Source organism: Pedomonas mirosovicensis, assembly GCF_022569295.1.
GTDB lineage: Bacteria > Pseudomonadota > Alphaproteobacteria > Sphingomonadales > Sphingomonadaceae > Pedomonas > Pedomonas mirosovicensis.
Genome location: NZ_JAKFIA010000001.1, coordinates 2,222,607 through 2,334,111, shown reverse-complemented (window position 1 = coordinate 2,334,111; position 111,505 = coordinate 2,222,607). Strand labels below are relative to the sequence as shown.

Genomic DNA, 111,505 nt, shown 5'->3' with positions numbered 1-111,505 from the left:
GATCGTTGAGCCTTGCCCGGAGTCTCCGGGCAAGGCTTTGCATTGCCGTAATTATTCTGTTGCGGCAAGCCGGGGGAAGGGCCCACGGGGCGGTAAGGCTTCTCATTCGTTCTAATCTTTGCATAATTTGCTCTCCTGCCGGGCCGAACCCGGCAAGGGCACGCAGGCAAGGCAAGGCAAGGCAAGGCAAGGCGAGGAGGGGAAAGGTCGCGATGGCACGGACGAAGGCAATCCTGGCGGCGGTTACGGCGTCGATGCTGCTGGGAAGCTGCAGCACCACACCGGCGGGTAGTCTCGCCTTCACCCCCTTCATGTCGCGCTCGCAGGAGCAGTCGATCGGCGAATCCGAGCATCCCAAGCTGCTGGCGGAGTTCGGCGGCGCCTACCCGGACGACAAGGCCTCGGGTTATGTGGCGATGGTCGGCGGGCGCGTGCTCCAGAACTCCGAGACGCCGGGCGAGCCCTTCACCTTCACCCTGCTCGATTCCAGCGTCGTCAACGCCTTCGCCCTGCCGGGCGGCTATGTATACATCTCCCGCCAGCTCCTGGCGCTGATGAACGACGAGGCGGAGCTGGCCTCGGTGCTAGGCCACGAGATCGGCCACGTCACTGACCGTCACACCGCCAAGCGCTACAATACCCAGATGCTCGGCGGGCTGGGCAGCCTGCTGGTGGCCGTGCTCACCGGCTCGGGCCAGCTGGCGCAGATGGCGGGGCAGGCGGCGCAGGTCTACACGCTCTCCTATTCCCGCGATCAGGAACTGAAGGCCGACAGCCTCGGCATCCGCTACATCAGCCGGGCGGGCTACGATCCTTACGCCTCCCCCGACATGCTCTCGATCCTGGACGCGCAGGACAAGCTCGACGCCAAGATCACGGGGCGCAACGCCGAGGAAGCGACGCCGAACTGGGCGCGCACCCACCCGCTGACCAGTGATCGCGTCGCGCAGGCGCGCCAGATGGCTCAAAAGACCGGCATTGCCCCAGGCAGCCGCCCGCGCAACCGTGATGCGCTGCTGGCCGCCATCGACGGGCTTGTGGTGGACGACAGCGCGGAGCAGGGCTTCGTGCGCGGCCGCACCTTCGCCCACAAGCAGCTGAAGCTCACCTTCACCGTGCCGGAGGGCTTCACCCTTCAGAACAGCCCGCGCGCGGTGATGGCCACCGGGCCGGGTCAGGTGCAGGTGATGTTCGCCGGTGGGCCGCTTGCCAGCGGCCAGAGCCTGGGCGGCTATCTGCAGGAGGTGTGGACCGAGTTGACCGACAACCAGGCTGGCGCGGGCCCGCAGCCGCAGTACGGCCAGATGAACGGGATGCAGACGGCCACCATCGCCACCCGGCTCAGCACCAGCAGCGCCGTGCTGGATGTGAGCATCCACGCCTTCCAGTGGTCGCCGAGCCAGGCCTATCATTTCGTGATCGTCTCGCCGGCTTATGCCAGCAGCCAGTCGGCGGCCCAGTCCATCGCCCAGACGCAGGGCGCCCTGACGTCGATGCTCCAGTCCTTCCGCAAGCTGAGCGATGCGGAGGCCGCCAAATACAAGGAGCGGCGAATCAAGGTGGTCACGGTCGCGCGCGGGCAGACCGCCCAGCAGCTGGCCCAGCGCATGGCCTATGACGACTACAAGCTGGATCGCTTCCTAGTGCTCAACGGCTTCCAGAACGCTAGCGAGGTGAAGCCCGGCAATAAGGTGAAGCTGATCGTCTACGGTGATTGACGGGCGGCCAGGCCGCGCCTTCCGGCGCTTGCCAGCGTGCGAACCTGCCGGGCGCTGGGCTCGGCGACGTTCAGCCAGCGCACGATCCGCCCGGCAAATGCCCAGATGAGGAGCGCCAGCGGCAGGGAGACCAGGCCGTCGATGGCGTAGTGCCAGCCCAGGTGCACCGAGCCGATCCAGATGAGACCCGCAAACAGGCTGAGCAGCAGCCCCGCCTTGCGGTTGAGGGCAAAGCCGGCCCGCGCCATGAGCACGGAGGTCGCCACGTGCAGCGACGGCATGGCGGAGATGCCCGCGCCCGTTGAGGCGCTGCCGCTCTGGTAGCCGCGCCACAGCATGTCCTGCACCTGGAGGGATGTGATGCCAAGGCCGATGCCCTGCTCGCGGATCGCCGCATCAAGGGCGTGCAGCCGCTCCATCAGCGGGGCGAAGGGGTTGGGGCCGCTCACCACGTGGCCAAAGTAACAGGGCCCGGCCGAGGAGAGAAGCACCGCCGCCGCCGAGCCGATCAGCATCCACGTGAGGCAGAAGGCGAGGAGATACTGGGCACGCCACGCCCGATAGTCGGTCTTGAGGGCGGCGTAGATCACGCCCATCCACATCAGGAAGAACCAGTAGTTGTAGGCGAACTGGAGCACCCAGCTGGCGAGCGGGGAGCCGAAGACGGCATGGGTCAGCCGCCAGGGGGCCGTGCCGAAGATCTGCCGGTCGATGTGCGCGAACAGCGCATCGTAGGCGAAGGGCTTGAAGGCGGGAATCGCCGCCTTGAGGGCTGTGAAGCTGTTGAGGAGAAGCGTCAGCACGACCAGCGGCGTCAGGCGCATCAGCAACTGGTCGAGGGGGAGGAGGTGAGCGCGGATATCCGCCATCATCACCATGAGCGGCCGCGCTGGGCGGCGCGCCAGCAGCAGGTGCAGGGCGTAGGCGACGAAGATCAGCCCGCCCGCAACGCCCCAGGTGAGCAGCGTCAGCGACCCATAGCTGGGCGCAAACAGGTCGTTTGCCCGGCCGAGCGGGGAGAGCAGTCCCCAGGCCGTGGCGGCGTATGCGAGGACCAGCAGCACGAGCGCTGCCGAGACGCGTAACTCCTGCATCAGGTATCGCATGAGAACCGCCCGCTCCAACCGCCCGTCGTTCCTGCCCATAAAGCGAAACGGCGGCCGTAATGGCCGCCGTTTTCTTAAGGTCAGCCTATGGCTGATCCAAAGGACGAACCTTACGGCGTGGTGGTGGTCGCCGAGTTGTTCGCGCTGTCCAGCTCAGAGGACACGGTGTTCAGCGTGTTCTTCAGGCTGCTGCCGACGGCCGAGAGGCCGGCGATGCAAACAACGGCGATGAGGGCAGCGATCAGGCCGTACTCGATGGCGGTGGCGCCCTTTTCATCGCGAGCAAGCTTACGCAGCGTGGTGCGAATGAACGACATGGTTTGTCTCCTTGCGGTCGCCACAACCGTGGCGGGTCCAAAGTAAAGCCTTTCCCGAGGCCAACGATGGGCTTGTACCGCGACAGGAGTTTCAAACTTCTTAATGGAGACCATTACCCATGCCGTTAATCATCTAGAATCCGGTCCGGAAACGCGTTTTTGCCTGAGGGGAGGGGATGGAACGAATAAAAAAAGCGCCGGGCTGAATCCCGGCGCCAGGCGTTGCCGTAATTTTCCAAACTGGTCTGTTAAACAATGGACTTGCGATTCTACCGGGGGAGGTGATTCGCGGATTTTTCTTTTCGTATCAACCGATACGGCTGGCGATCACCCCGAAGGTGTCCGCCGGGTGGCCGCCCATGGTGGAGATGAGACCGGCAACGGCAATGGCGATGATGGCGATGAGGAGGCAGTATTCCACAGCCGTCGCGCCTGAGCGGTCGCGCGTCAGACGCGACAGAGCGTGATGAATGTTCCGCATGAGGCCTCCTGTCCCGTCATTTTGGCTGCACTCTGACAGAGGGCCGTTAAGAAACTCTGAGCGCTTATTCTAAATTTCCAGAAAGGCTTGGCGGGCATGGGCCTATCGCCGCAGCCTGGCCGAGGGCTATCGACACGTCCGGCAGGCTGTGGAACCTAGGGCCCCCAGATGAAACAACGGAAACAACACGGCGGGTCCTCCCATGCTCGGCACCGAGAACACCACCGACTCTTTTGATGAATGCCCGGCCCCTCCGGGCCTGACCGATCCGTCCAAGCCGATGGTGACCGTGGTTGCCGCCGCGCTCATCGATGCGGACGGGCGGGTGCTGGTCGCCCAGCGGCCGGAGGGCAAGTCGATGGCGGGCCTGTGGGAGTTTCCCGGCGGCAAGGTGGATGCGGGCGAGAAGCCCGAGGCAGCCCTCGTGCGCGAGCTGCGGGAAGAGCTGGGCATCGATACCACCGCCTCGTGCCTCGCGCCGCTTACCTTCGCCAGCCACCCCTACGAGAACTTCCACCTCCTGATGCTGCTTTACGCCTGCCGCAAGTGGCAGGGCATGGTGCGCCCGCAGGAGAACCAGGCCGTGCGCTGGGTGCGAATCAGCGAACTCTACAGCCTGCCCATGCCTCCGGCGGACATTCCTCTCGTCGGCGTGCTGGCCAGCCTGCTGTAGGATCGGGTTGATATTTCGCAGGGGGGCAAGGCCCGCTGCAAAGAGAAATTATGAACCCGCCCGATCGCCCGTGGGCTGCTCCGTCACGCCCAGCGCATCGGCGAGGCGGACCTTGGCGGAGCCAGGGCGCAGGGGCTTGGGCTGGCCGGGGCCGGGGGCCCAGCCTTGCAGCGAGATCAGCTCGACGGTTGCTGGAATACGCCCGCCGTCCAGCCCAAAGCGCTCGGCATAGAGCGCGGCGGCGTGCATCAGCACGTCGCGGCGGAGGAAGGAGCGCGGGCGGCTGGCCTGCGCGTTGGTCTCGCCCATGGCGCGGAGTTCGGCGAAGAGCTTCAGCGGGTCGCCGTAGGTGATGGTGAAATGGTCGCTGTCCGCCACGGGCATGGCGAAGCTCGCCCGCTGAAGCAGGCTGCCGGCGTCGCGCACCTCGATCATCGGCGCAACGCGCGGCGCGACGCGGCCGGTCAGTTCCTCCTCGGCGTCGATGAGCGCGCGGCGCAGCTCATAGAGGGTGTCGCCGCCGGGGAAGGCGGCCATGAACAGCCCGTCGGGCTTGAGCGCCCGGTTGATCTGGATGAGCGCGCCCGGCAGGTCGTTGGTCCAGTGGAGAAGCCCCGCCGAGACCACGAGGTCGAACGCTTCATCCTTGAAAGGCAGGAAATCGGCGTCGCAGGCAACCGCGTGCGGCCGGCCGCGCAGCCAGCCTTCCGCCGGGTCGGCGTAAATGATGCTGGCATCGGGATAGCGGGCGGCGAGCGCCTGCCCCAGTCGGCCGTCGTGACTGCCGAGGTCGAGGATGCGGGTGAACTGGCGGTTGATGAGCGCCAGCCGGTCCACGAGGTCCTCGACCATCATGTTCTTCAGGAAGTCGACGAACGTGCCGGAGTCTGCCGCGCGCTGGCGCTGGCGACGGACCTGCCGGCGGTCGAACATTTCGATGTCGGTGGGGGCGGAAGGGGCGTCCTTGGTCATGTTCGACCATATGGCGTGCTGACGCGGCCGGGCCAAGAGGGATAAGGTGCCAAAGTCATGCGCCGCCCGGTCGTCATCCTTGCCCGCTGGCTCATCAATCTCGTGCTGCCGCCGCGCTGCCTCGGCTGCGGCGCGGGCGTCGAGACGCAGGGCACCTTCTGCCCGGCCTGCTGGGCAAGCTTGCGCTTTCTGGAGGAGGCGGAGGGCTGCGCCCGTTGCGGGGAACCGGTGGGGCCGGGGGTGGTGGCCTTCCCCGGCTGGCAGTGCGCGCATTGCCTGGCGGAGCCGCCGCCGTTTGCCCGCGCTCGCTCGGCCTTTCTCTATGGCGGCGCGGTGCGGGAGGCGATTCTGGCGATGAAGCACGGGGACCGGACGGAACACGCCCGTACTCTGGCGGGCCAGATGGCGCGGGCGGTCTCCGGCCTGCTTGCCGAGCCGGACATCGTGCTCGTGCCGGTGCCGCTCCACCGCTGGCGGCTGTGGCGGCGGGGGTACAATCAGGCGGCGCTGCTGGCGCAGGCGCTGGCGCGGGAGACCGGCCGGCCGTGGCTGCCCGATGCGCTGACGCGCGTGCGCGCCACCCTGCCCCAGCAGGGGCTGAACCGGGAGGAGCGCCGGCGCAACCTGCGCGGGGCCTTCCGGGTGACGGAGGCGGGCAGGCGCAAGATCGCGGGCCGCATCGTGGTTCTGGTGGACGATGTGCTCACCACCGGCTCGACCGCCCGCCACTGCGCGCGGGCGCTGCTGGCGGCAGGGGCAACGGAGGTGCGGGTGGCGACGCTCGCGCGGGTCAGCGCGGCGGGCGAGGGGGAGGCGGCCTTCGTTCATGCCATTGCCCGTGCGGCGTAGCCCGGGCTTGCGGCGCAGGCGGCCCCTTTCCATATTGGCCGCGTTATCAGTAGAGATGGCGTAACCGGTTTAAAAGGAGTGCTCTGTGGCGACTGTCGAGATCTACACCGCTGACTATTGCCCCTACTGCCATAGGGCAAAGCGGCTTCTGGAAAAGAAGAACGTGGCGTTCAAGGAATATGACGTGACCGTCGACCCCGAGGGGCGCGCCGCCATGAGCCAGCGGGCGGGCGGGCGCAGCACCGTGCCGCAGATTTTCATTAACGGCCAGCACGTGGGCGGCTGCGACGACCTCCATTTCCTGGAGGACCAGGGCAAGCTTGACGCCCTGCTGGCAGGGTAAGGGCGGGGCATGACGACTTCGTCCTTTACGGTCGGTCTCCTCCAGATGACGTCCAGCACCGAGCCTGAGGAGAACCGGGCGGCGCTGGAGGCTGGGCTGCGGGATCTGGCGGCGCGCGGCGCCGAGTTCGTGATGACGCCGGAGATGACCGGCGCGCTCGATGGCAACAAGGCGCGTCTGCGCGCCAATGCCCGTCCCGAGCATGCGGATGAAACGCTGGCGCTCGCCCGGTCTCTGGCGGCGGAGCTGGGATTGTGGGTGCTGCTTGGCTCGCAGGCGGTTGTGGTGGATGACGGGCCGGACAGCCTGCTGGCCAACCGTTCCTTCCTCATCGGCGCGGATGGCGGGCTGAGGGCCCGCTACGACAAGATCCACCTGTTCGACGTGGACCTGCCCTCCGGCGAGCGCTACCGGGAATCGGCCAGCTACCGGCCGGGGTGCGAGGCCGTGGTGGCGGCAACGCCGTGGGGGCAGCTGGGTTTCAGCATCTGCTACGACGTGCGCTTTCCCCACCTGTTCCGCACGCTGGCGCAGGCCGGCGCGCAGATGATCGCCGTGCCGGCCGCCTTCACCAGGACGACCGGCGAGGCCCACTGGCACACCCTGCTGCGCGCGCGGGCCATCGAGACCGGCTGCTATATTCTGGCGCCCGCCCAGACCGGCCTGCACAAGGACGGTCGCACCACCTTCGGCCATTCGCTGGTCATTGCCCCGTGGGGCGAGGTGCTGGCCGACGCCGGCGAGGGGCCGGGCGGCGTGATCGCGCAGGTGGACCTGTCTCATGTGGCGGATGCGCGGGCGCGCATTCCGGCGTTGCGGCATGATCGCGCTTACGAGTTGGTTGAGGTTCGGGAGTCATGATCGTTTACGATCTCAAGTGTGGCGCGGGCCATGTGTTCGAGGCGTGGTTCGGCTCGTCGTTCGATTACGAGAAGCAGCGGAAGAAGGGCCTGCTGGAGTGTCCCCTGTGCGGCGACGCCTCGGTGGAAAAGGCGGTGATGGCGCCTGCCGTGGCGGCCAAGTCCAACCAGAAGCCGGATCAGCCGGGCTTGGGGGCGCAGCCCATGGGCGCGCCCGGTCCGCAATCTCCGGAAGAGGTCAAGCAGATGCTGGCCAAGCTGGCGGAGATGCAACGCCAGGTTGAAGAGACCTTCGATTACGTGGGCGAGGACTTCGCCGAGGAGGCCCGACGTATCCATTTTGGAGAAGTCGAGGAACGGTCCATCTACGGAGAAGTTAATCTAACGGAAGCCAAGGAGTTACGGGAAGAGGGCATCAATGTGATGCCCTTGCCGTTCCCCAGCAGGCGCAAGCGACTGAATACCTGAGTCGATCGTCATTCCGCGCAGCCTGGCCTGTTCGGGGACGATCAGCCCCATGCGATGGCGGACCGTCCCGTGGGCGGGCGCGTCGTGCCTTCGCCAACAGTCCGGAGAGGCGGAACATGACGAACGATTTGACGGACGTTACGCGGCGTAGGTTTCTGGAAGCAACGGCTGCGGCGGGGGCGATGACCCTGGTGCCTGCGGCTGTCCGGGCGCAGGCGGCCGGTGCTCCTAATATCGTCGTGACCCTGAGGAACACGGCCGGGCAAACGCTCACCGTAAAGGCGAGCGAGGGCAAGCCCTGGCCCGCGCCGTTCAACGGGCAAACCCGCTGGGAGCTGACCCGCGCCATCGGTCCGGAGAAAATCTGGATCAGCTTCGGCCGCGATACGGACGGACGGGTGGACGTGTGGTTCTATTTGAACTTCAGCACCCAGAGCAACAGTGTCGTCGTGCCGCTGACCACCAGCATCACGGTGGACGGCCAGCCGGTCAACCTGTGGGGGCAGGGGCCGAGCATCACCCTGCACGCGGTGCGCTCCACCCTGTGGCGCTGGCAGTCGCGGCCGCGCAAGTGGCAGTTCGATCGCATCCCCGATCTCGCCAGCCGCTTCGTTCTGCTGCATCACTCCTCTGGCCCCTTCGGCTCGGCCCGCAGCAAGACCCAGGCCTATCTCAACACCGTCCCCGCCGGCATTCCCTTCACCGATGTGAACGGGCGGTTGGGCGGCACCATGGTCTCTGATTTCCTGCGCGGCGCGGCGGCGGGCGGCGAGCGCGATACCATCGGCCTCATCCACGAGAAGCACGCCCGCGTGATCGAGGAAGTGCTGAACGGCAACATGGCCTATGCCCAGCAGAGCGAGCCGTCGCTCATCCTCATTCAGGAGCTGATCGGCCAGTATCCGGGCTATTTCTTCTTCCATGTGGATTCGGGCAAGATTCTCGACCCCACGGACAGCGGCCAGCTCGGCAAGTGCTGCTGGCACCGCAACCCGAAGGCCGCGCAAGGGGCCCGCTACATTCCCCAGGCGGGCACCAACAACTACAAGTATGGCGAAGGCTACGCCGGGTGGGACATCGCTCACCCGCACAATCACCACTTCCTGCCCTATCTGCTGACCGACGACCCCTATTACCTGCTGATGGCCCAGATGAACGCCACGGCGGCCATCGGCTACGGCACGGCCCGCTTCCGGATGCCGGGATACCAGGGCGTGCTGATCGAGGAGGAACGCGGCCTGTGGTGGGGTCTGCGCCAGCTGTGGTGGGCCGAGGTGCTGACGCCGGCCAGCGGCGTGCCCGCGCCTTTCCTGCCGCGCAGCTACTTCTCGAAGGGCATCGACCAGACCTACACCTACGTGCAGGGCTCCTACGACAGCAATACTTATATCGACCAGGTTCAGCGCTTCTGGGGCATGGCCTCGCCGGTGACGACCGAGAGCAAGTATGTGGGCTACTCGCCGTTCATGAACGACTACGGCCACGAGGTGCTGCTGTGGATGTACCTCTCGGGCCGGGCCATCCCGCCCGCGTTCATGATGTGGAAGCTGCAGAATCTCTACAACCGCATCATGCTGTGGGGCGAGTATGTGAATTCGTACATCGGCATCGTCCCCGGCATCAACGCCATCGTCGCGCCGCAGCAGGGCACGGCCCTGCCGTACAACAGCCTCGATACCTACCATCAGTGGGTGACCGCGCAGCGGCAGGCCGCCGGCCTGCGCCCGCTCGACAGGCAGCATCCGCGCATCAACTACAGCGGCGCGCTGCACCGGGACTGGCATATCGTCTACGGCCTCCTCAACCTGCTCAAGCCGGCGCGCGCCAAGGGCCTGGCCATGCGGTTCGACCCGGCGGAGCGCGAGGCGGCGCTCCTGCGCGACACCATCGACACCCGCACCGGCAAGCAGGCGCAGTTCCCCGTGGGCGCGACCTTCTTCGCCAAGCAGGGCTTCGATTACTGATCCCTGCTTTCGCCTCGCAACGGGGGAGGGCATCCGCCCTTCCCCCGCGCGATGTTCCTTGGGCTCAGGCCTTGCGCCTGGCCTTGCGCCCGGCGGCAAATCGTGCGAAATCCCAGCCTCTGCCGATGCGTTGGCGCAAGGGCCCCGTAGCTCAGCCGGATAGAGCGACGGTTTCCTAAACCGCAGGTCGCAGGTTCGAGTCCTGCCGGGGTCACCACCGCCGCCAAACGCCCGAGCGCCAAACGCCCAAAATCCAAGCCGAAAACCACTCACCAGCGCGCCCAGCCGATGCGCTGCCATCTTGCATCGGGCCTGGAACGACGCTACATACCGTTCGCATTCAAACGAACGGATTATTTTCTTGCGACCCGAGGCTCGTTTCACGTCCTCCTTCGGCTTCATTGCCCGAAGTTGGCGGCGTATCATCAATACTGCGCTCACCCGCTTTGGCCTGTCCGAGGCCACGGCGCTGCCGCTCGTGCATCTGGGCCGTGTCGGCGGCGGCATCACCCAGATCGAGCTGGCCAATCACCTGGGCATTGGCGGGCCGTCGCTGGTGCGGGCGCTGGATCGGCTGGTGGCCGCCGGCTACATCGACCGCTGCGACGACCCGGCGGACAAGCGGGTCAAGCGCATCCGGCTGACCCCGGACGGGGAGGAGATCACCGCCCGCATCGAGGCGGAGATCGACCGTCTGCGCGCCATCGTCATGAAGGACATCAGCGCGGAGGAGCTTGCGGTCAGCCTGTCGGCGCTGGAGCGCTTCCGCACGGCGATCGATCAGCTGGAAACCCAGCCCGCCGTCATCGCGGGCGAGGCGGAGGAGCCGCGGTCATGATCCGCCTCCGCCTGGTCCCTGGGCTGTTTTCGCTGAACACCTTCATCGCCGCCATGATGGCGTTGTTCATCGCGCTCAAGCTGGACATGCCCAATCCCTACTGGGCCATGCTCACCGTCTACATCGTTAGCAATCCGCTGGCCGGGGCGCTGCGTTCCAAGGCGGCGTTCCGTCTCGCCGGCACGATCATCGGCGGCGCGGCCTCCGTGGCGCTGGTGCCCAATCTGGTCAACGCGCCCGAGTTGCTGTGCCTTGCCATGGCCTTGTGGATCGGCGTGTGCCTGTTCGTCTCCCTGCTCGACCGCACGCCGCGCAGCTACATCTTCATGCTCTCCGGCTACACGGTGGCGCTGATCGGCTTTCCCGCCGTCACCAACCCCTCGGGCATTTTCGATACGGCCGTGGCGCGGGTGGAGGGCATCGGCCTTGGCATCGTCTGCGCGACCCTGATGCACAGCCTGTTCCTGCCGCAGGGGCTGGGCGGGGCGGTGACGCAGCGCATCCGCGGCTTCATGACTGATGCCCAGGGCTGGATTGTCGAGATGCTGGGCGGGCAGCCGCCAGAGCACTCGTCCAGCCGGGCGCACAAGCTGGCGGCGGACGTGTCGGAGCTGCACATGCTCTGCACCCACCTGCCGTTCGACATTTCCGATTATCATAACCGCAGCCGCGAGGTGCGGGCGCTGTCGGAGCGCATGGGCATGCTGATGCCGCTGGCGACCACGGTTGGCGACCGGCTGCATGTGCTGCAGGCCCAGGGGCGGGAGCTGCCCGAGGCCTCCTGCCAGCTGGTGCGCGACACGGTGGCATGGATTTCCGCCGGCCCCGAAGCGAAACTCGATGTGGCGGATGAGCTGATTGCCCGCGCCCGCGCGCTGGAGCCGGAACTGGGCCCGTCGCCCGAGTGGCTGGACGTGATCTCCGCCAGCTTCCACAGCCGCCTGAGAAAGCTGATCGAGGCCTATCGGGATTGCCGCGCGCTCAGCCGTTCCCTCGTCTACGGCCAGCCGCTGCCCGCCTCGGTGCGGCCCATCGTGGCCTCCAGCGCGGCCCAGCCCCTGCACCGGGACTACGGCATGGCCCTGTGGTCGGGTGTGGCGGCGGTCACGGCCATGCTGGCGGTATGCGCCTTCTGGATCATCACCGGCTGGAGCATGGGCGGCCAGGCGGCCATGATGACCGCCGTCAACATGTGCCTGTTCGCCGCGTCGGACGATCCGTCCAAGGGCATCAACACCTTCGCCATTTACACGGCGCTGTCGATTCCCCTCGCCGGGCTCTACCTGTTCGGCATTATGCCGGCGCTGCACAGCTTCCCGATGCTGGCGCTGGCGCTGGCTCCGGTGCTGCTGGTGTGCGGCTACCTCAGCCTTCAGCCGCACCTGTTCGTGCGCTGCCTTGCCATTTTGGGCAACATGTTCGGCCTCCTGGGCTTTCAGGAGAGCTTCCATCCCGACTTCGCCGCCTTTGCCAACGGCAGCCTGGCCATGCTCGCCGGCATGATCGCCGCCTCGATCGTCACCCAGCTGATCCGCTCGGTCGGCGCCGAGTACGGCACCCACCGCCTGCTGCGCGTCACCTGGCGCGATCTGGCCCGTCTGGCGGGCGGGCTGCGCCTGCCGTCGCGCTCCAGCTGGATCAGCCGCATGACTGACCGGGCGGGCCTGCTCGGCCCCCGGCTCCAGAGCACGCGCGGCGCGAAGGATCTGGTGGCCGATGCGCTCGGCGAGCTGCGCGTGGGGCTCAACGTCATCATCCTGCGCCGTCTCGATGAAGGGCTGACACCCAAGGCGCGTCAGGCCGTGGATGCGCTTATGAAGGCGCTGGAGGTTTATTTCCGCGCCCGCGCGGCGGGGGAGGCACAGCCGCCCGAGGCGCTGCTGGCCGCGCTTGACCGCGCCATCGTCGCCCTTGGCGCGGAGGCGACGGCATCCGCGCGGCAGGCGGGCCTCCTGGCGCTGGCCGGGCTGCGCCGCACCCTGTTTCCCGACACCCTGGCCTTTGCAGGAGGCAACCATGGCCGCTGAGATCAATGTGGGAGGCGTGTTCCTGCCCGCGGCCCTGCTTTGGGCCCTCGTCGCCTTCGCCCTGTCGCTGGGCGTGCGGCAGGTGCTGACCGGGCTTGGCCTCTATCGCTTCATCTGGCACCGCGCCCTGTTCGACATCGCGGTGTTCGTCGCACTCTGGGGCGCGCTGGCGACCCTGTCGTTTCATCATAGCGTTTCGGTAGCTTCATGAAATCCGTACTTCCGTATCTTTTGCGTGTTGGCGTAACCCTTGGCGTTGTCGCGGTGGCGGGCGTTGCCGTTCATGCCATGTGGGTTCACTACGAGGTGGAGCCCTGGACCCGCGACGGGCGGGTGCGCGCCGATGTGGTCAAGGTGGCCGCCGATGTCTCCGGCCTGGTCACCCAGGTTTTGGTGCGCGACAACCAGACCGTCCACCGGGGCGACCCGCTGTTCGTCATCGACCCCGCCCGCTATCATCTCGCGCTGGCCGAGGCGGAGGCGGCCGTCGCCACCGCCAGGGCCAACCTCAATCAGGCCCGCCGCGAGGCGGAGCGCAGCAAGGCGCTGGGCGATCTGGTCTCCCGCGAGGAGCGGGAGCAGAGCCTGGCCAAGGTCGAGGTGGCCGAGGCGGCGCTGAAGCAGGCGAGGGCGGCGGTGGATGCGGCGCGCCTTAATCTGGAGCGCACCACCATTCGCGCCACGGTCAACGGCACCGTCACCAATCTTCAGCTGCGCCCCGGCGATTTCCTGTCGTCGGGCGCGCAGGCGCTGGCGCTGGTCGATGCGGATTCCCTCCATGTGGACGGCTACTTCGAGGAGACCAAGCTGCCGCTCATCCACGTGGGCGACCGGGTGGAGGTGATGCTGATGGGCGAGGACGAGGTGATCGAGGGCCGGGTGGAGAGCATCGCCGCCGGTATCGAAGACCGCGACCGCACCAGCGGCACCAACCAGCTGCCCAACGTCAACCCCACCTTCAACTGGGTGCGGCTGGCCCAGCGCGTGCCGGTGCGGGTGGAGCTGACCCGCGTGCCACAGGATGTCCGCCTCATCGCCGGGCGCACGGCGACGGTGACCGTCGTCGAGCACAGCGGGCCGGAGGACGCGCCCTCCAGCGCCGCCGCGGGCAAGGATGAAAGGTCGGCGGCATGACGCGCCTTGCGTTGCTTCTTGGCGCGGCGAGCCTGCTTGCCGGCTGCGCCGGTTCCCTTGCCACCGACCATCCCCGCTCAAACCTGCCGCACGCGCCCGCCGCCACCGGCCGGTTCCAGAGCGCCGCCAACGGCCCGTTCAGCCCCGAGCCCGTGCCCGGCGCATGGTGGCGGCTGTATCGGGATGATCGGCTGGACGCGCTGGTGACCGAGGCGCTGGCGGCCAACACCGATCTGCGCGTTGCTGCCGCCAACATCGAGCGGGCCCGCGCCCTCCTGGCCGAGACCGCCGATGCGCGCCGGGCGCAAGTCTCGCTCAGCGGCGGGGCGTCCCTGTCCCGTCCCGAAGGCACGGGCGCGGACCTGCCGGGCCAGGTGGGCTACGATGCCGGCATCGGCATCTCCTATGAGCTGGATATCGTTGGCCGCCTGCGTCACCTCATCGAGGCAGCCGAGGCTGATACCGAAGCCGCCCAGGCGGCCTACGATCTCACCCGCATCACCGTGGCGGCCAATGTGGTCGGGGCCTATGTGGATGCCTGCGCGGCGGGCGAGGAAAAGGAGACCGCCGAGCGTAGCCTGGCGTTGCAGGAGGAAAGCCTGGCGCTCACCCGCGAGCTGTTCCAGCGCGGGCGCGGCACGGCGCTCGATATCACCCGCGCCGAGACGCTGGTGGAGCAGCTGCGCGCGCCCATTCCCGCCTTCGAGGCGGCGCGGCAGAACGCCCTTTACCGGCTGGCGGTGCTCTTGGGCCGCCCGCCTGCCGAGTTTCCAAAAGAACTGGCCGAATGCCGCACGCCGCCCCGGCTGAACAGCCTGCTGCCGGTGGGCGATGGCGCGGCGCTCATTCGTCGCCGGCCCGACATTCGCGCGGCGGAGCGCACGCTGGCGGCCGCCGGTGCGCGCGTCGGCGTGGCGGTCGCGGACCTCTACCCCCGCGTGCAACTGGGCGGCTCGGCCGGGCTCACCGGCCTTGCGGCGGATCTGGGCGAGGGGCAGGCCTTCCGCATGAGCCTTGGCCCGCTCATCAGCTGGACCTTCCCCAACCAGGCGGCGGCGCGGGCGCGCATCAAGGCGGCCGAGGCCACCGAGAAGGCGGCGCTGGCCAGGTTTGACGGCACGGTGCTCACCGCCCTGAGCGAGGTTGAGGTCGCGCTCAACACCTACGCGCGGGAGCTGGAGCGCCACGCGGCGCTTGAGGCCGCGCGGGATCGCGCCGCCACCGCCGCCACCCAGGCCGAACAGTTGCAGCGTCTGGGCCGGGGGACTAGCCTCAGCGTGCTGGATGCCCAGCGTACCCTGGCTTCGGCCGAGGCCGCGCTGGCGGCATCCACAGCCCAGCTGGCGAGCGAGCAGGTGGCCCTGTTCCTGGCGCTCGGCGGCGGCTGGGAGACGGGGGTACAGGCACAGGGGCAGGCACAGGCGCAAGGGGCCGGGCAACCGGGGGCCTGAGGCGGCGTTCGCTTCCGGCCGGGCGCATGGGTGCCCGCTTGCCAGCGAGCCATGCGCGTTTGGGGAAGGAAGGGAGCGAATGCCCATCGGTTCGGATCGCCGGCAGGCGGCGTTCCTCCTGTTCATGGTGCTGGCCGTGGTCTCGGCGGGCAACAATGCCCTTGCCTCCGTGCTGCCCGCCATCGGGCGGCAGGTCGGCATCGGCGATGTGCTCATCGCCATGGTCTTCTCGCTGTCGGCGCTGCTGTGGGCCTTCTCCGCGCCGTTCTGGGCGCGCCAGTCCGACCGCTACGGCCGCAAGCGGCTCATCCAGCTGGGCGTGGCCGGATTTCTGGTCTCAGGCGTTGCCTTCGGCTGCGTGGTCCTGGCGGGTTTGCGCGGCTGGCTCACGCCCCTGGCAACGATCGCCGGCTTCATCCTCACCCGCGCGTTGTTCGGCCTCATGGGCTCGGCTTCCACCCCGGCCGCACAGGCCTACATCGCTGCTGAAACCTCGCGGGAGGAGCGCACCGGGGCGCTTGCCACCCTGAGTTCCGCCTTCGGCCTTGGCACCATCATCGGCCCGGCCGCCGCGCCCTTTTTCATCCTGCCGTTCCTGGGCCTGTCCGGCCCCATCTTCGTTTTCGTCGCGCTGGCGGGCGTGATGCTGTTCATCATCTCCCGCTTTCTCCCTGCCGACCGGCCGGTGGCGGGGGAGCACCCGTCCGGTCCGGTTGCCCGTTCCTCGGGCAACGCCCTGCTCGATGCCCGCATCCGCCCCTATCTCGTCTACGGCTTTCTCGCCGGCAGCGTGCAGGCAGGCGTCACCCAGTCGCTGGGCTTCTTCATCATCGATCTAACCGGCCGCGCGCCGCAAAGCGCCCAGCAGCTCATCGGCGTTGCCATGATGGCGGGCGCGGCGGCAACCCTGCTCGCCCAGTGGGGGCTGATCCGCCTCCTGCGGTTGCGCCCGCCCGCGCTCATGCGCTGGGGCGCGGTGCTGGCGGCGGGCGGCTGCCTCATCCTTGCGGCGGCAGGCACGTTCGGCACGCTGGTCACCGGCTTCTCCCTCGCCTGCCTCGGCTTCGGCTTTGCCCGGCCCGGCTTCACCGCCGCCGCCTCGCTCGCCGTGCCGCTGGAGGAGCAGGGGCGCATCGCGGGTGCCGTCGCGGCCATCAACGGCGCGTGTTTCATCCTTGCGCCTGCCGTGGGCGTCGGCCTCTACCAGCTGGGGCAGGCCGCGCCCTATGCGCTCGGCGCGCTGATGATGGCGGCCATGGTCGCCTATGCGACCCCGCGCCGGATGCGTGGCCACGCCTACGATGTACAGCCGTGAGGGGCGGCTTCACGTAAGGGAAGGTCCCCTGCCAAAACAGAACGCCCGGCCAAAACAAAACGCCCGGCCAAAACAAAACGCCCGGCCAAAACAAAACGCCCGGAAGGGCGGGCCTTCCGGGCGTCTGTGATCTTCAGGTCAAGCTATGGGCTCAGAACGGCATCTTCATGCCCGGCGGCAGCGGCATGCCCTGGGTCAGCTTGCCCATTTCCTCCTGCGCCTTGGCGTCGGCCTTGGCGCGCAGATCGTTGATGGCGGCGGCCACCAGATCCTCCAGCACGTCCTTCTCGTTGGGGTCGACCAGCGACGGGTCGATGGAGACGCGCACGATCTTGCCCTTGGCGGTGGCGGTCACCTTCACCAGCCCCGCGCCGGACTGGCCTTCCACCTCGATGGTGTCCAGCTTGGCCTGCGCTTCGGCCATCTTGGCCTGCATGTTCTGCGCGGCCTTCATGATTTCCTGAATGTTCATCGCTGAGCACTCCTCAAGCTGTTGGGCGCATCGGTGGCGTCATCGCCAGCCGGGTCGCTTTCGACCGACCTGAAATCGACAAGCTCCGCGCCGGGAAAAGTTTCCAGGGCCGCGCGCACCAGCGGGTCCGCCAGCACCTCGGCGCGCTCCGCCTCATGGCGGGCGATTTCCTGCTCGCGCAGGGTCATCTGGCCCTCGGCCTGGCTCAGGCTCACCAGCCAGCGGGTGCCGGTCCAGCTCTCCAGGCACTGCATCATGCGCTGGGCGAGATCGCGCGGGGCGCGATTGGTCAGCCGCAGTTCCACCTTGCCGGGGGCATAGGCCACCAGATGCGCGTCGTCCCGCAGCGCCTTGCCCAGCAGCAGCTCACGGCGCGATTCGAACAGGCGCACCAGCGCCTCGAAATCCGCCGGGGCATTCTCATTCGGCGGCGGGGCGATCTTGGTGGCCGGGTGATGCAGAACCTCGGCCGTCGGCGCGGGGGCGCTCGGCGCGGGCGCGGCCTCTTCCCTCCGGGCAACCGGCGAGGGCTGGCTGGGCGCGGCGGCGCGCGCCCCGGAGCCCACGGCGACGGACTCGCCGTTCTCCAGTTTTTTCAACAGGTCCAGCGGGTCGGGCAGGCTGGCCGCGTGGATAAGGCGCAGCACGGCCATTTCCGCCGCCTGGATGGGCGAGGGGGCGTTCTGCGTCTCCTGCAAGCCCTTCAGCAGCAGCTGCCACAGCCGGTGCAGCGCGGCAAAGCCCAGCGTTTCAACCCACTGGAGGGCGCGGGTGCGCTCGGCCTCCGCCAGCCCGTCGGCGTCTTCCTCGGGGGCGAGCTTGAGACGGGTGAGCGCGTGGACCAACTCCAGCAAATCCTGAAGGATCGTCGCCGGGTCCGCGCCCGCCTCGTATTGGCGGCGCAGGTTGGCGAGCGCCGGTTTGGGCGCGCCTTCCAGAATGTGGGCCATCAGGTCGGCGATCAGCGCCCGGTCAGCAAGGCCGATCATGTCGCGCACGGCCGCCGCCGTCACCATGCCACCGCCGTGGGCGATGGCCTGGTCGAGAATCGAAAGCCCGTCGCGCACCGAACCCTCGGCGGCGCGGGCGATGATGGTCAGCGCCTCCGGCTCGGCCGTGGCCCCTTCCTTTTCCACGATGGACTGGAAGTGGGCGGCCAGAGTTTCGGTTGGGATGCGCTTCAAATCGAACCGCTGGCAGCGGGAGAGCACCGTCACCGGAACTTTCCGGATTTCGGTGGTGGCGAACAGGAACTTCACATGCGCGGGCGGCTCTTCCAGCGTCTTCAAAAGCGCGTTGAACGCCGCCTTCGAGAGCATGTGAACTTCGTCGATGATGTAAACTTTATAACGCGCCGAAACCGCTGCGTAGCGCACCGCGTCGATGATCTCGCGCACGTCGTCGATGCCGGTGCGGGAGGCGGCGTCCATCTCGACGACATCGATGTGACGGGATTCGCTGATCGCCCGGCAGGGCTCGCACACGCCGCACGGCGAAATGGTGGGGCCGCCCGTGCCGTCGGGGCCGACGCAGTTCAGCGCCTTGGCGATGAGGCGGGCGGTGGAGGTCTTGCCGACGCCGCGAACGCCGGTGAGCAGGAAGGCATGGGCCAGACGGCCGGTCTCGATGGCGTTGGCCAGCGTCCGCACCATGGCATCCTGGCCGATGAGAGCCTCGAATGTGGAGGGGCGGTATTTCCGCGCGAGTACGCGGTATGCCTCGGGCGCGGGTGTGTCAGTCATTCCTTGGCCAGTCTGGTTTCAGGTGGGAGCCGGGAACGACCCAGACCGGAATCGTTGCGGCTGCTTCCTTCCGGACCTGACCGGGTTGGCGAGCGGCCTGCCCGCCCCGACTCCCAGCCCCCGTTTTCCACGAATTGCCGCCGAGCGCAACAGGTGCTTGCACAAATCTCGCCGGAAGGGGCACTGTGCAGGCCGAATTCAGGGAATTTCCGTAATGATTGCAGACCCCTTCACCGCGCCGCTGCCCACAGGGCAACTGGGCTTCACCGGCGGCACGCTTGACCGCACCGACGAGCTGCGCCGCGATCCTGCCTGGATCGCCGCCATGCGCCAGCGCCCGGATGTGCGCTGGATGCTGCTGCAGGAATTAAAACCCTTCGTGCGGGTGGAAGATGGCGCGCCGGACCTCTTGTGGCACGGGCGGGACGCTGCCGAGCGGGCAATCCAGCCTGGCAACGACTGGGTGTTCCTCGGGCTGGATGCTGACGGCATTCCCCACTTCGCCGTCAACCTCGCGCCCGAGGCCATTGCGGACAGCGAGCCGTGGGAGGCCCGCGCCGTCGCCATCGCCATGGGCGGGGATCACCGCGTTGCCATTCTGGGCCAGGCGCGCTCGCTGCTGGCCTGGCACAGCCGCCACCATTTCTGCCCCAACTGCGGCAACCCCACGCGCATCGACAAGGGTGGCTACGCCCGCCTGTGCGGAAACCCTGCCTGCGGGGCGGAGCATTTCCCCCGCGTCGATCCGGTTGCCATCATGCTGGTGGTGGACGGCGACAGCTGCCTCGTCGGCCGCCAGCCCCACTTCGCGCCGGGCATGTATTCGGCGCTGGCCGGCTTCGTGGAGCCGGGCGAAAGCCTCGAAGAGGCCGTGCGCCGCGAGGTGTGGGAAGAGGCGGGCATCCGGGTGGGCCGCGTGCGCTATGTCGCCAGCCAGCCCTGGCCGTTCCCCAACAATCTCATGGTCGGCTGCTTCGCCGAGGCGCTGTCGCGCGATATCCGAATCGATGAAACTGAACTGGAGGACGCCCGCTGGTTCACCCGTTCGGAAGTACGCGCCGCCCTTAGGGGCGAGGGGCCGTTCAACAGCCCCACCCGCATCGCCATCGCCCGCCAGCTCCTGGAGGCATGGGCGGGGCTGGGAGGAGAAGCATGAGCCACTTTGTCGTCAGGCTTGGAGGCGCGCAGCCCGAACGTATGACGCCGCCGCTGGTGGCGGCGCATGTCGCCTGGCTGCGCTCCCTGCACGAGGCGGGCCAGCTGGTGCTGTGCGGCCCGTGCGCGGACGGTACGGCGCTGATCGTGCTGCGCTGCGCCTCGCAGGCGGAGGCCGAGCGGCTGGCCGCCAGCGATCCGTTCGCGGCGGCCGGGGCTTACGGCGAGCGCACGGTCGTCGCCTTCCGCATGGCGACGCCCGAGAACAATTTCCTGCTGGATGGCGCGGCCTGAAAAATCAGCCGCTCGCCTGCTCGTCCAGCGCGTCCGGGTGCAGGCGGGTGAGGGCCTGCGCGTAGGTGCCGAAGATCCGCAGGCGCTTGGAGTGGAATTCCAGTTCCTCCAGCGCGCGCTGGACGGCGGGGTCTTCCGGCGAGCCCTCGAAATCCGCGAAGAAATCGGTGGCGGTGAAGGTGCCCTCGCGCTGGTAGCTTTCCAGCTTGGTGATGTTGATGCCGTTGGTGGCGAAGCCTCCCAGCGCCTTGAACAGGGCGGCGGGGATGTTCCGCACCTCGAAGAAGATGGTGGTCATCAGCGGGCCCTTGGCGGGGTCCGGCGTGATGGGCTCGCGCGCCAGCACCACGAAGCGGGTGGTGTTGTGCGCCACGTCCTCGATGCCTTCGGCCAGGATGTCGAGGTCGTAAATCTGCCCGGCGAAGCTGGAGGCGACGGCGGACGTGCCCGGCTCCTGCTTTTCGGCCACCAGCGCGGCTGCGCCCGCCGTGTCGGCGTAGGGCACCTGGTCGATGCCGCGCGCCGCGCACCACTTGCGGGTCTGGCTCAGCGCCTGCGGGTGGCTGAAGGCTTGGCGCACGTTTTCCAGCTTGGCGCCCTTCGGGGCCAGCAGGCTGTGGCGCACGCGCAGGAAGTGCTCGCCCACGATGTGGAGCCTCGAGGCGGGCAGCAGGAAGTGGATTTCGGCAACTCGGCCCGCGTAGCTGTTCTCGATGGGAATGACGGCGCGGTCGGCCTTGCCGCTCTCCACCGCCTCGAAGGCCTCGTCGAAGGAAAAGCAGGGCAGGGGCAGCCCTTCCGGAAACACCTGGCAGGTGGCCAGGTGGGAGAAGGCGCCGGGCGCGCCCTGGAAAGCCACGGCTTGCGAGGGAAGCGCGGTGGCCTTGGCGGTCATGCGCGAGACCAGCTCGCGCGCGGGTTCCGGATAAATCTGCATGATGCGGCGGTTATGTAGGCCGCGCCAACCACCGTCAAGGGCTGGATTTGCGCGACTTTTCGCAGCGTAAGCCAGGCGAAACAGGTTGCGACGACTTGCGCCTTGCCTCAGACAAAAGCGGCAACTATGGTGCGCGCCGAATTTGGGGGTCCGCTGGAGGACAAGCGTGGACGGTTTTGAGTGGAATAAGTACGCGGCCGGGGGTCTTCTGGCTGCTATCGGCATCCTGGTTGCCATCATTGTAACTGGCGAAGTCTACAAGCCGCATGCGCCCGAGGAACGGGCGTACCCGATCGAGGGCGTTGAGGCCGAGGGCGGTGACGCCGCGGCCGCGACCGAGGACAAGGGTCCGTCGATCGCCGAGCTGCTGCAGACGGCGTCGGCCGAGAAGGGCGCAAGCGTCTTCAAGAAATGTCAGACCTGCCACACCGTCGAGAAGGGTGGTCCGAACAAGACCGGCCCGAATCTCTATGGTATCGTCGGCGGCGTTCATGCCCATGCGGCGGGCTTCGGTTACTCCGACGCCATGCTGGCTAAGAAGGGCGAGCCCTGGACCTGGGAAGCCCTGGATCACTGGATCGCCAATCCGCGGGCGGCCATTCCGGGCAACAAGATGTCGTTCGCCGGCATCTCCAAGGGTTCGGATCGCGCCAACCTGCTGGCCTTCCTGAACCAGAACAGCGACAAGCCGCTGCCGCTGCCCGAGCCGCCGGCGAAGGAACAGGTGGCGTCCGACGAGGCCGGCAGCGAAACCTCCGCAGAGGCGCAGCAGGCCGCCGGCGCCGAAAAGGCTCCGGGCGTCGACACGGCCGGTGCAGAGCCGAAGACTTCGGGCACCCCGGTGACCCAGTCCGCCAGCCCGGCCCAGCCGGACAGCAACGGCAGCCACTAAGGCTCCGGCGCTTCGGCGCGAAAGAACAGAAAAAGGGCAGTCCGGGCGACCGGGCTGCCCTTTTTCTATGGGGCTTTGGAAGGGGCTTCCTTGCGATCTCCCCTTCGCTTTGAGCGGGACGCGCCCGGTCGAACTGGCGCGTCAACGGCTAAACCGGCAGGCTCGGCGGCCCATGCAGGGGGGTGTCAGGAGGGGGTGGGCCCCGCCTGCAAAAAACCAAACGAACCAAGAAAAATAACCAAACAGGCAAATCGCCGCTAAGGCGGTTTAAACGCCCGTAGAAAGGTTTTTGCCTATCCGCGCTAGGGTGGTGGCGGCCAGGCTTGGAATCGCGCTGTAAGGTGCCTCTACGGGGTTTTACGGGCTATGCCAAGGGTGGGTTTCGCCTGTTTGTCCTTCAGGCCAGGCGGCGCACGCAGGTGATGGGTGCCTCAAGGTCCGGTTTCAGGCGCTCGACCACATCCGCCAGCGGCTCGATGACGGTGCTCATCCAGAAGGCGTTGGCGTGGAGGAGGCGGCTCTCGTCCGCCATCAGCCCCACATGGCCGGGAAAGAACACGATGTCGCCGCGCCGCAGGGCGCTCCAGTCGCGCTCGGGCACGGGCTGGCCCAGCGCCTGCTGCTGGTCGCTGTCGCGGGGGGCTTCGATGCCGCAGGCCATCAGCGCCTGCTGCACGAGGCCGGAGCAGTCGATACCCGCCCGCGTGCGCCCGCCCCACAGGTAGGGCGTGCCCAGGAGGCCCTCGGCAACGGTGACGGGGTCCGTGGCCCAGCTATCCAGCGGCCGCGCGTGGCGGCGGTGGATGAAGCCGCTCCCATCCATGAGGGCGAAGAACTTCTCGTCGTGTTCGGCCAATGCCAGCCGCGCGCCAAGGGGCACGCTTAGCCGCAGGGCCGTCTTGATGCTGGGGGCGGCGAACACCAGCCCCTGCGGCGCCGAGACCCAGTGAGTCGGCGCATGCGGCTGACCCGCGTGGTCAAGGCATGCGGCCTCCACATAGCCCACGTAACGGTCGTGGCCGCAGAAGCCCCAGGCCCAGGTCTCGCCGATCTCGAGCACATGAAACGTCTCGCCCAGCAGCAACTGGGAGATCTGCTCGGCCTCCCTGTCCGGCGCGCGCCGCACGGCGGCCACCGGCACGCGGCAGGTGGCGGGCGCGGGCTCCACATAGCTGTGCGCCGCCAGCTGGCCATAGAGCCGCACGTCGGCAAGGTCGGGCCGCCAGGCGACCACCCTCAGGTCGAGGGACTCGCTGCGGCGGGTCACATGCGCCCGACTATTCAAGGGTGGGGCGGATGCCCTGTCCGGCGTGGTTTTCCCTTGGCTGGTTGGCATAGGCCCGCGAGGCTGTGATCCGTTCGGCATATTCCCGAAGGAATGCATGACCTGCCTCGGTTCTTTCAACAAATATATTCCGCAGGTCGGATTCATCCTTCTGGCGCCGGACATAGCCGATCGCCCCCAGGGTATTGAGCGCGCGGGTGACGACGGGCTTTGACACCTTGAGTCGGGCAGCCAGGCCCCGCACCGTGTGCGGACCATCCATCAGGTAGACAATCAGCAGGATCGCCATTTGCCGGTTGGTCAGGTCGGGCTGGTCGGACTGCACGAAGCTAATCAAGGTATGCATCCATTCCCGAAGCGGCGCCATCATCGCGTCGTCGCTTTCAAAGCTAGGGGCCATGAGCATCTCCTCCAAGCTGCCCACGGGGGTGGGGCAGATTCCGTTAAAGTCCCTTAACAAAACGTCGGCGACACCAAGTGGCTCCCTGCGCCAACGAAAAAAACGCGCAAAAAAGCCGAAAAAGAAAACGGAGACGCCCAAACGTCAGGCGTATCGTGACGCTAACAACGCCCAGCACGCGCGCAGGATCATCGCTTCACCGCCTTTTGGTCGCGCCGGGCGGTTTGCGTTGGTCCAGGCGTAGAGGTCGAAGTGCGCCCAAGGTGTGCCTTGAGGGACAAAACGCTGGAGGAACAAGGCCGCGGTAATGGCCCCGGCGAAGCCGCCTTCGCCCGCGTTGTTGATATCCGCCACCGGGGAATTGAGCATTTCGCGGTAGGGCTCCCACAGCGGCAGGCGCCACAGTGGGTCGGAAACCGCCTCGCCGTGGCGGGCAAGGTCGGCGGCAAGCGCATCGTCGGGCGTGAACAGGGCGGGCAGCTCCGGCCCCAGCGCCACGCGGGCCGCGCCGGTCAGCGTCGCGAAATCGAGCAAAAGGTCCGGCTGCTCCTCGGTGGCGAGCGCCAGCGCGTCGCAGAGGATGAGGCGGCCCTCGGCATCCGTGTTGCCGACCTCAACCGAGATGCCTTTTCGGGTCTTGAGAATGTCGCCGGGGCGGAAGGAATTGCCGGAGACGGCGTTCTCCACTGCCGGGATGATGAGCCGCAGCCGCACCGGCAACCCGGCCTCCATCACCAGCCGGGCGAGCGCCAGGGCATGAGCCGCGCCGCCCATGTCCTTCTTCATCAGCAGCATGGCGGAGGACGGCTTGATATCGAGCCCGCCGGTATCGAAGGTGACGCCCTTGCCCACAAGGGTGAGCTTGGGATTGCTCTCGCTGCCCCAGGTCACGTCGAGAAGGCGCGGGGGCTGGGAAGACGCGCGGCCGACGGCGTGAACAGCCGGAAAGCCCGCCTCAAGCAGGTCATCGCCCACGATCTCGCGGACCTTCGCGCCAAACGGCTCCACGCTTGCCCGCACGGCCTGGGCCAGCGCTTCCGGCCCCATGTCGCTGGCGGGGGTGTTCACAAGGTCGCGCACCAGCGCGATCGCCTCGGCCAGCCGCAGGCTTTCCTTCACCGGCAGGCCTTCCGGCACCACGAGAATGCGCGGCTGGCTGCCGTTCTGCTCGGACTTGTAGCGGTCGAACCGGTAGTGGGCGAGCATCCAGCCGACGAGGCTGTGGCCAAGGCTTGCGCCCTCCGCCATCAGCCGGTAGCGCCCGGCGGGGAGCTTGGCGCTCGCAGGGGCCAGATCCCAGGGCCCGAGCCTGTCCGCCTTGCCGACGCCCAGCACCGCGCCTGCCGGTTGGCCGTCAGCGCCGGGCAGCAGCAGCAATTCACCGGCCTTGGGTTTGAAGTCGCTCGCCTCGATCCAGCGGCGCGCGTGCTCGCCCTGCGCCTCCGCCCAGGCGGCAAAGCCTGCGTCGTCTGTCACCCAGAGGGGGATGGCGTCCTGTTGGCTGTCGGTTTCGACCAGATCCTGAAACACGCCTCGCTCCTCCTCTGTTACGCCGGCTGGCTTCGATCGCTTAGCCGGCCGTTACGGGCACGCCATAGAGATCGTACTCGTCCGCATCTTCGACAAGCACCGAAACGATGTCACCTACCTTGAGCCCGTGGGCGTCGCGCAGATGCACCTGTCCGTCGATATCCGGCGCGTCGGCCTTGGAGCGGCCGGAGGCGCCGCCCTCGTCGTCGGCCTCGTCGATAATCATTTCGACGGTGGTGCCGATCTTGGCTTCCAGCTTGGCGGCGGAAATCGCCTGCTGGTGGGCCATGAACCGCTCCCAGCGCTCCTGCTTCACCTCTTCCGGCACCGCGCCCGGCAGGTCGTTGGCCGTCGCGCCCTCCACGGCCTCGTACTTGAAGCAGCCGATGCGGTCGAGCTGGGCTTCGGACAGCCAGTCGAGCAGGTAGTCCACGTCCTCCTCCGTCTCGCCGGGGAAGCCGACGATGAAGGTGGAACGCAGCGTGATATCCGGGCAGATGTCCCGCCAGCGCTTGATGCGGTCCAGCACCTTGCCGGTGTTGGCCGGGCGGCGCATGTTCTTCAGCACTTGCGGCGAGGCGTGCTGGAAGGGAATGTCCAGGTAAGGCAGAATTTTGCCCTCCGCCATCAGCGGGATCACCTCGTCCACATGCGGGTAGGGGTAGACATAGTGCAGCCGCACCCATGCGCCGAGTTCGCCCAGCTCGCGGGCAAGGTCGGTCATGTGCGCGCGCACCTCCCGGCCCTTCCACGGCGCGGTGGCGTGTTTGAGGTCGAGGCCATAGGCGGAGGTGTCCTGGCTGATGACCAGCAGCTCCTTCGAGCCCGCCGCCACCAGCTTTTCCGCCTCGCGCAGCACGGCGTTGACCGGGCGGGAGGCGAGGTCGCCGCGAATGGAGGGGATGATGCAGAAGGTGCAGCGGTGGTTGCACCCTTCGGAGATCTTCAGATAGCTGTAGTGGCGCGGGGTCAGCTTGATGCCCTGCGCCGGCACCAGGTCGACATACTGCCCCAGCGACGGCGACACCACATTGTGCACCGCGCCCACCACCTCTTCATATTGCTGCGGGCCGGTGATGGCGAGCACGTCCGGGAAGCGCTCGCGGATCATCTCCGCTTCCTTGCCGAGGCAGCCGGTGACGATCACCTTGCCGTTCTCGTTGATGGCCTCGCCGATCGCCTCCAGCGACTCTTCCTTCGCGCTGTCGAGGAAGCCGCAGGTGTTGACCAGCACCACGTCCGCGCCGTCATAGTCAGGGCTGATCTGGTAGCCGTCCGAGCGCAGTTTGGTCAGAATCCGTTCGGAGTCGACCAGAGCCTTCGGACAGCCTAGAGAGACGAGGCCGACTTTGGGCGGCGTCGGCAGGGTCTTGGGTGTGGCGGACATGCAAAAAGCCTTAAATCGGGCAGGGCGCGGCAAGGCGCGCCGAAACGGGCAACAATCTGGGCGGTCCTATAACCGCAATGGCCCACGCGCGCCAGAGGGTCGCGGCGGGGTGACGCTGGCCGAGGTCGAGCAAGCGGTGCTCTACATCGATGCCCACGTCATCGTGCTCAACAAACCGGCGGGGCTCGCCGTGCATCGCGGCCCCAAGACGCCCGAAAGCCTGGAGGACTGGCTGCCGCTGCTCGCCTTCGGCTTCCAGCGCCTGCCCCAGCCCGTCCACCGGCTGGACCGGGACACCAGCGGCTGCCTCGTGCTCGGGCGGCACCCCAAGGCCATCCGCCAGCTGGGGGCTTTGTTCGCCGAGCGGCGGGTGAGAAAAATCTACTGGGCCGTCGTCGAGGGGCATCTGCCCTTGGCCGAGGGCACCATCGAGGCCCCGCTACGCAAGATCTCAACGAAGGCGGCGGGCTGGCGCATGATCGCCGCGGCGGACGGGGACCCCGCCGTCACCCGCTACCGCGTGCTGGGCAAGAGCCAGCGCCGCTCATGGCTCGAACTGACGCCTGAGACCGGCCGCACCCACCAGCTGCGCGTGCACTGTGCCACCCTCGGCCACCCCATCGCGGGCGACGTGCAATATGGGGAAGGCGTTGCCACCGGCGCATCCCTCATGCTCCACGCCCGCGAGGTCTCGCTGCAACTGAGCGAAACCTCCCGGCCGATTGCCGTGGTTGCCCCGCCCCCGCCCGGCATGGCCGATGCGCTCAAAGCCTGCGGGTGGGCGGGGGATGAGGGTGTTGGGGGTTCAGAGGAGTAGGATTTCGTAGGGGTCTCGGACCCCTACAACCCCGTTCGTTTGAGCGGTCGCGGTTCCAGCGTGTGCTGGAAACACGGCCGTTTGATATTGATTTGATTGGGCCGCGCCCTGCATCGCGCGCACAGCCCGAAAAACGAAAAAGGGGGTCGCAGGGGGATCGAGATCCCCCTGCATAAATCCCTTAAAGCAGCTCCGTGATCTGCTCGAACACCGCCTCGAACATTTCGGTGGTGAGGCGTCCGGTATTGGTGTTGTAACGCGAGCAGTGGTAGCTATCGACCAGCAGCACGCCGGAGGGCAGTTTGTGAACCGCGCCGTGGGCGAACTTGTACTTGGGCAGCTTGCCGCCTGCCGCCTTGATGGTGGACTGGTGGGCGATGGTGCCCAGCGCCAGCATCACCTTGAGACGGGGAAGCCGATCGATCTGGCTTTCGAGGAAGGGTCGGCAGGTATGGATTTCAGCGGTGGTCGGCTTGTTCTCGGGCGGCACGCAGCGCACCGCGTTGGCGATGAAGCTGTTCTTGAGGGTCAGCCCGTCGTCCGGCCGCTCCAGATACTCGCCCTCGGCCAGGCCGTATTTCAGCAGCGTGGCGTAGAGCAGGTCGCCCGCGTAGTCGCCGGTGAAGGGGCGGCCCGTGGTGTTGGCGCCGTGCAGGCCGGGGGCCAGCCCGACGATCAGCAGCTGGGCGTTGGGATCGCCCCAGCCGGGCACGGGCCCGTTGAAGCCGTGGGGGATGCGCTGACGGTTGAGCGCCCGAAATTCCGCCAGACGCGGGCAAAGGGGGCAATCGTGCGACGGTTCGGTGATGTTGAGCTTGTCGGTCATGGCAGAGTGGAATAGGGGGCGGGGATCATGGAGACAACCGTTCTCATCGCAATCGGGTCGAACCGACGTCATCGCCGCCATGGCACCCCCGCCCAGGTGGTGCGCGCCGCCGTTCGCGCCATGGCCGGAGCCGGTATCAAGATCGAAGCCGTCTCGCGTCTGTACCACACCGCGCCGCTGGGCCCGCCCCAGCCCGCCTACGTCAACGCCGCCGTGCGCGCCCGCACCCGTCTGTCGCCGGAGGAACTGCTGGCACTCTTGAAGCGGCTGGAGCGCGCCTTCGGCCCCAAGGGCAAGATCCACTGGGGCCCGCGCGTGCTTGATCTGGACATCATCGGCTACGGCCAGTCCATTGTGCCCGGCCGCCTGGGGTGGACGCACGGCCACGGCCTTGCGGTGCCGCACCGCGCCGCCCACACGCGCGCCTTCGTGCTGCGCCCGCTCTCCGACATCGCGCCCGACTGGCGGCATCCGGCGCTGAACCTCACCGTGCGCCAGCTGGCGGCCCGGGTGGGGGATGCGAAATCCATCCGCGCCGTCGAGCCCAGCCGCACGCTGCCCGGCACGCTGACGGCGGAGGTGGTGCCGCTCGGCCGCAAACAGGAGCGCCCGCCCGCCCGCAGCCGGGAAGAGACGGGCCGGGGAGAGACGGAATTGCCGGGGCAGGCCGTGCCCTTCAACCGGGGCAGGCGGATGCCCGCGCCGGCGTGGCAGGAAGAACAGGGGGAAATCACCAATGCGTTATGTGCTTGATCTGGGCGAGCGGCCCTCTGCCGCCATCTCCGGCTCCGAGGCCCGCTTCCCGGTGCGGCGGATCTTCTGCGTTGCCCGCAACTACGCCGAACACGCCCGCGAGATGGGGCATGATCCCAACCGCGAGCCGCCCTTCTTCTTCGCCAAGCCGGCCGACGCGCTGGTGGAGAACGGGTGCGACGTGCCCTATCCGCCGCGCACCCAGAACCTGCACTACGAGGTGGAGCTGGTGGTGGCGCTGGCAAAGGGCGGGCGCAACCTCTCCGTGGAGGAAGCCGAGGGGCTGATCTACGGCTACGCCGTCGGCAACGACCTCACCCGCCGCGACCTGCAGGCCGAGGCCAAGAAGCAGGGCCGCCCGTGGGACACCGCCAAGGGGTTCGACCACTCCGCGCCGCTCTCGGCCATCCACCGCACCGACGAGGTGGGCCACATCCGCCGGGGTGCGATCTGGCTGAAGGTGAACGGGGAGACGCGCCAGCAGGGCGACGTGGCGGACATGATCTGGTCCGTGCCTGAGGTCATCGCCGAACTCTCCACCCTGTTCGCGCTGCAGGCGGGCGATCTCATCTTCACCGGCACGCCCGCGGGCGTTGGCCCTGTCGTGCCGGGCGACGTGATCGAGTGCGGCATTGATGGACTGGACGTGCTGCGCCACCGGATTGCTTGAAGCGGATCGTCTGGGAGGTGGGGTAATTCCATTGCGAGAAAAGCCGGAAATTTTCGCTTTTCTTACAGGGTGGGAATGCTAAGTCTGGCTCCATGCATACGGAATTTGCCCTCACGCTCTCCTGCCCCAACCGGCCCGGCATCGTGGCCGCCGTTGCCACCTTCCTGTTCGAGAACCGGTGCAACATCCTCGATGCCCAGCAGTTCGACGACCTGGAGAGCGGCCGCTTCTTCATGCGGGTGCTGTTCAACCCGGTCGATGACACTGTGACGCTGGACGGCCTCAAGGAGCGCTTCGTGAGCGCCGCCGAACCCTTCGGCATGACCTGGACCATGCGCGACCGCGCCGAGCGGCGGCGGGTGATGATCCTCGCCTCCAAGTTCGACCACTGCCTCGCCGATCTGCTCTATCGCTGGCGCTCGGGCGAGCTGCCGATGGACATTTCGGCGATCGTCGCCAACCACCCGGTTGAAACCTACGCCCACCTCGATTTCCGGGGCATTCCGTTCCACCACCTGCCGGTCACCCGCGAGACCAAGCTGGAGCAGGAAGCCCAGCTGTGGGACCTCATCAAGACCACCGGCACCGACCTCGTGGTGCTGGCCCGCTACATGCAGGTGCTCTCGGATGGGCTGGCGGCCAAGCTCACCGGGCGCTGCATTAACATCCACCATTCTTTCCTGCCCAGCTTCAAGGGGGCCAGGCCCTACCATCAGGCCTTCTCGCGCGGCGTGAAGCTGATCGGCGCGACGGCCCACTACGTCACCTCCGACCTCGACGAGGGCCCGATCATCGAGCAGGACGTGGAGCGCATCACCCACAGCGATGGCGCCGAAGATCTCGTCCGCAAGGGCCGCGACATCGAACGCCGCGTGCTGGCGCGGGCCGTGCGCTATCACCTCGAAGACCGCGTGATGCTCAACGGCCGCAAAACGGTGGTCTTCGCGGCCTGATTTTCTTGGGTTTCCTTGTTTTTTCGCAGGAGGATCGCGGACCCTCCTGGCAACCTCCCGTTCGTTTTGGGGCGCCCGCTATCCACGCATGCGTCCTGATAAAAAGAATGGGAGTGCAGAGGGGCTTGATCGTTGTGCGCCTGCGCGCACGGGGCCCCTCCGCAAAAGGTCCTGGTTCCCCTATAACAGATGGACCATTTGCGGGGGGAAGGCTCACATGTCGTTTTCGATCATGGCGGCGCTGCTGGCGCTGGCGGCACCGGGCGGTGCGCCGGTGGTCACCGAGATTTGTCCGGCATCGAATGCACCGGCCTTGGCGGAACTGGCCGATGCCGGTTCTGCCCGGCAGGTGCTGGCGGGGCTGCTGACGCCGGACGCCATCAGCCCGGCGGCGGGCGGCCGGTTCAACCGGGGCGCGGCGGAGGTGGCAGCAAGGCTGGCACCGGAAGGCGCGGCGTGGCGCTGGTCGGTCGTGCGCTCGGCGGTATCGGCGGATGGCGGCCATGGGTTCACCGCCGGGTATCTGGACGAGACCGGGGCGGACGGGAAGGCCGTGCCGTTCAAGTTTCTGGCCTATTGGGTGCGGACGGCAGAGGGCTGGCGGATCGCCGCGTTCCGCAAGGCGCCCATGCCGCAGGGCGTGCGGCAGGACGCGCGCACCGCGCCTGCACCGTGCCTGCGTTCAGGCGTGACGATGCGGGGCGAGACGGTGCCGGGGGATGCGGCGGCCCATCGCGCCAGCCTTGCCGCTGCCGAGCAACGGTTCTCGGACGACGCGCAGGCTATGGGCATCGGCCCCGCCTTTGCGAAGCACGGCAGTGCGCTCTCCCTCAACATGGGGCGGGGCGCGGGCCTGACGCTGGGGGCGGAGGCGATCGGCGCGGAGATCGCGGCAAGCAACCCACCGCCCCTGGCGTGGGGCTCGGACGGCGTGCTGGTCGCGCCGGGCGGCGACCTGGGGCTCAGCTGGGGCGTCATCCGCATCGTGGGGAGCCCGGATGACGAGCGGGGGCGGTTCGCCTTCTTCACCGTCTGGCACCGGGCGGGCCCCGCCGAGCCCTGGCGCTACATCGCCGAGTAGGGTTTTACGGCATCAGCTCCTCGAAGCGCAGGGCGAGGTCGTCGTCCGCCGCGTGGGTGAGGTCCTTGTCGATTTCCGCGACGATGCAGTTGCGCGCCGTATCGGAGAGCGCGCCGCGAATGTCGCCCAGCGTCTTGGGCGCGGCGATCAGCACCAGCCGGTTGAAGTGCTTGGCCTGCGCGCCGCGGTTGAGGAATTCGGCCAGCTCCACCGCGAATTCCTGCTTCAGCTGGCGGCGCGGGTCCGGGCCCGGCTGGATGGTGTGGAAGGTGGCGGTGTCGGCGGGAGCGCTGCCCCGGCCCAGCCCCTCGTTGTCGATATCCACGCTGAGTAGTTCGCTGTTCACCCACTGATAGGGGAACACGTCCTCCACCCGGGCGCGCGGCGTACGCAAGCGCCGGACGATGCGGGCGCGCTGACCGTCGGCAATGACAAACCACGTCTCGGGCTGCTTCATGACCTTCTCCCTTCGCTTACTCGGAATGCGCCTTGTGACCGCGCGAGCGGACGCGCTGTGCAAGGAAAGCAACGATCGAGGCTGGTCTTGGTGGCAGGGGAAGGGATGGGCCGGGCGGCGCACGGCCTATTCGGCCCGTCTATTCGGCCGGATGCGCGCCGTGGGCGAGGGCGGCGGCGGCCCTGGGTGCCGCGCCCGGCGTGGGCGCATCGGCGTCTTCGTCCGCGTTCTCGGCCGGGGCGACTTCCGGCAGGAAGGCGGTGCCGTCGCCATTGAGCACATCGGCCAGCGTCGTGGCATCAAGGATGCGGGCGGTCTCGTCCCGCACCACGGCCATCACCCGGTTGATGGCGCAGGCGGCTTCGTCCTTGCAGTCCTCGCAGCGGCGGTAGGCGGTGCGGGAGACGCAGGGCACCAGCGCCAGCGGGCCATCGGTGATGCGGATGATCTCGCCGAAGGTGATCTCCTCCGGCGGGCGGGCGAGCTTGTAGCCGCCCCGCTTGCCGCGCAGGCTCTGCACCAGGTTCTGCCGTTTCAGCTCGACGAGGATGATCTCGAGGAACTTGCGGGGAATGTCCTCGGACTCGGCCAGGCTTGCAATCTGCACCGGCTCGCCGTCGGCCGTCCGGGCGAGCCGGACCAGGGCCTTCAAAGCGTAGCGGGAGCGTTGCGACAGCACGAGTACAGCCTTGTGATGCGATTGACTGGCGGGGCGAATCGGATTGTCGACCCGGAGTAGCTTCGCTGGCTCCCCACGTCAATCAAACGAGCCGGCTGGTGGGGCGGGGCGTGCGGTAAACCCGCTTTGCCCTATCCCTTGCGTCTGGTTGGCTTTGCGCCCGGTCAGTCCGCCGTCAGGTCCACCGGGATGCCCGGCTGCCGCTTGGAGGTGCGGATGACCAGCGAGGTCTTCACGCTCGCCACGTTGGGGGCGGGCGTCAGCTTGGAGGTGAGGAAGCGCTGGAAGGCTTGCAGGTCGGTCGAGACGATCTTCAGCACGAAGTCGATCTCGCCGTTCAGCATGTAGCATTCCCGAATCTCGGGCAGGTCCTCGACGTGCTTCTCGAAAGCCTGAAGGTCGGCCTCCGCCTGGCTCTTCAGGCTGACGAGGGCAAAGACGATGATGCTGTAGCCCAGCGCATCCGGGTCCAGGTCGGCATGATAGCCCTTGATGACGCCCGAGGTCTCCAGCGTCCGGACACGCCGCAGACAGGGCGGTGCGGTGATTCCGGCGCGGTTGGCCAACTCCACGTTGGTCATCCGTCCGTCGTCCTGCAGATTGCTCAGGATCCGCCGATCAACAGCATCCAGCTTCACACGCGCCACAGTTTCACTCCGGCAATTTCCACGAACTGCAAGTGGGTACAGTGCAATAAAATGTCTTGCAAGGGCTATTTAATTACCTCCCATGACTGAATGACGGCCCCCCCTCGCAGAGGGATGGCACCAAGGCGCGGCTGGTTCGTTGCTAGTCCTCCGCTCATATCGGCAAGCCTTCGGGCCCATGATAGGATTTGGCGTCACGGCACAACCGGTTCCGCGAGGCGATGGCAAGGGCTGAATCCGGATTGCAGGGACTTCTCGCCCTGGCAGACTATGCCAGTGGCGCGGTGGCGACCGAGATTTTCCAGTATGTTGCGGACTACCTGATCGAGGGGCGCGCTTCTCCGGGGGAGGCGGAGTTCAACTCGGGGCTCGCGCTTCTGCGCCGGCTGCTGCCCGAGGCGAGCCCGGCCAGCAAGGCGAAGGTGGCGGCGCGGCTGCGCCATCCCTCGCGCGGACGGGTGGAGCTGCTTCTCCTGCTGCTGGAAGACGCGGCGGCTGAGGTTTGGGAGCCGCTCTTGCGCTCCGTTCGGCTGGAGGAGGCGGAATGGCTGACGCTGCTGCCCCGCGCGCCGCTGCCGGCGCGCCGACTCGTGGCAGGGCGGACGGACCTGCCGTTGCGTGTCCGCCGGTTCACCGGGGGCGGGGCGCAGGCGCGCGCCGCCTCGCCGCTCCGGCCTGAGGTGTTCTATCCCGCCCGGGTGGTGGAGGAGGCGCTTGCCGCCCTTGCGGATCACGCCCGCCGCCAGGGCCTGTCCCTCGCCGGGGCGGTCGAGCCGGGAATGCCGCCCGTCGTTGGCAATCCGGCGCTTCTGGCGCAGGCGCTCGCCCGGCTGGCGCGGCGGGCGTGCGATGCGGCGCGGCCCGGCGACCGGCTCGATATCGGGGTGCGCCGGGCGGGGGAGGCGGCCTTGCCTATACCCTCACGCGCCCGGCCGCCCTGTCGCCCGCCGCCGCGCGGTCCCTTGTCGCAAGTCTCGTCGAGGCGCTGGGCGGAGACATGGTGGCAGCCGAGCGGCAGTTCGTCCTCTTCTTCCGCCTGCCCCCGGCGCCGCCACTGCGCCCGGTCTGAAGGCAGCGCAGCCGCTCCGGCTGGTCCGCTGACCCGCCCTCGGCGGGCGGGACGAAACAATAACTTGCAGATGGGCGAGAAGAAGGGGTGTCGTAAAAACCGCCCCGGCTGCTTATATGGGACAACACTTCTTCCCCAGCCGGGGGCGTATCGACGAACCAATGCCGAGGATTTCATGAGCGAGACCATTTCCACCCGCGTGCTTATTCTGGGGTCTGGCCCGGCGGGCCTGACAGCGGCCATCTATGCGGCCCGCGCGGCGCTCGAACCGGTTCTGGTCTCCGGCATCCAGCCGGGCGGCCAGCTCACCATCACCACCGAGGTGGAGAACTTCCCCGGCTTTGCCGATCCCATCCAGGGTCCTTGGCTGATGGAGCAGATGCAGGCCCAGGCCAAGAACGTGGGCGCGCGCCTCCTGTCCGAGCACATTATTGATGTGGACCTCAGCCAGCGCCCGTATCGCCTCACCGGCGACAGCGGCACGGTGTTCCTGGCCGACACGCTCATCATCTGCACCGGCGCGCAGGCCCGCTGGCTTGGCCTGCCGTCCGAGCAGAAGTTCCAGGGCTTCGGCGTTTCGGCCTGCGCCACCTGCGATGGCTTCTTCTACCGCAACAAGCCGGTGGTGGTGGTCGGCGGCGGCAACACCGCCGTTGAGGAGGCCCTGTTCCTCACCAACTTTGCTTCCAAGGTGCGCCTCGTTCACCGCCGCGATTCGCTGCGGGCGGACAAGACCAACCAGCAGCGCCTGCTCAATCACCCCAAGGTCGAGGTGATCTGGGACAGCGTGATCGAGGAAGTGCTGGGCACCGAGGAGCCGCTGGGCGTCACCGGCGTGCGCCTCAGGAACGTGAAGACCGGCGAGACCAGCGAGGTCGAGACCGACGGCCTGTTCATCGCCATCGGCCATGATCCGGCAACCGCCCTGTTCAAGGGCAAGCTGGATATGGACGACGAGGGGTACATCCTCACCCGGCCCGACTCGACCGCCACGTCCATCCCAGGCGTGTTCGCCGCCGGCGACGTGAAGGACAAGGTGTACCGTCAGGCGGTGACCGCGGCCGGCATGGGCTGCATGGCGGCGCTGGAGGCCGAGCGCTTCCTCGCTCACCACGCGGAGCCGGCGCTGGCGGCCGAATAAGGCGGGGGCAGGGTCCGGCATACCAACAGGGGGCAGGGAAATGGACTGGGAAAAGCTCAGGCTCTTTCACGTGGTGGCGGAGGCCGGCAGCTTTACCGAGGCCGCCAAGCGGCTGCACCAGAGCCAGCCCGCCCTCTCGCGTCAGATCCAGGCGCTCGGATCCACCCTGGGCGCGGCGCTGTTTCACCGCCACGCCCGGGGCCTTGCCCTCACCCACGAGGGCGAGCAGCTGCTGGAGGCGGCCCGCCTGGTCAACGAGCGCATCGATTCGGTCGAGCGCTCGATCCTTGCCACCCGTACCCGGCCCTCGGGCGAGCTGCGGGTGACGACCACGGTCAGCTTCGGCTCCACCTGGCTCGTCAAGCACATGCACGATTTCCTGGATATGTATCCGGATATCCGCATCAACATGCTTCTGTCGGATGACGACATCGACCTGTCCACCCGCCAGGCGGACGTGGCGCTGCGCTTCCACGAGCCCAAGCAGTCCGACCTCATCCAGAAGCACCTGGCGGACACGCCCTATTACATCTGCGCCTCGCCCAAGTATCTGGAGCGCTTCGGCGCCCCCAGACGGTGCAGGACCTGGATAACCACCGGCTGGTGGTCTACGGCTCCTTCGCGCCGGGGCCCATCCGCGACGTGAACTGGCTGCTGAATGCCGGGCGTCTCACCGGCCAGCGCATGCCCATTCTTTCCGTCAACAACATCTATGCACTGACCCAGGCCATCGAGGATGGCATCGGCATCGGCACCTTGCCGGCCTATCTGCTGCGCTTCTCCGACAAGCTGGTGCGAATCCTGCCGGATGTGATCGGCCCGCGCTTTCCCATCTACTTCGTCTATCCGCGCGAGCTGAAGCGCTCCATCCGCGTCGCGGTGCTGCGCGATTTCCTCGTCAGCCGCGCCAACCAGGAAAGCCTGGGCTAACCTCCTGGCACGCAAAGGGCCTGCCCTCATGCGCCCTGGTGCGGGCGCATCGGCATCCGTTCATCCATAATTCAAGTGCATGGCCCACGGCCGGGGCGGAAAACGGCCAGTTCGGTGGGGAGGAAGGGGAGCTCCGGCTTGTGCTCTCTCAAGGCTTCCGCTGGCCGTGTGCTTAACCTGCCAGGGTTCGGCGCGCGACCCATGCAAAAACTGCATGGCTCTATTGCGGAATGATGCTCTACCGAGAGTGCCTTGTTCGGCGCATATAGATCGCGTGTTGCATTGCAGCGACGCGTTCGGAGCTCCTCTCCTCCCCCCTTTGAGGTTCCGAACCTGATCCGATCGGTCCTCCCCCGTATCGGATCCGACGGCTCCATCTCCCCCGGTGGAGCGTCCCTATGCAGACTAGGCCGGGCGTTTATCGCCCGGCCTTTTTTTGTGTGCGCGGCAGATTGGCGCAATCTTGGCAGCCGCGCAAGCATCAGAATAAAGAAAATTGCTGCATAAATTCGGGGTTCTGGCTGATTTCCCTTTACTAGCAACCAGAAGTGCAGCACGGCGAACGCGCCGACCAGATAGACAAGCCGGTGCAGTTTCTGCCATCGGCGCGCGCCCAGCCTGCGAATCGCCTTGGCGGTGGAGGTGAGGGCGAGCGGCAGCATGAGAATCAGCGCGGTCATGCCAAGGGTGATGTACCAGCGCTTCAAAACGTCCGCCCACAGTTCGGCAACCGAGAACTCCCGGTCCAGCCCGAAGTAGAGCAGCAGATGGATGACGGCGTAGGTGAAGGCGTAGAGGCCGCACATGCGCCGCAAAGTGACGAGCGTCGGCAAACGCAGCAGCTTCGCCAGCGGGCTCACCGCCAGCGTCAGCAAAAGGCACCGCAACGCCCACTGGCCGGTGTGGTGGATGGAGGCCTCGACCGGGTTGACGCCGAGGTTGCCGCCGCCGTCCGTCAACAGGTGGAACCATTGCAGCGCCAGCCACGCCAGCGGCAGCGCGAGCGCGATGAACGTGATGGGCTTCAGTGCCAGGCGAATCCGGCGCGCGGTGGCGGGGCGTGTCACGTGGGTATCTTCCTGGGTCCGGTCAGTAGAAGCGGCGCAGGTCCATGCCTTTGTAAAGCCCGGCCACCTGCGCGCCGTAGCCGTTGAACGGCAGGGTGTCCCGCCGCAGGAACTCGCCGATGCGCCGCTCCTTCGCCTGGCTCCAGCGCGGGTGGGAGACAGCTGGGTTCACGTTGGCGTAGAAGCCATACTCGCGCGGGGCCATGGTGCTCCACGTGGTGGCCGGCTGCTTGTCGGTAAGGCGGATGGAGACGATCGACTTGATGCTCTTGAAGCCATATTTCCACGGCACCACCAGGCGAATGGGCGCGCCGTTCTGGTTGGGCAGCGCCCGGCCATAAAGGCCCACCGCCAGCAGGGTGAGGGGGTGCATGGCTTCATCGAGCCGCAACCCCTCGCGATACGGCCATTGCAGCACGCCGCCCTTCTGGCCCGGCATCTGCCTTGGGTCATGCAGCGTCGTGAACGCCACGTAGCGCGCGCCCGCCTGCGGCTCTACCGCCTTCAACAGGCTCGCCAGCGGAAAGCCGACCCACGGAATGACCATCGACCAGCCCTCAACGCAGCGCAGGCGGTAAATCCGCTCCTCCAGCGGCATGGCCTTGATGAGCTTGTCCACGTCGAAGCGCTGGGGCTTGTCCACCAGGCCCTCCACCGCCAGCGTCCACGGCCGGGGGCGTAAGGAGTGGGCATTCTCGGCCGGGTCGCCCTTGTCCGTGCCGAACTCGTAGAAGTTGTTGTAGGTGGTGACCGCCTTGAGAGGCGTCTTCTCCTCGTCCGTCGAGAAGGGGCCAGGCTTGGCGTTGAGCTTGGCCAGCGGCGCTGCGGCGGCTTCCACCGCCGTGGCAAGGGCGGAGGCGGGCAAAAGCCCGGCGGCAATCATCCCCGCCAGCCATTCCCGGCGGTTGAGGTAAAGGGCCTCGGGCGTCGCCTCCCGCTCGGGCAGGGAATAGTCGGGGCGGATGTGAATGGGCATGGGGGCCTCCGCTGGTGGTTCCATCGAGTCTAGGGCGGATTGATTTGTATTTGCAGGGGGAACCTGTTCCCCCCGACCGCGAAGGCGGTCATCTCAACTGATTTGCAAGGGGACCCTATTCCCCCTGAAACCCCCTGTTCGTTTTTCGGGCCGCGTTCGTTACACGCGCCGCGCCGACTGGATTGAAAACGGCGATGAGCCGCACCGGGTCTTATCATTAGTGCAGGCAGGGGCTCGGCGCTTGGGGCAGGGCGCGGCCCGATGAGCGGATGAGAGGTTGCCAAGAGGGGTAAGCCCCTCCTGCGAAAAAACAAAAGGGCGCTCCGGTTGCCCGGTAGCGCCCTGATTGGTCAGCGGCTCTGGCGCGGCCTACTTCAGCGCGGCGCAGGCCTTCTGGATGCGGGTGCAGGCCTCCTGAAGTACCTCGGTCGAGGTGGCGTAGGAGATGCGGAAGTGCGGCGACAGGCCGAAGGCCGCGCCGTGCACCACGGCAACGCCCACCGATTCCAGCAGGTAGGTGGCCACGTCTTCGTCAGTGTTCAGCGTCTTGCCGTCCGGCGTGGTCTTGCCGATGAGGCCGGCGCAGGACGGGTAGACGTAGAACGCGCCTTCCGGGGTGGGGCAGTTCAGCCCCTCGGCCTCGTTCAGCATCTTCACCACCAAGTCGCGGCGCTGCTGGAACACCTTGGCGCGCTCCTTCAGGAAGTCCTGCGGGCCGTTCAGCGCCGCAACGGCGGCAGCCTGGCTGATGGAGCACGGGTTGGAGGTGGACTGGGACTGGATGGCCGAGATCGCCTTGATGAGGTGCTTCGGGCCGCCGGCGTAGCCGATGCGCCAGCCGGTCATGGAATAGGCCTTGGAGGCGCCGTTCATGGTCAGCGTGCGGTCATAGAGCTTGGGCTCGACGGCGGCGATGGTGGCGAACTTGAAGTCGTCGTAGACGATGTGCTCGTACATGTCGTCCGTCAGCACCCACACGTGCGGGTGCTTCAGCAGCACGTCGGCAAGGCCGCGCAGGTGCTCGGCCGAGTAGGCCGCGCCCGAGGGGTTGGACGGCGAGTTGAGGATGACCCACTTGGTCTTGGGCGTAATGGCCGCGTCCAGCTGTTCCGGCGTGATGCGGAAGCCGGTGTCGATGGTGGCTTCGATGAAGACCGGCGTGCCGCCGGCCAGCAGCACCATGTCCGGGTAGGACACCCAGTAGGGGGCCGGGATCACCACCTCGTCGCCGGGGTTCAGCGTCGCCATCAGCGCGTTGAAGATGGTGTGCTTGCCGCCCGAGTTCACCGTGATCTGGTCGGTGGCGTACTCAAGGCCGTTCTCGCGCTTGAACTTCGCGGCAATGGCCTTCTTCAGGGCCGGGGTGCCGTCAACGCCGGTGTACTTGGTCTCGCCCCGGCGGATCGCCTCGATGGCGGCTTCCTTGATATGGTCGGGCGTGTCGAAGTCGGGTTCGCCCGCGCCGAGGCCGATGACGTCCTTCCCCTGAGCTTTCAGCTCGGCGGCCTTGTTGGTGACCGCAATGGTGGGGGACGGCTTGATACGGCCAAGCGCAGCGCTCAGAAAGCTCATCGGGGGCATCCTCTTTATTCAGACTGATCGGGTGCAGGCCTTGGAAAAGGCGGCGCACCCTAGTGCAGCAAGCACGGCCGTTCAAGCAGCCCTCGGGCGGTTGTTTAAAACGCCGCATGGAAATGTGGCGGTCTTTGCGCCCGGTTCAGGAGAGGAAGCCCCGCGGGCGCGCCGTTTTCTGCGGGCGCGCCCTGGTTGGGCAATATTATTGCGTTTTTCCGTCCTTCATATCTTCGCCCGTTTCCTCGATGGCCTGTCCGGCGGAATCAAGTGCCTTGCCGGTCTCTTTCTTCACGGCCTCGGCGCCGGATTCGATTTTCTCGCCCGCCTGGTCGGCGGCCTGTTCGGCGTCGTTGCCGAGTTCATCGGCCTTCTGCCCGGCCTCGTTGCCGAATTCCTGCAGCTCGTTGCCTGCTTCGTGCGCGCCGTCGCGCACATCGGCCGATGCGTCGTCCACGGCCCGTCCGGCGTCCGCGCCCACCTGTTCCGCGCTTCGGTCGCAAGCCTGAAGGCCGCACAGGGCGATGATGGCGGCCGCCGGGACGAAGATCTTGGGGAACTTCTTCATGAGCATTCTCCCTGATAATGCATTGAAGAAACTAGAGGGGTCGGCATCCTGTTCAAGGATACGGAGAGTAAACGATTGGCAACGGCAAAGGGTGGCAGGTGAATTAAACCGTCAATCAGCCTTGCAATGGGCCGCGAGAGATCGATATCGTTCCCGCGAGGGAGCCGGAGTTCAGGCCCCTTGGGGGCAAGACGACAACCATAGCAAATCCAGCTGGGGCCGATTCACCGAGATGCTATCGCCAGAGTCGACCGACTATGTGACCTTCGGTCCGGGATTTGCGCCCCGCGTGCTGGTCCTTGTCGACACGGAAGAGGATTTCGACTGGAGCCAGCCGATGAGCCGCAGCAACGTCTCGGTCGGCTCCATCACCAAGCTGGAGCGGGCGCACCGCCTGTTCCTCGAATACGGTATCACGCCCTGCTATCTCATCGACTATCCCATCGCCACGACGCCGCAGAGCATCGAGGTGCTGAGGCCCTGGGTGGACGCGGGCAACTGCATCATCGGCAGCCAGCTGCACCCGTGGGTGAACCCGCCCTTCATCGAGGAGCTGACCCGCGCCAACTCCTTTGCCGGCAACCTGCCGCGCGAGACCGAGCGGGCCAAGCTGCTGGCGCTGACGGAGGCCATCGAGACCGGTTTTGGCGTGCGCCCGCGCGTCTACCGGGCGGGGCGCTACGGCGTCGGCCCCAACTCGGCGCGCATCCTCACCGAACTCGGCTATTCGGTGGATGTGTCCGTGCGGCCCTTCTTCGACTATGCGGACGAAGGCGGCCCCAACTTCCGCCGCATCCTGCCCCAGCCCTACTGGGCGGACGCTGGGCAGCAGCTGCTGGAGCTGCCGCTGACCACCACCTTCACCGGCCTCCTGCGCGGGGTGGGGGGAGGAGGTCTACGCCGCCGCCTCGCGCATGCGGCCGATGACGGCGCTGCTGTCCCACAGCCGCCTGCTCAACCGCGTCACCCTCTCGCCCGAGGGGATGCCGGTGGAGGAGGTGATTCCTGCCTTGAAAGTGCTGGCAGCGCAGGGGCAGAAGATTTTCTGCATCTCCTTCCACTCGCCGTCGCTGGAGCCGGGCAACACGCCCTACGTGCGGAACAGCGCCGATCTGGAAGGCCTCTACGGCTGGCTGCACGAGGTGCTGACCTTCCTCATCCAGACCGTGGGCTGCAAACCGGCGACGCCGTTCGATATCCTTGCCGCCGCCCGGCTGGACAGCTGCACGGCGGCCGTTCAGGCCTGACTGCCCCAAGAGCCTGATCCAAGTATCTGAAATAAATACTTTAACTTGTTGCGCTTCGGTGCCGCCGCCCGGAAAACCCTCTGGCCATGGTCCGCAAGATTTGATAACGAAAAAACCGGTTCTCTTGGGGCCTGTAGCTCAATGGTTAGAGCTGGCCGCTCATAACGGCTAGGTTGCGGGTTCGAGTCCTGCCGGGCCCACCAGAATCCTCTCTCAAAACCCGCAATTCCTCTGTCTTCCCCGCATCCGCTGCGGGGGCGGGGTTATGGCACGCATGCGTCACGACCATGGGAACTGCCGCCCAGGGGCGCGTGCAGGCTTGACCCGCCGAAAGCCAGCGGCCAGAACAGAGGCCTCTTTCAAGAGGGAAGCATGACGACGACAGCCGAAAAAATCGCGGCACTCAGTTTCGAGGCGGCTCTGGAGAAGCTGGAGCAGATCGTGCACCGGCTGGAGTCCGGCGAGGCCAGCCTTGAGGACTCCATCGATCTCTACACCGAGGGCACGCTGCTTCGGCAGCATTGCGAGGGCAAGCTGAAGGACGCGCAGGCGCGCATCGAGAAGCTGCAGATCGGCGCGGATGGCGCGCCCAAGGGCGCGACCCCCTTCGACGCCGAATAAACGAGTAGGACCGCCATGCATCCGCCTCCAGCCCTCAAGCCGGCTCTTGACGCGCTTGCACAGGCCATGGACTCCCGGTTCGACCGGCTACTGGCCGTGCCGGAAGATCCGCGCCGCCGTCTCTACGAGGCTATGCGCCACGCCACCATGGATGGCGGCAAGCGCATGCGCCCGCTGCTGACGGTGGCCGCCTGCGACCTGTTTCATGTGGAGAAGGAGCGCGCGCTGCGCGTGGCCCTCGCCATCGAGTGCGTGCATTGCTACAGCCTCGTCCACGACGACCTGCCCTGCATGGACGACGATGACGTGCGCCGGGGCAAGCCCACGGTCCACAAGGCGTTCGATGAAGCCACCGCCGTGCTGGCGGGCGACGCGCTGCTGACGCTCGCCTTCGAGGTGCTGGCGGACGAGGCCACCCATGACGACCCGCGCGTGCGCCTGGAGTTGATTCAGGAGCTGGCCCGCGCCTCCGGCCCGGCGGGCATGGTCGGCGGGCAGGCGATGGACCTGGCGGCCGAGACCTCCACTTTCGATCTGCCGACGACGACCCGGCTTCAGCAGCTGAAGACTGGCGCGCTGCTCGCCGCCTGCATCGAGGCGGGGGCGATCATGGGCAAGGCGGGGGCGGACGAGCGCCAGCGCCTGCGCGCCTACGCGCACGACCTGGGGCTCGCGTTCCAGATCGCCGACGATCTTCTTGATGCGGAGGGCTCTTCCGCCCGCACCGGCAAGGCCGTCGCCAAGGATGCGGCGGCGGGCAAGGCGACGTTCGTCTCGCTCTTGGGCATCGAGCGGGCGCGCCAGCAGGCGGATTTCCTCATCGATCAGGCGATCGGGCACCTCTCGGGCTTCGGCGCGAAGGCGGACCTCTTGCGCGCCATTGCCCGCTTCGCCATCGAGCGGGATCATTGAGGCAGCGACCGGACAGTCAGGGCTTCGGCCAGGGGGGCGAGAGAAGGCGTTATGGCAGATCAGGCGGTTACCCATCGTCCGCGGGTCGGTGTCTATCCGGGCACGTTCGATCCCATCACCAAGGGGCATCTGGACATCATCCGGCGCGGTTCCAAGCTGGTCGACCGGCTGGTGATCGGCGTTGCCACCAACCCGTCCAAGTCGCCCATGTTCACGCTTCAGGAGCGGGTGGCGCAGGTGCGCCGCGAGACGGCGCAGGTGGCCGACAACGTGGAGGTGGTGTCGTTCAACAGCCTCCTCATGAACTTCGCGGAGGAGCAGGGGGCGGATGTCATCATTCGCGGCCTCCGAGCGGTCTCCGACTTTGAATACGAGTTCCAGATGGCTGGCATGAACCAGAAGCTGAACCCGGACGTGGAGACGGTGTTTCTCATGGCCGATGTGGCGTTGCAGCCCATCGCCTCGCGTTTGGTTAAGGAAATTGCCATCTACGGCGGCGATATTACGGCTTTCGTGCCCGTAACCATTGCCGAAGAGGTGCGTGCGCGGGTAGAGCGCAAATGAATCAGAAGAATCGACCGAGCGGGTTCCATCAGATGACGCGGCGCATGTTGCTGAGCCTCCTGGCGCTCCTCGGACTGACAGGAGGTGTTATGGCTCAGACTGAAACCACCGTCGCGCCCGCCGCGACCGACCTTGAAAACGTGCTGGTGATCGAGCTGTCCACCGGCGGCACGGTGAAGATCGCCATGCGCCCGGACAAGGCGCCCAAGCACGTCGAGCGCATCAAGCAGCTGGCGCGCGAGGGCTTCTACGACGGCACCATCTTCCACCGGGTGATCGAGGGCTTCATGGCCCAGGGCGGCGACCCGACCGGCACCGGCATGGGCGGCTCCAAGTACCCGAACCTGCCGGCCGAGTTCAACGACCTGCCGCACGTGCGCGGCACGGCCTCCATGGCCCGCGCGGGTGATCCGAACAGCGCCAACAGCCAGTTCTTCATCTGCTTCCAGCCGGCGTTCTTCCTCGATGGCCAGTACACGGTCTGGGGCCGGGTGATCGAGGGCATGGAAGCCGTCGACGGCATTGCCCGCGGCGAGCCGCCCGCCAACCCGACCAAGATCGTCAAGGCCTACGTCGCCGCCGATGCCGCCAAGGCGGAAGGCGAAGGCGCAGCGCAGTAAGCCGGGCGAAGTCTTGCAAGACGTGAAGGGGAGGCAATCGCCTCCCCTTTTCGTTTGGCCCTTTGTCGTTAGGGGCGTTCTACGACCATGAGCCGGTGGCGAGCCGCCCGCGCCAATGTTAGAGTTCGTCAAATAAGGAAGAAAAGCCATGGTCGCGCGCAGCACAGGAAAAGAGACATTCTACCGGGTGGATACCGGCCCCGCCCGCCCCGGCCGAGGGGTCTTCACCAACTACCGGATGCCGGATGGAAGGCTTGTGGTCTCGCTTCGCCGTGATGTTTACGAGGCGGCGCTCAAGGCTGCGGCTGAGGCCATGCGAAAGATCAAACAAAAGGAAGAGCCGTATAAGCCGTGACGGAAAAGAACCCCGTCTTCGAAGCCCTTGGGGTTGATGACGAAAATCCCGAGGCATTGACTGCCTACGGATTATACAAATGCCACAAGCGGGCCTGGGCGCGCGATTTTGAGCGGAGCCGAGGTCGCCCGCCCACGGTGGAGGAGGATCTGGCGTTCGCACGGGCGGTCGCCACTGCGGATCAGTTGGCACGCTATCGCAAGAACGCCGATGATCTCCTGATTGGCTTCGCAAGCCGAATGGTGGAAGACGTCCGGCCCGTCATCGAGCAAGAGGCGATCACGGTTCGTATCGAACAGGCCGCCGCGCAGGTGGAGCAGCGAAGCTCCTTCGCCCGGCAGGTGGGGCAGGGGCTGATCGCCACCGCAATCAACACGTTCGTCCTGGTCATGCTGGCCCTCGGCATCCGGCTGCTGGGCGTCGATCTGCTTTCGGTTCTCAGCCAGCTCGGGCAGTAGAGCGGGGCCACGTTCTACACTGCAAAAACGCCAAAACTTCGCTACAAGGGCCGCCATTTCCACCCGCCCACAGCGAGTAGTCCATGCGCGTAGACCTGTTCGATTTCGATTTGCCCGAAGATCGCATCGCCCTGCGGCCAGCAAGCCCGCGGGACAGCGCGCGGATGCTGGTGGTGCGCCCCGGTGAGGCGTTGCAAGGCACCGCTCTTCAAGACAAGGGCGTGCTCGACCTGCCGGAGTTCTTGCGCCCCGGCGACGTGCTGGTCTCCAACGATACCCGCGTGCTGCCGGCCCAGCTGTTCGGCACGCGGGGCGAGGCGAAGGTGGGCGTGACGCTCCACAAGCGGGTGGAGGCGAAGCGCTGGCATGCGTTCGTCAAGAACGCCAAGCGGCTGAAAGTCGGCGATCGGGTGGTGTTCAGCGAGCGTCTTTCAGCCATCGTCGAGGACAAGCTGCCCGATGGCCCCATCGCCTTCCTGTTCGAGTGCGAGGGGCCGGTGGAAGCGGCGCTGATGGAGGCGGGCACCATGCCGCTGCCGCCGTACATCGCGAGCCGTCGCCCGGCGGACGAGAAGGACGCTGAGGATTACCAGACCGTCTTTGCCCGGCGCCAAGGCTCGGTTGCCGCGCCAACGGCGGGGCTGCATTTCACCGATCGGCTGCTGGCGGCGCTGGATGCGCGCGGCATCGAGCGGGTAACGGTGACGCTGCACGTGGGCGCGGGCACCTTCCTGCCGGTGAAGGCGGAGGATACCACCGCCCACAAGATGCACAGCGAATGGGGCGAGGTGAGCCCGGAAGTGGCCGAGAAGCTCAACGCCGTGAAGGCGCGGGGCGGGCGCATCGTCTGCGTCGGCACCACCTCGCTGCGGCTGATCGAAAGCGCGGCGGATGAAAATGGCGTCATCCACCCCTTCGCGGCGGAGACGGACATTTTCATCACCCCCGGCTACCGCTTCAAGGCGGTCGATGTGCTGATGACCAATTTCCACCTGCCCAAGTCGACGCTGTTCATGCTGGTCTCGGCCTTCTCCGGCCTTGAGACCATGAAGGCGGCCTATGCCCACGCCATTGCAAGCGGGTATCGGTTCTATTCCTACGGTGACGCAAGCCTCCTCTTCCGCTACGAGGCTGAGGCATGAGCGAGCGTTTCAAATTCGAGATCAAGGCGACGGACGGCAGGGCCCGCACCGGCGTCATTCACATGCTGCGCGGCGAGATCCGCACGCCCGCCTTCATGCCGGTGGGCACCGCCGCCACGGTGAAGGCCATGCGCCCCGAAGAGGTGCGCGCGACGGGCGCGGATATTATTCTCGGCAACACCTATCACCTGATGCTGCGCCCTACGGCGGAACGGGTGGCCAAGCTCGGCGGCCTCCACAAGTTCATGAACTGGAGCCGGCCGATCCTCACGGACTCCGGCGGCTATCAGGTCATGTCGCTGTCGTCTTTGCGGAAAATCACCGAGGATGGCGTCTCTTTTGCCTCCCATATCGATGGCTCGCGGCATAACCTGACGCCCGAACGCTCCATGGAAATCCAGCGGCTGCTGGGGTCCGACATCGTGATGGCGTTTGATGAATGCACGCCGCACCCGGCGAGCCACGAGGTCGCCGCCAGGTCCATGCGGATGTCGATGCGCTGGGCCAAGCGCTCGCGCGACGGCTTCGACAGCGGGGAGGACCACGCCGCCCGCGCCGCCCTGTTCGGCATCCAGCAGGGCAGCCTCTATAAGGACCTGCGGAAGGAATCCGCCGATCGCCTGCGCGAGATCGGCTTCGATGGCTACGCCATCGGCGGACTCGCCGTGGGTGAAGGGCAGGGGCCGATGTTCGAGGTGCTGGACTACGCGCCCGGTTTTCTGCCGGAGGATCGCCCGCGCTACCTGATGGGCGTCGGCAAGCCGGATGATATCGTGGGCGCGGTCGTGCGCGGCGTTGACATGTTCGATTGCGTGCTGCCCACCCGTTCGGGCCGCAACGGCCAGGCCTTCACGGCGCACGGTCCGGTCAACATCCGCAACGCCAAGCACAAGGAAGACACTGGGCCGCTCGATCCCGAATGTTCCTGCCCGGTGTGCGCCACCTACAGCCGCGCTTATCTGCATCATCTGGTCAAGGCCGGTGAAATTCTGGGTGCCATGCTGATGACCCAGCACAATATTCACTTCTACCAGAGCATGATGCAGGGCCTGCGCGATGCCATCGCCGAGCAGCGGCTGGACTCCCACGCCCGCGCGTTTCTGGATAAATACTATTCAGGGCGGGGCGGCTAAGCGCCCCGAAAGGGGCAGAGCCGATGATCGCCACACCTCCCGCTGCTGAACCGGTTATCGTCAGGCCGGCAATTCCGGACGACGTGGAGGCAGCGGCAGCCACGCTCAGCGCGGCCTTTGCCGACTATCCCTGGACCCGCCACACGGTGGCCGCCGATCATCACGTGGAGCGGTTGCGCCAGTTGCAGCTGCTGTTCCTCTCCCGCATCGCCCTGCCCTACGGCCGGGTGTGGGTGACGGACGACTGCGAGGCGGTCGCCGTGTGGTCCACGCCCGAAGGCGCGGCGGAGGTGGACCGCACCTTTGCCGAACTTGAAGCGGAATTCTCCAAACTGGCGGGCGATCGCGCCAAGGCATGGGAAGAAGCGGAGGCGGAGCTTGCGCCCTTTCGCCCGCAGGAGCCGGTATGGCTGCTCGCCACCATCGGCGTTGATCCGAGCCGCCAGGGGCAGGGGCTGGGCACCGCCGTCATTCGTCCGGGGCTGAAGGCGGCGGAGGCTGCGGGCATCCCCGCCTATCTGGAAACCGCCAGTCTTCGCAATGTCGCCTTCTATGAGCGCCTTGGATTTCGCGTTCTGGCCGAGGTGCAACTGCCCGCCAATGGCCCGCGCACCTGGTGCATGATGCGCCGCCCCTGACAGCGCCCCCGGCAACCGCTTGTCCGGTCAACATCCCTCATCCTTTCGGAACCTTGCCATGCCCGGCGGCTTATAGCCCTAGCCGTCCGCCAAGACCGACGATGCGCTGAACCGGAGTGTACAAGCATAGGGAGGCGCCAATGGTTGCCGTCATCACCGGCTGGGTATTGTTGCTATTGGGGGTCGTGCTGGCAATCGGCGCGGTTTGGCTCACGGCGGTGGGCGGCAGCCCGTTCTATCTTCTCATGGCGCTGGGGCTGCTCATCACCGGATGGCTGCTCATCCGGCGCAATCCGGTGGCGCGCTGGGTCTATGCCGCCATGCTCCTTGCCGTGCTCGTCTGGGCGGTGTGGGAGGTGGGGCTCGACTGGTGGGCGCTGGTGCCGCGCGGCGTGCTGCTCACCCTCATCGGCCTGTGGCTGCTGCTGCCGATCATCCGCCCGGCCCGCGTGCCGGCGGACACGGTGGCCGATGCCGCCACCACGCCGCCCCGGCCGCGCGACCGGTGGACCGGCGGGCGCATCGCGCTGGCCGTGGTCGTGGCGCTGGTGGGCATCACGGCGCTGATATCGGTCTTTGACGATGAGTTTCTCATTGAGGGCGAGCTGCCTGCCCAGCGGGTGGCGGTGGAAAGCCCGGAGCCCCTGCCGGGCAACGACTGGCCCTACTATGGCGGCGACCGCTTCGGCCGCCGGTTCTCGACCCTCGGCGACATCACGCCCGACAACGTGGACAAGCTGGAGGTCGCCTGGGTGTTTCACACCGGAGATCTGAAAGGCAAGAACGACCCCGGCGAGACCACCTACGAGGTGACGCCCATCAAGATCCGCAACACGCTCTATCTCTGCACGCCGCACAACCATGTGATCGCTTTGGATGCCACCACCGGCAAGGTGCGCTGGCGGTTCGACCCGAAAATCCAGATCGATGCCTCCAGCGAGCATCTCACCTGCCGCGGCGTCGTCTATCATGAGGATGCGCCGGGCGCGGCCCAGCAGGCGGCGGCAGCGCCTGCCGGCGCTCCGGCTGCGGCGGCTTCCGCCCCGCCCACAGCGCCCCAGTCCACAGCGCCCCAGCCTGCGACGACCCAGCCTGCGCTGCCCGCTCCGACATCCGCGACGGGCGGGCTGTGCGCCCGGCGGATCATCACGCCCACCATGGATGCGCGCCTGATCGCGCTGGATGCGGATACCGGCACGCCGTGCCCCGACTTCGGCACCAACGGGCAGGTCTCGCTGCTCACCAACATTCCCAACGCGAAGCCGGGCTGGCTGATGATTACATCGACGCCGGTGATCGTGAACGACATGATTGTCGTCGGCGGCGCCATCAACGACAACGTCTCGGTGCACAGCCCGTCCGGCGTCATCCGCGCCTTTGACGTGCACACCGGCCAGCTGGCGTGGAATTTCGATCCCGGCGCGGTCAACCCCAATGCCATTCCCGGTCCGGGGCAGACCTACAGCGAGGGCGCGCCCAACATGTGGTCCATCCCCAGCGCCGATGAAGCGCTCGGCATGGTCTACATTCCGCTCGGCAACAAGTCGCCGGACCAGTGGGGCGCGAACCGCTCGCCGCAGGTGGAGCGCTTCTCCAGCGCCATTGTCGCGCTGGATGCCAGAACCGGCCAGCTGCGCTGGGTACGCCAGACGGTCCATCACGACCTGTGGGACCGGGACGTGCCCTCCCAGCCCACGCTCATCGACCTGCACACCCGAAACGGCATCGTGCCGGCGCTCATTGGTCCCACCAAGCAGGGCGACCTGTTCGTTCTCAACCGCCGCACGGGCGAGCCGATTTTCCCGGTGAAGGAAACCCGCTTCGAGGGCAAGGCGGTCAAGGGCGACTTTGCCTCGCTCACCCAGCCGGTCTCCGCCCTCAATTTCACGCCGCCGCCCCTGCGCGAGGCCGACATGTGGGGCGCAACGCCCTTCGATCAGATTTTCTGCCGTATCACCTACCGCAAGCTCTATTACACCGGGCCATACACGCCGCCGGTGCCGGGCGGCTCCATCATCTATCCGGGCAATACCGGCGTCTTCAACTGGGGCGGCATCGCGGTTGATCCGGCGCGGCAAATATTGATCGGCTCGCCGGTGCGGCTGGCCTTCGTCGTGGGGCTGGTGCCCCGGCCCGATGCCCGCACCCAGATCGTAACGCAAGGCAAGGCCATGTTCGGCGAGAATTTTGGCGCGCCCTACGCGGCGGATATCGGCCCGTTCGTCTCGCCGCTCGGCGTGCCCTGCCAGTCGCCGCCGTGGGGCTCGCTCGTCGGCGTGGGGCTGGCCGACGGCAAGACCGCCTGGCGTCGCCGCAACGGCACGGTGCGGGATTCCGCGCCCCTGCCGCTCAAGTTCAACATGGGCGTGCCGAGCCTCGGCGGGCCCCTCATCACGGCGGGCGGCGTGTTCTTCTACAGCGGCACGCTCGATAATTACCTGCGCGCCTATGACATCACCACCGGCGAGCTGCTGTGGGAGGGCCGGCTGCCTGCCGGCGGACAGGCGACGCCCATGACATACCGCGCCGCCGATAATCGCCAGATGGTGGTGGTGGCGGCCGGCGGCCACGGCACGTTCGGCACCGAGCTGGGCGATGCCATCGTTGCCTTCGCGTTGAAGAACGAGTAGCGGCCATGGCCCCGCTCGCGCCCCGGCTGGCATTTGCGATCGCCGCCATCCTGGCGGGGCCGGTTCTTGCCCAGCCCGAGCCGCCGGACGAGCCCCAGCCGCAGCGCCGCCCGCCCAGCGTGCGCCCGCACGCCGACACGCGCGTCGCCAAGCCGCCGCCGTCGCCCACTCTCGGCGGAGACGGGGGGCGAAAGCGGCTGGAGGACAAGGGCGTCAAGCTCGCGCTCAGCTATGGTTCGCAAACCGCCTGGAACGCCCGCGGCGGTGAGCGCGAGCTGGTGCGCGAAACCGGCCAGCTCACCTTCGGCGCAACGCTCGATATGGAAAAGCTGGCGGGCCTGAAGGGCGGCACGTTTCAGGCCACCGGCACCTATCGGCGCGGTTATGATCTCACCGAGAAGGCGGGGCTGGGCGTGCTCCAGCAGGTGCAGGAGGTGTTCGGGCGCGGCCAGACCTGGCGCGTCACCCAGCTGTGGTATCAGCAGGATCTTGGCGACAGCGGCATTGATCTGAAGCTCGGCCGTCTGCTGACGGGCGAGGACTTCGCCGCCTTTTCCTGCGAGTTCATGAACCTCACCTTCTGCGGGGCCCCGCCCGGTAATATCGTGGGCAATTACTGGTTCAACTGGCCGGTCAGCCAGTGGGCGGCGCGCCTGCGCGTGAAACGAGGCGACAGCCTTTATTTCCAGGCGGGCGTCTACGAGGTCAATCCGCGCAACCTCGAGAAGGATTTCACCATCGGCTATTTCAACGGCGCAACCGGCGCGCTCATTCCCGTCGAGATCGGCTGGACGCCCAAACTCGGCACGGACCAGCTCCCCGGCACCTACAAGCTCGGCGGATGGTACAACACCGAAGACGCCGATGACCTCCGTCTCGATATCAACCGCCAGCCCCGGCCGCTCACCGGCGCATCTGCCCTGCGCCGCGAAGGCCAGTACGGCGGCTATTTCATGGCGCAGCAGCAGGTGTTCGGCCGGGCGGAAGGCGAGCAGACCATCTCCGGCCTCACCCTGTTTTTCAACTTCAGCCAGGCGGACCGCGAGACCGCCCGCATCGACAACCAGGTCAGCGTGGGGTTGTTCTACACCGGCCTGTTTCAGGAGCGGCCGGAGGATGTAATCGGCTTTGCCGTCGGTCGCACCAACGTCAATTCCCGCGCCGAGCGGGGATTTCACGCCCGGCCCCCGGCAACAGGCGGAGCGGCCCGGCGCGGAATACGCCAGCGAACTCTATTACGGCTTCCACCTCTCCAAGTGGATCATCCTGCATCCCAACGTGCAGTACATCATCAACCCCGGCGGGTTCGACCACAACAAGGACATCGTGGTCATCGGCCTCAAGGCCAACATCGTGCTGTGATTTTTTTGAGGGTGCGAATTTTTATTTCTTGCAGAGGGTCGCGGACCCTCTGCACTCCCATTCTTTTCGAGCCGCGCCCCCCTTTGTGAAAATAAAATCCCGCTTCCCCCAAGAAAACTCAGCGCATTTTCACGTAGCGGCCGGGGGCGTCTTCGAGGGCGGGGAACTCCGGGTGTGCGCCGGGTGCGCGCGCGGGCACCATGGGGCCTGCCTGCGGCGTGAGCCACGCGAGCCAGTCCGGCCACCAGGAGCCGGGGCGTTCCTCGGCGAGCGTTGAGAATTCCTCCAGCGTATCGGGCAGCTGCTCGCTCACCCAGTGCTGGTATTTGCGGGCGTGGGGCGGGTTGACGACGCCCGCGATGTGGCCCGAGCCCGCCAGCACGAAGCGCAGCGGGCCGGAGAAATGACGGGTGAGTTTGTAGACGGATTGGGGCGGGGCGATGTGGTCCTCCCGCCCGGCCTGAATGTAGGCGGGAATTTCCACGGATGCGAGATCGATGGGCACGCCCGCAAGGCAAAGGCCGCCGGGCTCGGCCAGCCGGTTGCCGAGATAAAGCTCGCGCAGATATTCCAGCAGCATGGCGCGGGGCAGGCGGGTCGCGTCCGAATTCCAGTAAAGCAGGTCGAACGGCGGCGGCTCGCGGCCCAGCAGGTAGTTGTTGACGACGTAATTCCAGATGAGGTCGTTGGCGCGCAGCATGTTGAAGGTGGCGGCCATGTAGCGGGCGTCGAGATATCCCGTCTCGGCGCTCAGCTGATCGAGCATTTTCAGTTGCTCGTCGCCCACGAACAGGCGCAGGTCGCCCGCATCCGCGAAATCCACCTGCGCGGTGAAGAAGGTGGCGGAGGAGACGAGGTCGCCGCGTCCCTTCGTCTCCAGCCAGGCCAGCGTCGGGGCGAGCAGGGTGCCCGCGATGCAGTAGCCGATGGCGTGAACGGAGGGCGCATCGCAGATTTTGCGCGCGGCCTCCATGGCAGCAATAATGCCGTCCAGCATGTAATCCGCCAGCCCCAGGTCCCGGTGCTCGCTGCCGGGGTTCACCCACGACATCACGAACACGGTGAAGCCTTGGCTGACGCACCAGCGCACGAAGGACTTTTGCGGCGTGAGGTCGAGGATATAGAATTTGTTGATCCACGGCGGCGCGATGAGAATGGGCACCTGATGCACCGTCTCTGTCGCCGGGGCGTACTGGATCAGCTGGAACAGTTTATTCTCGAACACCACTTTGCCGGGCGTTGCCGCCACGTTCTGCCCCACGGCAAACGGGCTTTCGTCGGTGAGCGTGATGCTGCCCTTCTCCAGGTCCCTCAGGAGGTTCTCGAAACCGCGCAGCAGGTTCTGGCCCTGCTCCTCCAATGTCGCCTTCAACACCTGCGGGTTGGTGAGGGGGAAGTTGGCGGGCGAGAGCGCGTCCACCCACTGCCGGGCGAAGAAGCGGGCCTTGGCGCGGGCGTCGTCGTCCAGCCCGGTGCTGCTCTCCACCATGCTGAGGAAATGCTCGCTGGCCAGCAGGTAGCTCTGGCGCATCAGATCGAACATGATGTGGGACTGCCACTCCGGCGCGTTGAAGCGCTTGTCGGGCTTCATCGCTGCGGGCGCGGCGTCAGTGGGGGCGGCGAGGCGCCGGCCCGCATCCTGCCACAGGGCGAGGGTTGCTTCCCACAGGCGTGTCTGCTGCTCCGCCAGCCGCTGGGGCTCGGCCATCAGGCTGGCGGCCACTTGCGCGCCCAGCGGCGCAAGGCCGAAGGGGTCGAGCGGGAAGGGCCGACTCGGCCCTGTCTGGCGCACCCAGAACTCCAGCATCAGCTGCTGGGCCCGCCCCATCAGCCGGGTCCACTGTTGGAATCTTTCATATGCTGCTGCCTGAGCCGGGTCATGTGAGGACTTTTGCTCGCTCATGGCAATATTCTTGCGCCTATTTGCGAAAACCGGGGTTCTTCGACGCCATTGGCACTCGCCTTCGAATCCGCCTCAGCCTATAAGACAGCCAGGCTTTCCGAGCCTAGCCCAGCGCGGGCGGAAATGGAAAGCCGCATACATTCTAACTGAAGGTTTTGACCAATGATCGATGAGGAATTCTACCGCGTGAAGCGCCTGCCGCCTTATGTGTTCGCTGAAGTGAACGCAATGAAGGCAGCCGCCCGAGCGCGCGGGGAAGACATCATCGATCTCGGCATGGGCAACCCCGATACGCCGCCGCCCGCCCACATCGTCGAGAAGCTGGCGGAAGTGGCCCGCAAGCCGGATGCCCATGGTTACTCGGCCTCCAAGGGCATCAAGGGGCTCCGCAAGGCGCAGGCGGCCTACTACTCCCGGCGCTTTGGCGTCGAGCTGGACCCGGAGACGGAAGTCGTCGTCACCCTCGGCTCGAAGGAAGGTCTCGCCAATCTGGCGCAGGCGATCACCGCGCCGGGCGATGTCATCCTCGCGCCCAATCCCAGCTATCCCATCCACGCCTTCGGCTTCATCATCGCGGGCGCGGCCATCCGCCATGTGCCCGCCGCGCCGGGGCCGGACTTCATGAAAAGTCTGGAAAACGCGGTGCGCTACAGTGTGCCCAAGCCCACGGCCATCGTGATGGGCTATCCGTCCAATCCCACCGCGCAGGTGGTGGACCTCGACTTCTACGCGCAGGTGGTGGATTTCTGCCGCAAGCACGAGATCTGGGTGCTGTCGGACCTCGCCTATGCGGAAATCTACTTCGACGGCAACCCGCCGCCCTCCATCCTCCAGGTGCCGGGCGCGAAGGACGTGGCGGTGGAGTTCACCTCCATGTCCAAGACCTACTCCATGGCGGGCTGGCGCGTGGGCTTTGCCGTTGGCAACAAGCAGCTCATCCAGGCGCTCACCCGGGTGAAGTCCTACCTCGATTACGGCGCGTTCACGCCCATCCAGGCGGCGGCCGTCGCCGCGCTCAACGGTCCGCAGGAGTGCATCGAGCAGGCCCGCCAGCTCTACAAGCAGCGCCGCGACGTGCTGGTGGAAAGCTTCGCCCGCGCCGGGTGGGAGGTGCCGCCGCCGCCCGCCTCCATGTTCGCGTGGGTGCCGGTGCCGCCCGCCTTCCGCGATCTGGGCGCGCTGGAGTTCTCCAAGAAGCTGCTGGCCGGCGCGCAGGTGGCGGTGGCCCCCGGCGTCGGCTTCGGCGAACTGGGCGAGGGCTATGTGCGAATCGCGCTGGTGGAGAACGAGCACCGCATCCGCCAGGCGGCCCGCAACATCCGCCGCTTCTTCCAGGCGGAGGGGCTGAACGTGCCCGGCCCCAAGGCCGCGGCGGAGTAGCCGAAGCGCGAAGCCAAAGGCAGCTTGGCTGGAACGCCAGGCCGTCTCAAGCGTAACAACAGGCATGGCCGGGCCTCGCCCCGGCCATGTTTCTTCCGGGGGAACCCTGGGCGAAACAAGGCGACGGCGGATCGATTCGGGTGTGCAAGCCCTAGCCAAATCCTCCTACACTCGCTAGGACCGTCGCCGATGGAAATGGGATGACAATGTCTGACAAGCCTTTACGTGTCGGCTTGGCAGGGCTGGGCACCGTGGGTGCCGGTCTGGTCAAGCTTCTCGCAGAGAACGCCGAACTGGTGAGCCGTCGTGCCAACCGGCCGATCGTGATTACCGCCGTCTCCGCGCGGGACCGCAGCCGGGACCGCGGCGTCGACCTGTCCGGCTTCGCGTGGGAGGACAACGCGCCGGATCTGGCCGCGCGCGAGGATGTGGACACGGTTGTCGAACTCATCGGCGGGGCGGACGGCCCGGCCCTGGCGATGGCCCGTGCGGCGCTCAGCGCGGGCAAGGGGTTCGTCACCGCCAACAAGGCCATGCTCGCCCACCACGGGCTGGAGCTGGCCCAGCTGGCCGAGAAGACCAATGCCCCCCTCAAGTTCGAGGCGGCGGTCGCCGGCGGCATTCCGGTCGTCAAGGGCATGCGCGAAGGGATGGCGGGCAACCGCATCCAGGCCGTCTACGGCATCCTCAACGGCACCTGCAATTTCATCCTCTCGGCCATGGAGCGCGAGGGCAAGCCGTTCGACGCGGTGCTGAAGGAGGCCCAAAGCCTGGGTTACGCCGAGGCCGACCCCACTTTCGATATCGACGGCATCGACGCCGCCCACAAGCTGGCCATTCTCTCCTCGCTTGCCTTCGGCACGCGGGTCAACTTCGCGGGCGTTTCCACCTGCGGCATCCGCAACGTGACCCCGGCGGACATCGACTACGCCCGCGCGCTCGGCTACCGCATCCGCCTCATCGGCCTGGCGCGGCAGGAAGACGGCGCGCTGTTCCAGCGGGTTCACCCCTGCCTGGTGCCGGAGACGCACCCGCTCGCCCATGTCACGGATTCGCTGAACGCGGTGGTGGCCGAGGGCAACTACGTGGGCCGCCTCCTGTTCCAGGGGCGCGGCGCGGGCGAGGGGCCGACCGCCTCCGCCGTCGCGGCCGATCTGGTGGACGTGGCCCGCGGCGAATTCGGCCCGGCCTTCGCCATGCCGGCCGCCAGCCTTGCGGACATTCCGGCGGCCGACCCCATGTCGCACGTGGGCCGCTACTACATTCGCCTGACGGTGACCGACCGGCCCGGCGTCCTCGCCGAGCTGACCGCCATCCTGCGGGACCTGTCGGTGTCGGTGGAAAGCGTCATCCAGCGCGGCAATGCCCCGAACGGGAGCGTTTATTTCGTGCTGACCACGCACGAGGGGCCGCAGCAGGCTGTCACCGATGCGCTGGAGCGGATCGCGGCGCTGGAAAGCGTCACCTCCGCGCCGGTCATGATGCATATTCTTGAATTTTAACGGGCAGGAAAGGCCTTTTCATGACTCAGACTCCTTCCCAGATCCTCGACCGCATTTGGGTGCTTGAAATGGTGCGCGTCACCGAGGCGGCTGCCATCGCGGCCGCCAAGCTGACCGGTCGCGGCAACGAGAAGGCGGCAGACGCGGCGGCGGTGGAGGCCATGCGCGATGCGCTCAATCGCCTGCCGTTCAACGGCACCGTCGTCATCGGGGAAGGCGAGCGCGACGAAGCGCCGATGCTCTACATCGGCGAGAAGGTGGGCTCCGAGCAGGACGGCCCGGCCATCGACATCGCGCTCGATCCGCTGGAAGGCACCACCATCACCGCCAAGGCGGGGGCCAACGCCATGGCCGTTCTGGCCATCGCCGAGGCAGGCAACCTTCTCAACGCGCCGGACGTCTACATGGACAAGCTGGCCATCGGCCCCGGCTATCCGGAAGGCCTCGTCGACCTCGACTTCGGCCCGGCCGAGAACGTGCGCCGCTTCGCCGAAGCCAAGGGCGTCGCGCCGGAAGACATCATGGTCTGCGTGCTCGACCGCCCGCGCCACGAGGCGCTGATCCGCGAGCTGCGCGAGATCGGCTGCGGCATCAAGCTCATCCCGGATGGCGACGTGGCCGGTGTCATGGCCGTGGCCGACCCGGAAGAAACCAACATCGACATGTACATGGGCTCGGGCGGCGCGCCGGAAGGCGTGCTGGCGGCGGCAGCCCTGCGCTGCATCGGCGGCCAGATCCAGGGCCGCCTCATCTTCCGCAACGAGGATGAGAAGGAGCGCGCCCGCCGCGTCGGCATCACCGACTTCAACCGCAAGTACAACCTCACCGAGCTGGCCTCCGGCGACGTGATCTTCGCCGCCACCGGCGTCACCGACGGCGCGCTGCTCGAAGGCGTGAAGCGCAAGCCGGGCGGCTGGTTCACCACGGAATCGCTGGTGATGCGCGCCTCCTCCGGCACCGTGCGCTACGTCTACGGCGAGCACCGCCGCAAGAAGCTGTAAGCTTCTTTTGAAGTGCTGAATGCGAGCGGGGCCGGGGGTTCATCCTCCGGCCCTTCTCTTTTCTCGCCCTTCGGGCTTGTGTTTGCAGGGGGTTTGTAACCCCCTGCACCCCCCATTCGTTTATCGGGCCGTGCGTGGGATGGCGGGCGCGTCTTCCGGAATTTGGGCGCGCCTTCTGGAATTTAAGTCATGGGCCACGCAGCCCGCACCCGCCGAACCCTTACTTGAGCGAACAATACTCCATTGAATGATAGTAAGGAGCGCTCATGCATAGCTTATGCGCGCCTCTGCCCGGTTCGCACGGACAGGGAGGTAGGCGCGTCCCAATCCATCCTCTAAAAGGGGCCCACCTTTCCCTGCACGCACGTACCAAAAAATGAAAGGGAGGTTGCCGAGAGGGTTCAAGACCCTCCTGCAAAAGAAAACTCTAAACCACGCCCACCCCACCACGCATCGCGCCCCCACGATGTTCTACCTTTGTGCGCTTGCGTCTGCGCCCGTGCTGCGTCAGAACGGGGGCATGGCTGCATTGTCTTATGTCTTTGGGGTTGAGCGTTCGGTTCTGGGCCAGCCGTGGCGCTGGCGGGCGGATCTGTCGGCGGGCGCTGCCATTGCCCAGGCGCATGGTCTGCCCGAAGCGGTGGGTCTGGTGCTGGCCGGGCGCGGCGCGGAGGTAGAGGCGGTTGGCCGCCTCATCAAGCCGACGCTGAGGGACTGGCTGCCCGACCCCTCGATCTTCAAGGACATGGACCGCGCCGCCGAGCGTCTGGCCGATGCGGTGCGGCGGCAGGAGCCGATCGTGGTCTTCGGGGACTACGACGTGGACGGCGCGACCTCCACGGCCTTGCTTGTGCGCCTGTTGCGCGCCGTGGGCGGGGTGGCGAGCTTCTACATCCCCGATCGCATGACCGAAGGCTACGGCCCGAACGTCGCCGCCATGACCGCCATTGCCCAGGCGGGCGCGAAGGTGGTGGTGACGGTGGACTGCGGCACCCAGTCGTTCGAGCCGCTGGCGGCGGCCAAGGCGGCGGGGCTCGATGTGCTGGTGGTCGATCACCACAAGGCGGGCTGGGCGCTGCCGGAGGCGTTCGCCGTTGTCAACCCCAACCGGCTCGATGACGATGCGGGCACCGAATACGGCCATCTGGCCGCCGTCGGCGTGTGTTTCCTGCTGGCGGTCGCCATCAACCGGGTGCTGCGCCTCAGCGGCTGGTACGCCAAGGGGCGGCCCGAGCCGGACCTGATGGGGATGCTCGACATCGTGGCGCTGGGCACGGTGGCGGACGTGGTGGCCTTGACCGGCCTCAACCGGGTGTTCGTGGCGCAGGGGCTGAAGGTCATGGCCCGGCGCGGCAACATCGGGCTGGCGACCCTGTGCGATGTCTCGCGCATGGATCGCGCGCCGACCAGCGGCGACCTCGGCTTCCAGCTTGGGCCGCGCATCAACGCGGGCGGGCGCGTCGGCCGGTCCGATCTCGGCACGCGGCTCCTCATCAGCGAGCAGCCCGGCGAGGCCCGCCAGATCGCCGAGGAGCTGGACCGGCTGAACGCCGAGCGCAAGGCGCTGGAGGCGTTGACGCTGGATCAGGCGCTGCTGGTTGCCCCGGAGGCCGACCCCGTTGTGGTGGCGAGCGGAGACGGCTGGCACGCGGGCGTCATCGGCATCGTCGCCAGCCGCCTCAAGGAGAAATACGGCCGCCCGGCCGTCGTCATCGGCGTCGATGGCACGGTGGGGAAGGGCTCGGGCCGGTCCGTGCCGGGCGTTGATCTGGGCGCGGCGGTGCTGGCGGCAAAGGACGAGGGCCTGCTGGCGGCGGGCGGCGGCCACGCCATGGCGGCGGGCCTCACCATCGAGGCGGGTAAGGTGGCGGACTTCCGCGCCTTCCTGTGCGAGCGACTGGGGGAGGACGTCGCCGCTTCCATGGACGGCCGCGCGCTCAAGCTGGATGCGGCGCTCGCGCCCGGCGGCGTCACGCCGGAACTCGGCGAGCAGCTGGATCAGGCCGGGCCTTACGGCACCGGCTGGCCCAACCCGAAGGTGGCGGTGGGGCCGGTCAACGTGGTCAAGTGCGATATCGTGGGGCAGGACCACGTTCGCGTTATCCTCAGCGGCAAGGATGGCGCGCGGATCAAGGCCATGGCCTTCCGCCACGGCAATACGGAGCTGGGGCTGGCGCTGGCCGGGGCGGGCCGCCGCCCGCTCTATGTGGCCGGGCGCATCTGCATCGACCACTGGACCGGCGCACCCAGGGCCGAACTGCATCTGGATGACGCCGCCTGGGCCGATGGGCTGGGCTGAGAACAGTGCCTGAAAACAAGCGAAAGGGCCTTTGCGGCCAAGGTCCGCGCCGTTGAAATTGCAGAGAATTTTCCGGGGTAGAATAAAAAATTCATTTCAATTGCTGGATGCGCTTGACCCCGGCGTCCGCCCCGTTTATCAAGCGCCCACTTCGCGGCCATGACCCCTTCGTCTAGAGGCCTAGGACACTACCCTTTCACGGTAGGAACACGGGTTCGAATCCCGTAGGGGTCGCCACACCGCAGAAAGCCGCCATTTTTCCCTTCGCGGTTTCAGCCAGTTACCCTGACATTACCCCCGCATTGCCGCGCCTCAAGCGTGAGGGTCGTCGCGCTTGCAAGCCGCTTGCGGCTGGCCTGGGTGCCTGGTGGTTTGCCTGTCGCTCCGGTTCATGGTTCCGGGCGCTTTCCCGGCCCCTGACGTCCTTGCCTCATTTCGCCTAAGGCCATAATCTTTCGCAGATTTTCGGTGGGGGCGGCAGCGTCATGGCGGGCGGTTTCTGGTCGTGGGCGTTCAGGGGGCTGTTCAGCGTTTTTCTGGTTCTTCTCTGCGTATTGAGCGTCGGGTTCGATATTCTGTTGATCTTCGGTGCCGTGGCCAAGCTGCGAGACGCGGATGACACCGCGGGGATATTCTCCGCATGCGCGGTAGCGCTTCTGTGCTCTGCGCTAACGGCGCTGTTCCTCCTGGCCACCGTCAGATGGTTTCAAACCCTCCGGAGGCGGGCCAAGTCCACGAAGCGGATCAGCTGGAAGGAGCGGCTGGAAATTACGGCCATTTTTCTTCTCAGTCTGGGGCCTGTGCCGAGCTTCACGGCCGCGCTTATTTTATTGGAAAAGCGGCCGGACTGGTCGTTGGCCCTCGTTCTGGCCTGTGTCGTTGTGCCCATCTGGTGCCTGCGCGGGCTGTTTCGAAGAGCCGGCAAGAGTGGAAAACCCGGCGGCGATCCCGTTGAAAGCTGCGCTCAGGATGGTTTCTCGCGCCCCTTGGTGTTCGGGCGGAGCGGTTTTTCGATTGGCTACGCTTCCGTCATGATGGCCTTCTGCCTGCCACTCTTCCTGTGCATTTTTTTGGGGGCAGGGGGCGGGTTTCTCCTGTTTGTTTTCGTCCTCTTCAACCAGGCGCCGTTGGGCGCTGCAACAGGCCTGCTTGTCCTGCTGATCCTGTTGTCAGGCTTCTTTGCGTGGGCCGGTTTCCTGGTTCTGAAACATGGCCCTATGTCGTTTTATCGGAATTATGTGGACCGCCATGAGCCGTTCCTTGAAATCGGTGAGGATGGCATCCGGCTCTATACGATAGGTCGCTTCATTTTCTGGGCCGAACTGCTGAACGTGAGGCTATCGCGAATTTACGTCCCACGGGGCGGCACGCACGAATTTATCAAGTTCATTGTGCCTCGCGAGAACGACTGGATGCGGCGGCTGTTCAGCGCCAAGACAAAGTCTGTCGGGGTTAATACCGCAATTTCTGAAACTGGAGGCGGGCAGATAATCGAGGCAATCATCGGCCATCCCAACTACCGGGGCGAGCGCCCTTGACCGGTTCTATGCCACCTGCAGGCTGGTCGCCTTGTTGCGGTCGGCGCAGTAGACGGCCACCCGGTTGCGGCCGCCGGCCTTGGCCTCGTAGAGCGCGGCGTCGGCGTGGGCCAGCAGGTCGCGCAAGGATATGGCCGCATCGCGGCTGATAACGATGCCGATGCTCACGGTGGCGGCAATATGCTGCTGGTTCGCCTTCATGCCGCCGTCTTCAAGGGCGGCGCGGATGCGCTCGGCGAGCGTCAGGGCCCGGTTCGGGTCCTCCCCGGACAGGAAGGCGGCGAATTCCTCTCCGCCCATGCGGCAGAACAGGGTATCCGGGTCCAGCAATCCCTCCACCAGTTCGCAGAAACCGATGAGCACCTGGTCGCCCGCATCGTGGCCGTGGCCGTCGTTGATGGCCTTGAAGTGGTCGAGGTCGAACAGCATGACGCTGCTGTGCCGTCCCAGGGCCTGGTTGCGGGCGAGGCGCTGTTCCGCCTGTTCCTTGAAGGCGCGGCGGTTGGCGATGCCGGTCAGCGGGTCCTGCAGGGCGGCGCGGCGGTGGCGGGCCTCGATCTGCTCCTTGGCCATGGAGACGATGAGAAAGCCGAAGCTGGTGGCGTAGACCAGCGTCTCGATCGACATGATGAGTGCCCAGGTGGTGTCCAACTGCTCCACCCATTGGATGGTGCGCTGGAGCGTCGGGCCGGTGATGATCCGCAGGATGAAATAGAAGCCGTGCAGGCCGCACAGCAGGGCGGCGGTGCGCTGGGAGATCAGCCGCTCGCGCGCGCCGAACCACAGCTCGTAGGCCATGGCGAAGGTGTAGCCACCGCACAGCAGGGAGGCGAGTTCCAGGCGGAGGGAGAAGGGGATGTTGATGACCCAGCAGGCGAACAGCCAGATGAAGCTGCCGCCCAGCGTGATGGCCACGGGCGTGGCGCGCTGGTTGAACTGCCGGGATGCCTTCAGCGACAGGCCATAGCCCAGCAGGATGGCGGCGTTGCCCACTTCCCGGACGAGGCTGTGCGCGCTGTCCGCGCCCATCAGCGCTCCCGTGAAGCCAAGCCCTGCCAGCAGGAAGGCGAGGCTCCACCAGGCCAGGGCCTGCACCTGCCGGTTTTGCAGCCACGCAAGCAGAAGCAGGCTGCTGACGAGGAGCAGCACCAGCAAGGAGGCCGTAAACAGGGAGAGCGGATCAAGCGGCATCAGCGGACGAGCTCATTTCTCAAAGCAACTATTACAGGCTGCGGTTAGTCTTAAAAGCGAATTCCTGAAATTCCATTGCGACAGAATAACCGCTCGCCCACGCGGAAGAGGGCGCAGCCCCACCTGTTCCAGGCCGTCTATGCGCCACGTCTTCGCCCATGCCGATGATGAACCGTCATGCGGCTATGCTATAAGGATTAGCTGGCGGCACCAGCGGGCGGAGGCACGGCATGGCCGGGGAGACGGAGACCGGGTCGCAAGGCTACTGCGATCTCGTGATGAAGGGCGGCATCACCAGCGGCTTGGTCTATCCCAACGCGGTGCTGGCGCTGGCCCGCAAGTACCGCTTCAAGAATATCGGCGGCACGTCGGCGGGCGCCATTGCGGCGGCCATCTGCGCGGCGGCAGCGCTGGGCGAGCGGCGCCGGGCGCTGGAGCCCGCCTGTCACAGCAAGCCGCACATCGGCATGGCGGGGCTGGAGCTGGTCGCCGGGCAGCTGACGCGCCGGGGCTTCATCTACGGCCTGTTCCAGCCTGCCTGGAATGGCCGCGCCGCCTACCGGCTGATCGTTGCGCTCGCCGCCAAGCCCGGCCGGGCGCGCGTGGCGCTGGAGGTGTTGCTGGCGCTTGTCCGCATGGCGCCCTTTTCCATGCTGCTCACGCTCTTCCTGCTGCTGGGGCTGGGCTACGGCATCGATGGCGTCGGCGGCCTTGTCGCCGCGCTGCTGCCGGCGCTCGTCTGCGCGCTGGCCGTGGGGGGCTGGCGGTCGATCCAGGCGCTGGGCGCTGCGGCCGCCTCTAACTTTCTCGGCCTGTGCCCCGGCACCCGGCAGCCGGGTTTCTCCACCCCCGCGCTCACTGAATGGATGCACGAGACCATCCGCCAGGTGGCGGGCCTTGAGGACCCGGATGGCCGGCCCGTGGTGTTCCGGGATCTGTGGGACGCGCCGCGCTATGCAGGCGAGCCCGAGGGGCCCCGCACGCTCGATTTGCAAATCATCACCACCAACGTCTCCCATTCCGAGCCGCGCACCATTCCGTTCGTCCAGGGCCGCCTGTGGTTTCGGGAGGATGAGTTTCTGCGCCTCTTCCCGGCGCCGGTCGTTGCCTGGATGAAGGCCCACGCCCCCTGCCATTACCCCCGCGCCAACCCGATCTTCTATGAACTGCCGAAGGACGGCGCGCTGCCCATCGTGGTCGCCGCGCGCATGAGCCTCAGCTTTCCGCTGCTCATCAGCGCCGTTCCCCTTTATGAGCTGGACTGGCAGCGCCTGCGCGCCGAAGGGCGGGCGCATCCCCGCGCCGGGCTGCACGACCGCCCGCGCTTCGTCGAGAGCGTTGACGCGCTGGCGCTCGGCGGCGCGGAGGATGGCGCGCTGATCGATATTGACGCCTGCCCCATCTCGGAGAATGACTTCCGCGTCTGTTGGTTCACCGATGGCGGCGCGGCCAGCAACTTCCCCGTTCACCTGTTTGACGCGCCGCTGCCGCGCTGGCCCACCTTCGCGATCGATCTGGTCTATCCGGATCAAAACCCGCCGCCGGAGCAGGTGGTCACGCTGCCGCGCAGCACGCGGGAGGGGCGGGCCCCGCGCTACCGGTCCATCACCGGCAAGGGCGGCCTCGCGGACCTCTCCAGCTTCCTGTTCGCCATCATCGCCACCATGCAGAACTGGCGCGACCTGTTGCAGGCGCGCGCGCCCGGCCACCGCGACCGCGTTGTTCGCATCGCGCTGGCGGCGGATGAAGGCGGGATGAAGCTCGACATGCCCGGCGAGGTTCTGCGGCGGGTGGCGGGCAAGGGGGCGAAGGCGGGCGAAACGCTTGTGGAGGATTTCGATTTCGACGCCCATTTCTGGATCCGCTACCGGAATGCCGCCTCGGCGATCGAGCGGTTCACCATCACCTTCGCCGAGGGCCTGGCGCCGCCGCTGACCGACGCCAACCGGCACGCCTATGCGCGCATGTGGAGCGGCGCGCCCAGCGGCGAGCCCTACGGCTTCACCGCCGTTCAGGCCGATGAGGCATTGCGCCGCCTGCAGAAGATCTGCGCCGAGGCGCAAACCTGGAGCACCGCCGCGCAGGACCTGACGGAGGGCGCGCCAACCCCGCTGCCGCAGGCCCGCATCGTGCCGATTTTCTAACAGATTTCAGGCAGGGAAGTTTTGATTGGCAGGGGGCGTGCGCGCAGGCGCACAAGCGCCAGGCTTCCCCTTGGGCTTCCTCCACGCATACCCGGCCGCGCTCTTCACGAACGGTCGCGCCCGCTGGAAGTGGCCTTATGGCCGGGCGGGGCCGGGGGCTTTCACGCGCATATAGGCCTCGATGTCCTTGGCCAGCCGCTGCAGGGTCTTGAGGCTCGCCTGCAGGGGCAGCTCACCGCCGCCTTCCATGGTGGCGATGAGGGCGGGGCTGCCGTCCGCCGTTTCCCCCAGCTGACAGGCATCGGCGATGATCGGCTGCACGGGCATGGCGCTGTCCGCCTGCTGGCGCTGCAGGAAGCCCAGCTCGGCGGAGAGGGCGGCCACCGCCAGCGGAACGCACCCTGGGGTGAAGTCCAGCCGGAACAGCTCTCCCTGCGTCGTCTCCAGCACCAGATAAAGAGTGCGTTTTACGCCGTCGATGCCGCTTTCCTTCACCAGTGCGAAGACCGGCGAGTCATCGTCGTCGCTGTCGTCGGTCATTGGCCTGTCGTTTTCCTGCGCTGGCCGGTCGGGCGCGGCCTGTGCGGACTTGCGGGGGGCGGGAAGGGTGAACTCCAGTTGCGGCTGGGCGCTATGCGAGGTGCGGCGTGCGCCTGAGGAAGCATGAAGCACGGTAGTCCTTGCGTGTTGTTCTTTTCTCTTTCGGGCAATCTGGCGCGCCGCGCGAAAAAGTCCAGTTTGCTGAGGTCTTACTTGCGCGCCTGTTCCCGGCCCTTGCTGCGATGGGGGCTTGACGGGCCTTGCGCGCCGCACTAGCCCTCACCCCCGCAACAGGCCCCCCGAAAGGGGGTTAAAAGGGGAATGTGGTGCAAGGGCTTGCCCCCAGGCCACGGCTGTCCCCGCAACTGTAACCGGCGAGCGCCGCCTTCGATTGAAGCCACTGGGAAACTGGGAAGGCGGAAGGCGTGCGCGCAGACCCGGAAGCCAGGAGACCTGCCTGTTGTCGTCGCCTTGCATGCTGCCGGGTCGAGCGGTGTGCGACGGGTTCTTCCGGAACGGCGACATCAACCGTCAGGGTTGCTGCGCCGGATGCCGGAGCGGGGGCTGCGCGATATCATCGCCTGTCCGCCTGTGGCCAGCCGGCCGGCTCTCCCTGACAGACTGGAACCTGCTTGCGTTTGGGAGGTCAGGCATGTCGCCCTGCCACGTAAATCGTCTCTTTCTTGTTACCGCGGCCATAGCGCTGAATTTCGCGGCCCAGCCCGCGTTCGCCCTGGAACCCGTCAACCCGCTGGACCAGATCATCGTCTCCGCCACCCGCACGGAACAGAGCCTGGGCGTTACCGGCACGTCGGTCTCCGTCCTCACCGCCGAGGACATCAAGGCCACCCGCAAAACCATGCTTACCGACGTGCTGCGCGAGGTGCCGGGCGTCACCGTCGTCCGCAGCGGCGGGCCCGGCGCGCAAACGTCCCTGTTTCTGCGCGGCGTCGGCGGCGAGGAAACGGTGGTTCTTGTCGATGGCGTCCGCATCAACGACCCCTCGACGCCGGCCGGCACCGCCCACCTCACCGATATCGTCACCACCGGCATCGAGCGCGTCGAGGTGCTGCGCGGGCCCCAGTCCACGCTCTATGGCAGCCACGCCATCGGCGGCGTCATCAACATCATCACCACCTCCGGCCAGCCCGGCCTGCACGCCGAAGGGCTGGTCGAGGGCGGCAGCTTCGACAGCTGGCGCGCGGCGGGCACCGTCTCCGGCGGCACCGAGGCCGTCACCGGCTCCCTGACCGCCAGCTTCTACGACACGGACGGCATTTCCGCCGCCGACAAGGACGACGGCAACACCGAGAAGGACGGCTACCGCAACTGGTCCGTGCTCGGCAGCGTGGGCGCGCGGCTGGCGGACAACGTGCGGCTGGACCTGAAGGGCCTCTACAATCGCGGCCGGGCGGACTACGACGGCTTCCCGCCGCCGCTCTACATGTTCGCCGACACGCAGAACAACAGCACCAACACCCTCTACTCCGGCTATGCGGGCGTCACCGTCGATGCCCTTGGCGGCGCGTTCTCCAACCGCCTCGCGGTGGGTTACAGCCGCACGGACCGCGCCGATTATGACGCCGACCTCAAGACCAACGACACGCGCGGCCAGACCCGCCGTTTCGAATACCAGGGCACGGTGCGCGCGGGCCCGGCGACGGAAATCACCTTCGGCGCGGAGACGGAGCGCACCAAGATCCGCAACATCGCGCTGGGCGATGCCGCGCCCCTGCGGGCGAACGTGGACATTCACAGCCTCTACGCCCAGGGCCAGACCACGCTGTTCGAGCGCCTCACCCTGACGGCGGGCGCGCGGTATGACGACCACGACACCTTTGGCGATCACGCCACCTTCCGCGTCGCCGGGGCCTACCGCATCGAGGAGACCGACACGCTGCTGCGCGCCAACTGGGGCGAGGGTTTCAAGGCCCCGAGCCTTTATCAGCTCTACAGCGTCTACGGGAACGAGGATCTGGACGCCGAAACCAGCAAGGGCTGGGAAGTGGGCTTCGATCAGGGCTTCGTCGAGGGGCGCATCCGCGTGAGCGGCACCTACTTCCAGCAGAAGCTGAAAAACCAGATCGATTATGTGAACTGCACCACGGGCGACCCCATGTGCGCCGACGGCCGCTGGGGCTATTACGACAACGTGGCCCGCGCCTCGTTCAAGGGCGTCGAGCTGGGCCTGCTGCTGCAGCCCATCGACCCGCTGGTCATCCGCGCCAACTACACCTGGCTTGAGCCGCTGAACGAGGTGACGGACACCGACCTTGCCCGCCGCGCCCGCGACAGCTTCCAGACCTCGGTGAACTGGGCGGCGACTGAGAAGCTGAATTTCTCGGCCAGCCTCACCCTCACCGGCGACAGCTATGATTCCGCGGGCGAGGTCAACCGGCTGGAAGGCTACACGCTGGTCGACCTGCGCGCGGGCTACGCCATCCTGCCGGGGTTGGAGGTCTACGGCCGCGTCGATAACGTGTTCGATGCCGACTACGAGGTCGTCAGCGGTTACGGCACCCTCGGGCGCGGTGCGTTCATCGGCCTCAGCGCTCGTTATTAAAAAAGCGTACTGTTTTTCAGGGCGCAGGGGCCTCGGGCTCCTGCGCCTTTTTCATTTGTTGATATCAAATGGCGCGGCGTAAGCGCCTGCGCCCCTTGAGAATTTCTCTGCCGAGTCCGCCTGTCTTGAAGCTGATTGTTTCAGGGGCGTCGGGCAGGCTTACACCATTACGCGGCAGTCATATTTGTGTGCAGGCGGAACGATTGAATTTCCAGCCTTTTCCAATCTGGCACGTTCGTTGCTCTCTTCTCCCGTCACCAAAAAAACAACAGGCACCCCGAACGGGTAACCTGGGAGAAAAAGATGAAATTAAAGAAAATGTTTTTGAGTGCGGCGGTTGCCGGCTTGTGCGCTGCCGTTCCTGGAATGGCTCATGCCGTACTTATCAATCAATGGGATTACTCGGTGCAGGCCGAGTGGACCAGCTGGTCCCCCGGCGGGGTTGACCGCGTGATTGGCGTCAGCACCGATGCCCTGCGCTGGGGCACGCCCGTCAACGGGGGCGGCCGCAGCAGCCTGTCCGTAACCCGTTTTGTCACCAGCGAGGGCGCGGGCGGGCCCGATCCCATCATCACCAATTCCGGCCTTCCCCAACCCGGCATCACCCTCACCCATGATAATTTTGCGATCAAGCCGCCAACCCTCACCAATGCACAGCTGCAAATCATGGCGACCTTCGAGTCGGCCGATCCGAACCTCGGGGTTGGCTTCAACATCGAGCGGGTCTTCGATATCGATTTTCTCGAAACGACGAATGTCGGCCCCTGCGCCGTTCCCCAGTCCGCGTCTGTCTGCGACGATGTTTTCATTCTGCAGAACCCAGAAGATCTGGCCGGCAGCTTTGAATTTGACGGCATCCTCTATACGGCGCGCCTCGTGTTCGATCCGGCGCTGTTTGAAGGCGGCCAGATTTTCTTCGCTGACTTTGATGGCGATGGCGACAACGAGCTGTTTTTCCTGACGGAGGAAAACACGACAGCCATTTTGCGAACCGGCATCCTCATCACCGCGCAGGCGGTGCCGGAGCCGGCTGCGCTCGGCCTGGCCGGCGCTGGCATTGCGGGCCTCGGCTTTGTCGTGCGCCGGCGCAGCCGCAAGGCCTGATCCTCGGGGGGCAGGAAAAATCCGGTGCGGGGAATTCCTCCGGCACCGGATTTTTAACCGGGCACCGGGGGAGGCGCTGTTGGACGCCTGGAACTGTTTGCTGATAGCAGGAACATGCCCTGTCGCCCGCCGTTCAGCAACGGGGGCCGAGTAGCGAAACCAGGGAGATGACCCATGGCCAATCAACGCCAGGACGACCAGCGTCAGCAAGACCAGAGCAACCAGGAGCAGCGCGGCGGGCGTCAGCAGCAACAGCAGCAGCGCCAGCAGCCTCAACGTCAGCAGCAGCAACAGCGCCAGAAGCAGAACCGCCAGCAACAGTAGGCGGAAGCAGGCGAATAAACAGTCGCGCGAGGGGGGAGATGCTCCCTCGCGCCTCTTTCCTTTCCTTGATGCGACCCGCGCCTTCCTCCCCGGTGGGCCGGTCGATACGGGGCGGTGTCTGTCGCTCCGTATTTTTTGCGTGGCCTTTCGGGTTGCCTGCGGTCAGGGGGCGGCGCGGGCGGAGCAATTGCGCCTCTTTTTCGTTATTCCCATGAAAGGAGAGGTGAGATTCATGCGCGCCAATGGCTTTGTGACAGGAGCGGCCCTGCTGACCGGCCTTGGTCTTGGCGGGGTTGCCCTGGCCGATGCTCTCACGTCGCCCGACAGTCAGGCGATTGATCCGTCCTTCGATATCCGCACGGCGGAGGTGACGGCGGATGCCGAGACGCTGCGCTTCCGCATGACCGTGCGCGGCGCCGCCGGGGCGCGCCTGCCCATGCCGACCGGCCAGCTGGCGGGCAGCGAGATGCTCGCCTACCTGTGGCCCACCAATTTTGATTCCGGCATCGTCGGCTTTCCGCCGCGGCGCGGGCTGCTGGTGCTGGGTCTGGTCAGCCATCCCGACCTGGTGGAAACCGTGGGCGGCAAGCAGCTGTCGTCCAACTGGCATCCTCACTGGTTCGTGGTGTCGCCCGGCAAGAGCTGTGGCCCGTTCGGCCTTGCGATGGAGGAGGGGCCGCCCGCCACGCCCGGTGGCCTGCCGGTGCTCACCCAGGTGGCCAACCTGCCGTTCACCATCGGGAATTCGCAGGTGGAAATCGATGTGCCGCGCAAGCTGCTCGGTGATCCGGGCAGGCTGCGCTACGACGGCATGACCGCGACGCTTCTGGTCAGCGCCACCCTGTCGTCGCCGGTCGTTTGCCTGCGGGTGACCGACGTGGCCTCGGGCCGGCTCACCCTCACCGGCACGGTAACGCAGCAGTAGGGCAGGTGGCCCCTCCAGCCGGAACAGAAGGCTCGGGTGGCGGGTTCTTTTTCTCAGGAGGAGGCGGGCGCTGCCACTGAAACTGTTGCTGCCAAGGCCCGCTTTCGTCCCTAGCCATGGAGTGGAACAATGCAGAACATGACCCCTTCGTCTGCCGACCCCAACAAGGAAGAGCCCACGCAGGAAAAGCAGGACGTGAAGTGCGGCGAGGCGCAGGAGAAGCGCGCCGACGAGGCTCTGGACGAGGCGATCGAGGAATCCTTCCCCGCCAGCGATCCGGTCTCGATGGTGGTCGATGGTCCGCGGGTGCAGCCGAAGGAATGTGATTTCCGTCCGTCGGACCAGCATCCGGAAACCGATCACGTCGCCCATCCCGAGAAGGACACGGTGGCCGCCGACCAGTCGGAGGAGCGCACGTCGGCCAATGCGGAAGGCGACCCGACCGGCACGGCCCGCCCGCAGAATACGGAACAGAACCGGCAAACCCGGTAAGGTTGCGGCGCGGCGGTTTTCTCCGCTTTCCGAAAACCATCGGCTCGGGCCGTGGCGGCGCAGGAACCGCCACGGCCCCGGTTGTTTTTTTGCCCGCAAATCCCCGGCTTGACGCTTTGGGTCGCCGGGTTTACCCGAAGAGGTGCGACAGGTTCCCCGTATCCGGGGTGAAAAGGGAACCCGGTGACGCGCCGGCTTCATGGAACGGCCGGGCCAATCCGGGGCTGCCCCCGCAACTGTAAGCGGCGAGTTCGCGCGCCATCAACGCCACTGGCTCAACCGGGAAGGCGGCGCGCACCGAACGAAGACCCGCAAGCCAGGAGACCTGCCTGCCGCCGTCGTCTGTCGCCCGGCCGGGGTGTGCCGAGCGCGCGGTCTTTCTCCCGTGAGACGACGCCGAGACGGCCGGAAGGCGGGCGCGGTCGCGCCGTGCCGCCCGGCCATGGTGGTGGCTGCGCCGGGCGCCCGTTGGGGCGCTCCGGCCTTGACGCGGGTGCTGGGTGCTGAACGGGCCTCGGAACTGGAAGCGGCGCGCGGCGGCGTCGCAAACGGGCGGCGGCAGGAGGCTGGCGGCGGCAGGCGTTGCCCTGCTTGGGCTGGCCGTCGGCCTGCCGTTTGCCGTCATGGGGCTGGACGTGGCGCGGAATGATGCGCCCTCTGAGCCCGCCTCCGCACCCGTTCCCCCGCAGGCTCCCCGGCGTATCGTCTCGCTCAATCCCTGCCTTGATGCCATCTTGCTGCATGTGGCCGAGCCCGGCCAGATCGCGGCGCTCAGCCACTATTCGCGCGACCCCGCCAGCTCCACCGTCGCCGATCTCGCCAGGCGCTTCCCCTTCACCTACGCCACGGCCGAGGAGGTGCTGATGCAAAAGCCCGATCTGGTGCTGGCCAGCGTCCACACCGCGCCCGCCACCCGCCGCGCGCTGGAGCGGATGAGCATTCCCGTCAGCGCCTTCGGCGTGCCGAACACGGTGGAGGAAAGCCTCCGGCAGATCCGCGACATCGCCGCTCTTGTCGGCCACCCTGAGCGGGGCGAGGAACTGGCGCGCCGCATCAACGCGGCGCTGGCGTCGATCCACGCGACGGGCAAGCCCATCCCCGCGCTCATCCTCCAGCCGGATGGCTTTTCGCCCGGCACCGGCACGTTGCAGGATGATCTGCTCTCCCGCGCCGGGCTTGCCAACCAAGCGCCCCGCTACGGCGTCGATTTCTGGGGCATCGTGCCGCTGGAGCGGCTGGTGGCGAACCCGCCCCGCCTGCTGCTGACCGGCGACCCCCACGCGGGCACGCCCGCCGCCCGCGACCGCCTGCTCGGCCACCCGGTTCTCCAGCGGCTGGAGGGGCGCATGGCGCTCGCCTATTACCCGCCCCAGCTGCTCTATTGCGGCGGGCCGTCGCTCATCGAGGCCGCCCGCTCCTTAAGCGCGGCCCGCAAGGCCGTGGAAAGCGCCTCATGAACCAAACCCGCGTTCTGTTTGTCCTCGCGGCCCTTGGCGGCCTCATTCTCGCCCTGTCGCTGGCCTCGCTGGCGGCGGGCAAGGTGTGGGTGTCCCCGCTCGGCATTTTCTCGGGCGATGATGCCGCGCCATACTTCATCATCGCGGAGCTGCGCCTGCCGCGCACCCTGCTCGCCATCGTGGTCGGCGGCGTGCTCGGCCTGTCGGGCGCGGTGTTGCAGGGCTATTTGCGAAACCCGCTGGCGGACCCCGCCGTGCTCGGCGTTTCCGCCTGCGCGGCATTCGGCGCGGTGCTCTCCATCTGGCTCGGCATATCGGCCAAGGCGGCGTGGGTGCTGCCCGCCTGCGCCATGGTGGCCGCCATCGCGGGCACGGCGCTGCTCTATATGCTGGCGGTCGAGACCAACCGGGTCGCCACCTTCATCCTCGCGGGCATCATCCTCAACAGCCTGGCGAGCGCGCTCACCTCGTTTGCCATCAGCCTGGCGCCCAGTCCCTTCGCCACCGCCGAGATCATCAACTGGATGATGGGCGCGCTCACCGACCGCAGCATGAACGACCTTGTCCTCATCCTGCCGTTCGCGGCGCTGGGCTGCGCGCTGCTGCTCACGACGGGGCGCGCGCTCGATGGTCTCAGCCTGGGGGAGCAGACCGCCCGCACCCTGGGGCTGAACCTCACCGCCATTCACCGCCGCGTACTGCTGGGCGTCGGCATTTCCGTCGGCGCGACGGTCGCCGTCACCGGCATCGTCGGCTTCGTCGGGCTGGTGGTGCCGCACCTGCTGCGCCCCTTCGTCGGCGCGCGCCCCGGCGCGCTGCTGGTGCCGAGCATGCTGGGCGGCAGCGCGCTGGTGCTGGCGGCCGATACGCTGGTGCGCGTGCTGCCCGGCGGCACGGAGGTGAAGCTCGGCATCGTCATGGCGCTGCTGGGCGCGCCCTTCTTCCTCTTCCTTCTCCTCAGGATGCGGAGCCAGCTGGCATGAGTGTGCTTGCCTGCGAAAATCTCGTCATCGATGCCGGCTCCAAACGCCTGCTGGGGCCGGTCGCCTGCGCCTTCCGGGCGGGGGAGGTGACCGCCGTGCTCGGGCCGAACGGGGCGGGCAAGTCCACCTGGCTCGGCGCGCTCGGCGGCGGGCGGCGGGTGAGCGGGGGCACCGTCCGGCTGGGCGAGGCGGATCTCGCCGTGCTCGATCCCCGCGCACGCGCGCAACGCCTCGGCTTCCTCGCGCAGGGGCGGGAGGTGGCGTGGGGCTTGTCGGTCGAGGCCGTCGTTGCCCTCGGCCGTCTGCCCTATGGCCGCTTCGCCGCCGCGCCCGGCCCCGAGGACCGCGCGGCCATCGAGGCCGCCATTGCCCGCTGCGGGCTGGAGGCGCTGCGCCACCGCGACATCCTCACCCTGTCGGGCGGGGAGCGGGCGCGGGCGCTGCTCGCCCGCGTGCTGGCGGGCAAGCCCCAGTGGGTGTTGGCGGATGAGCCCCTTGCCGGGCTCGACCCCGCCTATCAGCTCGACATCGTCCGCCTGCTGCGCGATCTGGCGGCCGAGGGGCGGGGCGTCATCGTCACGCTGCACGATCTTTCGCTCGTCGGTCGGCTGGCGGACCGGGTTGTCGTTCTGCGCGCCGGCCAGGTGGTGGCCGATGGCCCCGTGGCCTCCGTGCTCACGCCGGATGTGATGGCGGCGACCTACGGCGTTGCGGTTGATGTGCTTCAGTCGGGCGATGGCGAGCGGGTGGTGCTGCCCACCCGCCGGCTGGAAGAGGCGGAAGCGCCGGAGGCGCCCCTGGCGGTGACGCCCGCTTCGTCATTTTGACGGCGAAATAGCGCCGCCCCCTGTCGCTTTGCCTGTGGCTGCTGGCACGGTTTGATGGAATGGTCTACCTCCTTGGGCCAGGGGGCGATATCCTGTGGCCGCGTACCGGGAGGAGACTGAAACATGAACGACGTGAGCGTCCAGCAAGGCGTGCAGGGCCCGAAGAAGATCGTGTGGCCCAAGTTCCGCTGGGAAGACCCGCTGCTGCTGGAAGACAGCCTGACCGAGGAAGAGCGGATGATCCGCGACGCGACCCGCGCCTACTGTCAGGAAAAGCTCATGCCCCGCGTGCTGGAGGGCAACCGGCACGAAAAGTTCTTCCCCGAGATGATGACGGAAGCGGGCGACCTCGGCCTTCTGGGGCCCACCATCAAGGGCTATGGCTGTCCCGGCGTGTCTTATGTCGCCTATGGCCTCATCGCCCGCGAGGTGGAGCGGGTGGACAGTGCCTATCGCTCCACGCTTTCCGTCCAGTCCTCCCTCGTCATGTGGCCGATCTACGCCTACGGCACCGAGGCGCACCGGGAGAAATACCTGCCCAAGCTCGCCAGCGGCGAATGGGTGGGCTCCTTTGGCCTCACCGAGCCTGACTCCGGCTCCGATCCCGGCAGCCTGAAAACCCGCGCCCGCCGCGTCGATGGCGGTTTCGTGCTGAACGGCACCAAAATGTGGATCACCAATTCGCCCATCGCGCAGGTGTTCGTGATCTGGGCCAAGCTCGTCAATGACGAAGGGTGGGACGAGATCCGCGGCTTCATCGTCGAGCGCGGGGACAAGGGCGTCTCCACGCCCAAGATCGAGGGCAAGTTCTCGCTGCGCGCCGGCCTCACCGGCGAGGTGGTGCTGCAGGACGTGTTCATCCCCGAGGACCGCATGTTCCCTGAAATCAAGGGTCTCAGCGGCCCGTTCGGCTGCCTCAACAACGCGCGCTACGGCATCGCGTGGGGCGCGCTGGGCGCGGCGGAGTTCTGCTGGCATGCGGCGCGCCAGTATGGGCTGGAGCGCAAGCAGTTCGGCCGTCCGCTGGCGTCCACCCAGCTTTACCAGAAGAAGCTGGCGGACATGCAGACCGAAATCACCCTTGGCCTGTCCGCCTGCCTTCACGCCGGGCGGCTGATGGATGAAGGCCGCCTCGCGCCCGAGGCGATTTCGCTCTTGAAGCGCAACAACTGCGGCAAGGCGCTGGAGATTGCCCGTGTCGCCCGCGACATGCACGGCGGCAACGGCATTTCCGATGAATTCCACGTCATCCGCCACATGATGAACCTGGAGGCGGTCAACACCTACGAAGGCACGCACGATATCCACGCCCTCGTGCTCGGCCGCGCGCAAACCGGGTTGCAGGCTTTCGCCTGAACATTTTTTTCGATCTTACCGCAGCCAAAATTGCGGCGGGGGCAACCCCGCCGCTTTTTTGCGCGGGTGAAGCGCCGGAACCCTCCCTGCCGCTGGCGCGTCCTTCTCCTTGCATCAGAAGGAGAAGCGCGCGTCATGACCGATCCATCCCTTCGCACTGCTGAAAATCCGGCGGGCACGGGCCATGCGGCCGATCTGCCCACGGGCGAGGTCATCGTCTCCAGCCTGCCCGGCGCGCCCCTTGCCCAGCTGATGCGGGCGGGCAACCACCAGCTCACCGCCGACGAGCCGGTGGACGTGGGCGGCGGCGATGCCGGGCCCAACCCCTACGACCTGCTGCTCATGGCGCTGGGGGCCTGCACCTCCATGACCGTGCGCCTCTATGCCGACCGCAAGGGCTGGCCGCTGGAAGGCGTCGTCGTCAGCCTGCGCCACGAGCGGCTGCACGGCCGCGACTGCCTGGACTGCGACGCCGCCACCACCCGCATGGAGCGGATCACCGTCACCCTCGCCTTTTACGGCCCGCTCGATGAGGCGCAGCAAGCCCGCCTTCTCGAAATCGCCCACAAGTGCCCCGTCCACCGCACCATGGCCGGCGGTCTGGAAATCGTCACCGGCCTTGCGGGCGTTTAGCTGCCCTTGCGCTTGAGGATGAACTTGATGCTGGCCTCCGCGCCGGCCTCGGCGATGAACAGCAGCTCGCCCTTGGCGCTGAGCGTCAGGCCCGCCTCGATTTCCTTGATGATCCACCCCTCGGATTGCCCGCTGACGGTGGTCAGCTTCATCAGCGTATCGAGGGTTTCCTGCCATTGGGCCTCGACGCTTTTGGCAGGCACCTTCTCCACTCGGCCGAAGGCGGGGAGGTAATCCTTGAGCGCGTGCTTCTCCACCGCCTCGTCGGGCGGCGGCGCTTCGTCCGCCTCTCCGCCGCCGGGCACGAAAATCGACAAATACCACTCGTTCTCGGAAGCTTCCGTCATGGCGTTTTCCTCAAAGGTAGGGGGTGATGTCGAGGGCATAGGCCGCCTGTTCGAAATTCTGGGCGAGCCCCACGCTTGATCCGGTTTGCGGCGAGGTCATCGCGCCCTTGTAAATTCCCACCGCCTCGCCCGTTGGCATCTGCGTCAGCGCGCCGGAATCGCCCGGCTTTCCCGGCTGGTCGAGAAACAGGAGAACGGCGAATTCCCGCGTGTGCAGCACGCCCATCGAATCCATCACCCGCACGATGGTGCGGGGTTGCGGGCCGCTCTGGCTGGCCAGCCGCACCGCCTGGCCAGCGGCGGGAAAGCCGAGGGCGGGCAGGGCGGCGGGCATGGTTTGCGGGTTTTGCGTGGTGACGAACGCGGCATCGATCGGCTGATACCACGAGCGCAGCAGGCTGCCGGTGCCGCCGCCCGCCAGCCTTACCGGCCGCCCCGGCCGGTTGCCCGAAAGGGCGTGCCCGGCGGTCAGCACGCCCCACACGGCATTTTTATTGCAGCGGGCCCAGCAGGCGCTGGTGGCGTTGGCCGGATGGGGCGGCGCATGCAGCGTGGTTTCGCTCTGGCGCAGCGCGATGGGAAATGACAGGCCGAGGCGGGGAAAGCGAATTTCATCGAACACGTCGAAGGCCGGTCCGTCCCACGGCGGCACATCCAGCACCAGCCCGAAGCCGGGTTTTTCCGCCGGGTCGAACAGCCCGATGGAAACCGAGCGCGCCAGTATTCGCGCGCCCAGCGGCGCGAAGGCGGCGCGGGTGCGCTGGATCTGTCCCTCGCCGAGCGCGGCGAACATGGCATAGGTCCAGCGCGTGCTGCGGGCGACCAGTTCCCGGTCCGCCAGCTCCGCGTGCTCGCGCCACCTGTGAATTTCTTCCTCCACTTCGGCGGGCACGCTTCCCTCCGGTGGATTTTCCTTGGGCAGGAACTCACGCAAATAGGCGTCGGAATAGTCCATGGCGCGGCCCGCTTGTGCGTTGACCGCAGAGAAACGTATCAGCCGGGCGTTGGTTGTGGCGATGCTCGCACAGCGCAGCCGCGCGGAGCAGATATGCAGGGCAGATATGCAGAGAAGCCGCCCGGTGTAGCCGCGTGATGCAGACGCCCGGTGCAGCCGCGTGATGCAGCCGCCCGGTGCAGATATGCAAAGCAGCCGCCCGGTGCAGCCATGCAAATCAGCCATGCAGAGCCGCCGTGCAGCGCAATCCGGCGCCTCCAAACTGTTGAATGATTTTAAGGAACGATTGCTGACACCTTCGCGAGCCCCACCGCCATGGCCGGTGCAATCCGGCTTTCCCGGTTGACGTATAATGTGACAATGTAACATAACATGCGCCGGAGGTATCCCATGGCATCATCCAGCGCAGGCGCACTCACGGTTGTCCCATCCATATCCGCAGCGGCGAATGCGGCGCTCAAATCCCGCGTCATCAGCATCGATGCGCTGCGCGGCCTGGTCATGCTGCTCATGCTGGTCGATCATGTGCGCGAATATTTCTTCATCCACGCGCAGGTGAGCGATCCGGTCGATCTCTCCGTCACGCCGCCCGCGCTGTTTTTCACGCGCCTCACCGCGCACCTGTGCGCGCCGGTGTTCGTGGCGCTCACCGGCCTGTCCGCATGGCTTTATGGCCAGCAGCGCGGCGGCCCGGCAGCGGCATCCGCATTCCTGCTCAAGCGCGGCCTGTTCCTCATTTTGCTGGAAGTCACGCTGGTCAATTTCGCGTGGACGTTCTCACTCACGCCATCGATCCTTTATCTGCAGGTCATCTGGGCTATCGGCCTGTCGATGGTCGCGCTGGCGGGCCTCCTCTGGCTGCCGCGCGCCGCGCTCATCGCCGTGGGGCTGGGCATCGTTTTCCTGCACAATCTGCTCGGTCCCATCGCCTTCGCGCCGGGCGAGCCTGGCCATGTCATCTGGGCCATTTTGCATGATCGCGGCCTCATCGACCTGCCGTGGGGCGGGCAGGCGCGCACGTCCTATCCGCTGCTGCCGTGGATCGGCGTCATCGCGCTGGGTTACGCCATCGGGCCATGGTTCGCACGCGGCAGCGATGCGGGCGCGCGCCGCCAGAAATTATATCTGCTCGGCGCGCTGTCTCTGCTGCTGTTCGGTGTCTTGCGCGCCGTCAATATTTACGGCGAGCCGCTGCCGTGGTCGGCTGGGCCAACGGCGCTGCACACCGTCATGTCCTTCCTCAATCTCACCAAATATCCGCCGTCGCTGGATTTCCTGCTGCTGACGCTGGGCGTGGGCGCGCTGATTTTGGGCGCCGCCGAAAAAGCCCCGCCGCGCGTGCTCACGCTCATCGCCACCTTCGGCACCGCGCCGCTGTTCTTTTATCTCGCGCACTTGTACGCGCTGCACCTGCTCAACCTCGCCTGCCTCGCCTTGTTCGGGCCAAACCAGGGCGCATATTTCAGCCTGCCGAACGTCGCCACCCTTTGGCTGCTGGCGGCCATAATGGCGGTGCCGCTGTGGTTCGCCTGTCGCTGGTTCGCGAGGCTGAAGAAACACAGCGGCCGCCCGTGGATGAGCTACCTGTGATTGTTAGCTGAGGAACAAATCCGCGCAGGCGTCCAGAATCGCGTCCGCGTCCAGCCGGTAATAGCGGTAGAGGTCAGGCAGGTCGCCCACCTGCCCGAAGTGCTCGATGCCAAGCGCGCTCACCCGCTGCCCGCGCACGGAGCCGAGCCATGAAAGCGTGCTCGGCGCGCCGTCCAGCACCGTCACGAGGCCTGCGGTTGCGGGCAGGTCGGCCAGCAGGGTTTCGATGTGGCTGGGGCGGTTCGTGCCTTCCTGCCAGCGGGCGCGGCGGCTCGCCATCCAGTCCCGGTGGATCAGGTCGGGCGAGGGGATGCTGAGCAGCCCCAGCCCCGGCAGGTCGTCGGCCAGTTGCTCCCATGCGGCGAGCGCCTCGGGTGCGATTGCGCCGGTAAAGGCGATGGCGGCCTGCGCGCCCGCGCCCGGCTTTTTCAGCCAGTAGGCCCCCTTGAGAGCATCCTCCACCCAGTCGTTATTCTCGCGCGAAATCTGCTTCAAGGGCCGGGTGCTGAGGCGCAGGTAAACCGAGCCGCCGTCCTCCTCCTGCATGTGCGCGAACGCCCAGCGCATGATATGCGCCAGTTCATCGACGTAGGACGGCTCGAAATAGGTGAGCTTGGGCTGGGCCATGCCGATGAGCGGCGAGTTGATGGACTGGTGCGCGCCGCCTTCCGGCCCCAGCGTGACGCCGGAGGGCGTGGCGACCAGCAGGAACCGCGCGTCCTGATAGCAGGCGTAGTTGAGCGCATCGAGCCCACGGGCAATGAACGGGTCGTAGAGCGTGCCGACGGGCAGCAGCCGCGCGCCGAACAGGGAGTGGGAGAGGCCGAGCGCCCCCAGCATCAGGAACAGGTTGTTTTCCGCAATGCCGAGTTCGATGTGCTGGCCGCGCGCGTGCGCCGCCCATTTCTGCACGGAGGGAATTTTCGCCTGGCTGAACACGTCCGCCTGCTCGCTGCGGCTGTAGATGCCGCGCTGGTTCACGAACGCGCCGAGGTTGGTGCTCACCGTCACGTCCGGGGAGGTCGTCACGATGCGCGCGGCGAGTTCGCTGTCCTGCTTGGAGAGGTCGAGCAGCACGCGGCCGAACGCTGCCTGCGTTGATTGCTCGTCGCCCTGCGGCAGCGGAAAATCGGTGGCATCCGGCACGGAAACGGCGGGCGCGTTGTAGCGCCGGTTCGTATTGCTGGCGAACGGCGCATTTTTCACGAACTGCTCAAGCTGCTCGCGCGTCTCGCCGTCGAGCCCGCCGTAGGGCTCCCATTCCGCGCCTTGCGGAACGCCCAGTTTTGCGCGCAGGCCGTCGATCTGCGTCGGCGTCATCAGGCCGGCGTGGTTGTCCTTGTGGCCGGCCAGCGGCAGGCCGTAGCCCTTGATGGTGTAGGCGATGAACAGCTTCGGCGTGTCGTTGCCTTCCGCCTCGGCGAAGGCCTCCAGAATAGTTTCGAGGCAATGGCCGCCAAGGCCGGTCATGACATTGGCCAGCTCCTCGTCGCTGTAGCCCAGCAGCAGCGCCTTCACCCCCGGCTGATGGCCGATATCGGCGAGCAAGCGTGCCCGCCACGCCGCGCCGCCCTGGTAGGTCAGCGCCGCGTAGTCGGCGTTCGGGCAGTTGTCGATCCACGCGCGCAAAAATTCGCCGCCCGGTTTGGCGAAGGCCTCGCGCTGGCGGCGGCCGTATTTCAGCGTCACCACCTCCCAGCCGGTGGAGGCGAAAATATCATCGAACCGGCGGAACATCCGGTCCGTGGTGGTGGCGTCGAGGCTCTGCCGGTTATAATCGACAATCCACCACGTGTTGCGGATGTCGTGCTTGTAGGCCTCGATCAGCGCCTCGTAGATATTGCCCTCGTCCAGCTCCGCGTCGCCCAGGAGCGCGATCATGCGCCCGCGCTTTTCCGCATCGAACCAGCCGTGGTCGATGAGATAATCCTGCACCAGCGCGGAGAAGGCGGTGATGGCAACGCCGAGGCCGACGGAGCCGGTGGAGAAATCCACGTCGTCCTTGTCCTTGGTGCGCGAGGGGTAGCTCTGCGCGCCGCCGAAGGCGCGGAAGCGCTCCAGCTGCTCGCGGCTTTGCCTCCCGAACAGGTATTGAATCGCATGGAACACCGGGCTCGCGTGCGGCTTCACCGCCACCCGGTCTTCGGGCCTCAGCGTTGCGAAGTAGAGCGCCGTCATCAGCGTCGTCATGGAGGCGGAGGAGGCCTGGTGCCCGCCCACCTTCAGTCCGTCCCGGCTTTCGCGGATGTGGTTGGCGTTGTGGATGGTCCACGAGGCCAGCCACAGCACCCGCTGTTCCAGCTGGCCGAGCAAGCGCAGCATCTCTGCGTTCGGGCGGCCGCGGTTGGTGCGGCGGTTGTCGTTGCGAACCGTGTCGGCTGCCAGCATGTGGCCACTCCCCTCGGGAACCCTTTGTACAAGTAGGGGGCGATTATAAAGTTTTACAGGAGCCGTTTCCCGCCAAACCATGGCGCAAAAACGGGGCAGAAAAGCATAAAATGCTATTCAGCGTGGTATAGACGCGATAAAACCGCGCCATGCTCGACCGTATCGATCTTGCCATCCTGCGCGCCCTGCAAGCCAACGGGCGCATCTCCAACGTGGAACTGGCGGAGAAGGTGGGCCTCTCGCCCACGCCGTGCCTGCGCCGCCTCAAGCGGCTGGAGGAGCAGGGCGTCATCCGGCAATACACCTGCCTCCTAGACCAGGAGGCCATCGGCTACCCGGTCAACTGCTTCGTCTCCGTCTCGCTCCATTCCAAGGCGGATAAGCAGATCGAGGCCTTCCAGCGCGCCATCTCCCGCGCGCCGCAGGTGATGGAGTGCTACCTCATGACCGGCTCCAACGATTTTCTCCTGCGCGTGGTGGCAAAAGACCTGCGCGATTACGAAACCTTCCTCTCCGAAACCCTCACCCGCATCGAAGGCATCAAGGAGATCAACACCAGCTTTGCGCTGAGCCAGCTGGTGCGCCGCTTCGAGTTGCCGATTTGAGTTTCCGGTTTTTGGGGATGTTATGCAGGAGGGTCCAAGACCCTTCTGCATAAAGCCTGCATGAAAAAAGAAAAAACACAGGCAACCGCTCCACTTGGCTTGCTCTCTCTGCTAATCGCCCTAGCAGTTTAGGGGCCTGTGTGCACGGAAGGGGGCGTGGCGATGAAGTGGACGGTATCGATCGTGGCATTGGGGCTGCCGTCTATGCTTGCCGCGCCCGCGCTGGGGCAGGCCATCACCGTTCTGGCCGAGCCTCTGCCAACGCCGCCCGGCAGCCAGACCTACAGCACCGAGCTTCTCTCCCGCGAGGACCTGCTGCGCGAGGGGCCGAACCGGCTGGATGATATTCTGCGCCAGTCCGCCGGGTTCCAGCTGTTCCGCCGGTCGGACAGCCGGACGACCCACCCCACCTCGCAGGGGGCGACCCTGCGCGCGCTCGGCGGCAACGCGGCGGGGCGGGCGCTGGTGCTGCTGGACGGCGTGCCGCAGGAAGACCCGTTCGGCGGCTGGGTGCCGTGGGCGGCGCTGTCGCCCGAGCGGCTGGCCTATGCCCGCATCACCCGTGGCGGCGGGGCGGGGGCGTTCGGCGCGGGCGCGCTGGCGGGCACCATCGAGCTCGTCAGCCAGCCGCTGGAGCCGCGCCTTCAGGGGGATGCCCGCCTTGAATACGGCTCCCTCGACAGCTGGCTGGCGGCCGCCTCCGTGCAGGCGCCGGTCGGCACGGGCGTGTTCAGCCTGTCGGCCCAGGTGGAGGAGAGCGACGGCTTTTATCTCGTACCGGAGGACCAGCGCGGGCCGGTTGACGTGCGCGCGTCCACCCGCGCCTGGCATGTGGAGGCGCGCGGCGCGGTGCCGGTGGGCGAGGGGAAGGAGCTGTCCGTCCGCGTCCTCGGCTTTCAGGACAAGCATGTGAACGGCCTTGCGCTCACGCCCAACCATTCGGAAGGGGTAGATGCCAGCGTGCGCCTTCTGTCCCGAAATGACTGGACATGGGACGTGCTGGCCTATGCCAAGGTGCGCGGGTTCGACAGCGGCTTTGCCTCGGTGCAGGAGGGGCGGGCGACGGCCAACCCGGCGCTCGACCAGCACGACGTGCCCGCGACCGGCCTTGGCGCGAAGGCGGAGCTGCGCCCGCCCATGCCCGAGGGCCATGTGCTCCAGATCGGGCTGGATGCCCGCTGGAATACGGGCAAGACCAAGGAATACTTCCGCTTTATGGAGGGCGCCTTCACCCGCCACCGCGAGGCGGGGGGCGATGCGCTCGTCGCCGGGGCCTATGTGGAGGAAAGCTGGCAGGCGAGCCCATCCGTCACGCTGACCGGCGGCGCGCGGCTCGATCACTGGCGGCATTCGAACGGTTTCAGGCAGGAGAGGAACCTGGCTGACCAGTCCGTGCTGCTGCGGCAGGATTTCGCCGCCCGCAGCGACTGGCGGGCGAGCGGGCGCGTGGGCGCAAGCTGGAAGCCGTGGCAGGCCGTGGAGCTGCGCGCCGCCGCCTACACCGGCTTTCGCGTGCCGACGCTGAACGAGCTGTACCGCCCTTTCCGCGTCGGCAACGACATTACGGAGGCCAACCCAGATCTCTCGCCCGAACGGCTGGCGGGGGCGGAGGTTGGCCTGCGCTACCAGCCCATCGAGGCGCTGGGATTTGATCTCACCCTGTTCCGCAACACGGTGCGCGATGCGGTGGGCAACGTCACCGTAGGCGTGGGCCCCGGCACTTTCCCCACAGCCGGTTTCGTGCCGGCGGGCGGCGTGCTGCGCCAGCGGCAGAACATCGACAGGGTGCGGAGCCAGGGCGTCGAGGCGCGGGGGCACCTGTCCTTCGGCGGCTGGAGGCTGGAGGCGAGCTACGCCTATACGGACGCCGAGGTGCGCCGGTTCGATGCGAGCCCTGAGCTGGAGGGGCTGCGCCTTGCCCAGTCGCCGCGCCACATGGCAACGGCCGGGGTTTCCTACGCGAAGGCGGAGCGCTGGGGCATCGCCGCCTCGGGGCAATACATGGGCCGGGTTTACGAGGATGATCTGAACACCCGCCGGCTTTCAGACAGCTTCACGGTGGATGGCGCGGCATGGGTCATGCTGCGGCCGGACCTGCGGCTGGAGGTACGGGGGCAGAACCTGTTCGACGCCACGGTCGAGGCGGGGGAGTCGGCCAGCGGCATCCTCACCCTTGCCGCGCCGCGCACGGTATGGGTTGGCGTATCGTGGAGCTTCGGGCGGCCCTAAGGTCGGTCCGCCTGTCCGCCGGGGCGTCAGCGGCTTCCCTTGGGGTCGCAGTTGCGCTCCATGATTTCGATTTCCATGGAAAGCGCCATCAGTTCGAAGATTCGAACCATGCGTTCCTTTTCCACCTTCGGCAGGTTGCTCAGCGCATTCCACAGCCGAAGAATGTGATCCGTCTCATCCTTGTTGGCGGCCTTTGCGACCGGAAGGGGGATGACGTTGTCCATCAAGCGCCTCAGTTTCAAAGCTTCGAACACGAAACACCTCAAAACCATGCATACGCAGACAGGAATCAACCATTACGAGATGGGATCTGTACAAGACCCCGGATCGGCAGAATGCCGTCCCATGCCGCTCGTCAAAACCTAAGGTATAATTAAATTAGTGAAACGGGAGGATTCCTCATAACAGGTGGGCCCCCCATCCCATAATTTCTGAAACGCTATGGCTTTCATGACACAGTTGTTGCGTTCATCTGTCACGGCGACGTGCCAGTAATGATTGTATAAGCAAGGGCTGACTTGCAAGAGGCTTTTCATCCCCCTGTCCAAAAAGGTGACGTCGCGATGGACGGCTCAATTTTTGAGCGAGGGGACGATCCTCCTGCCTCCGCATTTCGTAACGGATGCGAAATATCGTAATAATGCAACCTTTGGTGGTTAAAGTCCTGAGATTACAGCATTTTCCGACTTTCAAATCAGTTTTGAAGTTGTACACCTGTCCTAAGAGGAGGGCCGCCTGCCTCATGAGGGAGGGCGCAACGCGGTTCGCAGTGCTCGAATAAGAAGAAAACAAGAAAGGATAAAAGCCGATGAAAACCAAAAGGGCACGGGAAACTGAGTTGAAGCTGGACCGGGAGGTCGCGGCGCGCGTTCGGGCGCAGCGGCTGGCCAGCGGACTGACCCAGACCGAGCTTGGCAAGCGAATCGGCGTCACCTTCCAGCAGATTCAGAAGTACGAGAACGGTTCGAATCGGCTGACGGCGGGCAAGCTTATCATCCTGTCCGAGATTCTCGGCGTTCCGGTGGAGCAGTTTCTGGTCGAATCGGCCCCGGCCCACCGGCCGCAGCCCTCGCCCGCGCTGTCCGCCCTTGCGCCCGAGCCGTCGGGCGGCTCCCGGTCCGTGCACCGCGAGGTGCTGGAGCTGGTGCGCGGCTTCGCCCGCATCGAGGATGCCCGCACCCGCAAGCATATCCTCACGCTCATCAAGCATCTGGGCGCGACGGCGGCCGAGCGCGCCGAGGAAAGCGAAACCGCCGCCGCCTGAGGCGGGGCGGGCGCAGCCTTTCATTTCTTCCATCTTTCACTGCAGGGGAGTCCGGTTTTTGTGCGCCTCCGCGCACAGGGATCCCCTTGCAAGAAAGCCGCTCAAGGAAGTGCTCTCACCCCAGCGGCAGGCCCTCGTAGGGCTTCATCTGGTCGAGCACGATGTTGGAGCGCATGGTTTGCAGCCCCGGCAGGGTCATCAGCTTCTGGTTGATGAAGGCGGAGAAGGCCTCCAGGTCCCGCACCACCACCTTCAGCTGGTAGTCGTTGTCGCCCGTCACCATCAGGCACTCCACCACCTCGGGCATGGCGAGGATGGCGCGGCGCGTCGGCTCCACCGTCGCCTCCGCCTGCCGTTCGAGCGTGATGTGGACGAGCGCCGTCAGGCCCAGCCCGATCTTCTTCTGATCGAGGATGGTGGTGTAGCCGCGCACCACCCCCAGCGCTTCCAGCCGTTGCAGCCGCCGCGCGCATTGGGAGGGGGAGAGGTTCACCTTCTCCGAAAGTTCCACATGGCTCAGCCGCGAGTCCTCCTGTAGGGCGCGCAGCAGCTTCCAGTCGTAGGAGTCGAGGTCTTCCACCATAAACCGGCATATCTTGGCTAGTGAATGCGCGATCCTTGCATGAGGCGGCTTTCCGGTAAAGCGGAATGCAAGGACACCGCGTGGCCTTCGGCCGCATAATCCTCCCCATAATCCGTAAAGGAGGGGAGGAGTAGCCATGGCGCAGGCGCAGAAGGTTCTGGCCCCGGAGGCCCACACGCCGCCGGTGCTCGCTGACTGGGAGAAGGTCGCCTACCTGCTTCACGTCTCCCGCCAGATGGACGAGGTGGAAGAAACCCGGCTGGTGCCTGAAAAACAGGTGCTCTACCAGTTCTCCGCCCGCGGGCATGACATGGCCCAGATCCTGCTCGGCAGCCGCTTGACCCACCGGCACGATGCCATCTGCGGCTACTATCGCTCCCGCCCCGTGCTGCTCGCCATCGGCGTGCCGCTGGAGGAGGCGCTGGCCGGCCCGCTCGCCCGCGAGGGCGGCTACAGCGGCGGGCGGGATATCGGCGTCGTCTTCAACTATCCCAACCTGAACGGCCCCAGCGCGCTGCCCATGTGCGGCGGCGTCGGCGCGCAGTACACCCCCGCCACCGGCTGGGCGCAGGCCATCGAATACCGCCGCACCGTGCTCGGCGAGGCGGAGTATGAGGGCGCCATCGCCGTGGTGCTGGGCGGCGAGGCCTCGGTTGCCACCAACGGTTTCTGGTCCGCGCTCACCATCGCCACCACGCAGAAGCTGCCCGTGCTGTTCTACATCGAGGACAACGGCTTCGGCATTTCCGTCCGCTCGCACCTGCAAACGCCCGGCGGCAACATCGCGGCGAACCTTGCCTCCTTCGGCGGGTTGACGATTCTGGATGGCGACGGCACCGACCCCGAGGAGGCCGCCCGCCTGACGCAAGAGGCCGTCACCTTCGTGCGGGAGCAGCGCGCGCCCATGCTGCTGCGCCTGCGCGTGCCGCGCCTGTGCGGCCACTCGGCGCAGGACACGCAGGGCTACAAGTCGGAAAGCGAAATCGCCGAGGAGAAATCCCGCGATCCGCTGCCCCGCCTGCGGGACTATCTCGTGCCCGGTCACATGGCAGAGGAGGGGTGGGACGAGATCGAGCAGCGCGCCTCCCTTGATGTGGCCGCCGCGCTTGAGCGCGCGCTTGCCCGCCCGCAGCCGGACCCCAAAACCCTGACCCGCCATGTGTTCAGCGAGGCGGGGGAGCACGGCATCCAGTCCGTGCAAACCAAAGGCGGCCTTGCGGCGGAGGGCATTACCCTGCCCAAGGGCAGCGCCACGGTTCAACCCTCGGGCCCGCGCATCAACATGGCCGCCGCCATCCGCCGCACGCTGGATCACGAGCTTTCGGTCAACCCCCGCATGGTGCTGTTCGGGGAGGATGTGGGCCCCAAGGGCGGCGTCCACTCGGTCAGTCAGGGCTTGCAGGCCAAATATGGCGAGGCCCGTGTGTTCGACACCAGCCTGTCGGAGGAAGGCATCATCGGCCGGGCCGTCGGCATGGCGCTCGCCGGGCTGATGCCGGTGCCGGAAATCCAGTTCCGCAAATATGCCGATCCCGCCGTCGAGCAGCTGAACGATTGCGGCACGCTGCGCTGGCGCACCCGCAACCGCTTCGCCGCGCCCATCGTCGTTCGCATGCCGGGCGGCTTCTTCAAGTGCGGCGATCCGTGGCACAGCCAGACCAACGAGGTGCAGTTCGTCCATGCCATCGGCTGGCGCGTCGCCGTGCCGTCGAACGCCGAGGATGCCGTCGGCCTGCTGCGGGCATCCCTTCGCGGCAACGATCCGGTCATCTTCTTCGAGCACCGCGCCATGCTGGACCACGGCTGGGCCCGCCGCCCCTGGCCGGGGGACGACTACGTGCTCCCCTTCGGCAAGGCGAAGACCGTGCGCGAGGGCCGTGACATCACCGTCGTCACCTGGGGCGCGATGGTCGAGCGCTGCGAGCAGGCGGCCGACATGGTGGCGAAGGAATCTGGCCGCAGCGTCGAGGTCATCGACCTTCGCACCCTCAGCCCGTGGGACAGCGAGGCGGTCGTCGCCTCCGTCCGCCGCACCCACCGCTGCCTCGTGGTGCATGAAGACAATGGCACCGCCGGTTTCGGCGCGGAAATCCTCGCTGTCGTGGGCCGCGAATGCTTCCTCGATCTGGATGCGCCGTTGGAGCGGCTGACGATGCCCGACATCCCCAGCCCTCACAATCCGATCCTCCTGGAGGCCGCCGTGCCGAGCGCGGAGCAGATTGCCGCCAAGATCGACGACATGGTGCGTTTCTGAGCGACAGGATGGGGGAGGAAGAAGCCATGTCCGGCACCAGCATTGAAATCCTCGCGCCGTCCGACCAGCCGGAAGGCACGCGCATGGCGCTTATCCGTTGGCTGAAAAGCGTGGGCGACCCGGTGGCGGAGGACGAGCCCATCGCCGAGCTGGAGACCGACAAGGTGACGCTGGAGGTCAACGCGCCCGCCAGCGGCGTGCTGGCCGAGGTGTCGATGCACGCGGGGGAGACCGTGGCTTCCGGCCAGCGCCTTGGCCTCATCCGCATCGCGCGGGTGGAAGCGCACAGCGGCGAGGACTCGGGCGCGACCGACCTGCCCACCGCCGCCGCCGATGATGCCAGCCGCACCGGGTCCGCGGCCGCTCAGCCAGTCCAGCCGAACGGCCACGAGCATCGCCTCAGCCCCTCGGTGCGCCGCCTGTTGTTGCAGCATGAGTTGAACCCGGCGCTCATTTCCGGCACCGGCCGGGGCGGGCGCATCACGCGGGAGGACGTGCTGGCCTACCTCGACCGCCAGGCCGAGCCGCAACCGGCCCCCACGCAAGCCCGGCCGCAAGCGGCCCCGGCTCCCGCGCCGTCCCAGCCCGGCGCAAGCACCCTCATCCCGCACGACGGCATGCGCCGCTCGATCGCGGAGCACATGGTCCGCTCCGTCTCGACCGCGCCGCATGTGACGGCCCTGTTCGAGATGGACCTGACCCGCGTGCTCGCCGACCGCAAGGCACGCCGCGCCGAGTTTCAGGCGCAGGGCGCGGACCTCACGCTGACCGCCTATTTCATCGCGGCCTCAGTCGCTGCCATGCGCGCCGTCCCGCAGGTGAACAGCCGCTTTCACGAGCACGGGCTGGAGGTCTTCTCCGATATCAACATCGGCATCGGTACCGCGCTGGAGGACAAGGGTTTGATCGTCCCCGTCGTCCACAAGGCGCAGGAGCTGAGCCTCTTCGGCATCGCCCGCCGCCTTGAGGACATCAAAAACCGCGCCCGCGTGGGTGCCCTCAAGCCCGCCGACGTGCAGGGCGGCACCTTCACCATCTCCAACCACGGCACCAGCGGCAGCTTGCTCGCCGCCCCCATCATCATCAACCAGCCCCAGTCGGCCATCCTTGGCATCGGCAAGCTGGAAAAGCGGGTGGTGGTGCGCGAGATCGACGGCTCCGACGCCATGGTCATCCGCCCCATGGCCTACGTCAGTCTCACCATCGACCACCGCGTGCTCGACGGCTTCCAGACCAACGCATGGCTCTCCGCGTTCGTGAGCCATCTGGAAAACTGGGCGGGGTAAGCGCTTCGCTTTTTAGGGATTCTTTGCAGGGGCTCAGACCCCCACGCCCCCATTCGTTTTTCGGGCCGCATTCGTCACGGGCCGGTGCGCCCGTCTATTCCGCTTCGAGGTAAGACTCTCTGGCAGTCCGGATGAAGTCTGCGCTTTACATCGGGGCGCTCGGCACTCTCTGAGGGTTCATGGCCCCCCCTCAAGGGTATGACTCCACGCTTGGTCTTGGCCGGGATAAAGCGGAGAGCGCAGTTTTTGCGGCATCCTTCCGGTTTCTGTGAAGGCTGTGGTTCGAAGTCTTTATCCTGTCGTGCGGTAATTAATTTCCTAGGTGAATTTCATATTTGCGCGAATATTCATCTTTGTTGTGGTTGGTGATGCTTCAGATAAAATTTTATTAATTATAGAAATTCTGGAAATCCGTCGTCGGATAATTTTACTGTATTTCGCTTATAAAACATTTTCATGAAAAATAATCTGACTGTTATTAATGATTTACTTTTTTGGTATGTTTTTTGCTGCCTTGCCCATGGGGCTTTATTGCAACGGAAGGGGGGCGTGGGGAGGCGAAAAATGCTCTCAAAGAAGATAATGAAAATGGCTTTGCTTTTGGGTGTTTTTTCTGCTGCGCCTGTCGTTGCAGAGGCTGCTTTGGTCTCCGAGTGGGATTACACGCTCCAATCCAGATGGGAAAATTGGAATCCAGATGAAGTCGTTTACTTCATCGAAGGAAACGAGGACGTTCTGGAGTGGGGGACCGGAGATGCTGGTGCGCTCAGCCAGTTGCGGCTAACGCGCGTTGTTTCCGGCACAGTCCGCCCAAATGTGAATCTTGGTGCGCCCGGAATAACTGTTACTCACAACAACTTCCCTATCTTCTCGCCATTTCTCGAAAGCACGGATTTGGTGATTGATGTTGCCCTTATGCCTGAAGGAGAGGACGTCAGTCTGGAAGTTGTTAGGCATTTTTTTATTGACTTCGACGAGACGCCGAACGGCGAGCCCTGTCCGCCGCGCTCCGTATCAGTCTGTGACGATGTTCTTATTATAAGAAATCCGGAAGATTTGTCATTTGATTTCCAGGTGGAGAACTTCATCTACACCTTCTCCATAGGGTTTGACTTCGATAGCTTCACGGGTGCCCAAGGTTTTTTTGAGAACGTGGATAATGATCCCTTGGATGAGGCTGTCTTCCTGACTGAGGAAAATAGACCGTCGCTCTTGCCGACCACCGTCTTAATCGCCGCCCGGCAGGTGCCAGAACCGGCGTCTTTGGGCCTCTTGGTTTCAGGGATTGTTGGCCTGGGATTTGCTTTTGCCGTCGGCGTTAGAAATGACGAACTAAAAAATCTTGCATTGGGTCGCTGTCGTTAATCGAATTGTCCGATAGGGAGGCTCATATGCTTAATAAATGGATATCGCGGTGTGTTTTCGTTTCCGCGTCAATGTTGCCATGGGATGCTTATGCATCCATTCATAATCCGACTCTCATATATTATTCTGGCTTTGATACGATTGATATCGGAGTGCATAGCGTTTTTCCAAACGAAGCTCCTGGCAGCCAGCCATTCGGTCTTACTTTGAATGGTTCTGCTATTGTTCATAATCGTATGACGGGAGGGTCGCCGCTATCTCCTCCTCATTATATCCAGATTGACAATCAGAACGATGCGCCAAACCAGATTTTGCTTGAGCTTGGGGGGTCCGGAGTAGAGGTGACTTTCGAGCTTACTTATGCATACTCGCCTCAGCCGGGCGTTGAAGAGAGTAGCAACAAAGTGGAGATTTATGTAAGGCGTGCAAATATTGAAGTTTTAGTAGACCAAGTATCCGAAAGTGGCTTTTTTGTACCTGAGCCCGAGCCTGGACAGCCAAGTCCAGAGCCAGTTCCTTTATTTGATACAGTGTGGACCGAAAGAACGGTATCTTTTCAAGGGGCCGGGGTCGGAGACGAATTCTCTATTGCCTTTCGATCTGGGGGAATACTGGATAGCGCCGGAGGCTATATAGACAACATTCGGCTCGTTGCTCACAGAACCGTCGCAGAGCCCGCGACATTTATGCTGCTTGCTGCTGGGATGGGCGGTGCAGCGAGTATCTGTCTCGGTAGAAAGAAAGGCCCACAGAATCGCCGCAAAGCATAGACTGTGAGATCGTGGGCGTTTTCAAACCGGGCGTTGATCTCCTGCGGCGTTGAAGGAATCGGGCACGGTCTTGCTGAGGGAGGCGCCCCGCTCACCCCTCCGTCAAAATCGGCAGGCTGTAGCTTTGTTTCACCTCCGTCAGCACCATGGAGGATCGGATTTCCTGGATGCCGGGCAGCTTGGAGAGGTGGTTGTAGAAGAAGCGCTCGTAGGCCTTGATGTCGCGGGTGACGATGCGGAGGATGAAGTCCACGTCGCCCAGCAACACGTGGCAGTCCTGCACTTCCGCGAAGCGCTGCACGGCGTCGGCGAATTCGGCCACCTGGGCGCGGCCCTGGGCGGAGAGCTTCACCAGCACGAACACCATGGCGTCGAAGCCCACTTCCTCGCGGTCGAGCACGGCGATGCGCTTCTTGATCGCGCCGGATTTCTCCAGCCGCTGGATGCGCCGCCAGCAGGGGGCGTGGGAGAGGCCGACGTGCTCGGCCACCTGCGCGACCGAGAGGCTGCCGTCCTCCTGCAGGATGTGGAGAATGCGCCTGTCGATGGCGTCCAGTTTCTCGGGCATAGAATCTTCTTTTTCTTGCGCGGGTGAGAAGAAACTATGCTTTTTATGTCCACCGGACAACAGACATCGAAATGGAATTCAACCGGGCCTGAGCCTATTATGGCTGCGCTGGAAGAGCCGGGCGGCGCCATGGCGTCGGGGAGGACGCTTCACCGTCCGGCGCCAGCGTGCCAAACCCATATTGGAGTGCATCAATGACGGTCTTCTCCGCCGCGGATTTCAGCAATCATGAACAGGTCGTGTTCGTTCAGGATGCCGAGACCGGTCTCAAGGCGATCATCGCCCTTCACTCAACCGCGCTTGGCCCGGCGGCCGGCGGTTGCCGCATGTGGCGTTATGCCAGCGATGAAGAGGCGATCCGCGATGCGCTTCGACTTTCCAAGGGCATGTCCCACAAGAACGCCATGGCCGATCTGCCGCTGGGCGGCGGCAAGTCGGTGATTATCGCGCCGGAAGGCAGCTATGACCGCCAGGCGCTGCTGCGCGCCTTCGGCCGGGCGATCCACAGCCTGGGCGGCCGCTACATCACGGCGGAGGACGTGGGCACCAGCGTTGCCGACATGCTGGTCATCCGTCAGGAAACCCCGCACGTCAGCGGCCTCAGCACCGAGCCGGGCAAGGGCGGCGACCCGAGCCCCTACACCGCGCTTGGCGTCTACTCCGGCATCAAGGCCTCGGTGCGCCACAAGCTGGGCAAGGACTCGCTTGAGGGCCTCACCGTTGCGGTGCAGGGCCTGGGCAATGTCGGCCGCCACCTGTGCGCCATGCTGCACAAGGACGGCGCCAAGCTCATCGTCACCGACATCGCGCAGGACCGGGTTCAGGCCGCGGTCGAGGCGTGGGGCGCGAAGGCGGTTGGCCTTGGCGAGATCCTGTCGGTCGAGGCGGACGTGCTGGCCCCCTGTGCGCTGGGCGCGGTGCTGACCGCCGAGACCATCGCCAAGCTCAACGTCTCCATCGTTGCCGGCGCGGCCAACAACCAGCTGGCGACCGCCGAGGACGGCGAGCGCATCCGCCAGCGCGGCATTCTCTACGCGCCGGATTATGTCATCAACGCGGGCGGCATCATCGCCGTGTCGCATGAGATCCTGAACCAGTTCGAGGAGCCCGTGGTCATCGCCAAGGTGGAGGCCATCGGCGCGCGGCTGGCGGGTATCTTCGCCCAGGCCGACAAGGAGGGCCTCTCCACCGCCACGGTGGCGGACCGCCTGGCCGAGGAGAAGATCGCGGCGGCCCGCAAGAAGAACGCGGCGACCACCAAGGCCGCCTGAGCCAACTGACCTCACGCCGCAGGCGGCGGCCTCCTGCTTCTGTCCAGGCGGGGCCGCGCCGGTGGTCTGAAGCGCCCATGCATCCTCTCCCCGTTGCCGCATGGGCGCGATTTTAACCGATCAGGGGGACGCGAGATCCATCGTGTCCCCCTGTTCGTTTTTCGCCTTCCCCTTCTTCCTTTTTTAAGCCTGCCCTTCTGCTGGCGTGCATCGGTCAAGCTGCTTGCGCGTTGATTGAGGGCAGGGCCGCCGTCTGCCGGGTGGCGGCGCAGGTAAGGGAGCACAGGGTTATGGCGGATCGTCCTGCAACGATGGTTTCCCCCGAGACGGTTTGTTTCATCATCGTCAAGGCGCGGGAATACATGGGCAAGGATGTGGTTACCATTCCCGATCCCGGCTCCAATGCCAGCGATGATGCCATGTCGTCGGTGCTGGAGGACCACACCGACGATCCCTCGCAGGTGGAGCTGGCCGACATCATCGACTCGCTCAACGATGACGAGAAGATCGATCTGGTGGCGCTGGCCTGGCTGGGGCGCGGCGATGACACGGCCGACAACTGGGAGCGGCTGCGGACCGAGGCGCTGACCGCCCGGCATACCACGTCGACGGCGGAATACCTGATGGGCATGCCCATGCTGCCCGATTATCTGGAGGAGGGGCTGGCCCAGTTCGGGCTGTCCTGCACCGACTATGAAGCCCGGCACCTTTAAGTCTGGCGCATCGAATCCCGATCGGGGGCTGGCCGGGGAGGGCGGTCGCGCATCCGTTCAACCGCTCGCTCTTCAACCGCCTGGGGAACCTCTGGGCCGGAAAACCGTTCCGGTACAGGAACCGACTGCCGTGCCTGAGTGGCGCAAGATTGGGCGTTGCAATACGGGGGGAAGGATCATGACGGTGGATGGCCACAACTTTTCGCAGGCTTCGCAGCGCGCATCCGGCCAGGACAGCGAGCTGCTGGATCTCGCGCACGCATTGCTTACCGTGGCGACGGAAAGGCCTGACAGTGCCCTGCCGGAGGGGCTGAAGATGGCGCTGGAGCGGGTGTGCCGCATGCGCCAGCCGAACATTTCGGCCGAACTGCTGGATCGCATCCGGCCGATCCTGCGCCAGATGAGCTGAGGGGCGGGCTGCAAGGAAAGAGGCGGGGGCTTGTCCCCCTCATGCGCGAAGGCGCACACGCAAAGGAGCCAAGGGGGTCTCGGGCCCCCTTGGGAGTTCCCATGCGTATTTCGGGCCGCGCCTATGCGCTGATGCTGGCCGGGGCGATCTCCTGAATGTCGAAGCGCGCCACCTTGCCGTTCCGAAAACGGAAAACGTGCCCGACCGTCTTGTCCTTAAGCCCGTGCGTCTGCCCCTGAAGCGGTTGGCCTTCGAGATCGAAAACGGACTGCCGAACCTCCGCAACGATCGCGCCATCGGCGGTTCGCTGAAAGTTCAGGGGCTCGACGCGCGGACGGACCATGGCCCACTGGCGCGTCCAGTAGGCGCGCACGGCCTCGCGGCCATGAACGTAGCCGCCCTCCATGCCGTTGGCCCAGGCGACATCCTCGGTCAGCGCGGCCATCACGCCGTCTATGTCCCGCGCGTTGAAGCGATCGTAGATGTGCTCAAGGATCTTGATATCGTCATCCACCGGGGCTCTCCTCGTATGATGGTGTTGCGTTCAGTTGGGCTTGAATATATATGCTGATATGTATTTACATATCCGCGTATGCATTAACGCGGCGGCGGACGCAAGGGATGAAATGCGATGGATCTGGATGTACTCTCCACGCCTGGGCACCTGATCGGCCTTGCGGCGCGCGGCTTCGCCCGTCTCAGCGAGGCGCGGCTCAAGCCGCTTGGCTTTGGCGTTGGGCATCTGCCTGTGCTGGTCGCGCTTCAGGATGGCCGGGCCAGCACGCAGCGTGACCTCGCCCGCTTCGCCAGGGTCGAGCAACCGCCGATGGCGCAGATGCTCGCCCGCATGGAGCGGGACGGGCTGATACAGCGCGCGCCTGATCCGGCCGATGGGCGCAGCCGCCGCATCACATTGACGCCGGTGGCGCAGGCGCGCCTGCCGGACGCGATTGCCACCTTGCTCCATGGGAATCAGGAGGCGCTGCGCGGCTTCACGGACGAGGAGGCCAGGCTGTTCATCGCCCTGCTCGCGCGCCTGATCGCCAATCTTGATCGGCTTACGGGCGCCGAAGCGCCGCCCGGCACGCCCGCGTCCGGGGAGGGGGGTTGATCGGCTCGTCCACGGGGCGCGGGTCACGCCCGAAGCCCTCCAGGCCCTGCCGCTGGAGATGAGAAACCGGCGCGGCGGCGCCTACTTGTTCTGGCGTTCCGTCTTGGGCGTCACACCGCCAAGGCCGGTGGCCTCGTTTTCCGTGTCGCCTTCATAGGTGTTCACGCCTTCGATGCTCTCCGGGTCCTCGCCGGTGGCGAAGGTGCCCTTGGATTGGCCGATGCCGGGGTTGCGTTCCAGATCGTCCGGCGTCGGCCGGTTTTCGGGCGTGGACTTGGGGTGTTTGTTGCCGCTCATGAGGGGTGCCTGCTTCGCGTGTTCAGGAGAAATGGGGCCGGGAAGAGCGTGTCGCCGTGAGGGGGCGCCTCGGGCCGGGCGCGGGTGGGGCGCTGCCGGGGATCTTCCCTTGTCCCTCCCGGTTCAACGAAGGGGTGGGAGGCCGGTTCCTGCCGCCCGGCCTGGTGGGCCGGGGGCCAACCGGGGGCGGGAACGGCTGCTAAGTCAATGCGTTTCGCTCATTACACGGTCTGGACCGGAACGCCGGCGTTGTGCCGGCAAGGCAAGGGAGACCTGTATTATGACGTGGCTGCTGATCATCATTATCGGTGGAATTCTGGGCTGGCTCGCCAGCAAGGTTATGGGAACGGACGCCCAGCAGGGCGTCATCCTCAACGTGATCGTCGGTATCGTCGGCGCGCTTCTGGCGGGCTTGCTGCTGTCGCCCTTGCTGGGGGTCTCGCCGATCACATCGGGCAACTTCTCCGTCGGCGCTTTGCTGATCTCCTTCGTCGGCGCGATCATCCTGCTGGCGATCGTGAACTTCTTCCGTCGCGGCCGGCTTCGCTAGGCCGGGCCCTCGACGCCGCATCAGGCGCCGCTGCCCGCAGGAAATGCGGGCGGCGGCTCGTTTGTGCCCAAGGGGCGGGCGCAGCGCTGGCCGGTTTTTTCCACAATGGAAAAGCCCCGCATGGCAGAAAACATGCGGGGCTGGGAAAGAAAGAAACAAATAAATTCGCAGGTCTGAAGTGATCGCGATTATAGACATTCGTGATCCAGGCGCAATCCGCGCGGCTCGAATATTTTGGGCAGACACGTAATATACGATATACTCTATGCCATCGAGCGATGGTTTTGGCGCTGTTAAGTAATCACAATATTTTAATTTTACATCTGTTCAGTGACGGGCCTGCGACTGGCATCCAGGCCCCTTCGCCCCCTGCCGGCCGCAAATAGGAAAACGGCATTTCAAATAGGAATATGCTTGACATTGAATAGGTATAAACCTATCTTTCCCTTGTCGCGATGAGTCGGGTGGCGTTTGGTTGCATGGCAGGCCCCGTGTCGGGATCACGGGGATCTTACACTGACGCTTTGGGCAGGTGGCATCGTGGGGCGTGCGCCTTCGGGGGCACAGATGTCATCGCAAACGGGGGCGTATTTTCCCCGCCCAGGGGCGCCTTGTTCTCAAGGGGCACCCGGCATTGCGGCCGGGTGGTGATCGCGTCACACGCTCGGCATGGAGGGCTCGCCAACACGTTCGGACAAGGACCGCCACAGGCGGCCACAGGCGCGCCGGATCGCGTATGAAGGTCGGATCATGTGTTCAGGGTTGGGTGGCCATCGGGCCATCCTTATCGGCCGGTTTCAATGGTTGAGGGTCGGTACGCGTATCTTCTCAAGTCTCCGGACAATGGGCAGTTGGCCCACAGCCACCACAAGCGCTTGCGACGGCAAGCCTCATCCCGAAAAAATCCCCATCAGCCCCAGCCCCGACAACCCTGACCCGCCGACACGAAGCAACGACCCTCAACCACCGGCACCCAAATCAGGCAGGAGATCAGGCAGGAGATCAGGCAGGAGATCAGGCGGAGACGGCCCGGCCAGTGTGCGGGCGAAACTTCCCGGCCGCGCCACCGCCAGGTCCCGGTCCGGCGAAAAGTTTTACAGTTTGGCCGTGGTGCGCTGGCGAAGGACATGATTCCCCGGTTATGCTCGCTTGTCTCGAATCGGCGCGGAATGCGGCCGGAGGCATGATTTGGCGTCGTGGTGTTCGGGAACAGGCATGGAACCCATTTCCATTTCCTTGGTGTTGTTGCTGGCGGTGGTTATCAGCGGCATCCTTGCGCGGGTTTCTCCCATTCCGTTGCCGCTGCCGCTGGTGCAGATCGCCCTCGGCGCGGCCGTTGCGGCCTTCACCGGCGAGGCCATCCACCTCAACCCGGAAATCTTCTTCCTCCTTCTCCTGCCGCCGCTCCTGTTCCTCGATGGCTGGCGCATCCCGAAAGAGGGGCTGTTTCATGACAAGGGCACCATTCTCGAACTGGCGCTCGGCCTCGTCATCTTCACCGTCATCGGCATGGGCTATTTCATCCACTGGATGATCCCCTCGATGCCGCTGCCGGTGGCCTTCGCGCTGGCGGCCATCCTCTCGCCCACCGATCCCATCGCCGTCTCCGCCATTGCGGCGCGCGTGCCCATTCCGTCGCGGGTCATGCATATTCTGGAGGGCGAGTCCCTGCTCAACGACGCCTCGGGCCTGGTGTGCATGCGCTTTGCCGTGGCGGCGGCGCTCACCGGCAGCTTCTCGCTCACCCAGGCGGCGGGCACCTTCCTGTGGCTGGCCTTCGGCGGCATCGCCATCGGCGTCGGCGTCACCTGGGCCATCACCTTCGCCAAGTTCTGGGTTTCCCGCCGCATCGGCGAGGAAAGCGGCTCGCAAATCCTCATCAGCCTGCTCATCCCCTTCGGGGCCTATCTGGCGGCGGAGCACGTCCACGCCTCGGGCATCCTGGCGGCGGTGGCGGCGGGCATCACCATGAGCTACGTCGAGATCAGCGGCCAGGCGCTGGCGGTCACCCGCGTCCGTCGCACCGCCGTGTGGGATACGGTGCAGTTCACCGTCAACGGCATCATCTTCGTGCTCTTGGGCGAGCAGCTTCCCGGCATCGCCAGCAGCGCGGCCGAGGCGGTGCGCGATGTGGGGCGCGGCCATGTGTGGTGGCTGGCGGTCTACGTGGTCGCCATCAACGTGGTGCTGGCGGCGCTGCGCTTCGGCTGGGTGTGGGCGTCGCTGCGCTTCACCATCTTCCGCCGCCGTCATGGGGCCGGGGCGCACGGGCAGGCGGTGCCCAAGGCCCCCGGCTGGCGGCTGGTGGCCGTCATGTCGCTGGCCGGCGTGCGCGGTGCGATCACCCTTGCCGGCGTCATGACCCTGCCGCTGTTCCTGCTCGATGGCACGCCCTTCCCGGCGCGGGATGTGGCCGTGTTCCTCGCCGCCGGCGTCATCATCGTGTCGCTGCTGGCGGCCAGCATCGGCCTGCCCATCCTGCTGAAGGGGCTGGAATTGCCGCCCGAGCCCTCCCGTCACGAGGAGGTGGCGCGGGCGCGGGCCGTGGCGGCGGAGGCCGCCATCCGGGCCATCGAGAAGCGCCAGCACGCCCTCAGCGCGGGCGGCCCCCATGCGGACCTCTATGCCGATGTCGCCGCCCAGCTGATGGATATCTACCGCAACCGCGTCGATGGCCGCCAGCAGTCGGGCGAGGCGGCGGAGCGCACCCGCACCGTGGAGCAGGTGGAACGCGAGCTGCGCCTGGCCGCCCTGCGCGCCGAGCGGGAGGAGCTGTTCCGCCTCATCCGCGCCCGCCAGGTCTCCGAGGAGGTGGGGCGCAAGCTCATCCGCGATATCGACCTGGCCGAAACCCGCTTCGTCGCGGGGTAGGTTCGTTTCTTAGGGAAGGGGGCCTTTGCAGGGAGGGCCTTCGTTTGTGCGCCTCCGCGCACGGGGCTCCTCTGCAAGCACCTTAAAACCCCGAAGCAATCAAACCCCGGCTTCCGTCGCCATGGCAAGGCCGTGCTGCCGCAGGGTGTCGGCCAGCGCGCGGGCCAGTTCGTCCGCCGTATAGGGCTTGAGCAGGGTGATGCAGGGGGTCAGCCCCACGCTGGCGGGCACGGCGTCGCCGCCGCTGGAGAACAGGATGGGCAGGTCCGGGCGCTGCTGGCGCGCCGTCAGCGCCAGTTCGATACCGGAGGCGGTGGGCAAGCCGACGTCGGTCAGCATCAGGTCGATGTCGGCCGTCTCCAGCGCCTGGAGCGCATCCTCCGCGGTGCCCGCCTCGATGACCCTGTGGCCGAGTTCGGCAAGCATCTCCGCCGTCCAGGTGCGGATGAGCCCTTCGTCTTCCACCAGCAGCACCGTCATGACGGGACGCGCCTCGGCGTTCTGGCAGGGGGCGGCGCGGGCCTGGCGCGCTGCCGGGCGCAGCGGGGCATGGGCGTTCAGCACCTGGCGGATTTTCTGCGCCAGCGCCTCGCGGGTATAGGGCTTGGAGAGCAGCTCGACCCCTGGGTCCAGCCGGCCGTCATGAACGATGGTGTCCTGCGTGTAGCCGGAGGTGAACAGCACGGCCAGGTGCGGCAGCCGCTCCCGCGCCTTGCGGGCCAGCTCCGGGCTGCGGAGGGGGCCGGGCATCACCACGTCGGTGAACAGGAGGTCGATATGCACGCCGCTCTCGATGACGGTGAGGGCGCTCTGGGCGTCCTTGGTCTTCAGCACCCGGTAGCCGAGGTCCGCCAGCAGGGAGACGGTGGTCTCCCGCACCTCCTCGTCGTCCTCCACCATCAGGATGGTCTCGGTGCCGCCGCGCACGGGCGCGGCATTGGCGTCCGCCAGCATGTCCTCGCTCTGGAGGGTTCGGGGCAGGTAGATCCGCACCGTGGTGCCTTCGCCGGGCGTGCTGTCGATCTTCACGTGCCCGCCCGACTGGCGCACGAAGCCATGCACCATGGCAAGGCCGAGGCCCGTGCCCTGTCCCTCCGGCTTGGTGCTGAAGAACGGCTCGAACACATGGTCAAGCACGTCGGGCGCGATGCCGCAGCCGGTGTCGGCAACGGCGATCATCACATACTGGCCAGCCTTCACGTCTTCGTAGTGGCAGGTGTAGGTCTCGTCGAGGACGGCGTTGTGCGCCTCGATGGTCAGGCGGCCCGGTCCGTTCATGGCGTCGCGGGCGTTGATGGCGAGATTGAGGATGGCGTTCTCGATCTGGCTTGGGTCCACCAGCGTGTTCCACAGGCCGCCGGTTATCACCGTCTCGATATCGATTTCCTCGCCCAGCGCCCGGCGCAGTATGTCCTCCATGTTCAGGATGAGCCGGCCGATGTTGATGACCTTGGGCGCCAGCGCCTGGCGGCGGCCGTAGGCCAGCAGTTGCGAGGCGAGCTTCGCGCCCCGCGCCACGCCTGCCAGCGCGCTGGCCACGCGCCGCTGCGCCCGCTCGTTGCCGGCGATGTCCTTGGCGAGCAGCTGGAGGTTGCCCGAGATCACCTGCAGCAGGTTGTTGAAGTCGTGGGCGATGCCGCCGGTCAGCTTGCCCAGCGCCTCGATCTTCTGGGCATGGCGCAGGGCGGCCTCGGCGGCGGCCCGCTCCTCCGATTCCCGTTGCAGCCGCTCCAGTGCCACGCTCAGTTCGTCGGTGCGCTGGGCCACCCGCTGTTCCAGCGTCTCGTTCAGCCGCTGCAGCGCCTCCTCGGCGAGCTTCTGCTCGGTGACATCGTAGCCTTCCACGAAGATGCGCGAAATCGAGCCGTCCGGCTCCCTGACCGGCTGATAGATTACGTTGATGAACCGTTCTTCCAGCGGCCCGCCCGGCGTGCGCTGTAGCCTGAAGGGCATGCTCCGGCCCACGAATGGCTCGCCGGTCTGGTAGACGTGGTCGAGAATGTCGAAATAGCCCTGGGTCGTCGCTTCGGGCAGCGCCTGCCGGAGCGGCAGGCCGATGACATTGCGGCCCACCAGCTTCAGGTAGGTCTGGTTGGCCAGTTCGAACACCAGGTCCTTGCCGCTCAGCAGGCACATGAAGCTGGGGGCCTGGTCGAACAGCTGGCGCAGCCGGTCCCGCTCCTGGGTGCGCTGCTTGACTTCCGAGGTCAGCTGTTCGTTGGCCCGGCGCAGGGCCTCGGCCGCCTTCTGGCGCAGGCGCACCGCCTCGGCCAGGGTCATGGCGCGCTGGCGCTCGGCCTCGTAGGCCTCGGCGCTGGCGAGGCTTGAGGTGATCTGGCCGGCCAGCAGCTTCAGGAAGTCGAGATAGCCGTCGTCCAGCGGGCGCACGGGGTTGAGACCTACGATGATCGCGCCGACGGGGTGGTCCGTGCCCTGTCCGGCAAGCGGCACGATGGCGGCCTTGCTCGGGGGTATGCTCCATGGCCCGGCGGGCCGGTCCGGCAGGCTGGAGATGTCCACGATGTCCACGGCGCCGGCCTGCCGGGGGCGCCCGAGAGCCCACGGGCCGGTGGCGTCCGGGGCCAGGGTTTCCGGCGCGAGCGGATGCTCCCGCTCGAACCCCGTGGCGCAGGCGCGGGTGGCCGATCCGTCCTCGTTGAACAGGTAAACCAGGCTGAAGATCAGATCCTGGGCGTTGGCGGGCAGCCTGTCCTCGATCGCCCGCAGGACGCCTGCGCGGCTGTCGGTCAGGGAAAGGCTGGCGGACAACTCGCGCAGGGTTGCCAGGCGGCGCTCGTTGATGACGCGCTCCGTCTCGTCCACCGCGACGATCAGAAAGCCTTCCACCGCGTTGCTGTCGCCCAGAAGCGGGCTGTAGGAATAGGTGTAGTAGGTTTCCTCCTGAAACCCGTGGCGCTCCATCATCAGCTGGGCGGCCCGCTGGAAGATGGCGGTGCCCTGCTCGTAAACCGCCCGCACCTGGGGGCCGATGTGCGGCCAGATTTCGCTCCACACCTCGCGCATCGGCTTGCCCAGCGCCTCGGGATGCTTGGCTCCCAGCGCGGAGCAGTAGGCGTCGTTGTAGAGAAAGGTTACGTCCGGCCCCCAGCCCATGCCGATAAGGAACCGGGACTCCAGGATGAGCTGTACGGCCGCCTTCAGGGCTTCGGGCCACTGCGCCGGAGGGCCGAGCGGCGTTGACGCCCAGTCGTAGGCGCGCATCAGGCGCGCCATCTCGCTGCTGCCGACGAAAATCTCGTCTCCGGCGTCGGTCGAAGGGGAAGCGCTCAAGCAATCGCTCCGCTAATCACAACTTGGCTGTCGATAAATGCTCATAGCCTTGAACTTTCAACGCTTCCATCGGGAATTGCCGTCGCCGGATTTTTTGCAAGGTCCATGGAACCAATTTAGTTTTTGCGAGTTTTAATTGGTTTATTCTTTGGTTTTTCGGCCGGGTTTGCCGGTGGCAGCCCGTCCGTTCGCTCCTGCCGGCACGGCGCAACGGCGCCGGCAAAAAAATGACCCGGCGCAGCGCCGGGTCACCGAGGTTGATAAGCAATTTTCGGGCGGCTCAGAAGCCAAGGCCGGAGAAGCGGAAGCCGACACCGAGCAGAATCTGGTGGCGGTCAACGCCTGCCTCGTAGTTGCTGTAGGCGTATTCCAGCTTGGCGTAGAGGTTGGGGCCGAGGGCCTGCTCTGCGCCGCCGCCCACCACGAAGCCGTCGCCGTTCTGCGTGTCGCCCGTCGTCGTGCCGCCTTGCGTGAACTCGCCGCGAACGCGGCCGTTGGCGTAGCCGCCCTTGGCGTAGACCAGCGTGTTCTCCAGCACCTTGTAGCCGGCGCGCACGGCCACGCTGATGTCGCGCTTAGTGTCGAAGCAGGCGAGAACGCCGCCGGCGCGGGTGGCGCAGCCGTCAACATCGATCCAGTCGAAATTGGCCTCGGCGCCCACCACGATGGATTGGCCGAAGGTGTAGTCGTAGCCAATGCCCACGCCGTAGGTCAGGCCGTCGTCGTCCACCTCGTCGGTTGAAACATCGGTCCAGCCGAGGCGGCCTTCGGCGCGCGGCCCGGTAAAATCCGCCGCCGCCGCAGGGGTGGCGGCGCTGGCGAGTGCGAAAACAGCCGCAGCAAATTGGACGCGGTTCATACAAAACCTCCAGATTTTGAAAAATTGCGAAATGGAAAAAATGCGCCTTACGGAAAAAGAACAAGGCTCGGGCCTTCTAGCGGTCTGCGCCCGCAGGGCAATTGGACCCTGGGCGCAATCCGTCCCATTTGCGGGCTGTGTTGCGAGGCTGCATCAGTGTGACCGCATGGGCGCGAATTTGGCACGCCTTGCCGCCGCCGTGCGGGCGGCGAGGCGCGGAAAACCGCGGGTTTTGGCGGCGCGATGCTTCGGCTTTGGCGGCCAGGGCGCTCAAGGAGCCCTGGTTTCTCACGAGACTCGGCGCGGGGTGGGAGAGGGGGGGTGCCGGCGCGGCCGTTAGTGCCTTGACGGAGATTCCCTGAAAATGTGGCCTTGCCGGTATTTCAAAGGATTGGTCCCATACCATTTATGGAAGGCGCGGGTGAGCGTGGAGTGGGTGCCATAGCCGAGATGGTCGGCGATTTCTTTGATCGGCATGTCGCCTTTGATGATGAGCTCGGCCGCGTATTTCATTTTTTCATCGAGCAGGTACTTGGCCGACGTCGTGCCATAGATCAGGCGGAAGCTCTTGTCGAAGTAGCTGCGGCTCATGCCCAGCTGCCGTGCGATCTCCGCGATGTTGAATTGGCTGGATTTCGCGGCAATCCTCAGCATCTCCGCGCCTTCGACGATCTTTTTATAGTCGGCGCTGGGCGGCCCGTGCGGGTTTTCGTTATCCCAATCGCTGCCAAGGGCAACATAAAGCAGAGACAGGATTTGGCTTCTCAGGAATTTCACGCGCAGCTTGCCGGTCAATGGCGCGTCAAAAAGCGAGAGAAGAATTTTCATCCCGGCCGAGGAGATCGGCGATCTGCGGAGCAAGAGCAGGGAATTTTCCCGGTAGATGTAGTGGTCCAGATCGCAGGGAATGGTTGAGTCCATTTCGCCGAGGGCGCGCTGTAGCGCCCGGCGGCTCAAGGCAATGGACACCCACATCATTGGCCCGTTGGCTTGAAGGCGCTCAACCTTAACGTAGCTGTCCGGCTGTAATTCGAAGTCCACATAGCCCGGCCGTATCGTCAGCGTGGAGGGCGTTACCCAGGATGGCACGCGCACCGTTCCATTGGGTATCAGGTCCTGGGCCACGCCGCCCCGGATCATCCAACAGGCCCTGAACCAGTCCTCGCCCACAAACGCCCAAGGCTTGTCGTTCTTTAGGGAGACGGTGTTGATGGTGGCATAGAACTCCTCATCAACTTGAACGATTTCGTTCTTCCCGAAGATGACGTCCTTGTCGCTGCCGTCCTCGACCCTTGTCAAAATGCCGTATTCATCGAGACTGAGGGAGGGGTTGGCCGCGAGGCGCGCCCGGAACTGCTCTTCCAGAAATGTTGTCAGGTTCGAAAAACTCTCGCTGACGCTTAAAATCGGCAAATTGCCGTAATGTGGTGCGGTATGGGTTCTCATGGCTGTTCCGTTGAACGGCTGCTCAAGGCAAGAACGGGTGGAACACCACGCAATAACGACAGCTTGATGAGCAGGGACGATCCTATAGAATATTTGATGCAGCAGGAAGAATATACGCCCTGTGTTTTCGTCCATTGCTGCCCGTCTGCGATCGTTTTCATCTCTTTTTGACAGGGTGCCGCGGGTCCAGGGTGTTGTTCCCGCGCCCGGTTGACTCCTGCTAACATGCTAGCATACTAGTGTTCATGGCCAATGAAGACGTCAAACAGTTCAATGTGTACCTGCCGGCCAGCCTGATCAGGCGGGTCAAGCATCACGCGATCGAAGCCGAGCTGTCTCTCTCGGCGCTGGTTGCGGATGCCTTGCGCGAATACCTCGATGCGCGCCAGCCTGAGCGGCGGTCGTCAGGGAAGGGGAAGTGACATGAAAACCGAAGGCATAGAGGCCGTGTTCCTGACGACCCACAACTGGGGCAAGGCGGCCAAGTTCTTCCAGTCGCTGGGTTTTGTGCTCGAGTTCGAGACCGATCACAACTCGGGTCAGCTCCGCAACGGCGATGGGCCCTACCTCTTCATCGCGGAGGTTCCGGCAAGCCAGAAGCCCGAGGCGCATCTGGTGCTCAAGGTGGCCGATGCGGAAGCGTTCCAGCCCGAGGCCATCGTCGATGTGGTGACGCCTTTTGAGGATACCCACTGGGGAACGCGGGAGATGACCGTCCGTGATCCTGACGGGCGTCTCTGGCGGCTGCAGGCGCCGGCAAAGGCGAGCAAGTGAGCGGGGCCATGGACGACGGGCAGGATGCGGCGCCGGACAGCACGGCAGCGCGGGTTGCCTTGTGGCGCGCCCTGCATGTTCAGGCGGACGCGCCTCCCCATGTGCTGGAGGATGAAATCGGCCTTCGGCTGCTGGCGCCGGGCGAGGACTGGCGCCAGCGCGGGGACATGGACCCGCAGTTCACCCGGCCCTTCCGCGCCTCCATCGTGGCGCGTGCGCGCTTCATCGAGGATCTGGTGGTGGAGCAGGCCGGTCGCGGCCTGAGCCAATATGTCATTCTTGGCGCTGGCCTCGACAGCTTCGCGCAGCGGAGGGGCGAGATTGCCTCCTGTCTCACGGTGTTCGAGGTGGATCAGCCCGGCCCCCAGGCCTGGAAGCGCCGCCGTCTGAATGAGCTTGGCTTCGGCGCGCCGGATTGGCTGCGCTTCGTGCCGGTCGATTTCGAGGCGGGCGGATCCTGGCGGGAAGAGCTTGTGGCGGCCGGCTTCGATGCCAGTAAGCCGGCAATCGTGGTCTCCACGGGCGTCAGCATGTACCTCAGCCGGGAGGCGAACGCGGCCACCTTGCGTCAGGTCGCCTCGCTCGCCCCAGGGTCCATGCTCGCCGTGACATTCCTGGTCCCGCTGGAGTTGGCCGATCCCGACGTGCGCCCCGGCCTGGAAATGGCGGAGAAGGGCGCGCGCGCAAGCGGGACGCCTTTTCTCAGCTTCTTCACGCCGCTCGAGATCCTGGCCCTCGCCCAGGAAGCCGGCTTCGGGCAGGCGCGGCACATCTCGGCGGATGATCTTGCCCGGCGTTATTTCGCGGACAGGCCGGATGGTCTTCGCCCGCCGCGCAATGCGGAGGAGCTTCTGGTGGCGACACTCTAGCGGCTGGCGGGAAACCCCGTCGGCCGTGGCCGGAAGCCCTGGGATGCCTTGAAGTTCTGGAACCGTGGGATGGAATGGCGGAGAGGGCGGGATTCGAACCCGCGATACGGTTTTGCCGTATACTCACTTTCCAGGCGAGCGCCTTCGACCACTCGGCCACCTCTCCGCAAGCTGTTGCCAGCAAGTGCCTGGAAGCGGCGCGCACTATACTCAACTCAGCGCCCCAGGCAAGGGAAACCGAAGCCGTCTGTTTGCATCAGGCGAATTTTTCCTGGCGGTCCCCGGCCGCGCCGGCAGGAAAAATCGGCCGCGAAAATGCTTCGCCCGCAATAACATGTGGCATCACCAAAGACATATCTGCCCGCCAAGGGTTGATTTTCAGGTAGAGGAAATGTTAATCCTCCGGCCGTGGGGCGGTGAGACCTGTATTGTCTGGGCCCAACGCAAGCGCGTCGGCTCATGATCTCTCATCGGAAAATAAATTAATATTAACCGCAGAATCCTTCCGGCACATTGAGGATTGTGCGTATCGGCTCGTATTGCGCGGGTTGATTATTGGTATTTTTATTGCTCGGGCCGGGATGACTTTGCGGGTGGTTTCCTGCCCCTGTCCGGCGGGCCGTATCCCTTGGCGGATCGGCCGGCGCTTTGCCCGGTTTCCGGCCCGGTTTTCAAGGAAAGAGGAGAAGGGGCGCGGTGCGTATCGCTCTGGCAACGGATCTGGACGGAACTTTTCTTGGCGGTAGCGACGCGGATCGCGCCGCCCTTTACGGCTGGCTGGCCGAGCGACGGCGCGACGTGGCGCTGGTGTTCGTCACCGGGCGCGGCCTCTCCTTCATCCGCCAGCTGTGCGAGGAGCGGCTGGGCTTCTGGCCGGATCACGTCATCGCCAACGTGGGCACCACGGCGGTCAGCGGCACCGGGTTCGCGCCCATCGCGCCGGTGGAGAACTGGATCGACGGGCGCTGGAGCCATGACGCGCCGGGCCGCATCGCGCGGCTGCTGGCGGATCATGATGGTCTTGAACCCCAGCCGGATGTGGAGGGCCGCCGCGTCTCCTACTTTTACAGGGAAGGCGACAAGGCCGAAGCCGCCCGCCGCACGGTGGAGCGCCACGGCTTCGACGGGCTGATTTCCGACAACCGCTTTTTCGACGTGCTGCCGCAAGGCGTGCAGAAGGGGCCGACGCTCCTGCGCACCATCGAGGCGCTCGGCTGGTCCCCAAGCCGCGTGCTGGTGGCGGGGGATACGCTGAATGACCTCTCCATGTTCGAGACCGGCCTTCGCGGTGTCGCCGTTTCCAACAGCGAGCCCCGGCTCGCCGCGGCCGTGCGCGACATGGCCCATGTTCACAAGGCCGCAAGGCCTGGGGCCGCCGGTGTCCTTGAGGCGCTGGCCCAATTCTGGACTGAAAGGAGTGAATGAATGAGTTCACTGGTGATCGTCTACCATCGCCAACCCTATGAGGAAGAGGTGGTCGAGGGCCGCGTCGTCTACCGCGAGAACAAGAGCCCCAACGGCATCGTCCCCACGCTCAAGGGTTTCTTCGGGCAGGTCCGCAAGGGCACGTGGGTTGCGTGGAAAAGCGCGCCGCAGCCGGGCGAGGCGGACTTCGAGCGCCGCATCACCATCGAGGACAGCTACGGCACCTATGATGTGGCGCGTCTGCCGCTCAGCCGCGAGCAGATCAGCCAGTTCTACCACATCACCTCCAAGGAGGCGCTGTGGCCGATCCTTCACTCCTTCCCCACCATGTTCAACACGGAGCGGTGCGACTGGCAGGTGTTCCGCGAGGTCAACCGGCTGTTCGCCGAGGCCGCGTGCGAGGAGGCGGACGACGACGCCATCATCTGGGTGCACGATTACAACCTGTGGCTGGTGCCGCATTTCGTGCGGCAGATGCGCCCCAACGCGCGGGTTGCCTTTTTCCACCACACGCCGTTCCCCTCGCCGGACATCTTCGCCATCCTGCCGTGGCGGGATGAAATTCTCGACAGCCTGCTGGCCTGCGATCTCGTCGGCTTCCACGTGCCGCGCTATGCTCGCAACTTCGCGGCGACCGTCGAGGCGCTGCGCCCCGGCGCCGAGGTGGCGAACGCGCCCGCGCCGTCCGTGCCGGGCGATAAGGGCACCGCGCTCACCGAGCCGACGACGCCAACCCACGTGCGGGTGGGGGAGCGGCGGGTGATGATCGATGCCTTCCCCATCGGCACCAATCCGCAGCTTATCCACAGCCACCTCGCCACCGCCAAGGCGAAGGACACGGTGGCGAAGATCCGCGAGGAATTCTCGGGCCAGAAGCTCATCCTCTCCGTCGGCCGGGTGGATTACACCAAGGGCACGTTCGAGATGCTTGCCACCTTCGAGCGGCTGCTGGAGCGCCGGCCGGAGCTGATCGGCAAGGTCAAGCTCATGGTCACCTCCGTTGCGGCGGCGCGCGGCATGCAGGTTTACCAGGAAGCGCAGGACAAGATCGAGCAGGCCGTCGGGCGCATCAACGGGCGCTTCGGCAGGCTGGGGTGGACGCCCATCGTGCTCTCCACCCGCGGCATGCCGTTCGAGGAGGTGGTGTGCTACTACCGCGCCGCCGACATCTGCTGGGTGACGCCGCTGCGCGACGGCCTCAACCTTGTCGCCAAGGAATATGTGGCGGCACATGAAGGCAAGGACGGCGTGCTTGTCCTCTCGGAGTTCACCGGCGTCGCCGCCGAGCTGCACGAGGCAGTGCTCACCAACCCCTACAGCCTCAACATCATGGATCGGGCCATCGACGACGCGCTGGCCATGCCGCCCGAGGAACAGCGCCAGCGGATGCGGGCGCTCTACGAGCGGGTTATCTCCTGCGATATCGGCCACTGGACCCGCCACGTGATGGGCAGCTTCCGCGCGCTGGACGAGGCGCAGGACCAGGCCGAGCCGGTCCGCGGCGCGGCCTAGGCTGGCGCCACAGGGCGTATGGCAGGGGAAAGGGGCGGTTTCATCCGCCCCTTTTCGTTATTTCGCCTGCCCGGCCTGCCGCTTCGCCATGGCCGCTTCATAGGCGGCCCGCAGCGTCTCCCGAACGGAGGGGGTTTTCTCACCCCCTTGCTTCATCGGCATGCCCAGATGCTCGGCGCGCAGCTCGTCCATGAACCGGTCCCACAAGGGCGGGCCGCCTTCCTCCAGCACCCGCACGCGGATGCCCCGCTCCGGGCTCGTCGGCAGGTTGCGCGTGCCCCACGCGGCCAGATGCACGAGCACCGGCAGCAGCGTGATCGCCTTCTCCGTCAGGCTGTAGATGGCCTTCTGCTTGTGGCCGGGGTCGTCCGCCTTGGTAATGAGGCCCTGTTCCGCCAGCATCTTCAGCCGGTCGGCCAGGATGTTGGAGGAAATTCCTTCCTCTGATTTCGTCAGCAGTTCCCGAAAATGCCGCCGCCCGGCGAACATGATGTCGCGCAGAATAATCAGGCTCCACCGGTCGCCCAGAATCTCCAGCGTCAGGTTGATCGGGCAGTGGGAGCGCGGCTCTGGGGTCACGGATGCATCTCACGAAAAACTGGTTGCAACATCGCACCGGTCTGCCTACGGTTCAACCGGTTGCATTTTACAACTGGTTTGAGCGGGCAGGGTCGTGCGCCTGCGCCGCGCGTCGGCAGGCCGGGTTATCAATCGCTAGGTGATCCCATGTCTCTGATTTTCCATTCCCACCCCTTCGCCCTGTTCGGGCAGAAGGTGCTTATCGCCCTCTACGAGAACGCAACGCCGTTCGAGGCCCGGCTGGTCGATCTGGCGGACGAGCAGTCCCGCGCGGGGTTCCTCGCCATCCGGCCGAACGGCAAGATGCCGGTGCTGGAAGATCGCGCCCGCGGCCATTTCGTGCCGGAGAGCAGCATCATCATCGAATATCTCCAGCGCCATTATCCGGGGCCGGTCCCGCTCATTCCGGAGGATGCGGAGGCCGCGCTGGAGGTCCGGCTGTGGGACCGCACGTTCGACAACTACATTGCCCTGGTGCTCCAGAAGATCGCGTTCGACCGTCGTCTGCCGCCCGAGCAGTCTGACCCCCACGGTGTCGAGCTGGCCCGGCAGAAGCTGCGCGAGGCCTATGCGATCCTCGATCGTCACATGGAAGGGCGCACCTGGGCGGCGGGGGAGGCCTTCAGCCTGGCGGACTGCGCCGCCGCGCCCAGCCTGCGCTATG

The 111,505-nt window shown here is 66.2% G+C and carries 104 protein-coding genes, 4 tRNA genes, 1 other RNA gene, 2 pseudogenes and 2 riboswitches (1 of these 113 running past the window's edge); of the genes and pseudogenes, 74 read left to right on the top strand and 37 right to left on the bottom strand.

What is annotated here, in order from left to right; genetic code table 11:
• Positions 1-212 precede the first annotated feature (212 nt).
• Positions 213-1,718 (top strand): M48 family metalloprotease, encoded by a 1,506-nt coding sequence (locus L0C21_RS11110; RefSeq protein WP_259278411.1) that lies wholly within the window; start codon positions 213-215, stop codon positions 1,716-1,718.
• Here the strand turns inward: L0C21_RS11110 and L0C21_RS11105 are convergent.
• From L0C21_RS11105 to L0C21_RS11095, 3 genes are all read right to left on the bottom strand, one after another.
• Positions 1,706-2,824 (bottom strand): phosphatase PAP2 family protein, encoded by a 1,119-nt coding sequence (locus tag L0C21_RS11105; RefSeq protein ID WP_259278410.1) that lies wholly within the window; start codon positions 2,822-2,824, stop codon positions 1,706-1,708. The two genes, L0C21_RS11110 and L0C21_RS11105, sit on opposite strands and share 13 nt — an antisense overlap.
• A gap of 110 nt (positions 2,825-2,934) precedes the next feature.
• Positions 2,935-3,141: a Flp family type IVb pilin gene (locus L0C21_RS11100; RefSeq protein WP_259278409.1), complete on the bottom strand. Its 207-nt coding sequence runs from the start codon at positions 3,139-3,141 to the stop codon at positions 2,935-2,937.
• Positions 3,142-3,448: 307 nt separating this feature from the next.
• Positions 3,449-3,622, bottom strand: a complete 174-nt coding sequence (locus L0C21_RS11095; protein ID WP_259278408.1) for a Flp family type IVb pilin — start codon at positions 3,620-3,622, stop codon at positions 3,449-3,451.
• Between the two features lie 280 nt (positions 3,623-3,902).
• On the opposite strand from L0C21_RS11095, the gene L0C21_RS11090 reads away from it, so the two are divergent.
• Entirely contained in the window at positions 3,903-4,295 is a 393-nt protein-coding gene (locus L0C21_RS11090) for a (deoxy)nucleoside triphosphate pyrophosphohydrolase (RefSeq protein ID WP_259278870.1), read from the top strand.
• 48 nt (positions 4,296-4,343) lie between these two features.
• Here L0C21_RS11090 and L0C21_RS11085 read toward each other — a convergent pair whose 3' ends face one another.
• Positions 4,344-5,267 (bottom strand): methyltransferase domain-containing protein, encoded by a 924-nt coding sequence (locus tag L0C21_RS11085; RefSeq protein WP_259278407.1) that lies wholly within the window; start codon positions 5,265-5,267, stop codon positions 4,344-4,346.
• A gap of 57 nt (positions 5,268-5,324) precedes the next feature.
• Here L0C21_RS11085 and L0C21_RS11080 point away from each other — a divergent pair, with 57 nt between their 5' ends.
• The 12 genes from L0C21_RS11080 to L0C21_RS11025 all read left to right on the top strand — a co-directional run bounded on the left by L0C21_RS11080 (position 5,325) and on the right by L0C21_RS11025 (position 16,516).
• Positions 5,325-6,116 (top strand): ComF family protein, encoded by a 792-nt coding sequence (locus L0C21_RS11080; RefSeq protein ID WP_259278406.1) that lies wholly within the window; start codon positions 5,325-5,327, stop codon positions 6,114-6,116.
• 85 nt (positions 6,117-6,201) lie between these two features.
• On the top strand, positions 6,202-6,459 hold the full coding sequence (gene grxC, locus L0C21_RS11075; RefSeq protein ID WP_259278404.1) for a glutaredoxin 3: 258 nt from the start codon (positions 6,202-6,204) through the stop codon (positions 6,457-6,459).
• Between the two features lie 9 nt (positions 6,460-6,468).
• Entirely contained in the window at positions 6,469-7,320 is an 852-nt protein-coding gene (locus tag L0C21_RS11070) for a carbon-nitrogen hydrolase family protein (protein WP_259278403.1), read from the top strand.
• Positions 7,317-7,787, top strand: a complete 471-nt coding sequence (locus tag L0C21_RS11065) for a DUF1178 family protein (protein WP_259278402.1) — start codon at positions 7,317-7,319, stop codon at positions 7,785-7,787. Before L0C21_RS11070 ends, L0C21_RS11065 begins: the two co-directional genes overlap by 4 nt.
• Positions 7,788-7,903: 116 nt before the next feature.
• Positions 7,904-9,751: a hypothetical protein gene (locus L0C21_RS11060; RefSeq protein ID WP_259278401.1), complete on the top strand. Its 1,848-nt coding sequence runs from the start codon at positions 7,904-7,906 to the stop codon at positions 9,749-9,751.
• A 140-nt stretch (positions 9,752-9,891) separates the two neighbouring features.
• Positions 9,892-9,968, top strand: a tRNA-Arg gene (locus tag L0C21_RS11055).
• 144 nt (positions 9,969-10,112) lie between these two features.
• Positions 10,113-10,589, top strand: a complete 477-nt coding sequence (locus L0C21_RS11050; RefSeq protein WP_259278400.1) for a MarR family winged helix-turn-helix transcriptional regulator — start codon at positions 10,113-10,115, stop codon at positions 10,587-10,589.
• Complete coding sequence (locus L0C21_RS11045; RefSeq protein WP_259278399.1) at positions 10,586-12,616, top strand: FUSC family protein; 2,031 nt, start codon at positions 10,586-10,588, stop codon at positions 12,614-12,616. The genes L0C21_RS11050 and L0C21_RS11045 overlap by 4 nt, the downstream gene beginning before the upstream one ends.
• Positions 12,606-12,827, top strand: a complete 222-nt coding sequence (locus L0C21_RS11040) for a DUF1656 domain-containing protein (protein WP_259278398.1) — start codon at positions 12,606-12,608, stop codon at positions 12,825-12,827. The genes L0C21_RS11045 and L0C21_RS11040 overlap by 11 nt, the downstream gene beginning before the upstream one ends.
• A complete protein-coding gene (locus L0C21_RS11035) occupies positions 12,824-13,750 on the top strand; it encodes an efflux RND transporter periplasmic adaptor subunit (protein WP_259278397.1) in 927 nt (308 codons plus the stop codon). The genes L0C21_RS11040 and L0C21_RS11035 overlap by 4 nt, the downstream gene beginning before the upstream one ends.
• Positions 13,747-15,201, top strand: a complete 1,455-nt coding sequence (locus tag L0C21_RS11030; protein ID WP_259278396.1) for an efflux transporter outer membrane subunit — start codon at positions 13,747-13,749, stop codon at positions 15,199-15,201. The genes L0C21_RS11035 and L0C21_RS11030 overlap by 4 nt, the downstream gene beginning before the upstream one ends.
• A gap of 79 nt (positions 15,202-15,280) precedes the next feature.
• The gene (locus tag L0C21_RS11025; protein ID WP_259278395.1) at positions 15,281-16,516 is read left to right on the top strand and encodes an MFS transporter; all 1,236 of its coding nucleotides are present in this window, start codon (positions 15,281-15,283) and stop codon (positions 16,514-16,516) included.
• A gap of 151 nt (positions 16,517-16,667) precedes the next feature.
• Here the strand turns inward: L0C21_RS11025 and L0C21_RS11020 are convergent, their stop codons facing one another.
• The 3 genes from L0C21_RS11020 to ffs form a co-directional block, all read right to left on the bottom strand.
• Entirely contained in the window at positions 16,668-16,988 is a 321-nt protein-coding gene (locus L0C21_RS11020) for a YbaB/EbfC family nucleoid-associated protein (protein WP_259278394.1), read from the bottom strand.
• Positions 16,985-18,730 carry a DNA polymerase III subunit gamma/tau gene (locus L0C21_RS11015; RefSeq protein WP_259278393.1) on the bottom strand — a complete coding sequence of 582 codons (1,746 nt, stop codon included), beginning with the start codon at positions 18,728-18,730 and terminating at the stop codon, positions 16,985-16,987. The genes L0C21_RS11020 and L0C21_RS11015 overlap by 4 nt, the downstream gene beginning before the upstream one ends.
• A 20-nt stretch (positions 18,731-18,750) precedes the next feature.
• Positions 18,751-18,846: signal recognition particle sRNA small type (ffs, locus tag L0C21_RS11010), an RNA gene on the bottom strand.
• A 98-nt stretch (positions 18,847-18,944) separates the two neighbouring features.
• Here ffs and nudC point away from each other — a divergent pair.
• Both nudC and L0C21_RS11000 read left to right on the top strand, forming a co-directional pair.
• The gene (gene nudC / locus L0C21_RS11005) at positions 18,945-19,886 is read left to right on the top strand and encodes an NAD(+) diphosphatase (protein WP_259278392.1); all 942 of its coding nucleotides are present in this window, start codon (positions 18,945-18,947) and stop codon (positions 19,884-19,886) included.
• On the top strand, positions 19,883-20,179 hold the full coding sequence (locus L0C21_RS11000; RefSeq protein ID WP_259278391.1) for a YciI family protein: 297 nt from the start codon (positions 19,883-19,885) through the stop codon (positions 20,177-20,179). The genes nudC and L0C21_RS11000 overlap by 4 nt, the downstream gene beginning before the upstream one ends.
• Positions 20,180-20,183: 4 nt before the next feature.
• On the opposite strand, the gene L0C21_RS10995 is transcribed toward L0C21_RS11000, so the two are convergent.
• Positions 20,184-21,116, bottom strand: coding sequence for a prephenate dehydratase (locus L0C21_RS10995; RefSeq protein WP_259278390.1), 933 nt, complete (start codon positions 21,114-21,116; stop codon positions 20,184-20,186).
• 166 nt (positions 21,117-21,282) lie between these two features.
• Between L0C21_RS10995 and L0C21_RS10990 the strand changes: the two genes are divergently transcribed.
• Positions 21,283-22,008: a c-type cytochrome gene (locus tag L0C21_RS10990; protein ID WP_259278389.1), complete on the top strand. Its 726-nt coding sequence runs from the start codon at positions 21,283-21,285 to the stop codon at positions 22,006-22,008.
• A gap of 397 nt (positions 22,009-22,405) precedes the next feature.
• Here the strand turns inward: L0C21_RS10990 and L0C21_RS10985 are convergent, their stop codons facing one another.
• From L0C21_RS10985 to rimO, 4 genes are all read right to left on the bottom strand, one after another.
• Positions 22,406-23,275, bottom strand: a complete 870-nt coding sequence (locus tag L0C21_RS10985; RefSeq protein WP_259278387.1) for a C40 family peptidase — start codon at positions 23,273-23,275, stop codon at positions 22,406-22,408.
• Between the two features lie 10 nt (positions 23,276-23,285).
• Positions 23,286-23,693 carry a MarR family winged helix-turn-helix transcriptional regulator gene (locus L0C21_RS10980; RefSeq protein ID WP_259278386.1) on the bottom strand — a complete coding sequence of 136 codons (408 nt, stop codon included), beginning with the start codon at positions 23,691-23,693 and terminating at the stop codon, positions 23,286-23,288.
• A 144-nt stretch (positions 23,694-23,837) separates the two neighbouring features.
• Positions 23,838-25,223, bottom strand: a complete 1,386-nt coding sequence (locus tag L0C21_RS10975; RefSeq protein ID WP_259278385.1) for a leucyl aminopeptidase family protein — start codon at positions 25,221-25,223, stop codon at positions 23,838-23,840.
• A 40-nt stretch (positions 25,224-25,263) separates the two neighbouring features.
• Positions 25,264-26,610 (bottom strand): 30S ribosomal protein S12 methylthiotransferase RimO, encoded by a 1,347-nt coding sequence (rimO, locus tag L0C21_RS10970; RefSeq protein WP_259278384.1) that lies wholly within the window; start codon positions 26,608-26,610, stop codon positions 25,264-25,266.
• Positions 26,611-26,719: 109 nt separating this feature from the next.
• Between rimO and L0C21_RS10965 the strand changes: the two genes are divergently transcribed.
• Complete coding sequence (locus L0C21_RS10965; protein WP_259278383.1) at positions 26,720-27,427, top strand: RluA family pseudouridine synthase; 708 nt, start codon at positions 26,720-26,722, stop codon at positions 27,425-27,427.
• Between the two features lie 181 nt (positions 27,428-27,608).
• Here L0C21_RS10965 and L0C21_RS10960 read toward each other — a convergent pair whose 3' ends face one another.
• On the bottom strand, positions 27,609-28,253 hold the full coding sequence (locus L0C21_RS10960; RefSeq protein ID WP_259278382.1) for a uracil-DNA glycosylase: 645 nt from the start codon (positions 28,251-28,253) through the stop codon (positions 27,609-27,611).
• Positions 28,254-28,280: 27 nt separating this feature from the next.
• Here L0C21_RS10960 and folK point away from each other — a divergent pair, with 27 nt between their 5' ends.
• From folK to L0C21_RS10940, 4 genes are all read left to right on the top strand, one after another.
• Positions 28,281-29,006 carry a 2-amino-4-hydroxy-6-hydroxymethyldihydropteridine diphosphokinase gene (gene folK / locus L0C21_RS10955; RefSeq protein WP_259278381.1) on the top strand — a complete coding sequence of 242 codons (726 nt, stop codon included), beginning with the start codon at positions 28,281-28,283 and terminating at the stop codon, positions 29,004-29,006.
• On the top strand, positions 28,990-29,676 hold the full coding sequence (locus L0C21_RS10950) for a fumarylacetoacetate hydrolase family protein (protein ID WP_259278380.1): 687 nt from the start codon (positions 28,990-28,992) through the stop codon (positions 29,674-29,676). The genes folK and L0C21_RS10950 overlap by 17 nt, the downstream gene beginning before the upstream one ends.
• 92 nt (positions 29,677-29,768) lie before the next feature.
• Positions 29,769-30,629 carry a formyltetrahydrofolate deformylase gene (gene purU, locus L0C21_RS10945; protein WP_259278379.1) on the top strand — a complete coding sequence of 287 codons (861 nt, stop codon included), beginning with the start codon at positions 29,769-29,771 and terminating at the stop codon, positions 30,627-30,629.
• A gap of 217 nt (positions 30,630-30,846) precedes the next feature.
• The gene (locus tag L0C21_RS10940; protein WP_259278378.1) at positions 30,847-31,710 is read left to right on the top strand and encodes a nuclear transport factor 2 family protein; all 864 of its coding nucleotides are present in this window, start codon (positions 30,847-30,849) and stop codon (positions 31,708-31,710) included.
• A 4-nt stretch (positions 31,711-31,714) separates the two neighbouring features.
• Here the strand turns inward: L0C21_RS10940 and L0C21_RS10935 are convergent, their stop codons facing one another.
• The 3 genes and pseudogenes from L0C21_RS10935 to L0C21_RS10925 form a co-directional block, all read right to left on the bottom strand.
• The gene (locus L0C21_RS10935) at positions 31,715-32,167 is read right to left on the bottom strand and encodes a host attachment protein (RefSeq protein WP_259278377.1); all 453 of its coding nucleotides are present in this window, start codon (positions 32,165-32,167) and stop codon (positions 31,715-31,717) included.
• Positions 32,168-32,447: 280 nt separating this feature from the next.
• A pseudogene (locus tag L0C21_RS10930) lies at positions 32,448-32,846 on the bottom strand (RrF2 family transcriptional regulator); the annotation flags it as partial.
• Positions 32,847-33,010: 164 nt separating this feature from the next.
• The gene (locus tag L0C21_RS10925; RefSeq protein ID WP_259278376.1) at positions 33,011-33,493 is read right to left on the bottom strand and encodes an Lrp/AsnC family transcriptional regulator; all 483 of its coding nucleotides are present in this window, start codon (positions 33,491-33,493) and stop codon (positions 33,011-33,013) included.
• 1,244 nt (positions 33,494-34,737) lie between these two features.
• Between L0C21_RS10925 and trxB the strand changes: the two genes are divergently transcribed.
• Both trxB and L0C21_RS10915 read left to right on the top strand, forming a co-directional pair.
• Complete coding sequence (gene trxB, locus L0C21_RS10920) at positions 34,738-35,703, top strand: thioredoxin-disulfide reductase (protein ID WP_259278869.1); 966 nt, start codon at positions 34,738-34,740, stop codon at positions 35,701-35,703.
• Positions 35,704-35,743: 40 nt separating this feature from the next.
• Positions 35,744-36,633: pseudogene (locus tag L0C21_RS10915) on the top strand (LysR family transcriptional regulator).
• Positions 36,634-36,704: 71 nt separating this feature from the next.
• On the opposite strand, the gene msrQ reads toward L0C21_RS10915, so the two are convergent.
• The 4 genes from msrQ to L0C21_RS10890 all read right to left on the bottom strand — a co-directional run bounded on the left by msrQ (position 36,705) and on the right by L0C21_RS10890 (position 40,816).
• Positions 36,705-37,700: a protein-methionine-sulfoxide reductase heme-binding subunit MsrQ gene (gene msrQ / locus L0C21_RS10905; protein ID WP_259278373.1), complete on the bottom strand. Its 996-nt coding sequence runs from the start codon at positions 37,698-37,700 to the stop codon at positions 36,705-36,707.
• A gap of 22 nt (positions 37,701-37,722) precedes the next feature.
• Positions 37,723-38,676: a protein-methionine-sulfoxide reductase catalytic subunit MsrP gene (msrP, locus tag L0C21_RS10900; protein WP_259278372.1), complete on the bottom strand. Its 954-nt coding sequence runs from the start codon at positions 38,674-38,676 to the stop codon at positions 37,723-37,725.
• A 369-nt stretch (positions 38,677-39,045) separates the two neighbouring features.
• On the bottom strand, positions 39,046-40,248 hold the full coding sequence (locus L0C21_RS10895; protein WP_259278371.1) for a pyridoxal phosphate-dependent aminotransferase: 1,203 nt from the start codon (positions 40,246-40,248) through the stop codon (positions 39,046-39,048).
• Positions 40,249-40,453: 205 nt separating this feature from the next.
• A complete protein-coding gene (locus L0C21_RS10890; protein WP_259278370.1) occupies positions 40,454-40,816 on the bottom strand; it encodes a hypothetical protein in 363 nt (120 codons plus the stop codon).
• A gap of 232 nt (positions 40,817-41,048) precedes the next feature.
• Between L0C21_RS10890 and L0C21_RS10885 the strand changes: the two genes are divergently transcribed.
• The 13 genes from L0C21_RS10885 to L0C21_RS10825 all read left to right on the top strand — a co-directional run bounded on the left by L0C21_RS10885 (position 41,049) and on the right by L0C21_RS10825 (position 52,587).
• Entirely contained in the window at positions 41,049-42,080 is a 1,032-nt protein-coding gene (locus L0C21_RS10885; RefSeq protein ID WP_259278369.1) for a polysaccharide deacetylase family protein, read from the top strand.
• A gap of 110 nt (positions 42,081-42,190) precedes the next feature.
• Positions 42,191-42,266 (top strand) — tRNA-Ile (locus tag L0C21_RS10880).
• Positions 42,267-42,435: 169 nt separating this feature from the next.
• A complete protein-coding gene (locus tag L0C21_RS10875; protein ID WP_259278368.1) occupies positions 42,436-42,684 on the top strand; it encodes an exodeoxyribonuclease VII small subunit in 249 nt (82 codons plus the stop codon).
• 15 nt (positions 42,685-42,699) lie between these two features.
• Positions 42,700-43,596, top strand: a complete 897-nt coding sequence (locus L0C21_RS10870) for a polyprenyl synthetase family protein (protein ID WP_259278367.1) — start codon at positions 42,700-42,702, stop codon at positions 43,594-43,596.
• A gap of 51 nt (positions 43,597-43,647) precedes the next feature.
• Complete coding sequence (coaD, locus tag L0C21_RS10865; RefSeq protein WP_259278366.1) at positions 43,648-44,160, top strand: pantetheine-phosphate adenylyltransferase; 513 nt, start codon at positions 43,648-43,650, stop codon at positions 44,158-44,160.
• An 89-nt stretch (positions 44,161-44,249) separates the two neighbouring features.
• A complete protein-coding gene (locus tag L0C21_RS10860; RefSeq protein WP_310593370.1) occupies positions 44,250-44,780 on the top strand; it encodes a peptidylprolyl isomerase in 531 nt (176 codons plus the stop codon).
• A 148-nt stretch (positions 44,781-44,928) separates the two neighbouring features.
• Complete coding sequence (locus tag L0C21_RS10855) at positions 44,929-45,135, top strand: hypothetical protein (RefSeq protein ID WP_259278365.1); 207 nt, start codon at positions 44,929-44,931, stop codon at positions 45,133-45,135.
• Positions 45,132-45,593 (top strand): hypothetical protein, encoded by a 462-nt coding sequence (locus tag L0C21_RS10850; protein ID WP_259278364.1) that lies wholly within the window; start codon positions 45,132-45,134, stop codon positions 45,591-45,593. The genes L0C21_RS10855 and L0C21_RS10850 overlap by 4 nt, the downstream gene beginning before the upstream one ends.
• Positions 45,594-45,676: 83 nt before the next feature.
• Positions 45,677-46,735: a tRNA preQ1(34) S-adenosylmethionine ribosyltransferase-isomerase QueA gene (queA, locus tag L0C21_RS10845; protein ID WP_259278363.1), complete on the top strand. Its 1,059-nt coding sequence runs from the start codon at positions 45,677-45,679 to the stop codon at positions 46,733-46,735.
• Positions 46,732-47,868 (top strand): tRNA guanosine(34) transglycosylase Tgt, encoded by a 1,137-nt coding sequence (tgt, locus tag L0C21_RS10840; RefSeq protein WP_259278362.1) that lies wholly within the window; start codon positions 46,732-46,734, stop codon positions 47,866-47,868. The genes queA and tgt overlap by 4 nt, the downstream gene beginning before the upstream one ends.
• A 23-nt stretch (positions 47,869-47,891) precedes the next feature.
• Positions 47,892-48,506: a GNAT family N-acetyltransferase gene (locus L0C21_RS10835; protein ID WP_259278361.1), complete on the top strand. Its 615-nt coding sequence runs from the start codon at positions 47,892-47,894 to the stop codon at positions 48,504-48,506.
• Positions 48,507-48,646: 140 nt separating this feature from the next.
• Positions 48,647-51,136 carry a membrane-bound PQQ-dependent dehydrogenase, glucose/quinate/shikimate family gene (locus L0C21_RS10830; RefSeq protein ID WP_259278360.1) on the top strand — a complete coding sequence of 830 codons (2,490 nt, stop codon included), beginning with the start codon at positions 48,647-48,649 and terminating at the stop codon, positions 51,134-51,136.
• Positions 51,137-51,141: 5 nt separating this feature from the next.
• On the top strand, positions 51,142-52,587 hold the full coding sequence (locus L0C21_RS10825; RefSeq protein ID WP_259278359.1) for a carbohydrate porin: 1,446 nt from the start codon (positions 51,142-51,144) through the stop codon (positions 52,585-52,587).
• A gap of 29 nt (positions 52,588-52,616) precedes the next feature.
• Here the strand turns inward: L0C21_RS10825 and L0C21_RS10820 are convergent, their stop codons facing one another.
• Positions 52,617-54,326 (bottom strand): PHA/PHB synthase family protein, encoded by a 1,710-nt coding sequence (locus L0C21_RS10820; protein WP_259278358.1) that lies wholly within the window; start codon positions 54,324-54,326, stop codon positions 52,617-52,619.
• 240 nt (positions 54,327-54,566) lie between these two features.
• Here L0C21_RS10820 and L0C21_RS10815 point away from each other — a divergent pair, with 240 nt between their 5' ends.
• The 6 genes from L0C21_RS10815 to L0C21_RS10790 all read left to right on the top strand — a co-directional run bounded on the left by L0C21_RS10815 (position 54,567) and on the right by L0C21_RS10790 (position 62,121).
• Positions 54,567-55,781: an LL-diaminopimelate aminotransferase gene (locus L0C21_RS10815; protein WP_259278868.1), complete on the top strand. Its 1,215-nt coding sequence runs from the start codon at positions 54,567-54,569 to the stop codon at positions 55,779-55,781.
• A 206-nt stretch (positions 55,782-55,987) separates the two neighbouring features.
• Positions 55,988-57,283, top strand: a complete 1,296-nt coding sequence (locus L0C21_RS10810; protein WP_374940234.1) for a homoserine dehydrogenase — start codon at positions 55,988-55,990, stop codon at positions 57,281-57,283.
• Positions 57,284-57,303: 20 nt separating this feature from the next.
• The gene (glpX, locus tag L0C21_RS10805) at positions 57,304-58,284 is read left to right on the top strand and encodes a class II fructose-bisphosphatase (protein ID WP_259278356.1); all 981 of its coding nucleotides are present in this window, start codon (positions 57,304-57,306) and stop codon (positions 58,282-58,284) included.
• 520 nt (positions 58,285-58,804) lie between these two features.
• Positions 58,805-60,583 carry a single-stranded-DNA-specific exonuclease RecJ gene (gene recJ / locus L0C21_RS10800; protein WP_259278355.1) on the top strand — a complete coding sequence of 593 codons (1,779 nt, stop codon included), beginning with the start codon at positions 58,805-58,807 and terminating at the stop codon, positions 60,581-60,583.
• Between the two features lie 161 nt (positions 60,584-60,744).
• Positions 60,745-60,820, top strand: a tRNA-Glu gene (locus tag L0C21_RS10795).
• Positions 60,821-61,068: 248 nt separating this feature from the next.
• Positions 61,069-62,121 (top strand): hypothetical protein, encoded by a 1,053-nt coding sequence (locus L0C21_RS10790; RefSeq protein ID WP_259278354.1) that lies wholly within the window; start codon positions 61,069-61,071, stop codon positions 62,119-62,121.
• A gap of 6 nt (positions 62,122-62,127) precedes the next feature.
• Here the strand turns inward: L0C21_RS10790 and L0C21_RS10785 are convergent, their stop codons facing one another.
• Positions 62,128-63,312: a GGDEF domain-containing protein gene (locus L0C21_RS10785; RefSeq protein WP_259278353.1), complete on the bottom strand. Its 1,185-nt coding sequence runs from the start codon at positions 63,310-63,312 to the stop codon at positions 62,128-62,130.
• Between the two features lie 230 nt (positions 63,313-63,542).
• Between L0C21_RS10785 and L0C21_RS10780 the strand changes: the two genes are divergently transcribed.
• Positions 63,543-65,456, top strand: coding sequence for a patatin-like phospholipase family protein (locus L0C21_RS10780; RefSeq protein WP_259278352.1), 1,914 nt, complete (start codon positions 63,543-63,545; stop codon positions 65,454-65,456).
• Between the two features lie 135 nt (positions 65,457-65,591).
• Here the strand turns inward: L0C21_RS10780 and L0C21_RS10775 are convergent, their stop codons facing one another.
• A complete protein-coding gene (locus L0C21_RS10775) occupies positions 65,592-66,128 on the bottom strand; it encodes a hypothetical protein (RefSeq protein WP_259278351.1) in 537 nt (178 codons plus the stop codon).
• A gap of 143 nt (positions 66,129-66,271) precedes the next feature.
• A riboswitch (cobalamin riboswitch) is annotated at positions 66,272-66,471 on the top strand.
• A 177-nt stretch (positions 66,472-66,648) separates the two neighbouring features.
• Here L0C21_RS10775 and L0C21_RS10770 point away from each other — a divergent pair.
• The 10 genes from L0C21_RS10770 (at position 66,649) to L0C21_RS10725 (ending at position 76,660) form a co-directional block, all read left to right on the top strand.
• Positions 66,649-68,559, top strand: coding sequence for a TonB-dependent receptor plug domain-containing protein (locus L0C21_RS10770; protein WP_259278350.1), 1,911 nt, complete (start codon positions 66,649-66,651; stop codon positions 68,557-68,559).
• A 303-nt stretch (positions 68,560-68,862) separates the two neighbouring features.
• Complete coding sequence (locus tag L0C21_RS10765; RefSeq protein WP_310593369.1) at positions 68,863-69,663, top strand: THxN family PEP-CTERM protein; 801 nt, start codon at positions 68,863-68,865, stop codon at positions 69,661-69,663.
• A gap of 174 nt (positions 69,664-69,837) precedes the next feature.
• Entirely contained in the window at positions 69,838-69,987 is a 150-nt protein-coding gene (locus L0C21_RS10760; protein WP_259278349.1) for a hypothetical protein, read from the top strand.
• Positions 69,988-70,210: 223 nt separating this feature from the next.
• Entirely contained in the window at positions 70,211-70,912 is a 702-nt protein-coding gene (locus L0C21_RS10755; protein ID WP_259278348.1) for a hypothetical protein, read from the top strand.
• Positions 70,913-71,041: 129 nt separating this feature from the next.
• Positions 71,042-71,404 (top strand): hypothetical protein, encoded by a 363-nt coding sequence (locus L0C21_RS10750; protein ID WP_259278347.1) that lies wholly within the window; start codon positions 71,042-71,044, stop codon positions 71,402-71,404.
• A gap of 132 nt (positions 71,405-71,536) precedes the next feature.
• Positions 71,537-71,751: riboswitch (cobalamin riboswitch) on the top strand.
• Between the two features lie 153 nt (positions 71,752-71,904).
• Positions 71,905-72,861, top strand: a complete 957-nt coding sequence (locus L0C21_RS10745) for an ABC transporter substrate-binding protein (RefSeq protein WP_259278346.1) — start codon at positions 71,905-71,907, stop codon at positions 72,859-72,861.
• Complete coding sequence (locus L0C21_RS10740; protein WP_259278345.1) at positions 72,858-73,844, top strand: FecCD family ABC transporter permease; 987 nt, start codon at positions 72,858-72,860, stop codon at positions 73,842-73,844. The genes L0C21_RS10745 and L0C21_RS10740 overlap by 4 nt, the downstream gene beginning before the upstream one ends.
• Complete coding sequence (locus L0C21_RS10735; protein ID WP_259278344.1) at positions 73,841-74,671, top strand: ABC transporter ATP-binding protein; 831 nt, start codon at positions 73,841-73,843, stop codon at positions 74,669-74,671. The genes L0C21_RS10740 and L0C21_RS10735 overlap by 4 nt, the downstream gene beginning before the upstream one ends.
• Before the next feature lie 123 nt (positions 74,672-74,794).
• Positions 74,795-76,027, top strand: a complete 1,233-nt coding sequence (locus tag L0C21_RS10730) for an acyl-CoA dehydrogenase (protein ID WP_259278343.1) — start codon at positions 74,795-74,797, stop codon at positions 76,025-76,027.
• 135 nt (positions 76,028-76,162) lie between these two features.
• The gene (locus tag L0C21_RS10725) at positions 76,163-76,660 is read left to right on the top strand and encodes an OsmC family protein (RefSeq protein WP_259278342.1); all 498 of its coding nucleotides are present in this window, start codon (positions 76,163-76,165) and stop codon (positions 76,658-76,660) included.
• On the opposite strand, the gene L0C21_RS10720 is transcribed toward L0C21_RS10725, so the two are convergent.
• Positions 76,657-77,007, bottom strand: a complete 351-nt coding sequence (locus tag L0C21_RS10720) for a Pepco domain-containing protein (protein WP_259278341.1) — start codon at positions 77,005-77,007, stop codon at positions 76,657-76,659. The genes L0C21_RS10725 and L0C21_RS10720 overlap by 4 nt on opposite strands.
• 10 nt (positions 77,008-77,017) lie before the next feature.
• Positions 77,018-78,187 carry a hypothetical protein gene (locus tag L0C21_RS10715; RefSeq protein WP_259278340.1) on the bottom strand — a complete coding sequence of 390 codons (1,170 nt, stop codon included), beginning with the start codon at positions 78,185-78,187 and terminating at the stop codon, positions 77,018-77,020.
• A gap of 165 nt (positions 78,188-78,352) precedes the next feature.
• Here L0C21_RS10715 and L0C21_RS10710 point away from each other — a divergent pair, with 165 nt between their 5' ends.
• Entirely contained in the window at positions 78,353-79,552 is a 1,200-nt protein-coding gene (locus L0C21_RS10710) for an acetyltransferase domain-containing protein (RefSeq protein ID WP_259278339.1), read from the top strand.
• A 3-nt stretch (positions 79,553-79,555) separates the two neighbouring features.
• Here the strand turns inward: L0C21_RS10710 and L0C21_RS10705 are convergent, their stop codons facing one another.
• Entirely contained in the window at positions 79,556-81,874 is a 2,319-nt protein-coding gene (locus L0C21_RS10705; RefSeq protein WP_259278866.1) for a thiamine pyrophosphate-binding protein, read from the bottom strand.
• Between the two features lie 215 nt (positions 81,875-82,089).
• On the opposite strand from L0C21_RS10705, the gene L0C21_RS10700 reads away from it, so the two are divergent.
• Complete coding sequence (locus L0C21_RS10700; RefSeq protein WP_259278338.1) at positions 82,090-82,545, top strand: Lrp/AsnC family transcriptional regulator; 456 nt, start codon at positions 82,090-82,092, stop codon at positions 82,543-82,545.
• 162 nt (positions 82,546-82,707) lie between these two features.
• Positions 82,708-84,774 (top strand): TonB-dependent receptor, encoded by a 2,067-nt coding sequence (locus L0C21_RS10695; protein WP_259278337.1) that lies wholly within the window; start codon positions 82,708-82,710, stop codon positions 84,772-84,774.
• Between the two features lie 26 nt (positions 84,775-84,800).
• Here L0C21_RS10695 and L0C21_RS10690 read toward each other — a convergent pair whose 3' ends face one another.
• Positions 84,801-84,998, bottom strand: coding sequence for a hypothetical protein (locus tag L0C21_RS10690; RefSeq protein WP_259278336.1), 198 nt, complete (start codon positions 84,996-84,998; stop codon positions 84,801-84,803).
• 584 nt (positions 84,999-85,582) lie between these two features.
• Here L0C21_RS10690 and L0C21_RS10685 point away from each other — a divergent pair.
• Positions 85,583-86,038, top strand: coding sequence for a helix-turn-helix domain-containing protein (locus L0C21_RS10685; protein WP_259278335.1), 456 nt, complete (start codon positions 85,583-85,585; stop codon positions 86,036-86,038).
• A gap of 115 nt (positions 86,039-86,153) precedes the next feature.
• On the opposite strand, the gene L0C21_RS10680 is transcribed toward L0C21_RS10685, so the two are convergent.
• A complete protein-coding gene (locus L0C21_RS10680; protein WP_259278334.1) occupies positions 86,154-86,621 on the bottom strand; it encodes an Lrp/AsnC family transcriptional regulator in 468 nt (155 codons plus the stop codon).
• Between the two features lie 136 nt (positions 86,622-86,757).
• Between L0C21_RS10680 and L0C21_RS10675 the strand changes: the two genes are divergently transcribed.
• The 4 genes from L0C21_RS10675 (at position 86,758) to L0C21_RS10660 (ending at position 92,296) form a co-directional block, all read left to right on the top strand.
• Positions 86,758-88,875, top strand: a complete 2,118-nt coding sequence (locus L0C21_RS10675) for an alpha-ketoacid dehydrogenase subunit alpha/beta (protein ID WP_259278333.1) — start codon at positions 86,758-86,760, stop codon at positions 88,873-88,875.
• A gap of 26 nt (positions 88,876-88,901) precedes the next feature.
• Entirely contained in the window at positions 88,902-90,161 is a 1,260-nt protein-coding gene (locus L0C21_RS10670) for a dihydrolipoamide acetyltransferase family protein (RefSeq protein WP_259278332.1), read from the top strand.
• A gap of 456 nt (positions 90,162-90,617) precedes the next feature.
• Positions 90,618-91,526 carry a THxN family PEP-CTERM protein gene (locus tag L0C21_RS10665; RefSeq protein WP_259278331.1) on the top strand — a complete coding sequence of 303 codons (909 nt, stop codon included), beginning with the start codon at positions 90,618-90,620 and terminating at the stop codon, positions 91,524-91,526.
• A 26-nt stretch (positions 91,527-91,552) separates the two neighbouring features.
• Positions 91,553-92,296 (top strand): hypothetical protein, encoded by a 744-nt coding sequence (locus L0C21_RS10660; protein WP_259278330.1) that lies wholly within the window; start codon positions 91,553-91,555, stop codon positions 92,294-92,296.
• 91 nt (positions 92,297-92,387) lie between these two features.
• Here the strand turns inward: L0C21_RS10660 and L0C21_RS10655 are convergent, their stop codons facing one another.
• Positions 92,388-92,864 carry an Lrp/AsnC family transcriptional regulator gene (locus L0C21_RS10655; protein WP_259278329.1) on the bottom strand — a complete coding sequence of 159 codons (477 nt, stop codon included), beginning with the start codon at positions 92,862-92,864 and terminating at the stop codon, positions 92,388-92,390.
• 194 nt (positions 92,865-93,058) lie between these two features.
• On the opposite strand from L0C21_RS10655, the gene L0C21_RS10650 reads away from it, so the two are divergent.
• The 3 genes from L0C21_RS10650 to L0C21_RS10640 all read left to right on the top strand — a co-directional run bounded on the left by L0C21_RS10650 (position 93,059) and on the right by L0C21_RS10640 (position 95,257).
• Positions 93,059-94,135, top strand: a complete 1,077-nt coding sequence (locus tag L0C21_RS10650; protein WP_259278328.1) for a Leu/Phe/Val dehydrogenase — start codon at positions 93,059-93,061, stop codon at positions 94,133-94,135.
• Between the two features lie 290 nt (positions 94,136-94,425).
• Positions 94,426-94,848 (top strand): DUF3775 domain-containing protein, encoded by a 423-nt coding sequence (locus L0C21_RS10645; protein WP_259278327.1) that lies wholly within the window; start codon positions 94,426-94,428, stop codon positions 94,846-94,848.
• A 178-nt stretch (positions 94,849-95,026) separates the two neighbouring features.
• Complete coding sequence (locus tag L0C21_RS10640; RefSeq protein WP_259278326.1) at positions 95,027-95,257, top strand: hypothetical protein; 231 nt, start codon at positions 95,027-95,029, stop codon at positions 95,255-95,257.
• A 121-nt stretch (positions 95,258-95,378) separates the two neighbouring features.
• Here L0C21_RS10640 and L0C21_RS10635 read toward each other — a convergent pair whose 3' ends face one another.
• Complete coding sequence (locus tag L0C21_RS10635; protein ID WP_259278325.1) at positions 95,379-95,771, bottom strand: nuclear transport factor 2 family protein; 393 nt, start codon at positions 95,769-95,771, stop codon at positions 95,379-95,381.
• 117 nt (positions 95,772-95,888) lie between these two features.
• On the opposite strand from L0C21_RS10635, the gene L0C21_RS10630 reads away from it, so the two are divergent.
• On the top strand, positions 95,889-96,368 hold the full coding sequence (locus L0C21_RS10630) for a MarR family winged helix-turn-helix transcriptional regulator (protein WP_259278324.1): 480 nt from the start codon (positions 95,889-95,891) through the stop codon (positions 96,366-96,368).
• Between the two features lie 81 nt (positions 96,369-96,449).
• Here the strand turns inward: L0C21_RS10630 and L0C21_RS10625 are convergent, their stop codons facing one another.
• Entirely contained in the window at positions 96,450-96,665 is a 216-nt protein-coding gene (locus tag L0C21_RS10625) for a hypothetical protein (protein WP_259278323.1), read from the bottom strand.
• Positions 96,666-96,945: 280 nt separating this feature from the next.
• Here L0C21_RS10625 and L0C21_RS10620 point away from each other — a divergent pair, with 280 nt between their 5' ends.
• On the top strand, positions 96,946-97,215 hold the full coding sequence (locus L0C21_RS10620; protein ID WP_259278322.1) for a GlsB/YeaQ/YmgE family stress response membrane protein: 270 nt from the start codon (positions 96,946-96,948) through the stop codon (positions 97,213-97,215).
• Positions 97,216-98,430: 1,215 nt separating this feature from the next.
• The gene (locus L0C21_RS10615; RefSeq protein ID WP_259278321.1) at positions 98,431-100,086 is read left to right on the top strand and encodes a Na+/H+ antiporter; all 1,656 of its coding nucleotides are present in this window, start codon (positions 98,431-98,433) and stop codon (positions 100,084-100,086) included.
• A gap of 99 nt (positions 100,087-100,185) precedes the next feature.
• Here the strand turns inward: L0C21_RS10615 and L0C21_RS10610 are convergent, their stop codons facing one another.
• From L0C21_RS10610 to L0C21_RS10595, 4 genes are all read right to left on the bottom strand, one after another.
• A complete protein-coding gene (locus tag L0C21_RS10610) occupies positions 100,186-103,377 on the bottom strand; it encodes a hybrid sensor histidine kinase/response regulator (RefSeq protein WP_259278320.1) in 3,192 nt (1,063 codons plus the stop codon).
• 16 nt (positions 103,378-103,393) lie between these two features.
• A complete protein-coding gene (locus L0C21_RS10605; RefSeq protein WP_259278319.1) occupies positions 103,394-103,645 on the bottom strand; it encodes a hypothetical protein in 252 nt (83 codons plus the stop codon).
• 12 nt (positions 103,646-103,657) lie between these two features.
• Positions 103,658-104,236 (bottom strand): outer membrane protein, encoded by a 579-nt coding sequence (locus tag L0C21_RS10600; RefSeq protein ID WP_259278318.1) that lies wholly within the window; start codon positions 104,234-104,236, stop codon positions 103,658-103,660.
• 336 nt (positions 104,237-104,572) lie between these two features.
• On the bottom strand, positions 104,573-105,682 hold the full coding sequence (locus tag L0C21_RS10595) for a helix-turn-helix transcriptional regulator (RefSeq protein ID WP_259278317.1): 1,110 nt from the start codon (positions 105,680-105,682) through the stop codon (positions 104,573-104,575).
• 245 nt (positions 105,683-105,927) lie between these two features.
• On the opposite strand from L0C21_RS10595, the gene L0C21_RS10590 reads away from it, so the two are divergent.
• Genes L0C21_RS10590 through L0C21_RS10580 form a run of 3 tightly spaced genes read left to right on the top strand, consistent with a single transcriptional unit; the run spans position 105,928 to position 107,325 of the window.
• Entirely contained in the window at positions 105,928-106,104 is a 177-nt protein-coding gene (locus L0C21_RS10590) for a ribbon-helix-helix domain-containing protein (protein ID WP_259278316.1), read from the top strand.
• Position 106,105: 1 nt separating this feature from the next.
• On the top strand, positions 106,106-106,456 hold the full coding sequence (locus L0C21_RS10585) for a VOC family protein (protein WP_259278315.1): 351 nt from the start codon (positions 106,106-106,108) through the stop codon (positions 106,454-106,456).
• A gap of 8 nt (positions 106,457-106,464) precedes the next feature.
• Entirely contained in the window at positions 106,465-107,325 is an 861-nt protein-coding gene (locus L0C21_RS10580; RefSeq protein WP_259278314.1) for a class I SAM-dependent methyltransferase, read from the top strand.
• Positions 107,326-107,400: 75 nt separating this feature from the next.
• Here the strand turns inward: L0C21_RS10580 and L0C21_RS10575 are convergent.
• A tRNA-Ser gene (locus L0C21_RS10575) sits at positions 107,401-107,491 on the bottom strand.
• A gap of 530 nt (positions 107,492-108,021) precedes the next feature.
• On the opposite strand from L0C21_RS10575, the gene L0C21_RS10570 reads away from it, so the two are divergent.
• On the top strand, positions 108,022-108,750 hold the full coding sequence (locus L0C21_RS10570) for an HAD family hydrolase (RefSeq protein ID WP_259278313.1): 729 nt from the start codon (positions 108,022-108,024) through the stop codon (positions 108,748-108,750).
• A complete protein-coding gene (gene ggpS, locus L0C21_RS10565) occupies positions 108,751-110,262 on the top strand; it encodes a glucosylglycerol-phosphate synthase (protein ID WP_259278312.1) in 1,512 nt (503 codons plus the stop codon).
• Positions 110,263-110,319: 57 nt separating this feature from the next.
• On the opposite strand, the gene L0C21_RS10560 is transcribed toward ggpS, so the two are convergent.
• Entirely contained in the window at positions 110,320-110,841 is a 522-nt protein-coding gene (locus L0C21_RS10560; protein WP_259278311.1) for a winged helix-turn-helix transcriptional regulator, read from the bottom strand.
• Positions 110,842-110,988: 147 nt separating this feature from the next.
• Between L0C21_RS10560 and L0C21_RS10555 the strand changes: the two genes are divergently transcribed.
• Positions 110,989-111,505, top strand: the 5' portion of a protein-coding gene (locus tag L0C21_RS10555; protein WP_259278310.1) for a glutathione S-transferase family protein. The gene runs 140 nt beyond the window's last position; only the first 517 of its 657 coding nucleotides appear in the window; the start codon lies at positions 110,989-110,991; its stop codon lies off the right edge, out of view.

Coding starts and splice junctions, on each gene's coding strand:
- L0C21_RS11110 (WP_259278411.1), top strand. CDS start 213: ATGGCACGGACGAAGGCAATCCTGGCGGCGGTTACGGCGTCGATGCTG.
- L0C21_RS11105 (WP_259278410.1), bottom strand. CDS start 2,824: ATGCGATACCTGATGCAGGAGTTACGCGTCTCGGCAGCGCTCGTGCTG.
- L0C21_RS11100 (WP_259278409.1), bottom strand. CDS start 3,141: ATGTCGTTCATTCGCACCACGCTGCGTAAGCTTGCTCGCGATGAAAAG.
- L0C21_RS11095 (WP_259278408.1), bottom strand. CDS start 3,622: ATGCGGAACATTCATCACGCTCTGTCGCGTCTGACGCGCGACCGCTCA.
- L0C21_RS11090 (WP_259278870.1), top strand. CDS start 3,903: ATGGTGACCGTGGTTGCCGCCGCGCTCATCGATGCGGACGGGCGGGTG.
- L0C21_RS11085 (WP_259278407.1), bottom strand. CDS start 5,267: ATGACCAAGGACGCCCCTTCCGCCCCCACCGACATCGAAATGTTCGAC.
- L0C21_RS11080 (WP_259278406.1), top strand. CDS start 5,325: ATGCGCCGCCCGGTCGTCATCCTTGCCCGCTGGCTCATCAATCTCGTG.
- L0C21_RS11070 (WP_259278403.1), top strand. CDS start 6,469: ATGACGACTTCGTCCTTTACGGTCGGTCTCCTCCAGATGACGTCCAGC.
- L0C21_RS11065 (WP_259278402.1), top strand. CDS start 7,317: ATGATCGTTTACGATCTCAAGTGTGGCGCGGGCCATGTGTTCGAGGCG.
- L0C21_RS11060 (WP_259278401.1), top strand. CDS start 7,904: ATGACGAACGATTTGACGGACGTTACGCGGCGTAGGTTTCTGGAAGCA.
- L0C21_RS11045 (WP_259278399.1), top strand. CDS start 10,586: ATGATCCGCCTCCGCCTGGTCCCTGGGCTGTTTTCGCTGAACACCTTC.
- L0C21_RS11040 (WP_259278398.1), top strand. CDS start 12,606: ATGGCCGCTGAGATCAATGTGGGAGGCGTGTTCCTGCCCGCGGCCCTG.
- L0C21_RS11035 (WP_259278397.1), top strand. CDS start 12,824: ATGAAATCCGTACTTCCGTATCTTTTGCGTGTTGGCGTAACCCTTGGC.
- L0C21_RS11030 (WP_259278396.1), top strand. CDS start 13,747: ATGACGCGCCTTGCGTTGCTTCTTGGCGCGGCGAGCCTGCTTGCCGGC.
- L0C21_RS11025 (WP_259278395.1), top strand. CDS start 15,281: ATGCCCATCGGTTCGGATCGCCGGCAGGCGGCGTTCCTCCTGTTCATG.
- L0C21_RS11020 (WP_259278394.1), bottom strand. CDS start 16,988: ATGAACATTCAGGAAATCATGAAGGCCGCGCAGAACATGCAGGCCAAG.
- L0C21_RS11015 (WP_259278393.1), bottom strand. CDS start 18,730: ATGACTGACACACCCGCGCCCGAGGCATACCGCGTACTCGCGCGGAAA.
- nudC (WP_259278392.1), top strand. CDS start 18,945: ATGATTGCAGACCCCTTCACCGCGCCGCTGCCCACAGGGCAACTGGGC.
- L0C21_RS11000 (WP_259278391.1), top strand. CDS start 19,883: ATGAGCCACTTTGTCGTCAGGCTTGGAGGCGCGCAGCCCGAACGTATG.
- L0C21_RS10995 (WP_259278390.1), bottom strand. CDS start 21,116: ATGCAGATTTATCCGGAACCCGCGCGCGAGCTGGTCTCGCGCATGACC.
- L0C21_RS10980 (WP_259278386.1), bottom strand. CDS start 23,693: ATGGCCCCTAGCTTTGAAAGCGACGACGCGATGATGGCGCCGCTTCGG.
- rimO (WP_259278384.1), bottom strand. CDS start 26,610: ATGTCCGCCACACCCAAGACCCTGCCGACGCCGCCCAAAGTCGGCCTC.
- L0C21_RS10960 (WP_259278382.1), bottom strand. CDS start 28,253: ATGACCGACAAGCTCAACATCACCGAACCGTCGCACGATTGCCCCCTT.
- folK (WP_259278381.1), top strand. CDS start 28,281: ATGGAGACAACCGTTCTCATCGCAATCGGGTCGAACCGACGTCATCGC.
- L0C21_RS10950 (WP_259278380.1), top strand. CDS start 28,990: ATGCGTTATGTGCTTGATCTGGGCGAGCGGCCCTCTGCCGCCATCTCC.
- purU (WP_259278379.1), top strand. CDS start 29,769: ATGCATACGGAATTTGCCCTCACGCTCTCCTGCCCCAACCGGCCCGGC.
- L0C21_RS10940 (WP_259278378.1), top strand. CDS start 30,847: ATGTCGTTTTCGATCATGGCGGCGCTGCTGGCGCTGGCGGCACCGGGC.
- L0C21_RS10935 (WP_259278377.1), bottom strand. CDS start 32,167: ATGAAGCAGCCCGAGACGTGGTTTGTCATTGCCGACGGTCAGCGCGCC.
- trxB (WP_259278869.1), top strand. CDS start 34,738: ATGAGCGAGACCATTTCCACCCGCGTGCTTATTCTGGGGTCTGGCCCG.
- msrP (WP_259278372.1), bottom strand. CDS start 38,676: ATGCCCATTCACATCCGCCCCGACTATTCCCTGCCCGAGCGGGAGGCG.
- L0C21_RS10895 (WP_259278371.1), bottom strand. CDS start 40,248: ATGAGCTTTCTGAGCGCTGCGCTTGGCCGTATCAAGCCGTCCCCCACC.
- L0C21_RS10890 (WP_259278370.1), bottom strand. CDS start 40,816: ATGAAGAAGTTCCCCAAGATCTTCGTCCCGGCGGCCGCCATCATCGCC.
- L0C21_RS10885 (WP_259278369.1), top strand. CDS start 41,049: ATGCTATCGCCAGAGTCGACCGACTATGTGACCTTCGGTCCGGGATTT.
- L0C21_RS10875 (WP_259278368.1), top strand. CDS start 42,436: ATGACGACGACAGCCGAAAAAATCGCGGCACTCAGTTTCGAGGCGGCT.
- L0C21_RS10870 (WP_259278367.1), top strand. CDS start 42,700: ATGCATCCGCCTCCAGCCCTCAAGCCGGCTCTTGACGCGCTTGCACAG.
- coaD (WP_259278366.1), top strand. CDS start 43,648: ATGGCAGATCAGGCGGTTACCCATCGTCCGCGGGTCGGTGTCTATCCG.
- L0C21_RS10860 (WP_310593370.1), top strand. CDS start 44,250: ATGGCTCAGACTGAAACCACCGTCGCGCCCGCCGCGACCGACCTTGAA.
- L0C21_RS10855 (WP_259278365.1), top strand. CDS start 44,929: ATGGTCGCGCGCAGCACAGGAAAAGAGACATTCTACCGGGTGGATACC.
- queA (WP_259278363.1), top strand. CDS start 45,677: ATGCGCGTAGACCTGTTCGATTTCGATTTGCCCGAAGATCGCATCGCC.
- tgt (WP_259278362.1), top strand. CDS start 46,732: ATGAGCGAGCGTTTCAAATTCGAGATCAAGGCGACGGACGGCAGGGCC.
- L0C21_RS10835 (WP_259278361.1), top strand. CDS start 47,892: ATGATCGCCACACCTCCCGCTGCTGAACCGGTTATCGTCAGGCCGGCA.
- L0C21_RS10830 (WP_259278360.1), top strand. CDS start 48,647: ATGGTTGCCGTCATCACCGGCTGGGTATTGTTGCTATTGGGGGTCGTG.
- L0C21_RS10825 (WP_259278359.1), top strand. CDS start 51,142: ATGGCCCCGCTCGCGCCCCGGCTGGCATTTGCGATCGCCGCCATCCTG.
- L0C21_RS10820 (WP_259278358.1), bottom strand. CDS start 54,326: ATGGGGCGGGCCCAGCAGCTGATGCTGGAGTTCTGGGTGCGCCAGACA.
- L0C21_RS10810 (WP_374940234.1), top strand. CDS start 55,988: ATGTCTGACAAGCCTTTACGTGTCGGCTTGGCAGGGCTGGGCACCGTG.
- glpX (WP_259278356.1), top strand. CDS start 57,304: ATGACTCAGACTCCTTCCCAGATCCTCGACCGCATTTGGGTGCTTGAA.
- recJ (WP_259278355.1), top strand. CDS start 58,805: ATGGCTGCATTGTCTTATGTCTTTGGGGTTGAGCGTTCGGTTCTGGGC.
- L0C21_RS10790 (WP_259278354.1), top strand. CDS start 61,069: ATGGCGGGCGGTTTCTGGTCGTGGGCGTTCAGGGGGCTGTTCAGCGTT.
- L0C21_RS10785 (WP_259278353.1), bottom strand. CDS start 63,312: ATGCCGCTTGATCCGCTCTCCCTGTTTACGGCCTCCTTGCTGGTGCTG.
- L0C21_RS10780 (WP_259278352.1), top strand. CDS start 63,543: ATGGCCGGGGAGACGGAGACCGGGTCGCAAGGCTACTGCGATCTCGTG.
- L0C21_RS10770 (WP_259278350.1), top strand. CDS start 66,649: ATGTCGCCCTGCCACGTAAATCGTCTCTTTCTTGTTACCGCGGCCATA.
- L0C21_RS10765 (WP_310593369.1), top strand. CDS start 68,863: ATGAAATTAAAGAAAATGTTTTTGAGTGCGGCGGTTGCCGGCTTGTGC.
- L0C21_RS10760 (WP_259278349.1), top strand. CDS start 69,838: ATGGCCAATCAACGCCAGGACGACCAGCGTCAGCAAGACCAGAGCAAC.
- L0C21_RS10750 (WP_259278347.1), top strand. CDS start 71,042: ATGCAGAACATGACCCCTTCGTCTGCCGACCCCAACAAGGAAGAGCCC.
- L0C21_RS10740 (WP_259278345.1), top strand. CDS start 72,858: ATGAACCAAACCCGCGTTCTGTTTGTCCTCGCGGCCCTTGGCGGCCTC.
- L0C21_RS10735 (WP_259278344.1), top strand. CDS start 73,841: ATGAGTGTGCTTGCCTGCGAAAATCTCGTCATCGATGCCGGCTCCAAA.
- L0C21_RS10730 (WP_259278343.1), top strand. CDS start 74,795: ATGAACGACGTGAGCGTCCAGCAAGGCGTGCAGGGCCCGAAGAAGATC.
- L0C21_RS10725 (WP_259278342.1), top strand. CDS start 76,163: ATGACCGATCCATCCCTTCGCACTGCTGAAAATCCGGCGGGCACGGGC.
- L0C21_RS10720 (WP_259278341.1), bottom strand. CDS start 77,007: ATGACGGAAGCTTCCGAGAACGAGTGGTATTTGTCGATTTTCGTGCCC.
- L0C21_RS10715 (WP_259278340.1), bottom strand. CDS start 78,187: ATGGCTGATTTGCATGGCTGCACCGGGCGGCTGCTTTGCATATCTGCA.
- L0C21_RS10710 (WP_259278339.1), top strand. CDS start 78,353: ATGGCATCATCCAGCGCAGGCGCACTCACGGTTGTCCCATCCATATCC.
- L0C21_RS10705 (WP_259278866.1), bottom strand. CDS start 81,874: ATGCTGCGCTTGCTCGGCCAGCTGGAACAGCGGGTGCTGTGGCTGGCC.
- L0C21_RS10700 (WP_259278338.1), top strand. CDS start 82,090: ATGCTCGACCGTATCGATCTTGCCATCCTGCGCGCCCTGCAAGCCAAC.
- L0C21_RS10695 (WP_259278337.1), top strand. CDS start 82,708: ATGAAGTGGACGGTATCGATCGTGGCATTGGGGCTGCCGTCTATGCTT.
- L0C21_RS10690 (WP_259278336.1), bottom strand. CDS start 84,998: ATGGACAACGTCATCCCCCTTCCGGTCGCAAAGGCCGCCAACAAGGAT.
- L0C21_RS10685 (WP_259278335.1), top strand. CDS start 85,583: ATGAAAACCAAAAGGGCACGGGAAACTGAGTTGAAGCTGGACCGGGAG.
- L0C21_RS10680 (WP_259278334.1), bottom strand. CDS start 86,621: ATGGTGGAAGACCTCGACTCCTACGACTGGAAGCTGCTGCGCGCCCTA.
- L0C21_RS10675 (WP_259278333.1), top strand. CDS start 86,758: ATGGCGCAGGCGCAGAAGGTTCTGGCCCCGGAGGCCCACACGCCGCCG.
- L0C21_RS10670 (WP_259278332.1), top strand. CDS start 88,902: ATGTCCGGCACCAGCATTGAAATCCTCGCGCCGTCCGACCAGCCGGAA.
- L0C21_RS10665 (WP_259278331.1), top strand. CDS start 90,618: ATGAAAAATAATCTGACTGTTATTAATGATTTACTTTTTTGGTATGTT.
- L0C21_RS10660 (WP_259278330.1), top strand. CDS start 91,553: ATGCTTAATAAATGGATATCGCGGTGTGTTTTCGTTTCCGCGTCAATG.
- L0C21_RS10655 (WP_259278329.1), bottom strand. CDS start 92,864: ATGCCCGAGAAACTGGACGCCATCGACAGGCGCATTCTCCACATCCTG.
- L0C21_RS10650 (WP_259278328.1), top strand. CDS start 93,059: ATGACGGTCTTCTCCGCCGCGGATTTCAGCAATCATGAACAGGTCGTG.
- L0C21_RS10645 (WP_259278327.1), top strand. CDS start 94,426: ATGGCGGATCGTCCTGCAACGATGGTTTCCCCCGAGACGGTTTGTTTC.
- L0C21_RS10640 (WP_259278326.1), top strand. CDS start 95,027: ATGACGGTGGATGGCCACAACTTTTCGCAGGCTTCGCAGCGCGCATCC.
- L0C21_RS10630 (WP_259278324.1), top strand. CDS start 95,889: ATGGATCTGGATGTACTCTCCACGCCTGGGCACCTGATCGGCCTTGCG.
- L0C21_RS10625 (WP_259278323.1), bottom strand. CDS start 96,665: ATGAGCGGCAACAAACACCCCAAGTCCACGCCCGAAAACCGGCCGACG.
- L0C21_RS10620 (WP_259278322.1), top strand. CDS start 96,946: ATGACGTGGCTGCTGATCATCATTATCGGTGGAATTCTGGGCTGGCTC.
- L0C21_RS10615 (WP_259278321.1), top strand. CDS start 98,431: ATGGAACCCATTTCCATTTCCTTGGTGTTGTTGCTGGCGGTGGTTATC.
- L0C21_RS10600 (WP_259278318.1), bottom strand. CDS start 104,236: ATGAACCGCGTCCAATTTGCTGCGGCTGTTTTCGCACTCGCCAGCGCC.
- L0C21_RS10595 (WP_259278317.1), bottom strand. CDS start 105,682: ATGAGAACCCATACCGCACCACATTACGGCAATTTGCCGATTTTAAGC.
- L0C21_RS10590 (WP_259278316.1), top strand. CDS start 105,928: ATGGCCAATGAAGACGTCAAACAGTTCAATGTGTACCTGCCGGCCAGC.
- L0C21_RS10585 (WP_259278315.1), top strand. CDS start 106,106: ATGAAAACCGAAGGCATAGAGGCCGTGTTCCTGACGACCCACAACTGG.
- L0C21_RS10580 (WP_259278314.1), top strand. CDS start 106,465: ATGGACGACGGGCAGGATGCGGCGCCGGACAGCACGGCAGCGCGGGTT.
- ggpS (WP_259278312.1), top strand. CDS start 108,751: ATGAGTTCACTGGTGATCGTCTACCATCGCCAACCCTATGAGGAAGAG.